Origin of the sequence: Lactobacillus sp. W8174 (assembly GCF_016100975.1) — a bacterium.
In the GTDB taxonomy this organism is placed as follows: domain Bacteria; phylum Bacillota; class Bacilli; order Lactobacillales; family Lactobacillaceae; genus Lactobacillus; species Lactobacillus juensis.
In genome coordinates this window covers 173,014-284,839 of record NZ_JACFRN010000003.1, presented here as the reverse complement: position 1 = coordinate 284,839, position 111,826 = coordinate 173,014, and the positions used below count along the sequence as shown (strand labels likewise).

110 protein-coding genes, 1 CRISPR repeat array and 1 riboswitch (1 of these 112 cut by a window edge) are annotated in these 111,826 nt (G+C 36.2%); of the genes, 20 read left to right on the top strand and 90 right to left on the bottom strand.

Features of this window, described 5'->3' with window-relative positions:
• Positions 1 to 570: 570 nt before the first annotated feature.
• The 3 genes from serS to H3U49_RS06065 form a co-directional block, all read right to left on the bottom strand.
• Complete coding sequence (gene serS, locus H3U49_RS06075; protein WP_198180492.1) at positions 571 to 1,878, bottom strand: serine--tRNA ligase; 1,308 nt, start codon at positions 1,876 to 1,878, stop codon at positions 571 to 573.
• Between the two features lie 331 nt (positions 1,879 to 2,209).
• Positions 2,210 to 2,740, bottom strand: coding sequence for a GNAT family N-acetyltransferase (locus tag H3U49_RS06070; protein WP_198180490.1), 531 nt, complete (start codon positions 2,738 to 2,740; stop codon positions 2,210 to 2,212).
• Positions 2,740 to 3,345 carry a TVP38/TMEM64 family protein gene (locus H3U49_RS06065; protein ID WP_046331627.1) on the bottom strand — a complete coding sequence of 202 codons (606 nt, stop codon included), beginning with the start codon at positions 3,343 to 3,345 and terminating at the stop codon, positions 2,740 to 2,742. The genes H3U49_RS06070 and H3U49_RS06065 overlap by 1 nt, the downstream gene beginning before the upstream one ends.
• A gap of 193 nt (positions 3,346 to 3,538) precedes the next feature.
• Between H3U49_RS06065 and H3U49_RS06060 the strand changes: the two genes are divergently transcribed.
• Both H3U49_RS06060 and H3U49_RS06055 read left to right on the top strand, forming a co-directional pair.
• Positions 3,539 to 4,321, top strand: coding sequence for an alpha/beta hydrolase (locus H3U49_RS06060; protein WP_198180488.1), 783 nt, complete (start codon positions 3,539 to 3,541; stop codon positions 4,319 to 4,321).
• Between the two features lie 123 nt (positions 4,322 to 4,444).
• On the top strand, positions 4,445 to 5,821 hold the full coding sequence (locus H3U49_RS06055) for an NAD-dependent succinate-semialdehyde dehydrogenase (RefSeq protein ID WP_198180486.1): 1,377 nt from the start codon (positions 4,445 to 4,447) through the stop codon (positions 5,819 to 5,821).
• Positions 5,822 to 5,902: 81 nt separating this feature from the next.
• Here H3U49_RS06055 and H3U49_RS06050 read toward each other — a convergent pair whose 3' ends face one another.
• From H3U49_RS06050 to H3U49_RS06015, 8 genes are all read right to left on the bottom strand, one after another.
• Positions 5,903 to 6,919 carry a zinc ribbon domain-containing protein gene (locus H3U49_RS06050; protein WP_198180484.1) on the bottom strand — a complete coding sequence of 339 codons (1,017 nt, stop codon included), beginning with the start codon at positions 6,917 to 6,919 and terminating at the stop codon, positions 5,903 to 5,905.
• Between the two features lie 95 nt (positions 6,920 to 7,014).
• Positions 7,015 to 8,565, bottom strand: a complete 1,551-nt coding sequence (locus H3U49_RS06045) for an ATP-binding cassette domain-containing protein (protein ID WP_198180482.1) — start codon at positions 8,563 to 8,565, stop codon at positions 7,015 to 7,017.
• A 322-nt stretch (positions 8,566 to 8,887) separates the two neighbouring features.
• A complete protein-coding gene (locus H3U49_RS06040; RefSeq protein ID WP_198180480.1) occupies positions 8,888 to 11,920 on the bottom strand; it encodes an MMPL family transporter in 3,033 nt (1,010 codons plus the stop codon).
• Entirely contained in the window at positions 11,913 to 12,500 is a 588-nt protein-coding gene (locus H3U49_RS06035; protein ID WP_198180478.1) for a TetR/AcrR family transcriptional regulator, read from the bottom strand. The genes H3U49_RS06040 and H3U49_RS06035 overlap by 8 nt, the downstream gene beginning before the upstream one ends.
• Before the next feature lie 161 nt (positions 12,501 to 12,661).
• Complete coding sequence (locus H3U49_RS06030; protein WP_198180477.1) at positions 12,662 to 13,585, bottom strand: serine hydrolase; 924 nt, start codon at positions 13,583 to 13,585, stop codon at positions 12,662 to 12,664.
• A 14-nt stretch (positions 13,586 to 13,599) separates the two neighbouring features.
• Entirely contained in the window at positions 13,600 to 14,517 is a 918-nt protein-coding gene (locus H3U49_RS06025) for a magnesium transporter CorA family protein (protein ID WP_046331619.1), read from the bottom strand.
• Between the two features lie 136 nt (positions 14,518 to 14,653).
• Positions 14,654 to 15,955 carry an extracellular solute-binding protein gene (locus H3U49_RS06020; RefSeq protein ID WP_198180473.1) on the bottom strand — a complete coding sequence of 434 codons (1,302 nt, stop codon included), beginning with the start codon at positions 15,953 to 15,955 and terminating at the stop codon, positions 14,654 to 14,656.
• A 255-nt stretch (positions 15,956 to 16,210) separates the two neighbouring features.
• Positions 16,211 to 17,713: an FAD-binding protein gene (locus tag H3U49_RS06015; protein ID WP_198180471.1), complete on the bottom strand. Its 1,503-nt coding sequence runs from the start codon at positions 17,711 to 17,713 to the stop codon at positions 16,211 to 16,213.
• Between the two features lie 168 nt (positions 17,714 to 17,881).
• Here H3U49_RS06015 and H3U49_RS06010 point away from each other — a divergent pair, with 168 nt between their 5' ends.
• A complete protein-coding gene (locus H3U49_RS06010; protein WP_198180469.1) occupies positions 17,882 to 18,793 on the top strand; it encodes a LysR family transcriptional regulator in 912 nt (303 codons plus the stop codon).
• Between the two features lie 58 nt (positions 18,794 to 18,851).
• On the opposite strand, the gene H3U49_RS06005 is transcribed toward H3U49_RS06010, so the two are convergent.
• The 11 genes from H3U49_RS06005 to H3U49_RS05955 form a co-directional block, all read right to left on the bottom strand.
• On the bottom strand, positions 18,852 to 20,162 hold the full coding sequence (locus tag H3U49_RS06005) for an extracellular solute-binding protein (RefSeq protein WP_198180467.1): 1,311 nt from the start codon (positions 20,160 to 20,162) through the stop codon (positions 18,852 to 18,854).
• 49 nt (positions 20,163 to 20,211) lie between these two features.
• Positions 20,212 to 21,507, bottom strand: a complete 1,296-nt coding sequence (locus H3U49_RS06000; protein ID WP_198180459.1) for an MBL fold metallo-hydrolase — start codon at positions 21,505 to 21,507, stop codon at positions 20,212 to 20,214.
• Complete coding sequence (locus H3U49_RS05995; RefSeq protein WP_198180458.1) at positions 21,491 to 22,315, bottom strand: carbohydrate ABC transporter permease; 825 nt, start codon at positions 22,313 to 22,315, stop codon at positions 21,491 to 21,493. The genes H3U49_RS06000 and H3U49_RS05995 overlap by 17 nt, the downstream gene beginning before the upstream one ends.
• Complete coding sequence (locus H3U49_RS05990) at positions 22,316 to 23,182, bottom strand: carbohydrate ABC transporter permease (protein WP_198180457.1); 867 nt, start codon at positions 23,180 to 23,182, stop codon at positions 22,316 to 22,318.
• A complete protein-coding gene (locus H3U49_RS05985; RefSeq protein WP_198180456.1) occupies positions 23,182 to 24,267 on the bottom strand; it encodes an ABC transporter ATP-binding protein in 1,086 nt (361 codons plus the stop codon). The genes H3U49_RS05990 and H3U49_RS05985 overlap by 1 nt, the downstream gene beginning before the upstream one ends.
• 328 nt (positions 24,268 to 24,595) lie before the next feature.
• A complete protein-coding gene (locus tag H3U49_RS05980; RefSeq protein WP_198180455.1) occupies positions 24,596 to 25,468 on the bottom strand; it encodes a DNA/RNA non-specific endonuclease in 873 nt (290 codons plus the stop codon).
• A gap of 103 nt (positions 25,469 to 25,571) precedes the next feature.
• Entirely contained in the window at positions 25,572 to 26,525 is a 954-nt protein-coding gene (locus H3U49_RS05975) for an exonuclease domain-containing protein (protein WP_198180454.1), read from the bottom strand.
• A gap of 10 nt (positions 26,526 to 26,535) precedes the next feature.
• A complete protein-coding gene (locus H3U49_RS05970; protein ID WP_198180453.1) occupies positions 26,536 to 27,357 on the bottom strand; it encodes a Sir2 family NAD-dependent protein deacetylase in 822 nt (273 codons plus the stop codon).
• Positions 27,358 to 27,370: 13 nt separating this feature from the next.
• Positions 27,371 to 28,006, bottom strand: coding sequence for a DUF421 domain-containing protein (locus tag H3U49_RS05965; RefSeq protein ID WP_198180452.1), 636 nt, complete (start codon positions 28,004 to 28,006; stop codon positions 27,371 to 27,373).
• A gap of 13 nt (positions 28,007 to 28,019) precedes the next feature.
• Complete coding sequence (locus tag H3U49_RS05960; protein WP_198180451.1) at positions 28,020 to 28,469, bottom strand: DUF3290 domain-containing protein; 450 nt, start codon at positions 28,467 to 28,469, stop codon at positions 28,020 to 28,022.
• A gap of 225 nt (positions 28,470 to 28,694) precedes the next feature.
• On the bottom strand, positions 28,695 to 29,441 hold the full coding sequence (locus H3U49_RS05955) for a PAS domain-containing protein (protein WP_198180449.1): 747 nt from the start codon (positions 29,439 to 29,441) through the stop codon (positions 28,695 to 28,697).
• 164 nt (positions 29,442 to 29,605) lie between these two features.
• Here H3U49_RS05955 and H3U49_RS05950 point away from each other — a divergent pair, with 164 nt between their 5' ends.
• Positions 29,606 to 30,520, top strand: a complete 915-nt coding sequence (locus H3U49_RS05950) for a proline-specific peptidase family protein (protein ID WP_198180447.1) — start codon at positions 29,606 to 29,608, stop codon at positions 30,518 to 30,520.
• 428 nt (positions 30,521 to 30,948) lie between these two features.
• Complete coding sequence (locus H3U49_RS05945; RefSeq protein ID WP_198180446.1) at positions 30,949 to 32,196, top strand: glycosyltransferase family 2 protein; 1,248 nt, start codon at positions 30,949 to 30,951, stop codon at positions 32,194 to 32,196.
• Between the two features lie 137 nt (positions 32,197 to 32,333).
• Here H3U49_RS05945 and H3U49_RS05940 read toward each other — a convergent pair whose 3' ends face one another.
• From H3U49_RS05940 to H3U49_RS05910, 7 genes are all read right to left on the bottom strand, one after another.
• Entirely contained in the window at positions 32,334 to 33,419 is a 1,086-nt protein-coding gene (locus H3U49_RS05940; protein WP_198180445.1) for an FAD-dependent thymidylate synthase, read from the bottom strand.
• A gap of 237 nt (positions 33,420 to 33,656) precedes the next feature.
• Entirely contained in the window at positions 33,657 to 34,898 is a 1,242-nt protein-coding gene (locus tag H3U49_RS05935; protein WP_198215927.1) for an MFS transporter, read from the bottom strand.
• 399 nt (positions 34,899 to 35,297) lie between these two features.
• Positions 35,298 to 38,172: direct repeats of the CRISPR family, unit length 36 nt; unit sequence GTTCTAATCATCATTGATCTAACAATCATCTAAAAC.
• A 32-nt stretch (positions 38,173 to 38,204) separates the two neighbouring features.
• Positions 38,205 to 38,873 (bottom strand): type II-A CRISPR-associated protein Csn2, encoded by a 669-nt coding sequence (csn2, locus tag H3U49_RS05930; RefSeq protein WP_198180439.1) that lies wholly within the window; start codon positions 38,871 to 38,873, stop codon positions 38,205 to 38,207.
• On the bottom strand, positions 38,870 to 39,175 hold the full coding sequence (cas2, locus tag H3U49_RS05925; protein WP_198180437.1) for a CRISPR-associated endonuclease Cas2: 306 nt from the start codon (positions 39,173 to 39,175) through the stop codon (positions 38,870 to 38,872). Before cas2 ends, csn2 begins: the two co-directional genes overlap by 4 nt.
• Positions 39,153 to 40,064: a type II CRISPR-associated endonuclease Cas1 gene (gene cas1, locus H3U49_RS05920; protein ID WP_198180428.1), complete on the bottom strand. Its 912-nt coding sequence runs from the start codon at positions 40,062 to 40,064 to the stop codon at positions 39,153 to 39,155. The genes cas2 and cas1 overlap by 23 nt, the downstream gene beginning before the upstream one ends.
• A gap of 223 nt (positions 40,065 to 40,287) precedes the next feature.
• Positions 40,288 to 44,475, bottom strand: a complete 4,188-nt coding sequence (gene cas9 / locus H3U49_RS05915; RefSeq protein WP_198180426.1) for a type II CRISPR RNA-guided endonuclease Cas9 — start codon at positions 44,473 to 44,475, stop codon at positions 40,288 to 40,290.
• 127 nt (positions 44,476 to 44,602) lie between these two features.
• A complete protein-coding gene (locus H3U49_RS05910; protein WP_198180424.1) occupies positions 44,603 to 45,511 on the bottom strand; it encodes an L-lactate dehydrogenase in 909 nt (302 codons plus the stop codon).
• Between the two features lie 186 nt (positions 45,512 to 45,697).
• Between H3U49_RS05910 and H3U49_RS05905 the strand changes: the two genes are divergently transcribed.
• On the top strand, positions 45,698 to 46,639 hold the full coding sequence (locus H3U49_RS05905) for an aldo/keto reductase family oxidoreductase (RefSeq protein ID WP_198180422.1): 942 nt from the start codon (positions 45,698 to 45,700) through the stop codon (positions 46,637 to 46,639).
• 61 nt (positions 46,640 to 46,700) lie between these two features.
• Here the strand turns inward: H3U49_RS05905 and rpoN are convergent, their stop codons facing one another.
• The 5 genes from rpoN to H3U49_RS05880 form a co-directional block, all read right to left on the bottom strand.
• Entirely contained in the window at positions 46,701 to 47,972 is a 1,272-nt protein-coding gene (gene rpoN, locus H3U49_RS05900; RefSeq protein WP_198180420.1) for an RNA polymerase factor sigma-54, read from the bottom strand.
• A 278-nt stretch (positions 47,973 to 48,250) separates the two neighbouring features.
• Positions 48,251 to 49,021, bottom strand: a complete 771-nt coding sequence (locus H3U49_RS05895) for a class II aldolase/adducin family protein (protein ID WP_174794905.1) — start codon at positions 49,019 to 49,021, stop codon at positions 48,251 to 48,253.
• Between the two features lie 218 nt (positions 49,022 to 49,239).
• Positions 49,240 to 50,592, bottom strand: coding sequence for a PTS galactitol transporter subunit IIC (locus tag H3U49_RS05890; protein ID WP_198180418.1), 1,353 nt, complete (start codon positions 50,590 to 50,592; stop codon positions 49,240 to 49,242).
• A 22-nt stretch (positions 50,593 to 50,614) separates the two neighbouring features.
• Positions 50,615 to 50,935: a PTS galactitol transporter subunit IIB gene (locus tag H3U49_RS05885; protein ID WP_198180416.1), complete on the bottom strand. Its 321-nt coding sequence runs from the start codon at positions 50,933 to 50,935 to the stop codon at positions 50,615 to 50,617.
• Positions 50,932 to 51,390, bottom strand: coding sequence for a PTS sugar transporter subunit IIA (locus H3U49_RS05880; protein WP_198180414.1), 459 nt, complete (start codon positions 51,388 to 51,390; stop codon positions 50,932 to 50,934). Before H3U49_RS05880 ends, H3U49_RS05885 begins: the two co-directional genes overlap by 4 nt.
• A gap of 162 nt (positions 51,391 to 51,552) precedes the next feature.
• Between H3U49_RS05880 and H3U49_RS05875 the strand changes: the two genes are divergently transcribed.
• From H3U49_RS05875 to H3U49_RS05850, 6 genes are all read left to right on the top strand, one after another.
• A complete protein-coding gene (locus H3U49_RS05875) occupies positions 51,553 to 52,296 on the top strand; it encodes a DeoR/GlpR family DNA-binding transcription regulator (protein WP_232347636.1) in 744 nt (247 codons plus the stop codon).
• 20 nt (positions 52,297 to 52,316) lie between these two features.
• Positions 52,317 to 53,270 (top strand): 1-phosphofructokinase family hexose kinase, encoded by a 954-nt coding sequence (locus H3U49_RS05870; RefSeq protein WP_198180410.1) that lies wholly within the window; start codon positions 52,317 to 52,319, stop codon positions 53,268 to 53,270.
• Between the two features lie 412 nt (positions 53,271 to 53,682).
• The gene (locus H3U49_RS05865; protein WP_370466837.1) at positions 53,683 to 54,606 is read left to right on the top strand and encodes an ABC transporter substrate binding protein; all 924 of its coding nucleotides are present in this window, start codon (positions 53,683 to 53,685) and stop codon (positions 54,604 to 54,606) included.
• Positions 54,607 to 55,080: 474 nt separating this feature from the next.
• Positions 55,081 to 56,049 (top strand): ABC transporter substrate-binding protein, encoded by a 969-nt coding sequence (locus H3U49_RS05860; protein WP_198180407.1) that lies wholly within the window; start codon positions 55,081 to 55,083, stop codon positions 56,047 to 56,049.
• Positions 56,050 to 56,082: 33 nt separating this feature from the next.
• Entirely contained in the window at positions 56,083 to 56,997 is a 915-nt protein-coding gene (locus H3U49_RS05855) for an ABC transporter permease (RefSeq protein ID WP_370567315.1), read from the top strand.
• The gene (locus H3U49_RS05850; protein ID WP_198180403.1) at positions 56,975 to 57,778 is read left to right on the top strand and encodes an ABC transporter ATP-binding protein; all 804 of its coding nucleotides are present in this window, start codon (positions 56,975 to 56,977) and stop codon (positions 57,776 to 57,778) included. The genes H3U49_RS05855 and H3U49_RS05850 overlap by 23 nt, the downstream gene beginning before the upstream one ends.
• A gap of 92 nt (positions 57,779 to 57,870) precedes the next feature.
• On the opposite strand, the gene H3U49_RS09945 is transcribed toward H3U49_RS05850, so the two are convergent.
• Genes H3U49_RS09945 through H3U49_RS05840 form a run of 3 tightly spaced genes read right to left on the bottom strand, consistent with a single transcriptional unit; the run spans position 57,871 to position 59,196 of the window.
• Positions 57,871 to 57,999 (bottom strand): hypothetical protein, encoded by a 129-nt coding sequence (locus tag H3U49_RS09945; protein ID WP_255528833.1) that lies wholly within the window; start codon positions 57,997 to 57,999, stop codon positions 57,871 to 57,873.
• Between the two features lie 7 nt (positions 58,000 to 58,006).
• Complete coding sequence (gene rpiB, locus H3U49_RS05845) at positions 58,007 to 58,522, bottom strand: ribose 5-phosphate isomerase B (protein WP_370567314.1); 516 nt, start codon at positions 58,520 to 58,522, stop codon at positions 58,007 to 58,009.
• 17 nt (positions 58,523 to 58,539) lie between these two features.
• Positions 58,540 to 59,196, bottom strand: a complete 657-nt coding sequence (locus H3U49_RS05840; RefSeq protein ID WP_198180399.1) for a ribulose-phosphate 3-epimerase — start codon at positions 59,194 to 59,196, stop codon at positions 58,540 to 58,542.
• A gap of 181 nt (positions 59,197 to 59,377) precedes the next feature.
• Here H3U49_RS05840 and H3U49_RS05835 point away from each other — a divergent pair, with 181 nt between their 5' ends.
• Positions 59,378 to 60,364: a LacI family DNA-binding transcriptional regulator gene (locus tag H3U49_RS05835; protein ID WP_198180397.1), complete on the top strand. Its 987-nt coding sequence runs from the start codon at positions 59,378 to 59,380 to the stop codon at positions 60,362 to 60,364.
• Between the two features lie 90 nt (positions 60,365 to 60,454).
• On the opposite strand, the gene H3U49_RS05830 is transcribed toward H3U49_RS05835, so the two are convergent.
• The 9 genes from H3U49_RS05830 to H3U49_RS05790 all read right to left on the bottom strand — a co-directional run bounded on the left by H3U49_RS05830 (position 60,455) and on the right by H3U49_RS05790 (position 67,468).
• Positions 60,455 to 61,444, bottom strand: a complete 990-nt coding sequence (locus H3U49_RS05830) for a D-2-hydroxyacid dehydrogenase (protein ID WP_338207173.1) — start codon at positions 61,442 to 61,444, stop codon at positions 60,455 to 60,457.
• A 73-nt stretch (positions 61,445 to 61,517) separates the two neighbouring features.
• Positions 61,518 to 61,694, bottom strand: a complete 177-nt coding sequence (locus tag H3U49_RS05825) for a hypothetical protein (protein WP_198180395.1) — start codon at positions 61,692 to 61,694, stop codon at positions 61,518 to 61,520.
• 150 nt (positions 61,695 to 61,844) lie between these two features.
• Entirely contained in the window at positions 61,845 to 63,692 is a 1,848-nt protein-coding gene (locus H3U49_RS05820; protein WP_232347635.1) for a transcription antiterminator, read from the bottom strand.
• A gap of 12 nt (positions 63,693 to 63,704) precedes the next feature.
• Positions 63,705 to 64,247: a 6-phospho-3-hexuloisomerase gene (gene hxlB, locus H3U49_RS05815; RefSeq protein ID WP_198180393.1), complete on the bottom strand. Its 543-nt coding sequence runs from the start codon at positions 64,245 to 64,247 to the stop codon at positions 63,705 to 63,707.
• Positions 64,240 to 64,836 (bottom strand): SIS domain-containing protein, encoded by a 597-nt coding sequence (locus tag H3U49_RS05810; RefSeq protein WP_198180391.1) that lies wholly within the window; start codon positions 64,834 to 64,836, stop codon positions 64,240 to 64,242. The genes hxlB and H3U49_RS05810 overlap by 8 nt, the downstream gene beginning before the upstream one ends.
• The gene (locus H3U49_RS05805; protein WP_198180389.1) at positions 64,829 to 65,353 is read right to left on the bottom strand and encodes a YjbQ family protein; all 525 of its coding nucleotides are present in this window, start codon (positions 65,351 to 65,353) and stop codon (positions 64,829 to 64,831) included. The genes H3U49_RS05810 and H3U49_RS05805 overlap by 8 nt, the downstream gene beginning before the upstream one ends.
• Entirely contained in the window at positions 65,350 to 65,640 is a 291-nt protein-coding gene (locus H3U49_RS05800) for a PTS sugar transporter subunit IIB (RefSeq protein WP_034978874.1), read from the bottom strand. The genes H3U49_RS05805 and H3U49_RS05800 overlap by 4 nt, the downstream gene beginning before the upstream one ends.
• A 2-nt stretch (positions 65,641 to 65,642) precedes the next feature.
• Positions 65,643 to 66,995, bottom strand: coding sequence for a PTS galactitol transporter subunit IIC (locus H3U49_RS05795; RefSeq protein ID WP_198180387.1), 1,353 nt, complete (start codon positions 66,993 to 66,995; stop codon positions 65,643 to 65,645).
• A gap of 14 nt (positions 66,996 to 67,009) precedes the next feature.
• A complete protein-coding gene (locus tag H3U49_RS05790; RefSeq protein WP_198180385.1) occupies positions 67,010 to 67,468 on the bottom strand; it encodes a PTS sugar transporter subunit IIA in 459 nt (152 codons plus the stop codon).
• A gap of 176 nt (positions 67,469 to 67,644) precedes the next feature.
• Here H3U49_RS05790 and rpe point away from each other — a divergent pair, with 176 nt between their 5' ends.
• The gene (gene rpe / locus H3U49_RS05785) at positions 67,645 to 68,289 is read left to right on the top strand and encodes a ribulose-phosphate 3-epimerase (protein ID WP_198180384.1); all 645 of its coding nucleotides are present in this window, start codon (positions 67,645 to 67,647) and stop codon (positions 68,287 to 68,289) included.
• A gap of 88 nt (positions 68,290 to 68,377) precedes the next feature.
• Here the strand turns inward: rpe and H3U49_RS05780 are convergent, their stop codons facing one another.
• The 5 genes from H3U49_RS05780 to H3U49_RS05760 are packed head-to-tail and all read right to left on the bottom strand — an operon-like array spanning position 68,378 to position 71,662.
• Positions 68,378 to 68,974: an SIS domain-containing protein gene (locus H3U49_RS05780; RefSeq protein ID WP_338207172.1), complete on the bottom strand. Its 597-nt coding sequence runs from the start codon at positions 68,972 to 68,974 to the stop codon at positions 68,378 to 68,380.
• 21 nt (positions 68,975 to 68,995) lie between these two features.
• Positions 68,996 to 69,454, bottom strand: coding sequence for a PTS sugar transporter subunit IIA (locus tag H3U49_RS05775; protein WP_198180382.1), 459 nt, complete (start codon positions 69,452 to 69,454; stop codon positions 68,996 to 68,998).
• Positions 69,455 to 69,467: 13 nt separating this feature from the next.
• Positions 69,468 to 69,752: a PTS sugar transporter subunit IIB gene (locus H3U49_RS05770; protein ID WP_045927493.1), complete on the bottom strand. Its 285-nt coding sequence runs from the start codon at positions 69,750 to 69,752 to the stop codon at positions 69,468 to 69,470.
• Between the two features lie 27 nt (positions 69,753 to 69,779).
• The gene (locus H3U49_RS05765; protein ID WP_198180380.1) at positions 69,780 to 71,129 is read right to left on the bottom strand and encodes a PTS galactitol transporter subunit IIC; all 1,350 of its coding nucleotides are present in this window, start codon (positions 71,127 to 71,129) and stop codon (positions 69,780 to 69,782) included.
• An 11-nt stretch (positions 71,130 to 71,140) separates the two neighbouring features.
• Positions 71,141 to 71,662, bottom strand: a complete 522-nt coding sequence (locus H3U49_RS05760; protein ID WP_198180378.1) for an RpiB/LacA/LacB family sugar-phosphate isomerase — start codon at positions 71,660 to 71,662, stop codon at positions 71,141 to 71,143.
• Between the two features lie 189 nt (positions 71,663 to 71,851).
• Between H3U49_RS05760 and H3U49_RS05755 the strand changes: the two genes are divergently transcribed.
• Entirely contained in the window at positions 71,852 to 72,622 is a 771-nt protein-coding gene (locus H3U49_RS05755) for a DeoR/GlpR family DNA-binding transcription regulator (RefSeq protein WP_198180376.1), read from the top strand.
• Between the two features lie 151 nt (positions 72,623 to 72,773).
• Positions 72,774 to 73,967 (top strand): hypothetical protein, encoded by a 1,194-nt coding sequence (locus H3U49_RS05750; RefSeq protein WP_198180374.1) that lies wholly within the window; start codon positions 72,774 to 72,776, stop codon positions 73,965 to 73,967.
• Between the two features lie 97 nt (positions 73,968 to 74,064).
• On the opposite strand, the gene ribH is transcribed toward H3U49_RS05750, so the two are convergent.
• The 20 genes from ribH to rsmG form a co-directional block, all read right to left on the bottom strand.
• On the bottom strand, positions 74,065 to 74,538 hold the full coding sequence (gene ribH, locus H3U49_RS05745; protein ID WP_034978883.1) for a 6,7-dimethyl-8-ribityllumazine synthase: 474 nt from the start codon (positions 74,536 to 74,538) through the stop codon (positions 74,065 to 74,067).
• Positions 74,539 to 74,540: 2 nt separating this feature from the next.
• Positions 74,541 to 75,767 carry a GTP cyclohydrolase II gene (gene ribA, locus H3U49_RS05740; RefSeq protein ID WP_305067090.1) on the bottom strand — a complete coding sequence of 409 codons (1,227 nt, stop codon included), beginning with the start codon at positions 75,765 to 75,767 and terminating at the stop codon, positions 74,541 to 74,543.
• 11 nt (positions 75,768 to 75,778) lie between these two features.
• Complete coding sequence (gene ribE / locus H3U49_RS05735; RefSeq protein WP_198180372.1) at positions 75,779 to 76,384, bottom strand: riboflavin synthase; 606 nt, start codon at positions 76,382 to 76,384, stop codon at positions 75,779 to 75,781.
• Positions 76,369 to 77,430: a bifunctional diaminohydroxyphosphoribosylaminopyrimidine deaminase/5-amino-6-(5-phosphoribosylamino)uracil reductase RibD gene (gene ribD, locus H3U49_RS05730; RefSeq protein WP_338207171.1), complete on the bottom strand. Its 1,062-nt coding sequence runs from the start codon at positions 77,428 to 77,430 to the stop codon at positions 76,369 to 76,371. The genes ribE and ribD overlap by 16 nt, the downstream gene beginning before the upstream one ends.
• 120 nt (positions 77,431 to 77,550) lie before the next feature.
• A riboswitch (FMN riboswitch) is annotated at positions 77,551 to 77,684 on the bottom strand.
• A 107-nt stretch (positions 77,685 to 77,791) separates the two neighbouring features.
• Complete coding sequence (locus H3U49_RS05725) at positions 77,792 to 77,986, bottom strand: hypothetical protein (RefSeq protein WP_198180370.1); 195 nt, start codon at positions 77,984 to 77,986, stop codon at positions 77,792 to 77,794.
• A 152-nt stretch (positions 77,987 to 78,138) separates the two neighbouring features.
• On the bottom strand, positions 78,139 to 78,885 hold the full coding sequence (locus tag H3U49_RS05720) for an aspartate/glutamate racemase family protein (protein WP_198180368.1): 747 nt from the start codon (positions 78,883 to 78,885) through the stop codon (positions 78,139 to 78,141).
• Between the two features lie 14 nt (positions 78,886 to 78,899).
• Positions 78,900 to 80,471: a UDP-N-acetylmuramoyl-L-alanyl-D-glutamate--2,6-diaminopimelate ligase gene (locus tag H3U49_RS05715; protein WP_198180366.1), complete on the bottom strand. Its 1,572-nt coding sequence runs from the start codon at positions 80,469 to 80,471 to the stop codon at positions 78,900 to 78,902.
• 44 nt (positions 80,472 to 80,515) lie between these two features.
• Positions 80,516 to 81,670: a cell wall metabolism sensor histidine kinase WalK gene (locus H3U49_RS05710; RefSeq protein WP_198180364.1), complete on the bottom strand. Its 1,155-nt coding sequence runs from the start codon at positions 81,668 to 81,670 to the stop codon at positions 80,516 to 80,518.
• Between the two features lie 4 nt (positions 81,671 to 81,674).
• Positions 81,675 to 82,361: a response regulator transcription factor gene (locus tag H3U49_RS05705; RefSeq protein WP_034978891.1), complete on the bottom strand. Its 687-nt coding sequence runs from the start codon at positions 82,359 to 82,361 to the stop codon at positions 81,675 to 81,677.
• Between the two features lie 176 nt (positions 82,362 to 82,537).
• Positions 82,538 to 83,506 carry an ABC transporter ATP-binding protein gene (locus H3U49_RS05700; RefSeq protein ID WP_198180362.1) on the bottom strand — a complete coding sequence of 323 codons (969 nt, stop codon included), beginning with the start codon at positions 83,504 to 83,506 and terminating at the stop codon, positions 82,538 to 82,540.
• Position 83,507: 1 nt separating this feature from the next.
• Positions 83,508 to 85,034 (bottom strand): ABC transporter permease/substrate-binding protein, encoded by a 1,527-nt coding sequence (locus H3U49_RS05695; RefSeq protein ID WP_198180360.1) that lies wholly within the window; start codon positions 85,032 to 85,034, stop codon positions 83,508 to 83,510.
• 198 nt (positions 85,035 to 85,232) lie between these two features.
• Positions 85,233 to 87,104, bottom strand: coding sequence for an ABC transporter ATP-binding protein (locus tag H3U49_RS05690; RefSeq protein ID WP_370466830.1), 1,872 nt, complete (start codon positions 87,102 to 87,104; stop codon positions 85,233 to 85,235).
• Complete coding sequence (locus H3U49_RS05685) at positions 87,105 to 88,829, bottom strand: ABC transporter ATP-binding protein (RefSeq protein WP_198180358.1); 1,725 nt, start codon at positions 88,827 to 88,829, stop codon at positions 87,105 to 87,107. It lies immediately after the preceding gene.
• Between the two features lie 144 nt (positions 88,830 to 88,973).
• Positions 88,974 to 89,756, bottom strand: coding sequence for a DUF1129 family protein (locus tag H3U49_RS05680; protein WP_198180356.1), 783 nt, complete (start codon positions 89,754 to 89,756; stop codon positions 88,974 to 88,976).
• Between the two features lie 9 nt (positions 89,757 to 89,765).
• Positions 89,766 to 90,866 carry a redox-regulated ATPase YchF gene (gene ychF, locus H3U49_RS05675; protein WP_198180354.1) on the bottom strand — a complete coding sequence of 367 codons (1,101 nt, stop codon included), beginning with the start codon at positions 90,864 to 90,866 and terminating at the stop codon, positions 89,766 to 89,768.
• 25 nt (positions 90,867 to 90,891) lie between these two features.
• Positions 90,892 to 91,167, bottom strand: coding sequence for a DUF951 domain-containing protein (locus tag H3U49_RS05670; protein WP_198180352.1), 276 nt, complete (start codon positions 91,165 to 91,167; stop codon positions 90,892 to 90,894).
• Entirely contained in the window at positions 91,160 to 92,050 is an 891-nt protein-coding gene (locus H3U49_RS05665) for a ParB/RepB/Spo0J family partition protein (protein ID WP_198180350.1), read from the bottom strand. The genes H3U49_RS05670 and H3U49_RS05665 overlap by 8 nt, the downstream gene beginning before the upstream one ends.
• Entirely contained in the window at positions 92,028 to 92,807 is a 780-nt protein-coding gene (locus tag H3U49_RS05660) for a ParA family protein (protein WP_198180500.1), read from the bottom strand. The genes H3U49_RS05665 and H3U49_RS05660 overlap by 23 nt, the downstream gene beginning before the upstream one ends.
• A gap of 15 nt (positions 92,808 to 92,822) precedes the next feature.
• Positions 92,823 to 93,671 (bottom strand): nucleoid occlusion protein, encoded by an 849-nt coding sequence (gene noc / locus H3U49_RS05655; RefSeq protein ID WP_198180348.1) that lies wholly within the window; start codon positions 93,669 to 93,671, stop codon positions 92,823 to 92,825.
• Positions 93,672 to 93,686: 15 nt separating this feature from the next.
• Entirely contained in the window at positions 93,687 to 94,409 is a 723-nt protein-coding gene (rsmG, locus tag H3U49_RS05650; protein WP_198180346.1) for a 16S rRNA (guanine(527)-N(7))-methyltransferase RsmG, read from the bottom strand.
• 157 nt (positions 94,410 to 94,566) lie between these two features.
• On the opposite strand from rsmG, the gene H3U49_RS05645 reads away from it, so the two are divergent.
• On the top strand, positions 94,567 to 95,103 hold the full coding sequence (locus tag H3U49_RS05645; RefSeq protein ID WP_198180344.1) for a CvpA family protein: 537 nt from the start codon (positions 94,567 to 94,569) through the stop codon (positions 95,101 to 95,103).
• A 116-nt stretch (positions 95,104 to 95,219) separates the two neighbouring features.
• On the opposite strand, the gene H3U49_RS05640 is transcribed toward H3U49_RS05645, so the two are convergent.
• The 11 genes from H3U49_RS05640 to yaaA all read right to left on the bottom strand — a co-directional run bounded on the left by H3U49_RS05640 (position 95,220) and on the right by yaaA (position 103,518).
• On the bottom strand, positions 95,220 to 96,149 hold the full coding sequence (locus tag H3U49_RS05640; protein WP_198180342.1) for an FAD:protein FMN transferase: 930 nt from the start codon (positions 96,147 to 96,149) through the stop codon (positions 95,220 to 95,222).
• A gap of 11 nt (positions 96,150 to 96,160) precedes the next feature.
• Positions 96,161 to 96,952, bottom strand: a complete 792-nt coding sequence (locus H3U49_RS05635; protein WP_198180341.1) for a tyrosine-protein phosphatase — start codon at positions 96,950 to 96,952, stop codon at positions 96,161 to 96,163.
• 85 nt (positions 96,953 to 97,037) lie between these two features.
• The gene (locus tag H3U49_RS05630) at positions 97,038 to 97,586 is read right to left on the bottom strand and encodes an NADPH-dependent FMN reductase (RefSeq protein WP_198180340.1); all 549 of its coding nucleotides are present in this window, start codon (positions 97,584 to 97,586) and stop codon (positions 97,038 to 97,040) included.
• Positions 97,587 to 97,597: 11 nt separating this feature from the next.
• Positions 97,598 to 98,137, bottom strand: a complete 540-nt coding sequence (locus H3U49_RS05625; protein ID WP_198180339.1) for an NADPH-dependent FMN reductase — start codon at positions 98,135 to 98,137, stop codon at positions 97,598 to 97,600.
• A gap of 143 nt (positions 98,138 to 98,280) precedes the next feature.
• Positions 98,281 to 98,892 (bottom strand): TetR/AcrR family transcriptional regulator, encoded by a 612-nt coding sequence (locus H3U49_RS05620; RefSeq protein WP_198180338.1) that lies wholly within the window; start codon positions 98,890 to 98,892, stop codon positions 98,281 to 98,283.
• A 110-nt stretch (positions 98,893 to 99,002) separates the two neighbouring features.
• On the bottom strand, positions 99,003 to 99,224 hold the full coding sequence (locus H3U49_RS05615; protein WP_198180337.1) for a hypothetical protein: 222 nt from the start codon (positions 99,222 to 99,224) through the stop codon (positions 99,003 to 99,005).
• Between the two features lie 494 nt (positions 99,225 to 99,718).
• Positions 99,719 to 100,393, bottom strand: coding sequence for an ABC transporter ATP-binding protein (locus H3U49_RS05610; protein WP_198180336.1), 675 nt, complete (start codon positions 100,391 to 100,393; stop codon positions 99,719 to 99,721).
• Between the two features lies 1 nt (position 100,394).
• Positions 100,395 to 101,456 (bottom strand): ABC transporter permease, encoded by a 1,062-nt coding sequence (locus H3U49_RS05605; protein ID WP_198180334.1) that lies wholly within the window; start codon positions 101,454 to 101,456, stop codon positions 100,395 to 100,397.
• Positions 101,456 to 101,977 (bottom strand): TetR/AcrR family transcriptional regulator, encoded by a 522-nt coding sequence (locus tag H3U49_RS05600; protein ID WP_198180332.1) that lies wholly within the window; start codon positions 101,975 to 101,977, stop codon positions 101,456 to 101,458. The genes H3U49_RS05605 and H3U49_RS05600 overlap by 1 nt, the downstream gene beginning before the upstream one ends.
• Before the next feature lie 138 nt (positions 101,978 to 102,115).
• A complete protein-coding gene (locus H3U49_RS05595; protein WP_198180330.1) occupies positions 102,116 to 102,721 on the bottom strand; it encodes a histidine phosphatase family protein in 606 nt (201 codons plus the stop codon).
• A 29-nt stretch (positions 102,722 to 102,750) separates the two neighbouring features.
• Positions 102,751 to 103,518, bottom strand: coding sequence for a peroxide stress protein YaaA (yaaA, locus tag H3U49_RS05590; RefSeq protein ID WP_198180328.1), 768 nt, complete (start codon positions 103,516 to 103,518; stop codon positions 102,751 to 102,753).
• A 56-nt stretch (positions 103,519 to 103,574) separates the two neighbouring features.
• Between yaaA and H3U49_RS05585 the strand changes: the two genes are divergently transcribed.
• A complete protein-coding gene (locus tag H3U49_RS05585; RefSeq protein ID WP_198180326.1) occupies positions 103,575 to 104,255 on the top strand; it encodes a hypothetical protein in 681 nt (226 codons plus the stop codon).
• A gap of 124 nt (positions 104,256 to 104,379) precedes the next feature.
• On the opposite strand, the gene H3U49_RS05580 is transcribed toward H3U49_RS05585, so the two are convergent.
• From H3U49_RS05580 to ulaG, 7 genes are all read right to left on the bottom strand, one after another.
• Positions 104,380 to 105,075 carry an L-ribulose-5-phosphate 4-epimerase gene (locus H3U49_RS05580; protein ID WP_198180324.1) on the bottom strand — a complete coding sequence of 232 codons (696 nt, stop codon included), beginning with the start codon at positions 105,073 to 105,075 and terminating at the stop codon, positions 104,380 to 104,382.
• An 11-nt stretch (positions 105,076 to 105,086) separates the two neighbouring features.
• The gene (locus H3U49_RS05575; protein WP_198180322.1) at positions 105,087 to 105,968 is read right to left on the bottom strand and encodes an L-ribulose-5-phosphate 3-epimerase; all 882 of its coding nucleotides are present in this window, start codon (positions 105,966 to 105,968) and stop codon (positions 105,087 to 105,089) included.
• Between the two features lie 72 nt (positions 105,969 to 106,040).
• Positions 106,041 to 106,679: a 3-dehydro-L-gulonate-6-phosphate decarboxylase gene (locus H3U49_RS05570; RefSeq protein WP_198180320.1), complete on the bottom strand. Its 639-nt coding sequence runs from the start codon at positions 106,677 to 106,679 to the stop codon at positions 106,041 to 106,043.
• 12 nt (positions 106,680 to 106,691) lie between these two features.
• A complete protein-coding gene (locus tag H3U49_RS05565) occupies positions 106,692 to 106,994 on the bottom strand; it encodes a PTS sugar transporter subunit IIB (RefSeq protein WP_198180318.1) in 303 nt (100 codons plus the stop codon).
• Positions 106,995 to 107,015: 21 nt separating this feature from the next.
• On the bottom strand, positions 107,016 to 108,509 hold the full coding sequence (locus tag H3U49_RS05560) for a PTS ascorbate transporter subunit IIC (RefSeq protein ID WP_198180316.1): 1,494 nt from the start codon (positions 108,507 to 108,509) through the stop codon (positions 107,016 to 107,018).
• Positions 108,510 to 108,514: 5 nt separating this feature from the next.
• A complete protein-coding gene (locus tag H3U49_RS05555; protein WP_198180314.1) occupies positions 108,515 to 108,991 on the bottom strand; it encodes a PTS sugar transporter subunit IIA in 477 nt (158 codons plus the stop codon).
• A 36-nt stretch (positions 108,992 to 109,027) separates the two neighbouring features.
• Positions 109,028 to 110,101 carry an L-ascorbate 6-phosphate lactonase gene (gene ulaG, locus H3U49_RS05550; protein WP_198180312.1) on the bottom strand — a complete coding sequence of 358 codons (1,074 nt, stop codon included), beginning with the start codon at positions 110,099 to 110,101 and terminating at the stop codon, positions 109,028 to 109,030.
• Between the two features lie 202 nt (positions 110,102 to 110,303).
• Between ulaG and H3U49_RS05545 the strand changes: the two genes are divergently transcribed.
• Entirely contained in the window at positions 110,304 to 111,065 is a 762-nt protein-coding gene (locus tag H3U49_RS05545; protein WP_198180310.1) for a DeoR/GlpR family DNA-binding transcription regulator, read from the top strand.
• A 69-nt stretch (positions 111,066 to 111,134) separates the two neighbouring features.
• Here the strand turns inward: H3U49_RS05545 and H3U49_RS05540 are convergent, their stop codons facing one another.
• Positions 111,135 to 111,476 carry a hypothetical protein gene (locus H3U49_RS05540; protein ID WP_198180309.1) on the bottom strand — a complete coding sequence of 114 codons (342 nt, stop codon included), beginning with the start codon at positions 111,474 to 111,476 and terminating at the stop codon, positions 111,135 to 111,137.
• Positions 111,477 to 111,662: 186 nt separating this feature from the next.
• On the opposite strand from H3U49_RS05540, the gene H3U49_RS05535 reads away from it, so the two are divergent.
• A protein-coding gene (locus tag H3U49_RS05535; protein WP_198180307.1) for a hypothetical protein crosses the window boundary here: on the top strand, positions 111,663 to 111,826 show its start. It continues 238 nt past the right edge of the window; the window shows 164 of its 402 coding nt (coding positions 1-164); its start codon is at positions 111,663 to 111,665; its stop codon lies beyond the right edge, outside the window.

The window sequence follows — 111,826 nt, the reverse complement described above, 5'->3', positions numbered from 1 at the left end:
TGAATGTTTGCTCATTCGTTCCAAGATTCGCATCTCGGATTTATTTGCTTGCGAAATTGACTTCGCTCTTTTGTTTTGGGTTCTTGATAAACCCGCACATTTTTGCGAAAACATTGTTCAGTTTTCAAGGTACTACCTGCTGCTTCTTTAAAACAGCTTTTTTATTTTCCCAGATTCACGCGCTTTTGTCAAGCACTTTTTTCTGGGGACCTGTTTGCCGTCTTGCCCGACAGCGTTTATTATCTTACTAAAGCAGCGCGATTTTGTCAACTGCTTTTGCTCGATTTATGTTGAGCTTGTTATTTGTCGTAACTCGCTCAGACACAAGTAATACATTACTCTTTTTGTATTCATTCGTCAAATTAATCCATTTGTTCGTTATTTAAGTAAAATAGCTTTCAAATTAGTTTTGACTAATACTTGTTAGACCCACTTCTTTATTTTTTAGACTAGACCAATTAACCAATTATTCGTAATTCGGTCAAATTTACTACTTACACTGCCCAAAATTTTTACAAAAAAATTTCGCAAGTTTATTCAACCTGCGAAATCATAACGAATTACTACTTATTAAATCAGAGTTTCTTCCTTAGTAATCTTTGTCATTCCATTCATATAAGGAACCAAAACTTCTGGTACGGTAACAGTGCCATCTTCATTTTGATAGTTTTCTAAAATTGCAGCCACAGTTCTGCCTACTGCCAAACCTGAGCCGTTAAGAGTATGTGCCAAGTGCAGTTTGCCATCTTCATCACGGTAACGAATTTGAGCGCGACGAGCTTGAAAGTCAGTACAGTTAGAGCAACTAGAAATTTCACGGTATTTGTCTTGGGCCGGCATCCAAACTTCCAAATCATAAGTTTTAGCACTGGTAAAACTAGCATCCCCAGTAGACAAAGCTACAACGTGGTATGGCAAATCTAGTTTTTGCAACAAGTGCTCAGCATTATGAGTCAATTTATCTAATTCATCCCAAGAATCTTCCTGTTTGCAAATTTTAACCATTTCAACTTTTCTAAATTCATGCATTCTAATCAGACCGCGAGTATCACGACCAGCTGAACCAGCTTCACTTCTAAATGCTGGAGACAATGCAGTTACATTGATTGGCAGCTTATCACCGTGAATAATTTCATCACGGAAATAGTTAACAAGAGGCACTTCAGCAGTAGGAATCAAAGTTAAGTCCCGTGGCTTGTCAGGATTGTCGTTATCAACAATGGTATAAACATCTTCACGGAATTTAGGAAATTGACCCGTACCCTGCATTGATTCATCGTTAACTAAATATGGCGGAATTATTTCAGTGTAGCCTTCTTTAGTATTTTCATCTAAGAAGAAGTTAAAAACAGCTCGCTCAAGTAAAGCACCAGCACCTTTATAATAGACAAAACGGGCGCCAGAAACTTTAGCTCCTCTGTCCCAATCCAAAATATCGAGATCAGTACCAATATCCCAGTGAGCCTTAGGCTTAAATGCTAATTTTGTTGGTTCATGCCACTTACGAACTTCTTCATTATAACTTTCATCAGGTCCAATTGGATCAGAATCGTCTGGGAAATTAGGCAGTCTTAGCAAAATATATTCTTGCTTTTCAGTCAACTCAGCAACCTTATCATCAAGTTCCTTAATTTCCTGTCCAACTGCACGCATTTTTTGCACAGCAGCAGAAGCGTCTTCCTTATTTCTCTTAATTTCCGCAATTTTCTTTGAAACTGTATTGCGTTCAGCTTTCAGCTGCTCACTGCGGTTCAATTCTTCACGCCGATCGGTATCAATTTTAACCAATTCATCAAGCTCTTCCGGCTTAATGCCACGTCTGCCAAGCTTATCCTTGGCCCAATCAAGATTCTCGCGAATCACCTTTATATCCAGCATATTTTTACCTCCACAAAAAAAGCCAACTCATCCCACAAGATTGGGACGAATTGGCTCATACATGGCTTCGCGGTACCACCCAGTTTCAGCTAATATTTAGCTGCACTTCATTAAGTCGGCGATAACGATGCCGCGTGCCGTGTAATTATTAATTACCCACATTAATGGAATCTGGAAACGACGTCTATTCGCTTGCACCAAAATGCGAACTCTCTGAATCAGTCTGAGGATTCCGTGTTTGGATATTATTTTAAGCTATTATCCTTTTTTTAGCAAACAATATTTAATGTTTTTATAATTATTTTTGTAAAAAGATTTTGCCTACTTTAAATCACTTTTCTTTATTGAGCCAGTCTGCCTTTTTTAACAAAAAATAATCTTCCCGATAGTGAAATAACTTACTTAGCTGGCTCATATCGACCGAATAAATATATTTAAAGCCTAAACGAGTGAGTAAATTCTGTGAACGAAAATTATTTTTAAAAGTGCCAGCCCAAATTTCAGATTGATTGAGCTTTTTAAACGCATAATCTAAAAGTATATTTAACGCTTCAGTCATATAACCTTGACCCGAAAAATCTTTATCAAGCAAAAAGCCAATTTCTTTGGTATGCAGTAATTCTTCTTCGTTAGTACCTCTATTATATAGTTCAACTAAGCCAATTAATTGCTGAGAATTTCTAAGACAAATGCCATAACTATACTTTCTAGCAGCATACTTTCCGGCGGCAACTTCAGCTTCCGCCAGATTTTGATAATGCCCAAAGCCTGCTAAGTTCTGATAATATTGATCTTGCCCCCATTTAAGCAGAGTTGGTGCATCAGCTAATTTGAAGGGCCGAAAATAAATCCGCCTACCCATTAATGACCTGTCAGCTTGAGCAGCCAATCCATGCCCAAGCCCAGTGCCAGACTGTATGCCGCAATGGTCCAAGGCTTGCCTAGGATAATAATCCAAAAATAAGTCCAGAATTTCATATCAGTCAAACCGGCTAAAAGACACAAAACATCATCTGGCGCCATCGGGGCAACAATACAGATTGCAAAAAACCAGTTGAATTTACGCTGGTTTTTAGTCCATTTCATATATTTATCAAGAGTTTTTTCAGAAACAATATGAAGAATAAAAGGTCTGCCGTAAAAACGCGCTAAAAAGAAGTTAATAATTGAACCAATACAGATTCCTACATAGTTATAAATAAAGCCGGCTATTGGCCCAAAGAAAATAACTCCTCCTAAAAGTGAAACACCACCAGGAATAATAGGAATAACAACCTGAATTATCTGGATTAAAACAAAAATAATCGGCCCAATTATTCTCTTGTTAGCCAAATATGCTTTCATTTTAGCCTGACTGGTAAATATTCCTAATTTGTACCAGTATATACATAAAATAATAATGATAATCCCGCTGACAACGGTCAAGATATTAATCAGTCTTCGACTAGCTTTAGCAGACAGATGCATAGCTTACCTCCAATGTTAAGCCTAATTTTACCAAAAAATAAGCATAGTGATTACTTTTTAAGTCATTAAATAATAATAATTAAAATATTTTAATTATTTTCCTGAAGTGAAAGCAATTTAGGTTTAAAACAAAAACTGACTGTTAATTACAGTATAATAGGTTTAAAAATATAATTTTGGGGAGGAAAATCGGATGACCACAATTATCAATGATGTCACTTATGATGAACAAAGAAAACTTAAGGTAGATATTTATAAGCCAGACAACGTTAGTTTTAGTGACAAAATACTGCTGTTTTGGCATGGTGGCGGCTGGTTTCGGGGAGATAAAAACAGTTTTAAAGACTTATGTCAAAAAATTTCTGACCACGGTTTCACTGTTTTTGCCCCTAATTACTCTCTTGCGCCACAATACCTTTTTCCAGCAGCACACCAAGATAGCATTAACTTCGTCAAATGGCTGATGCAAAGCGATTTTGTAATTAATAAAAAAGTTAATATTACTCAAATCGGTGCCAGTAGTGGTGGCACCATGGCGCTAAATATTGCGGGTAAATATGGCTTTCCTACTGTAACTTGGTCTGCTCCCGTCAGTTATTCTGCTTGGATGAAAGATCACCAAAACGTCACGCCAGCAGTTGATGGCCATAAAGAACTAGGTTTGAGCAACCAACGTGATATTAACAACGCTTTTTATAAATATTTTACCTTAGCATATGCCGGTTCTGAAGATGAAAAGATATTAAAAGAGATTGATGCTGATTCATATGATTACAGCAACTTACAGCAATTATTAATGATCAATTCTGCAGATGAATTGTCTCCTATTAAATATTTACTTAATTTTATTAACTTTTTGGCACAAAATAACCATGCTGTTGATCTTAAATTAATAGCAGGTAAGCGCCACGCAATGACTTATGTTAATCAATATTTAGAGGAATCATTAGCATACCTTTTAAATGCAGTAAAATAAATCTTAACTTTTACTTACTAATTATTAGTAAAATATTCTATATGTGCTATAATGATTTATGAAAACGGTTTATATTGATTTTGAGAAAAATCTATCCTGATTAAAATTTAAGGAGATAATATTATGGCTAAATATCAATCTATTAATCCATATACTAATGAAACTTTTGCCAGCTATGATAATCCTACAGCTGAACAAATTGAGGATGCTCTAAACTTGACCGATGCACTTTACCACAAGTGGCGCCATGAAGGCCCCGAGACCCGAACAGCAACATTACACAAAGTAGCAGACGGTTTGCGCGAGCATAAAAAAGAAATGGCAGAGATCATGACCCGTGAAATGGGTAAAATGATTGGTGAATCTGAAGGTGAAGTTGATCTTTGTGTATCTATTTGTGATTACTTTGCCGAAAAAGGTCCCGAGTTGTTGAAACCTGAGCCAATTGATACTAAATTGGGTGATGCATATTACCTTAAACAAGCAACTGGCGTAATAATGGCGTGTGAGCCGTGGAATTTCCCTCTTTATCAAGTAATCAGGGTATTTGCGCCAAACTTTATTGTCGGTAATCCTATTATCTTGAAGCATGCTCACAATGTTCCTGGTTCTGCAGCTTTAATTGCCAAAATTATTAAGCAGGCAGGAGCCCCTGAAGGCAGCCTAATTAATATGTATCCAAGTTACGACCAACTTGATCAAATGATTGCTGACCCAAGAATTCAGGGTGTAGCGTTGACTGGCTCAGAACGTGGTGGCTCTTCAGTTGCTGAAAATGCTGGTAAAAACTTGAAGAAGTCGACCATGGAGCTTGGCGGCAATGATGCCTTCATCATCCTTGACGACGCTGATCCTGAAGTTTTGAAACAAGCGCTTTGTTCAGCTAGAACTTATAATGACGGCCAGGTATGTACTTCTTCCAAACGCATTATTGTCGTTAAGTCCCGTTATGAAGAAACATTGCAGGAATTAAAGAAGGTCTTTTCTAGTTTGAAACCTGGAGATCCGCTTGACCCAAGTACTACCTTGCCGCCAATGAACTCACAGGGCGCTAAGGATAAACTGACTAAACAATTAGATGGCGCTCTTGCAGGAGGAGCAAAAGTTTTCTACCAATATCCTGAAATTGATTCAGACGGTGCATTCTTCCGTCCAACTATTCTAACCAATGTTGATCGTGACAACCCGGCCTTTGACCAAGAGTTCTTTGGTCCAGTTGCTACTGTTTACGAAGTCGAAGATGAAGATGCCGCTATTGCTTTAGCAAACGATTCTAGTTATGGTTTGGGTTCTTCTGTTATCAGTTCAAACATTAAGCGTGCTCAAAATGTAGCCGCACAAATTGAAACTGGTATGTCTGTCATCAATGGCACTTGGATTAGTTCCGGTGAATTACCATTTGGTGGTGTTAAGAAGTCTGGCTATGGCCGTGAACTTAGTGACTTAGGTTTGATGGCTTTCGTTAACCAACACTTAGTAATTTCAATGCCAACAAAATAATTCCTATAAGAAGATAAATTAAAAAAGCTGATAAATTGCGCTGCCCAATAAGGACGCCGATTGATCAGCTTTTTTTAATTATTACTTTTGACGGTGACGAAATAAATTATAGCCTGTAAGTCCTGTCGTCATCACATTGGCTAGAATTAAGAAATAAGTTGAAGCGCCTACTGATACGGCATACAAAAGCAGTTGGCTGGTAATGCTGTGTAAAATGCCCCGATTAGACAGTGAAGTATTGGACATCCTATAAATAACGTAAATTAGAAAAATAGTTTCAATTAAAGAAAGTAAAAACGCAATGATCCTGCTCTTTTTAGTATCTCTCATAGTATGATAAATAATAAATAACGGAATTAAAACAATTATGAGCCAAATTATACAAAGCAAAACGCCTGAAAGCAATGTCGCATTTGAAGAAAAAAGTCTGCCGGCAAGCCTGAAAATGACACCGGTAATCGACATTTTTTGGCCATAAGTCACGTCTAACACAGATGCACCAGAACCAGTAAATAGAACTATTAGATTTATTACTGCCATCAGTACTACTAAAAGTTGCACGTAGGAAAAATGTTTTTTCTTATTGACAGTTGTTTTTGCATCAGAATTTTTCTGAGTCAATCTGCTTTTTGCTTTTACCTTTTCTTTTGATTCAGCCACATCATTAAACATGTTGGACCCAATCTGATTTATTTTTTGTGTTAAACGTTCATCCACAGTATAGCGGTCAATTTTTTCCTCACGACTACAAACAAAGTATAGCCAGACCAGCAGTGCAAAGAAACAAATCCAACCAAAGCTGCGGGAAAAACTCATAAGAATCAGTAAAACTATTCCTAACAGAAAAGCAATCATGCTATTAACATGAATCCATTGCAGCATTCGTTCAATAACCGAATTTTGTTTTTCCGGATAAAATTCTTGCCGATATACTTTACGACTGGCAATTTTTTGACCAGTTTTTTCATCTTCAAAATTAGCCTTTTGGTGTCGGTCCGTGAAAAAAGTCTCACGATATTTTTGTAAATCAAAATGGCAATTTGGACAGGTAACATCCTCATCAGTGATGGGACGACCACAGTTTGGACAAGTAGTCATAAGAAACTTCCTTTAAGCAATAATTATTAATAGCTTAATCATAAAACAAAAATAGCGATAAAGAAAATTCTTTATCACTATTTTAATACAGTCTTTTACTGTAATTCTTGAATTCGTGCCTTAACTTGCTTTATTTCAGAAATTGAAGCATTCGAATCAAGCATTAATTGATCGAGCTTAAACTTGAGTAGTTCTAATTCATTATTGTTGCCTTTTTTGGACTGCTTCTTTTGGGCCGTTGATGTGATTAACCGACTATTCTTAATGTGCCATTTTGTAATTTTAAGCTGCTTGATAAATGCCTGATCGTGTGACACGAGAATCATGGCAAAGGGATAAGCGGTGACAAATTCGGCCAGTGCATTAACCGATGCAATATCTAAAAAGTTAGTCGGTTCATCCAGTAGCAATAAATTATATTGACCAGTTAGTATCTTAGCTAAATTGAAACACACGAGCTGACCACCACTAAGATCACTTATTTTGTGCTCACCGTATTGGCGCAAATGCAAATCGCCTAAGACCTGCATAGTCGAACTATCATCAAATATACTAGTAGCAAAAAGAGAGTCTAACAAGGTTTTATCTGTTTGGCTCGCAACTATGTTTTGGTTAAAATAACCTATTTTCAATTTAGGATTATAAAAGCCGGTTAATTGTTTATTCTTGATTTTTTTCAGAAAAACAGTCTTACCAATCCCGTTTTGCCCAGTTAAAACTACTTTTGAGCGATAAGCAAGATTTACTTCCTGCGTAATGTTAAATAGCTTTTGACCATATGCATTAATTGGCTGTTGTTCTATCCGTAATGCCTTGCTTTTAGGAGAAATCGACAAATCAGTTATCGCATTTTTCAAGGTAATCGCATGATGAACTGGTGGCCTTTTTAGCTCTCCTTTTTCCTTATTGATGCGGTTAGCAAGACTTTTACTGGCTCTGATAACATTATTTGCTGTTTTTTGTTTTCCCATGGACTTTGACCGCCAGTCAGATGAAGAAAGTCCCTTTTTATTACGAGAAAAAGTTCTGGCCTTATTAAAATGCTGATTATAACTTCTCTTTAACTGCTCAAGGTGCTTTTCCTTTTGCTCATAAATCGTTTCTGCTCGTTTTTGTTCATCTTGTCTAAAGCTGCGAAATTCTTCATAAGTCCCAGAGAAATTGTGCACTTCTTGATTTTGAACATACCAAACTGAATCACAAACGCTATTTAAAAAGTCCTGGTCATGACTGATAATTAAACAGGCAGTTTTGCTTTTATTTATTAACTTTATTAACCATTGTTGCTGCGTAATATCCAAATTAGATGTGGGTTCGTCTAAAAGCAACAAGCCGTTAGGCATATTTTTTAATTTGGCAATGGCCCTACTGAGAGCTAATTTCTCTCTTTGCCCGCCGCTCTTATCCCCAGCATCAAGCAGTTGCGGCACATAGGCAAAATTACAATTGTTAATAACTGCACCTTTAATAGTAAATAAATCCGGCAATTTTTCTTGAGCCAGAATCTTCATTAAAGTGGTTTTACCAGCACCATTGTTACCAATTAAACCAATTTTTTGTCTAGAATTGATACTCAAATTTGAGACAGTCAGCAGTTTAGAAGCTGCCACGCCAATTTGTAAATAATCTATTTTAATTAATTCCACTATCAAACCTCAACGTGTACACATAATACACTAAATAAGCTGCAATTCATTGAATTGCAAAAATTACTCTATCTGTTAAAGTGAATCGCTCTACGTTGAGTTAAAAATTAAAAAGTGGTGATTGATTTAAAACTACAACTAGAGCTTATTGATTATTTACTTGTCTTAACATGCCAGTATTCCTTACCTTCCACTTAAAATTTAATTAAAAATAGTATACTATAATGAACAAACTTTTGTAAACCCGTCAAGAAGTGCGTTAAACCAAAAAAGGCTGAAATCCTCTACTAAATGAGAATTTCAACCTTTTAATTAATTTCGCTTAATTTTTAGCACGTTTATTCTTGCGCCAATGAACACCTTCATAAGTCAACTTGACTGCAGCTGACAATGTAATCGGCATAATAAATACTAAAATTATCAAACCAATAATCACTGCCAAAGCAACTTCAATCAAAGTTGGAATTCCTGATGGAATTAATGCGGCAAATGTACCAGCTAAGATAATGGCTGCTGAAACTACCACAGTTCCAATAATGCCACATGCTTTAAGCATTCTTTGACTTGGGCTACCGTTTTCAAGTTCACGATAGCGTGTCATTAAGAAAATACTGTAATCAACACCTAAAGCAATTAGCATGATAAAGCCAAAGAACGGCGTGTTCCAAGTTAGCATGCTTTTACCTAAAGTAGCCTTAACTACCCACTCTGTAATTGATAATGAGCAGAAGTAAGCAATCAGTAGTGTACCTAAAATGTAGACAGGCTGTAAAAGTGAACGAGTAACAAAAATCAGGGCAATGCCAATTCCAATTAACATGATGGCAGCAGTTCTAATAAAGTCCCTGTTGGCAATGTCCTTAATGTCAGCGATGTTAGAACTTTCGCCACCCATTGCTACTGTAGCCTTTTTAAGCCTAGTTCCTGCTAATGACTTCTTAGCCATCAAACTCAGATCCTGCGCCTTCTTGGTTGCTTTAAGACTACTTGGATTTGACTTAAAGACAATCATGAACATTGCTGACTTCTTGTCAGGACTCAAATAATTCTTAATCGAAGTTTGGAAAGTATCGTTTTTAATAAATTCTTGTGGGATATAGAAAGTATCTGCGGCTGAAGAACTTGCTAAACCATTAAGGTAAGCAGCACCTTGTCCTAAGCCACTATTTACTTCATCTACACCATTAGTAATCTTTGGCGTGCTCGAAGCTAACTTGCCGGCACCTGAATTAAGTTGACCAACACTGGAATTTAATTGGCCAATACCTGAACTTAATTGACCAGTACTGGAATTAACTTGACCAATACCAGAGCTTAATTGACCTGCACTGGAATTGAGTTGGCCAATGCCGCCATTTAAGGTAGCAGCACCACTACTCAATTGACCTGAAGCAGTAGTTAATCTGCCGACACCAGATTGCAGCTGACCCATTTGTCCAGATACATCTGGCATTGAAGCAGAAGCTTCAGCCCAAGATTTTTCTAAAGCAGCACCAGCAGCTTGCATGGCAGCCATCTTCTGCTGCTGAGTTAAGCCGGGTATACTATTAATGCTCTTTGATAAGTTAGCTTTATAGCTCTTTTCTAAAACAGCTTTGGTATTTTTCTGTGCATTCGCAATACTAGCACTGCCACTTGCAAGTTGGGAATTTAATTGGTTAAGGCCACTGCTCATTTGCTCAGTTCCACTTTGCAGACGACTGGCACCGCCTTGCAGTTGACCTGTCCCATTTTGCAAACGGCTGGCACCATTTTGCAGTTTACCAGTACCAGCCTGTAATTTGCTGGCGCCATCTTGGAGTTGACTAGTACCATTTTGCAATTGGCTGGTTCCGTCAGCCAACTTGCTTGCGCCAGCAGTAACTTTCTTGCTTGCCTTGCTCAATTTGCCCAAACCGGCGCGTGCCTGGTCAACACCTTGGTTAACAGTGTTAAGCTGATTCTTAACGTAGAGCTGATCAATGCTTTCACCATATGGCTGAGTTACAGAAGTGACAAAAGCCACATCTTCAGATGCCTGGAGTTGTCTGGTTAATTGATCAATTAACCGCAAATCTGCTTCATTATCAAGTTTATGGTTACTCTTAATATAAAGAGTCGATGGCTCGGCCATCCCCTTTGAAAAGTGATCTTCGACAACGAGCATCCCTGCTTTAGCTGGGGTACTATTATCAATCTCATCAGTGTCATCATAATTCAAGTGACCAGTATACATAAGACCAAAAGGAAGCACAACCACAGCCAATACAATTAAGTAAATAATTGGGTGAGCAAGTGTCGCTTTGGAAATACCATGCCATAATTTATCTTCATGCTCACCGGTAAACTTCTTCACCGGCCAGAACATTTTTTCTCCCAAAACAGCCATGAAGAAAGGATTGAGTGTCAGCAGCACTATTAATAAAACAGCTACGCCGACCGCAACACCAACTGCTGAGCGATAAATTGAAAAGTTAGCTAAACTCAGTGCCGAAAATCCAATTAAGATGGAAGAACCGGAATAAAGGATGGTTTTACCAGCAACTTTTAAGGCACTATTCATCGCCTCATAGCGATCCATCCCTTTACCGAGGTCTTCTTTGAATTTGTCATACAAAAGGATGTTATAGTCCGTACCAATTCCGAACAGCACAATAATCATAAAGACTTGTGTAAAGTTAGAAAACGGAAAGTTCTGGTATTTAACCAGATTAGTCACAATCGCAAATGATGTGATAAAGGAAACTCCAACCGTTAGTAATGAAATTAGGGGCACTATTGGCGACCTGAAGACAATCACTAACACAATAAATATGAAGATAACGGTAATTACTTCCGTTTTCTTAATTCCCTCTTGAATAGCATTCGAGAAGGCATTTTGTAAAACATCAGCACCAGTAACGTAAGTTCTGATGCCGGCAGTTTTGACTGCTTTATTCAACTCAGCCTCAACATCATTAACCGGTCCGTGCTTTTTAGCCACATTCAACTGCATTATCCAAGTTGTATTATCCTTTGACTGCAGCTTTTTCTTAGTAGCAATATTATCATCTGGACCCAAGACCATCTTGATCCCATACTGATCTTGCTTGTCTTTAAGTCTGTCAATGGTTTCATTAATGGCATTTTTATCATCAGATGTCAATTTGCCCTTTTGCTTGTTAAAGACCACTGCAATCTGATAGGTATCCTTTTGCTTAGGACCCCAATCATTTTGAATTGACTTTGCGACTTCACTTTGAACATCCGACGGTAAGGAAATATTTGAGTGCTCACGGGTTAACCCTGTAACGTCCGGCAAAGCCACAACTGAAATGATTAATATTAAAATCCATGCAATTAACGAGAAAATATGATTTTTTACTAGTTTATGCACTCTTATTTTCCTTTCTCTTTTTTGGCAATAATTTCTTAGGCTGAACCAATTGAATAATTAATTCATGATAGCCTTGGTCAGCCTCTTCACTAGTTTCTTCTGTAAAAGAATCAGACACATCTAAAAAAACGTATCCTAGTACTGCCCCAATTAAGGAATGGAGCGAAACCGTGCTGTCACTTCTCAAATTTAGTTTGTCAGCCAAAGCTATTATCTTTAAAATTTCTTGAGTAATAGCATCGTCTTTTTGGTATTCATTCAAGTGATAGAGAATACTAATTAATGCAGGATCGTCCAAAATAAAATTACGGACGATATCAGCAAACTTAAGTAAAGCCTCTTCACCTGAAATTCCGATCAAATTATCAACTAATTTTTTACCTAAAATTTTAATTCTGCTTGCACCGACAAGCGACAGCAGTTGCTTTCGACCTGAAACATAATGGTAAAGTGACTGTGAACGAACGCCTAACTCTTTGGCTAGGTTCGGCAGAGTGGTCGCGGAAAGTCCCTTTCGTCCAATCAGCTCCGTCGCCTTCGCAATCACCTTATCTAAATCAAGGCTTCTTCTTTTAACCAATTTCACCCCTCCTTTTGACAGCATACTGAATAATATAGCACTACAATATGAAGAATACAATCTACATGCTGTAAATTATTTTAAATTAATAAAAAAGCCCTCAAAGTGACTTTTTATTAGGGCTTAAAATTTAAGATTTGTTAAAGCATACGTCAAAAATGTTATTTAAAAAAGCTGTTGACTGCCTTACCTAGTTTAACAAAATCATGGTCATTATTACTCCAGACGCTGACGCAATAGGCATTACCATTAGACTGGATAAGTGCAACATTGGCTTTAGCATCACCAATGCCATATATCAGGCCTTTAGTATTACGAACAATTTTGGGTTTGGTCTTGACAGAACTTAGTGCTCCTAAAACTTGATTAGAATATTGTCTGCTTAAAATTTGATCATGGTAGAGACTCACCATAATTTTGTTCAAATCGTTTGCTGTGGTTAAAGCTGCTGGTTTGGCTGAAAACTTACCTTTAATTGTAGTATCATGGACCCCAGTTTTCTTAATAATAGAGTTAACGGTAGTGGGCTTAACTGTGCGCAGCAGAGCATTGGCCGCAGTCTTGTCACCTTGCATCATCAGCTGTTTCAAATAAGCTGCATTATACGCAATTCCTTTTTGAAGCACCTTTTCACCTTTAACGTGATCTGCTTTTTTGATCTTGATTGCTTTTCTGGAAACAGACTTCCCATGTTGTTCTTGGTAAGTTAAAGCAATAAGTAGAAATAAACGACTACTAGTATTTACTCCGTGTCGTTGACTGGTATTAGAAACACGCGCATATTTATTGTTATTCAGGTCTTGAACACAAACTTGATAGCTCTGATCCTTCCCCATCACCTGTACAATTTTTTCCGCCCATTTTTGCTCACTGCCAGAAGCAATTTTAATGTGATTGGGATATTCCACGGTCGCAACTTTTGGTTCACGGGCAGAGTTTTTTCCTTTTTTATTTTTGACAACTTGTTCCTGTCCTTGACCCACAATTTTCAGGCTGCTGTTCTCTACTTTTTTAAGATTGACAGAATATAGCATAAAAGCAATAAGTGCTGTGATTAATGAGCCTATCAAAACTTTATTTTTCATTTATTTGCCTCAGTTTAAAAGAAATGATGTCGTTTCATTAAAACAATCAACCAAACCATTAAAAAGACTGTCACCACTATGATAGCAATCCAGTCAGACGAGCTGTGGCCAACCGGAAGGCTGACGTTCATACCATAAAAGCCGGTTAAAATTGTGGGAATGGTTAAAACCAAAGACCAGACTGTAAGGAACTTCATCGTATCATTCAGGTTATTGTTCATCATGTTATTAGAGGTTGCAGATAAAGTTTGAGTTACCTGTTGCGAAATTTTCACCATTTCTGCAGATTGATTTGACTCAATTAAAACATCATCCAGTCGTTCACGTCCAGGCTTTGTGAAGTTCAACTGAGACATTTTTAAACTGTGCAGCATCATTAGGTTAGTTTGTATTGAGCTAGACAAATACACCAGACTTTTTTCAATATTTGACAGTTCAACTAAGTCCTTGTTATTAATGTCACCGGAAAGCTTTTGGTCTAAACTATTGCGTTCTGCATCAAGCTGAGTAACAGCTCGTTGAAAATACTGTGAAGAATACAGTAAAAACTTCATTAATAATTCAGTAACATCTTGCGCCAGGGATAGTTCTCGTCTTGTAGCCGTGTCATTAAACTCATCAAATACATAACTGGTCGATTGAGTATGAAAAGTAAAAATGTTTTCCCCCGATATTAAAAAAGTTACTGGGTGAGCCGTAAAATGTTTGATAGTTTTAGTAGGCCAAATAGGCACATCATAAACTAGCAAGTTGATATGTGTATGCGTATCATAATCATAGTGGGGTCGTTCATGTCGGTCTGAAATATAAGTAATCATGTCAGGAGTAAAATGAAAGTCTATTTGCAGTTTATTACTATCTTCTTCACTCAAATTGCTGATATCATACCATTTATAATTAGTTTCCACCGGAAACTTTTGTTCTTTGATCACGTTTTCACCCCTGGCCACTATATTTAGCTAGTGCTGCCACCAGCTTTGTTATGCCATTATTATCTTAACATTGAAGAGAAAAACGACAAATAAAAAAACAGGCCCAAGCCTGTTTTTTAAATTTTTTATCACTTTTCTATTGTTTCCAAGCTGCATCAAATTTATTTTTACCTGTTGTAATGGCTTTTTCAACATTACGGTTCTTTTGTGCGGCAGATAATATTGACTGCATAATTGGGGTTAATTGACTAAATGTAGCACTAGAGTCCTTAATTACAGGAACACTGTAAAGTGAGTTGGCATTAAGAATGTCTTCCAATTTGGCAGGCAGTTTAAAGTCTTTATTCGACTTATATTCATCAGACTTTGTGGCACTGTCACTAACCGGAATATAGCCGGTTTCTTTAGCCCACTTAATTTGACTATCTTTAGAAGAAAGATATTTCATAAATTTGAAAGCAGCAGCTTTCTGCATCGCACTTGCATGGCTGAACATATAAATGTCGGTTCCCTGTGACATTGTATATTTGCTTGGCCGAGCTGCCACTTCATAATTGAAGCCTTTCTTAGCTGCCTGTTTGATCCATGTTTCAGTTGATGAAGATGTAACAAACATTGCCAATTTTTTGTTAGTAAACGGAATGTACAAGTATTTATCAGAACCTGGCATTCTAAAGTAACCCGCTTTTTCCCCGTCGATAAAGTAATTGAGCAACTTTCTGGATTTAGCACCAGTAAAGTCAATTTTACTGGAGAAATTTTCACCCTGGTTCTTCATACCCAAAACGTAGTAGTTATCAAGATCATCAAAACCGGCACCAACTACTTGATGATTGCTCTTTTGATAAATAGTCTGTGCAGCCTTCTTAACCTCGGCCATTGTTGCAGGAACTTTGGTAATGCCATATTCCTTAAACATCTTTGGGTTATAAATTAAAACTTCAATTGACTTGTTAAAAGGAATACCGTATTGGGTGCCCTTAATTTGCGCACCATTTAGCATGTCTTCCTTAATACCAGATGCTGAGGCACTGCCCCAACCTACATTTTTATCATTAATGTATGGTTTAAGGTCAACCAACATCTTATTTTTAGCAGCACTTTCAAGCCAACCCGGGTAAGCCTGAGTGATTGTTGGTAAATTTTTAGGTGATTGCAGAGTCGAAGTTATTTTTGATTGCAAGTTATCATAATCACCTTGTTGTTCAAGCTTGATTTTTATTTTAGGGTTTTTATTTTCAAAATCCTGAGCTAAACTTTTCAGTGTTTTTTCCTGAGAGCCCTGCATCCCATGCCAAAAAACAACTGTAGTTTTTTGAGTTACTTTTGGTATTTTAGAACTTGAGGATGATGAACTGCCACTTTTTGAACAAGCTGCAGTTCCAATTAATGCCAAGCCGGCTGCCGCAACAGCTGCCAGCTTTTTACCGAAATTCATGATATCTTTTTTCCTCCAAAATTTTTTAAGTGCTCAATAGTGATAGTTTGAGCATTAATACTCATTTATTGTATAGCAAATAATGTAAGATTACAACAAATTTAGATACAAAAATTCGGCTTTATTTGTATATTTTACTTTATTTGATTTTATAGTTCGCTTTATTCCGAACATTTTTCATAAAGTCTTTATTTTGTTCCATTTTAAATATAAAAACAGTCTGCCTTAAAAAGGCAGACTTAGTAGTAAAATTTGTTATTTAGAAATATACTTTCCAGCTAAACGACCAAATGTCAATGCATGACTAGCCGTCAATCCTGGTACATGATCGGGATATATTCCCCAGAAAAATCCGCCAGAGCAATTTCCGGCAGCATACAATCCCGGTATAACGTCACCTTGCTTATTAATAACCTGCATCTTACTATTAATCTTCAATCCGTCCAGCGTAGCAAGTAAACGACCACCTATAATAGCACCATAATAAGGTGCATGATCAACAGAAATAAGACGATCTTTTTCTTTACCAAAGTCAGTATCCTTACCTTTAGCTACTAGATCATTGTATCTTGCAACTGTTTTTTCCAAATTCGCTTTCGGCAGACTCAGTTTTTCAGCCAATTCAGCAACAGAGTCCGCTTTCTGAACTAATCCTTCTTTTAAGCGATCCTGAACTTCTTCACGAGCTTCTGCCCCATTGTAAATACCAGGAAAACCCAAGCGAGAGCAACCTAAAGTATGGTACTTTTTCAAGTTGCTATCGGTCATTGATTCTTCTGTCCAAATCATCGCACTCAGATAACCCGGTTGTTTAGAAGAAGCAGTCATTTGAAATTGGTAAGGAGCACTTTCATTGAAAAACCGTTCGCCATTGAGATTAACTTTAAGCATTGGGTATGATCCAAGCCATAAGTATCCTGGATCATCTGGAGGAGTTAAATCAACTTCGTAAAAGTCTTCAGCGTTAGTCCCTACTGGAACCACTCCCCTATTGAAAACAATTGAAGCAGGTTCTTCATCTTTGGCTGCGCCAATTTCCAAAGCAGCTACTAAGCCAGAACCATCATCCCTTTGACTGTCAGTATAAACATTAGTTTTCAAACCTACCGGATTCCATTTTTGCATTAAGGCTTTATTGGAGCCATAACCACCTGTACATAAAATTACACCTTTAGTTGCTTTTACAAGGGTCGTTTTACTTGTAGCCATATCTTTAACAATAACACCGGTTACTCGTCCGGATTTTTCAACAAGTTTTTCTAATTTTGTTTTCCATGAAAATTCGGCACCATATTCTTCAGCCTTTTTTATGACCCATTTGCCATAGCCCATTTGCCAATATTTGCCATCTGGAGCTGTTACTTCATTCCCAGTTGGAAATGCTCGATTACGCTCCGTTTCATAATGAGCATCAGGAGTTGCTTTAATATATGCTCCGTTAGGGCGCAATATTTCATCATCTAACCAATCAACCATCTCTGAACTGTTGTCAGCCCATGTATTCAATAAATTTTGATCCACATTCCCCTGATTAAAAGTAGAAATAAAATTAACTAGTTCATTGCGATCAACTTCTACGCCTGACTTTTTTTGTGCCTTACTATGGATAGCAGCAATTGTTTCTCTATAGAGATATCCTGCACTTCCCATTTTGTCAATTACTAAAACATCAGCACCATTTTCAGCAGCAGCTGCCGCCGCCATTCCACCTGCATTACTTGCTCCAACTACAATAACCTCATATTCTAGTTTTTTCATTCAAAATCTTCCTCTCTAATTTATTTCTAAAAAGCCGCATAACACTTATTGCAACAGTCATTAATCACCTCAATTTTTCCTTTCCAACTTTATTTGATATTACAGTATTGATAGAAGTATGATTAACTAAAAGCCGAATACCACTATGACAAATAGGAATTGTATATTATGAATTCTACGCAAATAAAATGTTTTTTATCTTTAGCAAAGACGCTTAATTTTACTAAGACTGCTAATAATATGTATTTATCTCAATCAACTGTTTCTAAGAATATCAATAATTTAGAAAAAGAAATACAAATTAAATTATTCGAAAGAAACTATCATAAAATATCATTAACAGGAAAAGGAAAAATTTTTTACAACCAAATGACTTTATCTGTTAATGAAATTACTGATACTATTCAAAATTTACGGAAAAACAAAAACATTCCCAGAATAAAAATAAAAATGGGATATACAGATTTGCCTTTTGAAAGAAAGTGGCTCCCCTTAGCTCTTAGACTAACTAATACCATGACCAAAATAGAATTAGTACCTGTTTTCATAGATCCTGGACAAGAACAAAACTTTAATAAACTAATTAGTGATGGGACAATTGACCTTATGATTATGCAGAAAGACATAATCAAAGAAAAAAGGGATACACGTTATTTAGAAATATTGAAAAAAGGTTTTTCCGTTGTCATACCTCAAGATGATAATTTATTTACCAAAAATAACATTGATTTTTCTGATTTAATTGGTAGAAATATTTATTTATGGAATGGAAATGACAATTTCCCTGGAATTGAAAGCCTCAAATTTACTATAGAAAGCAAAAATTTTGATATTGATTATAAAGAAGAAATCGACTCATCGGTAATAATTGCTTATGTGCGAGCAAAAATGGGGCTAGGAATTGTACCCAGCATTTTATACGACAAGAATGATGTTGACTTGCGTTACGTGCCATTAAAATCTAAGCAAAAATTATCATATGGCATCCTTTATCCCGCAAATTCTGATAAAAAAAGAGAAATTCAATTAGTAAACAAATATATTGTGCAAGCCATTAATTTCTCAAAAACGCAATGGTAAAACCAAAAAGAGCTTGCCTACTAAGACAAGCTCTATGATAAAAATTGCTATTTAGTTTTTATTGTTTCCACGCAGCATCAAATTTTGTTTTACCTGATTTAATTGCATCATTAACATTTTGCTTCTTTTGTGCGGCGGCTAAAATGTTTTGCATAATTGGATTTAAACTGCCATAGGCAGCACCGGCATCCTTGATAATTGGCACACTGTAAAGGTTTGCCATTGCATCTTCAAGTTTAGCTGGCAATTTAAGCTTCTTGGTATCCTTGTACTCAGCTGAATCAGCAGCCGCTTGATTAACTGGAACATAACCAGTGGCATTAGCCCACTCAAGTTGACTAGCTTTTGAAGTTAAGAACTTGATATAGGTAAATGCTGCAGATTTTTGGTCAGCTGAAGCATGCTTGAACATGTAAATGTCAGTACCTTGTGACATGGTGTATTTACCTGGACGAGGTGCAACATCATAAGTGAACTTGTTGCCCACACCTTGTTTAACAAAGCCTTCACCAGCAGAAGTACCGATGTACATTGCTACCTTTTGGTTAGCAAATGGACCAGACAGATAATGTTCTGAACCAGCTACTCTGAAGTAACCATCTTTGATTCCATCTGCATAAAAATTAATAACTTTCTTTGAAGTGTCGTCGGCAAAGTCAATTTTACTTGAGAAGTCAACGCCTTCGTTCTTCATGCCTAATGTGTAGTAGTTTGATAATGAGTCAAAACCGGCACCTACAACTTTATGATTGCTCTTATTGTAGATGATTTGTGAATCTTTCTTCAGCTCATCCATTGTTGCAGGAGCTTTTTTAATACCATATTTCTTTAACAAGTCTGCGTTATAAGTCAAAACTTCGATTGATTTGTTAAAAGGAATACCGTATTGCTTACCATTAATCTTAGCACCATCAAGAAGGGCAGACTTAATATTAGAAGCTTCACTGCTGCCCCAACCAACATCTTTACTATTTATGTATGGCTTTAAATCCACCAGCATGTTTTTATTGGCAGCATTAAAAAGCCAGTCAGGATATGCCTGAGTAATGGTTGGCAGGTTGTTAGGCGATTGCAAAGTAGAATTGATTTTTGCTTGTAAGTCATTATAAGCACCTTGGTTCTCCAACTTAACCTTGATCTTAGGATTCTTACTTTCAAATTCTTGTGTCAACTTCTTTAAAGTAGATTGTTGCACACCCGTCATACCATGCCAAAAGACAATATTGGTTGTCTTTTTGACTTTAGCAATTTTTTCTGAACTTGAAGATGAGGAAGAATTAGAATTACTTCCGCCATTTGAACAAGCTGCAGTACCAACAAGAGTTAAGCCAACAGCAAAAGCAGCGGCTAACTTTTTACTAAACTTCATTTGGTTAAACCTCCCAAATATAAAAACTAAACAACATTTTTATGATTAATCAAAACGCAATAGTTTGGTTACGTTTTGGTAAAATCCTGTTACCATATGGGTTTTCCACCAGCTCCGGATGCAATGTGTGCACGGGAATCAGTGTTGGTGGTTGAACCCAAGCAATAATTTGTTTTAGTTCTTGCTCGTCAGCGTGACCAGAACAACGCAACGCCTGAACTGCAATATTTTGCTCAGCTAGCTTTTGCATAAAAGGCTGGTATGCTGGGTCAAAATCTCCTAATGGCTCTGCATTAGAGTGAATATACAAACCACCTTTTTGCAAGTGGTCGAAATCAGCAACTGCTTGCCAGAGGAATTCGTGATCATCATTTAGCAGGTCATCGTAATGAACAGCTAGTTCCGGCTTTAGATCAGCGAATTTTTGGTCCCCTGGCAAGTAATAATAAGGAAAGTCCTTATCTAAACTTTCCTTGAGCAGATGAGCTCTTGCGGCATGCAAAACAACTTTACGCGGTGAATCAGAAATAATGCGCAGTAACCGTTCTACATTGGTCGGATAAGTATTGAAAGTAATTTGCCGTTTGGGATTGTCATTTTGCAACTGTACAAATTTGGCAGTTAATTCAGCCTCATTTTTAGGACCAGTAAATTCTTCGCTATTTTCCTCATGCTTTTCTTCTGGCCAAGAAAATCCGGTTGCTTCAGTAATTAAAACATCACAGTCTTTGGCTGCTGCTAAAAATTTTTTAACCCAGTCAGGATGATAACCATGCAGACGAATATCACCAGTATAGGCAATTGCCAAATCAGGTGTTTTAACTATCAGACCAGTAGCACCATAAGCATCGTGGTCACTTGGCCACACCGTCATCGTTATATCGCCCACTTTTATTGGCTTTTGATACTCAGCTACAATAATTGGGCGTGTATAGTTCGCTTCATGACCTGCAGCCGGCAGCAGGAAGTCTCCTTTTTCATTTAAAGCAGGCAGCATCTTAGCTGTTATTGGCCCTGCATACAAAGGTATTTCTGGGGCCAAGAAATTCATGGCTTTGCTGTGATCAAGGTGAAGATGAGACATGTAAGCTGCCGCACATTCCCAACGTTCATGATCAATTGCTTGACCAGTTAGCTCAGGATCATAAAAGTTCGGTACATTACCAATCAGCTCATTTTGCACTAAAGTCTGATATTTTTCGTCAGGTAGATTAAGCTCAGGTCGGTAGACTTCACCCAAATCAAACAAAATGTGCGATTTGTGGTATGCCACCTCAATCATTGGTCCACCAATAGTATTTAAACCATTGTAAAACGTAATGGTGGTTCTATCCTTTAAGGTCATTACGAACCACCCCCTTGATAATCTGTTTTCTAAAGATTAAGTACAAGATTAAAATTGGTAAGACAGTCAGGGTAGCAGCAGCCAGTTGCAATTGCGTTTCGCTACCAGCATCAGATGCAAAGGCCGACAAGCCGTTATTAAGCAGCCTCATAGTGTCTTCATTTGTAACCAGCAATGGCCAGAGAAATGAATTCCAGCCAGAGATGAAACTTAAAAGACCAACTGTAAACAAGCCGCCTTTTGACATCGGTACTAAAATTTTCCAAATATAGTCCCAATCGCTGGCACCATCAATCATAGCCGCTTTATAAATCGTATCTGAGATTGAACCAAAATAACTTTGTAAATAATACATATAGAAAATTGAAGTCAAGAATGGCAAAACCAATCCTACATAAGTGTTAAGTAAACCCATATGAGCAATTGTGTTGTAGTTAGTAAAAATAATTGCTTCACCAGGTACCATTAATAATGACAAAAGCACCATTTGAATTAAGCCCTTGCCCTTAAAGCGCAAGTTAACCATGGCAAAAGCGCCGAGTAATGAGTTAAACAGACTGACAATCGTGGTGACGCTAGCTGTTAAAACCGTGTTGAAGAAGTAGCGCCCAAAAGGCGCACGAGCGAATACTTTGGCATAGTTAGACCACTCAAAATGGTGGGGAATTAGTGTCGGCGGAATCGAAGTGGTTTCCTGGAAACTCATTAAGCCGCCTAAAATCATATAAATGAATGGAAAAACAGTGATAACGGCAAAGATAAATAAGATAATGTAACTGAATAAGACTCCTAAACGAATTCGTTTCATTTAATTTTCTCCTATCTTCTTCATCATTTTCCGTTGCAAGAACGTCGCAAATAAAATAATCAGGAACAAAATTACGGTTGCCGCCATGGCAACACCGGGAGTACCGACAATTTGGAACTTATTGTAAATGTAGAACACCGCAGTTGTTCCTGAATTGCCTACTCCGGCTTGCCCGTTGAAAAGTGCATAAACCGAGGTATAAATTTTAAAAGCCCCGATCACATTCATTGTTAGTAAAAAGGCAATAGTTGGTACCAATTGCGGAATCGTAATTCGCCAAAATTTATCGCGACCACTTGCTCCAAACATGTCAGCAATGGTATAAAAATTAGGATCAATATTACGCAGCGCGCCCATTAATATGACAATATTAAATGCTAAAGATGACCATATTCCGAAGATAATAATCGTAGTTAATGACATTGCCGGATCGTCAATCCAGTCAGGAGCCGGTAAATGCAGACACCTGAGCACGAAGTTTAACATGCCGTAATCACCGTTAAAGATATAACGAAAGACAATCCCGATGGCAATTGTCGAGGTAACATAAGGCATAAAAAAGGTGGTTTCAAAGAAGGACTTATGCTTAATCTTGTCAAAAATAATCCATGCCAGCATGATTGAAATTGCTAGACCCACAGGTACTGAAATAACAGCATATAGCACTGTATTTTTAATGGCCAGCCAAAATTCTGGGTCGTTAAAAATATACTGATAATTGCTAAAGCCATTCCAGTGCAAGTCAATTAAGGAACCACCCTGAAAACTCATGCTAAATGCACGCAAAATAGGGTAAATACTAAACAAGGTGACAAAGATGATAGTTGGCGCTAAAAAAAGCCAAGCCTTTTTTTGATTTGTCTTCATCAGTAAACACGCTCTCCTTCAGGGGTAAATAGAAATACCCGATTAAATCGCATTTTAAGTTTAACTTGATCGCCCCTTCTAATTGGAGTTTCGAGATTAATTAGGGAACGCACTTGCTCATTATCAAATGTAAATTTTAAAATACGTTCACGTCCAATTAGTTCAATATCGTCTACCGTAGTCTCAAACAGGCCATCAGGATCAGGAACAATATTTTCGGGTCGAACAGACAAGATATACTCACCGTCTGGTATTTCCCGTTTAAAACGTGACTGCTCCAGATCGGCGAGATCTATCGTAAATTGGCTTGACTTTAATTCATTTGCAGTTTTTGTTACTTTAAAATTATCAATTACCGGATTACCAACGAAGTTGGCCACAAAATAATTATTTGGTTCCAAGTAAAAGTTTTGCCCTAAATCATCTTGTTGGATAACACCATCATTAAAGAGGATGATTTTATCACCAATAGACAAGGCTTCTTCTTGATCATGAGTAACAAATAAAGTAGTTATGCCAACAGACTTAACCAATGAACGAATTTCTTCACGAATCTTCAGACGCAGTCTGGCATCCAAATTACTCAAAGGTTCATCCATCAGTAAAATTTGCGGTTCTTGCACCAAAGCACGGGCAATTGCTACCCGCTGTTGCTGACCACCAGACAAATTACCCGGCTTTTGATCAGCCAGTTCTGTAATCTGGGTCAACTCCATGTATTTAGTGGCAATTTTTTGGGCTTCTGCTTTAGGCTTTTTGTTAGCACCTACAATCAGAGGAAACATGACGTTTTGCAAAACTGTCATATGAGGATACAATGCATAATTTTGAAAAACGTAGCCGATATGTCGATCCTTAGGTGCAACTTTTACTACCGACTTACCGTTAAAGATAATATCGCCCTCCGTTGGATTAAGTAAGCCGGCCAATATATTTAAAATTGTTGTCTTGCCGCAACCAGAAGGCCCCAGCAAGCAAACTAAATCTCCTTTTTTAACCGAAAAACTAACGTTTTTAATTGCTTCATGACCATTGTCATAAACTTTCCGCAGGTTTTTCACTTCAACAAATTTATTGTTATCCATTAACTCGCACCACTATAATCTCTATTTCTTTTTTTACTCTCTTAATTTTATGCTAAAAAGTTTAAGAACACAACCTAATTTGCTTCATTAAAATTCGTAATTATCTTATCATAAGCAAGCTTTTTTACTAATTATTCGTATTTATTAAGCAAATCACTAATTATGAACTTAAAAATAGTTTTATTGTTCTTGTTTTATAATTTTGCTTTAGAGAAAAAAACGATATTAAATCTTACTATCGCTTATTTTAATCTCTGTATATATTAATTAATTTTTTATCCGAACATTTGACTATTTTTTTAATATTATTTTTGCCATTAGTCAAAAACTAGTAATTATCTTTCACAAAAATCTCATGATCAACTTTGGCCCGGCCATTATTATAGTTAAAGGAATAACCAGGTTGAACGTTAAACAAATAGACATTAAAATCAAGCTCACCATCAGTCGACACCGCTTGTAAATTAATTCCCCGGGCCATTAATTCTGTACCCCGAAAAATAGGCGTAGCTTGATAAATCACTTTTTTATTCTGTCTTAGTGCCACACGAACGCGACTCTCAAACATTGTTTGAATTCTTTGATTGGAAAAAGCGGACTGTGTGAACAGATTTTTGGGGTTATTTTGGTCGCCCGACAAATTGCGCGGATTAAAATCACCTGCAAGATCAATGCCTGCAGAAACTGAATAAGCTATCAGATGTCCTCGATTATAAATTTGCGTACCATTGCGGCGGTTATAATGCCAACCAGTCGGCTCAACGAATTGACGGACCCTTAGACTGTCATTAGCAACATTACGTTTTTGCAAAAAGGCCGTATTAGAATGAGATGTCCGATTTAAGCTATCTAAGTCGGAATAAATAACTCTGTTAACGCGCCAGGCATTTTTGATTAAAGTTGAATGGTCATTATTGACTGTTATGTAAGACGAACCACCACTTTTAAAGTTTAAATTAGCCAGTTTTTGGTAATCTTCATGTGACAGACCACCATAAACCTTGTTGGCGGGTTTAGCCTTACTAATTTTATTACTTTTCTGCCGGTCGCTGCGGGTGATCCTGTTCATTGTTTGGTGCCCGCTTGGGTCTGAGCCACCTTTGGTAGAAACAAACCACAACAAGAACAGGATAATAATAACTATTGCCCAGAAATCTCCGTTAGTTGTTTTAGTTTTTCGTCTGCTCCTCCTGCGTGCCATTCACATTGCTCCTTGTTTAATAATAATTAAGTATAGCTAATCGAACTGTTGTTTGCAACAGGAACAATAAAAAAGCAAGGTTGATAATGCCCTGCCTCTAATTTTAACTTCTGGCCCACTCATCCAGCATATTCAAAAAGTAGCTTTCGGACAAGCGCTTAATCTTGCTACCAGCATGATTATATTCCTTTGCTTTCAATGTTTCCGGATTATTTTTACTAAAAAAGCCATCATCACTCATGATTAAATAGTCTGTATCAGCTTTGACACCAGTTTGGGCTACCCCATTCATATTATTAACCATTTGAGCAGCTTCAGCGCTATTCATTTCGATCTCAGGAGCAAAAGCAATCTTTTTATTATTAACCGGATTACGAAATCCTAATTTCCAGACTTCCAGTTCTTCCTCCAGCAAATCAATGTTTTTCAGTTTGCCTTGCGCTTCTTGCAATAGTTCAGGCGTAAAATGCTGGCGAAAGTCATCATAAACTTTTTTAGTATCAAGTGAGTCTGCCAAGCCATGGTGCTGTTCTACTTGTGCAATCCCGGCACGCTGAATACAGTCCAGTAAACGATTATGCTGCTGCGGATAATAAACGCGTGCTAAGCGCAATACATCGACATAATCGTTACTTAACTTAGGTAAATGAAATTTTTGGGTCAAATCATACAAAAAATTCAGATCGAAATTGACGTTATAGCCAATGATAATATCGCTACCAATAAATGTGCGAAAAGCCGTCATTGCTTCTTTTATCGGCTTGCCTTCATTAAGAAGCATCTCTTCGGTAATACCATTTAACTTAGTGATAAAATGCGGTACATGATTTGAGCGCGGATAAACAACCAGTTGACTAAACTCATCTACTACCTGGTTGGCTCGGACTTTAACTGCACCTAGTTCGGTCACATGATCGCGATAAGGATTTAAGCCGGTGGTCTCAATATCAAGCATTGTATAGTCGGAAATAAAATCAGGCCATTCTTGACCCTTGCCCCGGATCTTATCTTGGACGCCAGAAACATGTAGTACGCCGTTTTTTACATAAATACTCATAAAAAATTAGTTACTCCGTCACTAAATAATTAATTAAACTTGCTGCATCCGCATTTGTACCGGCGCTGCGTTCCTGAATTTCCGGTAATAAATTTTCCTGCTTAAAGTCAGCCGCCACATAGGACCACTGCGGAAATTCTGCCACTAAATGTTCAATTGGCTCCCGCAGCTGCGGACTCGTTTCATCAACTCCCAGTTCCAAAAAGACAGTCTTTTTATCTTCATTACCGGTTAAAAACCAGCGAAAACGAGTGTTGGCTTCGGTTTCCGGATAAAAATGATCATTAAGAGGCATGTGTATTTCCAATGGTTGACCACATACTTCGCATTTTGGCACCAATTTTTCTATGTCTTCATCCGGCTTTTTCCCAGCAATTTTTTGGATGACACTCTGGCAATTTCGCAGTCCGTGATTAATTCCACTCGAACATTGCGCTTTAGTCCAATCGCCAAAAGCATTAAAAATGCGGTTAGTGTTAAAGCCCGCATTTTCAAAAAAGTGACCAAAAGTTGAGGTAGCAACGAAATATGGTCTATGTCCAATTAACTGCAGAAGTTGTTTTAAAGTCTGACTAGGATGATAATCAACGGAATATTTTTGAATAAGGTTTGACCATAACTGCCACTTTTCTGACCAAGAGGAAATGTGCTGATCAAGCGCAAAGCCGACTGAGTGAACACCATACTTTTGAACAAGTCCGGGAAAACTCTGCTCAAAATCTTGCTGACCCAGCAGATCAAGTCCTTCAATTTTAGCTAGGCCGTTGCCAGCAACAACAACTACAACTGCCGCATTTTGCACTAATTCTCGTGCCTTATTCAAATTTTCCATCTAATTCTCTTCTCTATTTTTGATTGTAACCTGTAAATGAAAGCTTACCATCTTCAATTTCACCTAAGAAAATGTCACTGGCATCATTATAACCAGCTTGCTTCACTTGCTCTTCTAACCACTTATCGTCCTTATTAATAGATTCAAGCACATCTTCATTGATTTGACCATCATTAATTAAAGGAAAACGGACATTTTTTTCATCCTTTTTAATAACCGTCAGCTGACCATTCTTTTCAAAGATGCAATTCTTCACTTTATCAACTGAATAAATGCCTTGACTGCGCAGTTTAAACATTAATTCATTGGCTGAAAGCCCAGCAGACAAGCAATTGCGGGATAAAACCTGACCATCTTTAATTATCTGAATTGGTTTGCCATCAATTAAGCTGCGGATAAAGTTGCTGTGTTCTCTGGCAAATTTTAGGATGAAGACCACTAAAGTCCAAACAATCAGAACCAACAGAAACTGCAAAACGGAAATATTAGCGTTGTAAATAACCCCACCAATGATGCCACCAAGAACATAATTTTGGAGTTGGTCTAAAGCAGTGGTCGGAGCAATGTTGCTCTTGCCAAAAACATTTATTTGAAAAATTAAAGTTAACACACCTAAGGCAAATTTAATAAAAAGCTGCGTATAATTCATTATTGCTTTCCTCCTAATTCTTCACATTGACTTCGTGATTAATTACATGAGCCTGCTTTAAAGAATATGAATTATTATCATCATTTAATTCTAGTTGATAGTCAATGTCCTTAGAGTCAACCCTGACAATTAAACCGTTTTGCAAAGTGGTAGAGCTGACCATCACATCTGAAACAGGTACTTTGTGATCTTTAGCGACTGATTTAATAAATGGCGCAATCTGCTCAGACTGTGATTTCACCACATTGGTTTGCACGTATTTTTCATATTGCGTTCCCATAAATAAAAGTAAAAACAAGAGCGCAATGATGCCCAAATCGCGGTAGCGGGTGTCAAATCTGTGGCGCAGGTAAAGAACAGTGAAAGCGATCATGGTCAATGCTGCAGCAGCAATCAACACATAGAGAATGGTTCTGCTAGTGTTTTGATTTTGCTGGATATATTTAAGTGTGTAAAAAGTCATAACATAATTACCTCTATCAAAATACTTTATTCTAATTTTTGTATAACTAACTTAGCGTAAAATTGCCAGTTAATTATTTTCTTATTTTTACCAAATAAACCTTAAAAATACCTAATTCCTCCTTTTAAGCTTATTCAACTATGTTTATAAGCCTACATATTATTAGTATAACAAAAAAGTAGTTAGAACCTGTCTAACTACTGCTTATTAATATTCAATTTATTTCTAGTTTTGAGAAGCACCCGTTGCTGCATCAGACTCAGTTTCTGCTTCAGCCTCTTCTTTTGCTGCTTCAGCTTTAGTTGACGCACCTGTTGCTGCATCAGGATCTGAATTGCGTCTATATGTCGCACCGGTTGTCGCATCCGGGTCAACGACCAATTTTTGTCCTGTAGTTTCACAGAAATATTTTACTAATGGATAAAGATCTTGTACCCATTCATAAATACCGGCATAATTGCCCTCATCATCTTCAACGCGTTTATAATAATGCAAAACCAGTTCCTTAAGATTTCCAGTAGGTACTGGCATATATACAGTATCATGCCCACTCTCTTTAGTGCGCAGTGCATGAACAACTTTTTTAGCTTCCGGAATTACATCACGCACATCCGGATGAACTTCGCCCATTGTGTTCCCTACTTGCGCAGGAACTCTTTTGGCCTTCATCTTCACATTAGGATCAACCGGACGATTGTACCATAAGAACTGGTTATTATCATCCACAAAAGTTAGTTCTCCAATCGTGTTGCGTAGCATCCAGTTTATTTGGTTAACTGTTAACAGCCCACTATCAAGCTTAACATAATCATCTCCTGTTGCAGCGTGAGTTTTTTCTGCTGCTTTGTCAAGCCAATCTGGGTCTTTCTTATCAAGCCCTTCTACTGTATAGCGACTTTTGCCTTTTGCATCAAAATCTTCTTTTAAATACTCGCTAGCATCCATATCTTTTAACCATTTGGGTTCAGCCATTTTATTCTCCTTAATCTTTATTTTAAATACTAAACTAATTGTAACATGTAATCGCTTAATTTTAGGCATTACTTTAAATTACTTTTCATTTTTGGGATTGGTTTTTCTTTCAATTATAATGAGCTAAAATAGAGACTAGTTGATAACGATTAAAGGAGAAAAATATGAAAACAGGTACCAAAATTATTACGCTGGATAATGGCTATCATTTATGGACAAACACTCAGGGTCAAGGCAAAATTCATTTACTGGCTCTACATGGAGGCCCCGGAGGAAACCATGAATATTGGGAAGATACTGCCGATCAATTAAAAAAGCAGGGCTTGGATGTACAAGTAACGATGTATGATCAGCTTGGTTCCCTTTATTCTGATCAACCCGATTATTCTGATCCGGAAATTGCTAAAAAGTATCTAACATATGAATACTTCCTGGATGAAGTTGACGAGGTACGTGAAAAACTGGGTTTAGACAATTTTTATTTGATTGGTCAAAGCTGGGGCGGTCTTTTAGTACAAGAATATGCCGTTAAATATGGTCAGCACCTAAAGGGCGCGATTATTTCCTCAATGGTCGATGATATTGATGATTACGTTAAAGCCGTGAATCGTCGCCGTCAAGAAGTTTTGCCGCAAACTGAAATTGACTTCATGCATGAATGCGAAAACAATAACGATTATGGCAATGACCGCTATCAAGAAGATGTTAACATTCTCAACATTAACTTTGTTGACCGCAAACAGCCGTCTAAGTTATATCACCTAAAGGATATTGGCGGGTCTGCTGTATATGAAGCTTTTCAAGGTGACAATGAGTTTGTAATCACTGGCAAACTAAAAGACTGGCACTTTAGAGATCAGCTCAAAAATATTAAAGTATCAACTTTGTTAACCTTTGGCGAAAATGAAACGATGCCAATCGCTACCGCCAAAATTATGCAAAAAGAGATTCCGAATTCCCGCTTAGTTACAACTCCTGATGGTGGTCATCATCATATGGTTGATAACCCGGCTGTTTATTACAAGCATTTAGCAGACTTTATCAGTCAAGTTGAAGCAGGGACTTTTAAAGGAGAATAACAAGTCCGAATATTTTTATGTAAGTAAAAGTACCCGAAAAACAAGCAGGCAACTGCTTGTTTTTTTGTTCACTTAAAAAAAGCTTACGTACTAATTATTTTTTGTAAGCATAGTGACTTTTTCACTATATTTTAATCCTATATAAAATAACAGTTAACAAGAATAAACCTTTTTTAAAAAATAACAATAAAATATTTTGCTTCACTTATGAATTGACAACAATAAAAAACTATATGAAAAACGAAATAATATACTTTTTACATATTTAATTTTTAAGTTTTCCGTGATTAAAGCAATGCCTATAAAGGTATATATTCTTTTTAAATTTACAAATTTAAAAAGAATATATTTTTCGTCTAGACCAATTCATGTTATTATAAACTTGATGTATATTTAGAATATGGAATAAATAACTTGGAGAAAATAAAATGAACTTATTAATAGTCATCATTTTAATTTTGGGTGGCTGTTCGTACCTTTTTGATTTAATTTGGACTCTTTATCTGACATTTAGCAATAATGTTAAGCAAGATCATTATGGTGACCGTTGTCGAGATTTCGATACTATGTTCTTGTTAATCCCAGCAATGAATGAATTTCAATCCTTACGAAAAAACATCCCTTATCTAATGGAGCTACAAAAACAATGTGAGAGTTTTATCAAACTCAAGCTGGTCTTTATCGATGATGATTCTAGTGATGGTACCACCACTTTATTACAAAAATATGCTTATCATCCTAATGTCATGATTGTACATCGCGTAAAACCTAATGCTCAACAAGGTAAGGGGCCAGCATTACAGGATACAGCCAAACGCATTGCTAAAATGAATTTTCCTGAAGAAAAAACCATAATTGGCGTCATAGATGCTGATAGCCACTTGGATGCAAATTACTTACAGCAGGTGGTATATGCCTTTAACCATTCTAATTGTGACTTGCTTCAAACAAGAGTGAATATCTATAATCTGGAACATAATATCGCAGCAATGCAAAATTTTGAATTTACTATTTATAATTCTCTTCTGCAAATGGCAAGAACTTTCTGGGGTTCATCTTTAGCTTCAGGCAATGGTCAATTCATGACCTTAAAAATGACCAATAACGTCGGTTGGTCATCATCATTATTGGAAGATTGTGAGTTTTCATTAAAAGGCTTATTGAAGGATTACCGTGGTACTTTCTTAAATACCGTTAGCATTGGACAAGAGGGCGTTACAAAATATAAGAAGCTGATCAAGCAACGTACTCGCTGGTGCCAAGGCGGTTTTCAATGTTTAGGCAAATATAGCAAAAAGATTATTGAATCTAAATCTATTCCTTCAATGGTTAAAACTTTTGTATTACTCTTCCTGCTTATTCCAGTATTTTCAATGATCACAACACCAGCTTCCGCAATTTCACTCATAGTTTTACTGCTGTATGTCAAAACGAATGCCTTAATTAGTTTTTCAATTATTGCAAGTTTGCTAATAATAGAATATTTGACAAATACATTGTTAATACTAAAGCAATGGCGCGAAGCTAAGCTTGATGAGCCTTTGAAAATTTCTTATTTGCTAAAAATATTGTTTTTGATTGATTTTTACAGATGGTCGTTAGCCATAGTTCCATATAAAGCTTTGGGACGAATTTTAGTTGGCAATCAGTCTTGGTCAAAAACTTCTCATGATTAACATGGCAAAAAAACGGAATTAGTTTATATTTTTAAATTCTTACATTCAAAAAGACTAATAAATTTGAGTTTTGACAACCCAATCTATTAGTCTTTTGCTTTCTGCAAATTTTATGTAATTAGCCTCAGTTAATTGTCTTACTGTTCTCTATTTTCAATGACTCTTCTAAATTGCAGCCAGCTCTCACTAAGATTGGAAGTCAGTGAGCCAGCTGCCTTATCTGGAGGGCAATCAGCATGCTTTTCAAGTAAATCGGTCACCTTTTCTTTTAATGCAGGAAATTTTTCCCAGTCACTGCTTTTAGCTGACCATGCTATATGTTCAAACGGACTCATATGCTTTTCAGCAAGCAATCTTTTACCCAGATTTGAGCCATTTCTGTTTTTCATTTTAGAGCGGTCATGATAAGAAATCCTGGCACATTCTGAAGCCGATTGCAGAAGCACTGGCTCAAGCCTTTCCCATGATAACAGATCATTTTCTTCAACCTCGATAAAGGGAACATGCAATACTCTATTTTTCAGCGTTCCATACTTGGGACTTGCTTCAAGAACCGCTTTTATCAAAATTGCTGTAGCTTCCATTTCCGGCTGGACGCCAGCAGCGATTCGCAAATCCAGAAAATTTTGCCAGTAAGTTGACGTTACCAGAGTTTCATGCCACATCCATGGTTCAATCAATCTGTTGCAGTCTTGTTTATGAGCATCATTCCATGAAGCTGGAACTGCATCATTTTTATATGCTTCATCATACTTGTCAGCAAATTTTTCCCAGTCACTAGCTTCTGCATCGTAAGGGACTTCTTCTTCATTCATTAGCTGTCTAAACATACCCAGAACGGCTTCATCTCGGCAGTGCAGCCAATTTGCAGTAGATCTTTTTGCCCTTTTCGAATCAGCAAATGGACCTGTCATACCCTTGTGATTAATAGTCCAGAGTGGAATCACTGGTTGCTTCATTACTGGCTTGACGGTAGTCTTTATGCTTCTGGCTCTGGAAGAGGCACTGTTTCTGCTGAAAACCCTGTGAGTATTCCATTCGGGAAGAATAAATCTGGGAAACCTGACAATCATAGTTGTGACTCTGTCTGGTGTAATTAAGTTTTCATTCTCAGAAAACTCTCTGTTGATTGAATCTTTTACAATTACAGCAGAATAGCCTCTAAGAACTGGATCCTTATACCTTGCGCAGATGGTCTTGGCACCATTTTGGGACCAAGGCATTTTGCTCTTCTTCCACAATCACTGAAGACCAATCTGGTTTAACTTCACGACTATTATCATGCACTGTAGTCATTTATATATCTCCTCATTAATTTATTAAGTCACAGACTATAATCATTATTAATCTATCTACGACTTTAAACAAATGACCTGCATATATAACCAAAAAAGAATTTTTAGTTTCCCAACCTGCCTATAAATTCTTACTTTTTACTATTTTTTCCCAAATTTTTGATGCTAAGGCTTGCCATCATGCTTGATTTCAGGTGCCAGTAAAAAAATGCTAATTACTGTAACTAACAAAAGTTCAATGGCTGAAACTCCAATGCCTGATCTTGAACCTATTTTTTTAGCAACTAGGCCGCCTAAAAGATAGCCTAAAGAGTTTACTCCAATCAGCACTGTTTTATAGATACTCGTTACTCGTCCAAGGTATTTTTGTTCAACTTGCTGTTGCCTATTCGTGATGATACTAATATTAATAATTGATTCAATTATAGAAACAAATGCAATGGCCAGAACCATTGTTGGTACATTTTGATCCAGCGCAAAAAGGGCACGAAAAAGAGCACCTGCAAAAATTAGCAATACAAACAATAGATTAAACTTAATGTGCCTATTCAACCAATTGACCACCAAAGTACCAATTAAGGCACTGACAGCTGCAATCGCTGAAATTATTCCAATATTTTGAGAGGAAAGTTTTAATTGCGTACGTAATATTATGAGGCTGTCATTATCAAAATTAGCTGACACAATATTAACTAGTGCAGCTAATATTAACGGATACAAAACAGAACTAAGATTAAGGGTATATTGCAGACCTTCCTTTATATCTGTCTTTACCGTTTTAAGTGCAGATTTAAGAGCTGTAAAGCCGGTAAAAGCAGTAGATTTAGTTTTCAGGCTGATCCTTTTTTCCAGTAAAAGGCTAATAAGGTAGAAAACTGCACAAATAACAATTAAAAGACTATGCGAAATATATTGATATAATATTCCGCCTACAATAGGCAATGCAAAATTAGCTGCATATTGTATGCCATAAATCAGACTGTTTAATTCTGAAAAATCCTTCTTTTCTACTAAAAAAGAAACAAAAGTAATTTCTGACACCGTATTAATTGTGTTTGTCACGCTGACGACAAGTGATACCGCATAAATAATTAAAATCATGCAATTCACTGTTAACTGGAATGCAAATGATGCAGAAAGAACCAAGTAGCTGATTAATCTAATCAAATCACTAAAAATGAGAATCTTTTTAACATCCAATTTATCCGTTAAAGCACCTGCCGGAAGACCTAAAACCAAAATTGGCAATGTTTCAATAATAGAAATTATTGATAAGTGAATACCATTTTTAGTAATATCAAGAACCATCAACGGCAATGCAAATGACATTAAAGAGCTGCCCAAGTTATCGGTGATCACTGACAAAAGGTATAGTTTGTTGTTGTTACTTTTTAGTATGTTTTGCATTTGAACAAATAGTAACCCTTCTTTATTAGTGTCAATTTCTTAAAGTATTAAAAGTAGTATGTACTGAGTAACCAAAAGTCAATGTCATTTCTTTAAGGCATGAGCTAGATATTCTCTCGGACTCAGTCATTCAGTTTTTCCTTAATTCTTTCTTTGTTATAGTAACGTAATATATTGCGCAATTACTTTATTAAAGAAATTATATTTGGCTTTCAATTTTTTAGCGTAATAGACTGCTTATCTTTATCGAAGTCTATTGCAAACTCTGTAAATAGCTCATCTGGGTTTATTTCTTTCAGCACTTTTCTAGGAATAATAGCCGCCCTAGAATTGCCTTATTTCTTTAATTTGACTGACTTTTTCATTTTAAATTGCTCTTTCCTTAACCCAATTAATTATGCTCTAATCACTATTAATCTAACAATCATCTAAAACAAGGTAAACCAATTTTTCAAAGTCATGTTTGTTCTAATCATCATTGATCTAACAATCATCTAAAACTGATGATGAGTTTGAAAACAATAAGTAAGTGTTCTAATCATCATTGATCTAACAATCATCTAAAACGTGATGTTGTCTGGGTCGATTGGATTATATGTTCTAATCATCATTGATCTAACAATCATCTAAAACAGTTGTCATAGATATGATAGCCGCGCTCGCGTTCTAATCATCATTGATCTAACAATCATCTAAAACTGTGAGCTAATGTTTCCGATAAATCATTCAGTTCTAATCATCATTGATCTAACAATCATCTAAAACTACAAAAACTAAATTATTCACTAAGTTCAAGTTCTAATCATCATTGATCTAACAATCATCTAAAACGTGGAAAATGTTAACACAGGTTTCAGGTTTGTTCTAATCATCATTGATCTAACAATCATCTAAAACTAAAATGGTTTCTAAATTGTTCATTTTTGAGTTCTAATCATCATTGATCTAACAATCATCTAAAACAGGGCAGAAGTTTATTCCTAACCGGGAATTGTTCTAATCATCATTGATCTAACAATCATCTAAAACTTCATAATCTTTATTATATACAGTTACTGAGTTCTAATCATCATTGATCTAACAATCATCTAAAACTTTGAAAAGGTGAGTTTTGATTAGCCTGCAGTTCTAATCATCATTGATCTAACAATCATCTAAAACTAGTAGCTAACGCACTTTGTGCAAAGTATTGTTCTAATCATCATTGATCTAACAATCATCTAAAACACCATGTCCGTCTGTGCAATGTTTTTCTTAAGTTCTAATCATCATTGATCTAACAATCATCTAAAACTCGTAAATTACTCGAGCTCTTAATGTTTCAGTTCTAATCATCATTGATCTAACAATCATCTAAAACAGGATATCGCAGCATTTCCTAATACTTCCAGTTCTAATCATCATTGATCTAACAATCATCTAAAACCAGTCATTTTACCCATAATAGCACCTGCGCGTTCTAATCATCATTGATCTAACAATCATCTAAAACAAAAAATTAGTTGCGGTAATGGTTGTAGCTGTTCTAATCATCATTGATCTAACAATCATCTAAAACTTAGGTCATAATTTTCTTCTTCATTATAGTGTTCTAATCATCATTGATCTAACAATCATCTAAAACAATGTCACTAAAACATTCAATATTATTATTGTTCTAATCATCATTGATCTAACAATCATCTAAAACTATATGTTTAGACCTAGCTTTACGTTTGGCGTTCTAATCATCATTGATCTAACAATCATCTAAAACTTATTGATCATTACGAGCATGATATTATAGGTTCTAATCATCATTGATCTAACAATCATCTAAAACCTGCGTCTTGTTGCAATCTCACACGATTATGTTCTAATCATCATTGATCTAACAATCATCTAAAACTGAAGAAGAAGAATATCAATTAAAACAAGTGTTCTAATCATCATTGATCTAACAATCATCTAAAACTCATTGTACATACTCCAAACTTAATTGATCGTTCTAATCATCATTGATCTAACAATCATCTAAAACTGCCAGATAAGTTATACCTAAATATGTTAAGTTCTAATCATCATTGATCTAACAATCATCTAAAACGCAAGAAAGGTACGGTAGGGCGCTATTATAGTTCTAATCATCATTGATCTAACAATCATCTAAAACTTTGCTTTGCCTCTATTTATTAGCGTAAAGGTTCTAATCATCATTGATCTAACAATCATCTAAAACAGGTACACAAAGAAAACTTCTGGCCAGTTAGTTCTAATCATCATTGATCTAACAATCATCTAAAACTATTTAAGAAACTGACAACGGCTCCGAAAAGTTCTAATCATCATTGATCTAACAATCATCTAAAACAACTCTGATATTTTTTCATTATTAACACAAGTTCTAATCATCATTGATCTAACAATCATCTAAAACCATCAAATCGATCAATAGCTCTAATTTTGGGTTCTAATCATCATTGATCTAACAATCATCTAAAACGGTAAGCTTTCTCAATCATTCCTTCAGCTGGTTCTAATCATCATTGATCTAACAATCATCTAAAACCTAACCGATCAACATAATATCTAATTATCGGTTCTAATCATCATTGATCTAACAATCATCTAAAACTGACGGTGTGCTAATGCTAAACCATGCTTCGTTCTAATCATCATTGATCTAACAATCATCTAAAACATGACCAGAACTTTTTAGGCGGCTTTTTAGGTTCTAATCATCATTGATCTAACAATCATCTAAAACTTGATGGTGATAATCCGCAAACCCAGATGTGTTCTAATCATCATTGATCTAACAATCATCTAAAACCTAAACAAAGAAGAGGTAGCTTAAGTGCTGGTTCTAATCATCATTGATCTAACAATCATCTAAAACTAAACATTGTGCCTGTTTGTGGGTTTTTGAGTTCTAATCATCATTGATCTAACAATCATCTAAAACATAAAGAAACATTTAGAAAAGAAATGGAAAGTTCTAATCATCATTGATCTAACAATCATCTAAAACGAGTATGTGTGTTGTGGGAGCAATACTATTGTTCTAATCATCATTGATCTAACAATCATCTAAAACCAATATTGCGCATAACTCCCATGTAAACTTGTTCTAATCATCATTGATCTAACAATCATCTAAAACTATTATTTTCCCAGCGAGACAACCTACCTTGTTCTAATCATCATTGATCTAACAATCATCTAAAACTCACTAAAGAACAATTTAAGTATCTGCTAAGTTCTAATCATCATTGATCTAACAATCATCTAAAACCGATGTTTTATAATCTGATTTTAATATTGTTGCTAGTACCAATCGATTAGATCTTTATCAATATAATAAAAAGGTATGTCTTTAGATATTGCCAAATTTTCTTTCGTCGTGAATTCAATTACAATCAAAATTAAATTCATTTCCGTAACAAGACTAGCTAACTCTTGCCACTCCTGTTCTTCCAAGTAATGAGCTACATTACAGATAACAGGAACAGATTTTAAATTACACATCTGGTGAATTTTTAAAACTGTTTCTATTGTACCATATATACTAAACAACATTGATTTATCAAAATGAATTTCCGTGAACTTAAGTAGTTTTTTTAAGTCTTCATCAAAATTAATTGCTAAGGGTAAATCTTCAAGTAAAAGTGAGTCCTGCAAGGTTGACTCTAGATTATAAAAAGACTTCATCACCTTATTACGATTCTCTTCATCTAAATTTTTTAGGTAACTACTTACAATATGAGGCATATACTTTTTGGTAATATCACCACTAAGTAGTGGATCGCCAATAAAATCAAAAGTTTTACTTACATCAAGGGGACTATAATCATCCTCCGAACAAATTAACATCTTGTTTCTTCCTTGAAAGCCTTGAATTATATCACGGTATGCAATTGGGCTTTGCAATCCAATAACTTTTATTCCCGGATTTTTAAATACCCATTTTTTATGGGTCGCATAGGTTAAAATCATAAAATTACCGTCCTGTCTGAAGTATTACGCACATCATCAATTGGCTTACCAACTAAAAAGTGCATGTCATTATACTGCTTTTCCGTAACCATTAAGGATTGTACTAATCCCCCGTGAGGTAAAAACTTCCTAATACGATTTTCCAAAAACTTAGCGGTTTGTCTAGTAACACAGACTCGAACATATACTGAAAATTGCACCATTAAAAAACCTTCATTAATCAACTTTTTATGAAATTGGCGATATTCTTTTCGTTCTTCTGCCGTTTCTGTTGGTAAATCAAACATTATCATTAAGCGCATTATTCGGTACCTCATTGGTCAAACTCATCTCCATTTCTGGCAATTCCTTACTATCCCCACTTAGAAATTTTAGACATTCTCGCACATAAACTGTAATAGCATTTGTCAAAAGCGTTTTTTTACCATTAAACTTTATTTCTAAACTTAAAAGTTCAACTAAACCATACTTAATATCTGGAGTTAGTTCCTTAATTTTTTCGTGGGCTTTAACCCAATAATCAACAAATGGTCGAAAGGGTTCCATTAAATCCGAGGCTAAATTAAATTGGTTTTCCTGTGAACAGTGGTGAATGCCAAAATATGTCAGATAGCCATTCATTACAATTTCACGGTTAAAACTAGAAAGCAAAATGGCATAGCCGTAATCTAATGCTGCATTGACTGCACTGGTATCACGCCTAACAAAATTTTTATCAAATAAAAGCATAAAGTATTTACGCGCTGCAATTGCCTCCCGATTACTTTCATCATTAATTTCCAGCTGATCTAGTTCAATTTGAACATCATCTTTATCCAAATGATAATTCTCTAAAACTGCAATCTGATTTTTGATCTTTTGACTAACAATCTTTGTCCATAGTAATTCTTTTAAATGATCATCCCAATTAAATTGTTGCGTTAATTTAGCCATATTCCTTGTTCCCGGATAATAAACAGCAGTTTCGACTACTGGATTTCCTTTTTCATCAACAAATATAACTTTGGTTTGGTTCTGAGCCAACTTACTAATGAGGGCACTTGTAATCACTGCCTGTGTGGTTGAAACGAGCAATAAATTAACATCTTCAATTGGTATTTGGTTTATGCCATCACGAGTTTGTACAATCATCATTTGCATCGAATATGTCAATTTGGCGTGCTGTGTGATGATTACTGATCTCCATCCCATATTTCCTCCTTGTATTTTTAAAAATAAATGTTATACTATAGTTGTTGGTTAGCTACCAACGATCTAATCATTATTGATCTAACAACCAGATTTAAAATCAAACAATGTATCTTTGATACTAAGTTTCAACGCGGTATTATTACCGTCCTGCCTCAGCTCTATAGCGGAGGTTTTTTTATGCACAAAAATAGGGAATCGGATTATTACGTTTCCCTATTTTAGCTTACAAATCGGCTATCTTAACTCGTTTTTCAAAAAGTCCTGTTGGTGACTGGAAAATTAATACTGCATTAGATGACAAAGTTATACCAGATGATGACTGCATTTTGCCAAATGGGGTTTTAATTCCCAAGTTCTTCAAATCTGGATTAACCATATTATCATGTAACCCGTCTAATACTTTACTTAAAACAATTTTTTTATCCTTAACAGTCAAATCAATAAATTTAGCTTTACCATTATGAAGGCCTGCTCTAAACTTATTGGCATCAAACAAGGGCAAATATTGATCGACTTTTTGTAATATTTCATCATAAGCATTTATAAGAAGTTGATTTTCATCTTTATAATCCTCTTTTTCTAGATTATCTGTCACTACTTTCATAGTTTCATGAGAAAGTGTTAATTGCTTAGCATTGGCAAAATAACGCGCAGAATATAACATAAATTTTTTGTCACCGTCTAAAACTAGTTGCTTAAAGTGAACATGGTCTTTTACTACTCTAAAACTTTTAACGCCTCGCTTAGGTTTACCATTTTTATCAAACATGATCTGAGGCTCAAGCACTTTGCGTAGTTCTTCCCTATAATTCCCTTGTTTTTTAGCCTGATTTAAGCTTGCAAGAGCGCGCATCGGAACGCCAATAACTTTATAAGTGGATTCTTTTGCTTTCTCAATCTTGACAATTACCATATATGCATCAGTGTTGCTGCTGTACCCACCATAAATTTTCGGATCAAGTCCGTTACCTTTCGGAATTAGCTTTCTAGTTTTCTTACGATCACGCTCTCCGCGAGGATAAACAGTCATGTTAAACATACTACTATTTTCAGTCGTAGTTTCTCTTGAGACTAGCATGTATTTATAATTATATGCTTTACGTAATTTGTCAAAAATGTCTGGGTGCTTGTAAAAGACTATCCGATGGCTAACATTTTCCCTAATTTCTTCTAGGGCTTTACCCTCAGAATTATCTTTTTGCAGTAAAGGCCACAAGAAATTTTGTAACTTTAGATTTTTAAGAATATCTTTTTCCAAATTTTTGTCTTGACTAAATTTTTTAAACTGCCCATATACAAAATATGGCCGAAGGTTAGGATACACTTGATATAGAAAATTCCCACAAACTATAGTTAAATAGGCATCAATTGCATGATGATAATCATTAACTTCACGACTCTTGTATAAATCTAAACGCTGACGCAGAGCGGAGTTGTCACCAGCTTTAACTGTAATGATTTCTGCATTTGGATATTTATTTTGTAAAATAACTGATACTAACTTAATAATTTGACTAGTTTCTACCAGCTGTCTGTTAATAAAATGTTTTTTCTGCTTATCAATATCTTTCCCAGGATTAAATAGCAAATTATTTAATTTTTGTTCATTAATTAGTCTATCTGCATACCACATTTTCCACATTTCTGGAATAAGCATTTTTGAACCAGCTGCAACATCAGTCCCAAACACTTTAAGAGCATACCGATTACCCTTTTTTTGATTTAATTGAGTTCTAGTTAGTACACGATTATTAAATGAATCATCTTTAATCATTGTCTTTGGCAATATATGATCTATTTGATAATTTTTAGGAATATCATCTATATCTATTTTTTCGCCTGAATATGCATCTCTACCTGCCTGCATGAAATATAGGAAATATTCATCTTTAAGTAACTTACGGTTAACTGTATATTCTTCTAATTTGTCAGTTAGATTCTGGTCTACCAATTCGCTAGCAGTTTCTTCATAAGTTTTAAGCAGCTTAGTACCTCGTATATGTGATAGCTGTAAATTCCTTTGTGGTTCTCGTGTAAATTCAATCGCAAATTGTGCAGGTTTCTTGCCACCTGCTGCTTTTACAACATCAGCTACTACTTTGACGACCTGCCTTATAGCTTTTTTGTTAGCTGGAGAAGTATAGGCGTCAGCCAAAATCTCTTCAATACCATTTTCCTGAGTAACATCCTGGTTTTCTTTAGCAATTGCATCTTTAAAATCTGGTTCTGTCACAATTTGCATAAAATTCTTTTGACTAGTCCATAGTTTATCCATAATGTTATGGCCTTTTGTGTCATGCAATTCTATTAGCAATTTGCGCGATAATCTGCCCCAGCCTTGCAAGCGCCAAGTTGAAATAGCTTTAAACTGTTCAGGTGTTAACCATTTAAATTCAGCATGCAACTTATCTTGAAAGATCTTTTTATCTTCAAAAATAGATGAATACTCAATTATTTTTTCAAAGTCTTTTTGATATTGTGGATCTGCTAATTCCTTATCAAACACATGTAAGCTTTTGAGGTGATAATAACTCGCAAGACTTGAATTAAATTTAGTTGGATCCGCCAGCCCCTTAATTTCTACAGTTGGCAAATGCCAATTATTTTTTAAATAATTGATTAATTGATCACTTTTAACGTTTTTATTCTCTTTGAAAAGATCGTTAAAAATTCGTTGCTTGAGGCCTATACTGATTTTCCTATCATTAACCTTAATATTATTAAGCTCATTTAAAACTTCAAATCTTTGATAAAGCAAACTATTAGCAGGCAAAACATCTTCACCTAAAAGATAAGTATCTTTAATAGTCATGCGCTTAATAAACTTGTTGGCAGATTCTTGCCGGTCTACTTTTTGTTCAAAATTCCAGGGTGTGATCTGGCCATCTTCTTTTCTGACCATCCAGGCAAAGCTCTTACCGGAAGTTTTTTCCTGTTCATCAGCTGTAATCATCGGACCTACATAATAAGGTACTCTGAATCTAACCAGTTCATCTAACTTGTAAGGTGCTTGTTTACGGTGATCTTCTACTGGGTTTTCTGTAGCTAAGAATGGATAATATTTGCTTTGATTAGCAATAATCTTATCCAGTTCGATTTGATGCAGCTGAAACGGAATTACACCATTACTGTTTGTTCGCTGCTTAGGCATGAAGTTATCCGTTGCTATTTCTTGCGCAATTTTGCGAGCCAGCTCAGAATCATTCAGATTATTTTTAATAGTTTTATAAAAATCTTCTTTAGTTAAAGTTCCATCCTGCTTAAATTCTGTTTTAGCTTCCAGCAAATGGCCATGTCTGTTATTAACGTATAAATCATAGGCTAAAAGCAATTTTTTAGCTATACTGCGATCCTGCAAAGTGTCGACATAAGCTTTTAACAACCTATAATCTTGATGATGTTTGTCATACTTGGCCACCATTGACTGTGATAAACTCTTGTTTTCATCTACTATTGTGCTCAATGTAATTGCACTAAACAGCTTTTTAATTTCGGCAATAATAGTCTGATCAGTTTCATCAAGATCTGGCAGCAACGCATCAAGCTTATCATCTGCATCTCCATCAGTCAGCTTGAATTCCCATTGCGCCTTGTCACTTTTATCGATTTCTTTGCCTAAGATAGATTCAAATTGAGTTTTGTAGCCCATGATGGCGTTAGCAATCTGCTTGGCTACATTTTTTTCTTCCTTAGCAGTTGAATCAGTTAATAACTTGGCAATTTTTTTGACCTTGTCCATCTTATAAACGGTCTTTTCTGCATCTTTACCACGTATAACAGCCTCAATCTCGGCAGCGTTTGCGACATTTAATTCAATGGGATCTTGATCTTCAACTATCTTTTCCGCAAAAGCATTGTTAATATTTGTTAAAATGGGTGCTACTTCAATTTTGGAAGCTTCAAAATCTTTAACAGAAGTATCTTGTAAAAAATTACCACGATACTTAACAATGTGGTGTATTGCCAAAAATATTTCACGTAAATCAAACTGACGGTCTTGCGTCATCAGTGCGTCACGCAAATGATAGATCGTAGGATATTTTTGATAAAATGCCTGATCTTCCTTAGCTGTTGGAAACACAATTGCATGATACTTTTTGCGATCTTTATCCAGCGGTGAAACCCATGATTGATGCAGGCGCACAAAAAATCCCGGATCTACCTTAGCCATCGGTTCCGCAAATATTTCTTCCAGCAATCTTAAGCGCCACTTTCTGCGCTTGAGCCGTCTTCTAGTAGTTCTAAATCCCCGTCGGTCAGCAGCAGTATGTCCTTCTTCAAATAAATGTGAGCCAATTGCTGTTTTTCCTCTGAGCTTTAATAAATTATTTTTCTTATCAGTCACGGCCCAGCCGCAAGAGTTGGTCCCGATATCGAGACCTAAAATATAATCTTCATTAATCTTGCTCATGATTTTTCCCCTTCTAAGTATTCATTACTATAAGAATACCCCATATAACAGTAGAATTCACTATCTTTTTCATATAATAAAAAAATGATGATCTTTGTGACCATCATTTTTACTAAATAAACTAGAACTATTTATTTGCTTTTTCTTTAATTGTTTCTGCAGATGCTTGTAATTTCTTTTCTTCTTCATCTGTTAGTGTCAATTCAACGGTTTGGACAATACCATCACGACCAACAATAGCTGGGTAAGATAAGTAAGTACCATATTTTTCCTGGTAATTTGAAACTGGCATTTCAGTATGAGCATCGCTTTCAATAGTTTCTACCAAACGAGTCACAGCAGCTGAAATACCATAGTTAGTATATTGCTTACCCTTATATACTGTTTGACCACCAAATTTAATTTCATCGTTTAAGTCTTCTAGCTTAAGGTGTTTTGCTTCAGCTACTTCAGTAATTGGTTTTTCCAAAACTTTAACAGTTGACCAAGCAGTAAATTGTGAATTACCGTGTTCACCCAAGTTAAAACCTTCAACTGAACGAGGATCTACATTCATCCGTTCACCAACAGCACGCTTCATACGGGCTGTGTCTAATAGAGTACCGGTACCAATGACGTGCTTGCGCGGTAAACCTGTTAGCTCTTGATACATATTAGTAATTGCATCAACTGGATTGGTAATGGCAACCAAAATACCATTGAAACCGCTCTTCTTGATTGAATCCGCAATGTCTCCAATTCGCTCACGGTTATAATTCAATTCTGCAAAACGCTCGCCGCCTGCTTCCAACTCAATATTTCCAAAAGCACTAATGACAATGTCTGCATCCTTGAGGGCGGAATAATCATTGATCGTAATAGTAGTGTGATGCTTCAAATTTGCCATCGCGTCTTGAAAATCAAGCTGATCTGCTCTAACCTTTGCTTCATTAACATCAATCATAACGAGGTCATCTACTAAACCTGTTAATATTAACTGCTGCGCTACCGTACTGCCAACGTGACCGTCACCGATAACTCCTATTTTATTACTCATAATTTTCCCTCCTACTTGTTTTTCAAAATTATGTAATATCTATTATATACAAAATAACGATAAAAATAAAATTATTTTTAAAAAAATATTAGGTTTTTTACTGGTATTGCTAAATATAAATTAAAACTCACCTATTTTTAAATTTTTGCCTCTAAGAGAGCGTATACTAAAGAGAGGAGGTACATTATGAGACAAATTAAAATTGGCAACACTAACTTTACCGGGTCAGCTATTGCACTCGGGATTATGCGTATGAATAAACTGACGGTTGATGAAGCTGTTAAAGCATTGGAAACTGCACACGAAGCAGGAATTAATTATATTGATTCAGCTGATATTTACGGTCACGGCAAATCTGAGGAAATTTTCGGAGCTGCTTTTCAAAAGTCATCATTAACTCGCGACGATTTTTACATTCAATCAAAGACTGGAATTTATGAAAATCCTAAGTTAGATTACAAGACTACTAGGTATGATTTTTCTAAGAAATATCTGATTAATGCCGTAGATGGCATTCTTTCTCGCATGAGAATTGATTACTTAGACAGTTTGCTCCTGCACAGACCGGACGCTCTGATGGATCCTGCAGAAATTGCTGCTGCCTTTGATGAATTACAAAGAGACGGTAAAGTGCGTCACTTTGGAGTTTCCAACTTTAACCCGATGCAAGTTGATTTACTGCAGAGTGGCGTTAGTCAAAGACTGTTGATTAATCAACTGCAATTAAGCGTCATGCACACTGGTCCAATTGATTTCAATATTCACACTAATATGACGGATGAGCGCAGTATTGATCATGACCGTGGCGTTTTAGATTACTCACGCTTGCACAACATGACCGTTCAGGCATGGTCGCCTTTCCAATACGGTCAAATTGAAGGCAATTTCATTGGTAATCCAAAGTTTCCAGAGGTTAATGATGCCTTGCAAAAAGTAGCTGATCAAAAAGGTGTTTCTAAAAATGCTGTTGCTGCTGCCTGGATTTTAAGGCATCCGGCAAATACACAAGTTATTATCGGTACAATGACACCAGCTCATATCATCGACAGTGCCAAGGGAGCAGATATTTCACTTACTGCTCAGGAATGGTATGATATTTATCTTGCTGCAGGTAATGATTTGCCTTAAAAATTAGCTGATAACACCAAAATCCTAGCGCAATTTTGCGTTAGGATTTTTTTGGTTAAATTTAATCTGTTACTTTGGCTTTTCTGCTATAACTATTAGGTATATTGAGCTTTTTACGATATTTAGCAATCACTCGCCGACTTAAAGTTACATCATGCGCCGCAAAAATTTCTACTAATTGCTGATCACTTAAGGGAGCACGGACATCTTCTTTTTTTATGATCTGTTGCAAGTCGTATTCTATACGCGCTTGAGATAAATCCGTTGTTACTTTACGTGGGAAAAGCATCTTCAAACTGAAAACCTTATTTTGGCACTGAACGTATTTATCTTTAATCGCCCTGCTAATTGTACTTGGTGCCAGACCCAAAGCCTGAGCGGTTTCTTTTAAACCAAGTGGCTTTAATTTCTGCTTTTGCATTGTAGTTAAAAAACCATGTTGAAACTGGCCCACATATTCACCCAATCTCATGATAGTTTTCTGACGCTCCACTATCGCATTTTTCATTTCAAGAAAACGCTGCTTTTGCTCCGAAAAATACTTACTTTCATTAGACTGATCTTTTAATTCACGATATGATTTTTCATCAAAAACCATTTCTGGTATTTGCGCTTGAAAGTTTTCTACCGTTATACGTCCATCTGTTACCTTGTAAATCAAATCGGGTAACAAATATTGAACATTACTGTCGACTACGTAATCGCTGGCTGGAGTCGGGTTCAGTGTTTGGATGCTGGCCAATGCATCATTTAATTCGGATATTGAAAACCTAGAGTTAGACCATTTTTTAGGATCGGCCAGCATTTCCAACTGATTATTAAGTAAAATTTCAAGGGCTACAGGATTAAAGTTGTCTTTTTGTTTTGCCTGAAGCGCCAGACATTCGGCCAGATTCGCAGCCCCGATCCCACACGGATCAAGACTTTGAAGCAGACTTTTTGCCCTTAATAATTTTGCAAGCGTAAACTCAGTTTGTTCCGCAATTTTAGCCAAATCAATTCTTAAGTAGCCATCTTCATCAAGATGGTAAATCAAAGCTTTGACCGCACTTTTTTCCCAACTGTGCCAGTCGCTTAAATCCACTTGCATCAATAAATGATCTATTAAATTCTCTGTTTCAGGCGAACGCAGCCATTCTAAATTCTGCATCTCGCCTTTAGGTTCTTTCAAAGTCACAAAGGGATTACTAGCACTCATTTCCTTCATGGCATTTATTAAGTCATGAGTACTGTAGGAAAGAACGGTTAAATTCTGCTTTAATTTTGGTGACAAAAAAAGCCGTGTCACTAACTGCTCTTTTGGCTTTAATACCATTTTTTGCAATCGTGTCATCGGCTTTTCCTCCTCTTACTTAAGAATGACTGTCTATTTAATTATACTACACCTATCAGTCCTAAAAAGATTGATAATACAAATATGCCTAGCATTACCCAATTAATGTTTACCCTTTTGGTGTTTCTATTTATGACCTTCTTCTAGAATGTTACATTAACCAAAAAACCTGATCAAAATGATCAGGCTTACACAAAAATCTTGAATAATAGTTGCATTCAACGCAAAAGTATTATATTGTCAAAGTGGTCAAACTTTGTAAGAAGGGTACTATTTATTTAGTCACCCTTTTTATTTTGCGCTGTTTTTTTATTATAGAGGGCTTTACCAGCTTTAACATCTTCCCAAGTCCCAATTTTGGTTCCTTCTGAGTAATAACCGTCTAGCACACCTATTTGTTGGAAAACAGTCTGCTTATAAGCAACTTTAGCATTATATTCGGTAATATCAACATCTGCTAAAGATTTATGCAGAGCAGTCAATGGATCCATGTCCTTACCACCGGAGGTAAATAAAGTACCGTGAGAATTTAAAATGAATCCATTTCTTAAAGCTTTAGCACCTAATTTCTTTATTTCAGCGGAAACATATTCTGCCAGTTCTTCAGTACACATTGGATGCCAATTTAAAGTGCGAATTTCTTTTAACTTCTGAGTTGCTTCGGTTACATTTGGCATATTTAAGCCACTAGTACCCCAGAACATACATTGATCGGCATGTGAGTGAAAAACACACTTAATTTCAGGATTGGCATCATATATTGCTTCATGCATATTAATTTCTCTGGTAACTTTACCAGTGCCAGAAATCACTTTGCGTGTATGAGGCTCAATGACAAGGATCTGATCTGCATTCAAGTAACCCATATAAGCTTCTGACATCATCGTTGGTGTCATCACATAAAAGAATTTTCCAGTTTCGTCTTGAACCTTAATGCTGATATTGCCACCAACAATGTTAGTGTCTCTGCGTTCCATTACTTCACGGACAACTTTTGCTAAATCATTCCGTTCATATTCAAATGGAATTCTTCCTGCAGGATATTTCATAAATTATTTTTCCTCCTCATTTTATTTTTAGTGGACATACTTTTTTTGGTAAAAAGGGTATCACTTCCCTTCTTATTAATTAGTAATCCTAAAATAATAACGAAGACATTTATCCAATAAGTTTTAGAAATAATTGCATAACTGAATAAACCAAATGTCAAAAAACTTAAACAAGTCCAAAAGACTTTTTTGTTCATTAATTTATCCATTATTCAGTCCTACTTTAATTTGCTGTATTTCAAGGCTGGAATTGGATCTTTCTTAAATGAACGATACAATAACCAGAAAAGAGCAAGAAGTGCAACTAAGCCGATAATTGCCCAAATATTACCTTTTCCTGCCCATGCCATGACAAATCTTAATTCTGGAGCTTCAATTGAACTCCATGATACTTGTGATCCTGCAGGTACTTTAATAGAAGTGCTGGATTTGGCTAATTTTGTAAAGATATTAGCAAAGTATGAAGCACCGTAGAGAAAAACAGGTTCATAGATTACACCTAAAACAAGCATTCTCAAAAGATTGCCACCAGTGAGAAGCAATCCACCTACACCTATACAGTAATTGATGACACCTGCAATTGGGAGAATAGTATTACCAGGTAAAATGGCTGCATAAACAATTGATACTGGGATCATCAAAACCATAGTTACCCACAATTCAGTACTCTGTCCTAAAATAGGCCAATCTAGTCCGATTGAGAATGTTCTACCTTTAACGTGCTTTTTCATAAAGTCACTCATAGTAGAACCAAATGGAGTTAAGGCATCCATGAAAAATTTTGCCATAACTGGGAAAATAGCCATAACAGCACCTACAGTTACGGAAAGATTGAGTGCGTCACCTATGCTGTAACGACCAGCTAATGCGAGAACTAATCCAATAATTGCTCCCATTGTCACCGGTTCACTAAATACACCAATTTTACGTTTTAATGAAGAAGCATCCCACTCACGATTAAAAATCGGGATATAATCCATTAATTTATTAATAGGAGACATAATAATTGCCGTAAACGCTTCAATGTGGGTTACAGTAACACCCTCATAGCCAAGCATATTGGCAATTTCTTTACTCCACATATCACCTAATTTCAAACAAATTACAACTTGGATAGCACCACAGATGAAACCCCAGATTAAACTGCCAGAAATTTGATAAACCATATAGCCAGTTAGGGCGATACCCCATACATTCCACATATCTGCATTCATTGTATCTGTCATTTTAGCCAATAGCATGACCAGATTAACTACAATTTCTACTGCAAAAAACAGAAAAGCTAATGTCCAACTCCAGGTAATAGCTGCAGCGCCAGTCCAGCCAAAGTCAACTGCTGGCAGATTAATACCAGTATATTTAGCCAATGCTTTAGCCGCTGGACTAACAGTTTCAGTCAACTGATTTATGGCCATTGACATTCCAATAAATCCGGTACCTAAATAAAGACCTGAAAGTATTGCTTTAGATGGCTTCATCCCAAAGATTAATCCCAAAATTATAATTAAAATTGGAATCAAAACCTGAGCACCAACTCCCAAAATTCCTTGAACTATACCGTTCCAATCCATTTAACTCACCTCTATTTATGGATTATTCTGCCTGTTTGACAATATCCGCCACTTTTTGATTGGCTTCTTCCTGCCCCATTCCAGTTAACCAGGGCAAGCCCACCATTCCTACAACATTATTAGCATCAAGCACTTCCTGCAGTTCAGCATCAGCTTGTGCTATACCAACATAAACAATGACACTACTGTCATTTTCAATTGTTGTTTTGGCCTCACCAATCGGCTCAGGTGTTGCCTTTGCCAATTGATCTAAACCATTTTCTGCTAAATAATCATTAATTTTATTCGCTACTTGGGGACTGGTGGCAACACCCGTTCCACAACAAACCAAAATTGTTTTCATTTTATTACCTCTTTAAACTTATTTTTGACAATTTGAAGCATATCTATAGTGTTTTCTGTTTCCATGTAATGTTTAACAAAATCCTTATCTTGGAATGCAGATATTATTTGAGCTAACAGTTCAGGTTGTTTTGACCCGTTTTTAAGGCCTAAGAATAAGAAATCTTTAGCTTCCATGTCTGCATCATCTCCCATTTGTTTAAGTTTTAATGGTTTAATGGTACGACCAATATAAATAAATGGGTTTTCAACATATTGGGGATCAACATGTGGTAAGGCTAATGAAATCTGTGGAAATTTAAGTCCAGTTGGATATGAAAGCTCCCTCTTTTCCAAATTTGATATATATCCAATTCTGGCGAAATCAAGTTTAATTGCACGAGAACCAACTAAATCAAAAAGTTGTTCTTCTGTTTCAACTGAAATATTTAAATCAATTAATTTTTGATAAAACACTACAAGACCTCCTTTCACTTTGAATACGTTTTCAATATAATACTAAGTTTGAACAATGTCAACCTTAATTTAACAAAGATTAACAAACTTGAACTTTATATGTTATAAAATGTTTGATATACTACTAAAGTCATGATAAAATCGGTAAAAAGAAGTGATTATTTGAGTTTACAAGAAAAAAGGTTAACAGAGATAAACATTCTGTTACGTAAAACTGGTTTTATGACGACAGTAGACATTGCTAAAAATTTAAATGTTTCTTCTATGACTGTAAGACGTGACCTAAAGCGTCTAGAAGAGCAAGGAAAAATTACGAGAATTTATGGCGGCGCTCAGAGTAACTATCAAACCGAGTCAACAACAAATGAAAAATTACAAAAAAATATTTCCGAAAAAAAAGAGATTGCCAAATTATTAGCAAAGCAAATAACTAATAATTCAACAATTTTTTTAGGGGCTGGTACAACTTTATTGATGTCTGTTCCTTTATTACTTTCGAAAAATCTTACTTTTGTAACCAATAGTTTACCTGCATTTAACGAAATTAATAAAAGTAAATGTCGCTTATTTTTGACAGGTGGAGAACTGCATAGGAACACTGAAGAATTTTTAGGTGAAAAAGCTGAAAATATCTTTGAGGGCCTGAATTTTGACTATGCATTGTGTTCAACTAACGGAATCAGTGAGAATAGTGTAACTACTAGTACAATACCTGAAGGAAATATTCAAAACATAGCAATTGCTCATGCAAAAAAGTCTTTCATAGTGGCGGATCATACCAAACTGAATCATTCTGATATCATCACGTTTCGTGATCTCGATAAATTTGATCTTCTGGTGACGGATCCAAGAGTTTCTCCTGATGATGTTAAAAAATACTCAAAATATATCAAAATCATTCATTAACTTATAGATTAGGAATAAAAATGGAAATTACAGTTACAGTCAATCCTTCAGTAGATCGTTTATACGAGTTAAAGAAACTCAAAGTAGGACAGTTAAATAGAGTTCAGTTGATCAAAAAAATGGTTGGCGGCAAAGGCATAAATGCTGCCAGAGTCTCTGCCAACCTTGGAGCCAAAACAGTAGCTACAGGATTTTTGGCTGGTTCAAATGGCAAATATATTTTAGAACAAGCTAAAAATGACCAGTATAAATGTAACTTTATTGAAACTAACGGTAATACAAGAAATTGTTACACTATAATTCAAAATAACGGGGAAAAAACAGAAATAAATGAATATGGAGACCATATTCCACTACAATATTTCAACCAGTTGCTAGAAACTATAGAACAATTAATTACTAAAAATAAAGTTGCGGCAATTTCTCTAAATGGTAGTCTCCCTCCTAGTGAGATTCATAATTTTTATCCCCAAATAATCGCCAAAATTCGTGATCTTAACCCAGACGTTAAAATTGTGCTGGATACTTCTGGCAATTCTCTAGCTGAAGTTTTAAACAGCGACAACTTACCAGATTTCATAAAGCCCAACGAAACTGAAGTTGCAGAATTATTAGCTTTTCCTGTTACTAAAGACTACAGCATACTTAAAAAAGAGATATTAACAAGCAAACTGATAAAAATCCCAAATATAATTGTTTCTTTAGGAGAAAAGGGAGCACTTTTTAAGCATGAACACGATTTTTATAGTATTAAATTAAAACCAGTAAAAGTAGTTAACACAGAAGGGTCAGGAGATTCACTTGTTGGTGGCCTTTTATATGCCTTAGGCAAAAACTATGATTTTGAAGAAGCCATTAAGTGGGCAATTGCATCTGGAACTGCTAACGCAATGGAAACCAAAACTGGTTTTGTTCAGCTCAGCAAAGTTCTCGAAGTTATCAAGACTATTAAAATTGAACGAATTACTGATTAACACACTTTTTACCTACTTTACCGAATTATCACTAACAATAAAATTAAATTAAGCCTTGACTTTAATTTCTTATTTTTTTATAATTCGATTATCGAAGTTGGAGGTAAGGATAATGATTGAGTTTAGTCAAAAAGAAAATCAACTGAATAATCGTTATTATCTTAGCTACTATAGATAAGAGTTTGGGTTCATCTAGGTGAATTCAAACTAAACACAAGTTTGAATTTATCTATGATGGCTAAGGCTCTTTTAGTTTGGTTAGCCACATAGCTTTCTAAGTGGCTGACCACATTCAATCGTTTTTGGCAATGAAAATTTTTGTGTACCCGCTTAGAAGTAAGTGGGTATTTTTTATGGAGGCAGAAAAATGCATTTTAAGAAATTGATCACAGGAATTAGTATTGTCGGATTAATGGCATTGGGAGGCTGCAGCAGCAAAAAAGCTGGCAAGGCGCCTGAGGTTAAACATGTTGGTGTCTTACAAGTAGTGCAGCACCCTTCTTTAGATAAGGCGTACAAAGGCTTTAAAAAGGGACTAAAAGAAAGTGGTTTTGTTGAGGGTAAAAATCTTAAAATTGACTACCAGAATGCGCAAAACAATCAAGACAATCTGAAAAGTATGAGTGAAAAACTGGTTAATGAAAAATCAGATTTGATTTTGGGCATTGCCACTCCGGCTGCACAGAGCGTTGCTAATGCGACCCAAAAAATACCAACTGTTGTTACTGCTGTAACTGACTTGAAAGCGGCTAAGTTAGTTGATTCAGATGCTAAACCTGGCAGAAACATTACGGGAACAACAGATATGGTTTCAATTAAACGCCAGATCAAACTGCTCCTGTCAATTGTTCCGAAAGCTAAAACTATCGGTATCATGTACAACGCTGGTGAATCGAACTCTAAAATACAGGCCGATTTAGCTACAGCTGCACTGAAAAAAGCAGGAGTGAAAGTTTTAATTAAAACGGCAAATACGACTAACGATGTCCAGCAAGTAACTGAAACGCTTGCGTCTAAAGTTGACGGTATTTTCGTTCCTACCGATAATACTTTCGATTCAGCTGCTTCTGTAGTTGGAAAAGTAGTCAAAGAAAAGAAAGTTCCCCTGGTAGCAAGTTCCGTTGATCAAGTTAGAACAGGTGGTTTGGCCTCAATCGGAATTGATTACGAACTATTAGGAGAACAAACTGGCAAAATGGCTGCAAAAATCTTATCTGGAAAAGCTAAGCCAGCTAACATGCCGGTTGAAAGAGCACATGATATGAAATTAGTTGTTAATAAGAGCATGGCAAAAGCACTGGGAATTGATCCTAAATCAATCAAAGCACCTAAATAATTTTAAGTTGGTATAAAAAGGCCACTGAACAGTGAAATAAATAGCAAAAGCGAAAAGCTTTTCTGCTTATTTCAAACAGGTGACCTTTTTATTTAGCTTTTGCTTTAAGTGGTCATAAATATTATTATTTTTACAAGCTAAATTTATTATTTCTTGACTTTTTCTTCTTTGTTTTTTATAATCTTCTCATTAAGGTTGGAGGTAAAGTTTTATGAAATGTAATCTAATACGAGTCTCACAACTGAATAACCGTTATTACTTTAGCTATTTTAGATAAGGTTTGGGTTCATCTAGATGAATTCAAACCAGACTCAAGTTTTGAATTTATCTATGATGGCTAAAGTCCTTTAATTGCGGTTAGCCACATGGCTTCTAAGTGGCTAATCACAAATGATTATTACTAATAATTCTTGTATATCCACTTAGAAATAAGTGGATATTTTTTACGGTCAGCAGGATTACGGAGGAACGAAAATGCGAATCAAGAAAATTATTATGGGAATGGCTTTAACTAGTCTGTTGCTGCTTAGTGGCTGCAACAACAAGAAATCTGGAAGTACAGCAACTGTCAAACATGTGGGTATATTGCAAGTGGTGCAGCATCCCTCATTAGATGAGGCTAACAAAGGTTTCAAAGAAGGCTTAAAAGAAAATGGCTACGTTGAAGGCAAGAATCTAAAAATTGATTATCAAAATGCCCAAAATAGCCAAGACAATCTGAAAAGTATGAGTGAAAAACTAGTTAATGAAAAATCAGATTTAATTTTAGGAATTGCTACACCGGCAGCGCAAAGCGTAGCTAATGCAACCCAAGATATTCCTATTGTAGTAACTGCAGTGACTGATCTAAAAGCTGCTAAATTAGTAAATTCAGATGCAAAACCTGGCAGAAATGTCACCGGAACTACTGACATGGTTTCAATTGATAAACAAATAAAATTGTTATTATCAATAGTGCCTAAAGCTAAAACAATTGGCATCATGTACAATGCCGGTGAGGCCAATTCTAAAATTCAAGCGGATCTAGCTGTCAAAGCACTTAAAAAAGCCGGCGTTAAAGTTTTAATTAAGACAGCCAACACTACTAATGATGTCCAGCAAGTCACTGAAACTTTAGCTGGAAAAGTACAAGGAATTTACGTACCAACAGACAACACATTTGCTTCTGCTTCCTCAATTATTGGTAAAGTTGTTAAGGAAAAGAAAATCCCACTGGTAGCCGGTTCAACTGACCAGGTTAAAACTGGAGGCTTGGCTTCTATTGGAATAGATTATGAGGCGCTTGGTAAACAAACCGGTAAAATGGCTGCTAAGATTTTAGACGGTAAAGCTAAACCTAAAGATATGCCTGTTGAAAGGGCAACTGATTTGAAATTGGTGGTTAACAAGAAAATGGCAAAGGCACTTGGAATTGATCCTGCTTCAATTAAAGCACCTAAGTAAATTAAAGAAAGGCAGCGTGAATCAATAGTTATGTTGAATACATTTTGGGAGTTATTACTTTCATCTACTTCTCAAGGATTACTTTGGTCATTAATGGCAATCGGTGTTTACTTAACTTTTCGGATATTAGATCTAGCCGACATGACAGCTGAAGGCAGCTTTCCATTAGGGGGAGCCGTTGCAACGATGTGCATTATTAAGGGAATTAATCCTATTTTAGCAACTATTGCCGCATTTGTTGGTGGTTTGATTGCTGGCTTAGTTACTGGTATTTTGAACACCAAATTGCGTATTCCTTCCTTACTAGCAGGAATTATTACAATGACTGGCTTGTACTCCATTACTTCCAGAGTAATGCAAAACGCTGCTAATGTTTCATTACTGGGCAAAGATACAGTTTTTACAATTGCGCAAAATTGGGGATTAAGTCGGAACAATGCAGTAATTGCGATGGGATTGATAATTGCACTTTTGGTTATACTATTATTAGTCGTATTTTTCAAAACTGAAATTGGCCTAGCTATGAGAGCTACAGGCGACAATCCGCAAATGAGTGCCGCAAATGGTATCAAAACTCAAGGAATGAAAATTTTAGGCTATATGATTTCTAACGGCTGCATTGCCCTGTCAGGTGGACTTTTAGCACAAAATAACGGCTTTGCCGATCTTAACTCTGGTGTTGGTACTCTGGTTATTGGATTAGCTTCAATTATTATTGCAGAAGTACTTATCAGGAATCTGCCAATTGGCGGTCGTTTACTTACTTTAGTTGTAGGTGCCATCATTTATAGGCTGATTTTAGCCCTAGTGTTCCAGATGAATGTAGAACCATCTGATGCAAAATTAGCTTCAGCTTTAGTTTTAGTTGTGTGCTTAACTTTGCCGAATTTCCACTTACCACGCAATCTTAAAGGAGGAAAGCAAAATGCCAGAAGTACTAAAAATTAAAAATTTGCATCAAACTTTTGAACAAGGAACTGTCAATGAAAACCGTGTTTTACGTGGTATTGACCTTAATTTAGAAGCCGGGGATTTTGTGACTATCATTGGTAGTAATGGTGCCGGTAAGTCTACCCTGCTCAATAGTATTGCTGGTACACTGCCTATTCAAGAGGGTCAGATTATTTTAAAAGGCACCGATATTACAAAAATGCCTGTTACTAAAAGAGCAAAAAATATTAGTCGTGTATTTCAAGATCCTAAAATGGGAACAGCGGTCAGATTAACAGTTGAAGAAAATTTGGCTTTAGCCATGAAACGAGGCCAACGACGCGGTTTTCGTCCTGGCGTTAAAAAACAAGATAGAAAATTTTTCAAAAAGCAGTTAGCACAACTTAATTTAAATTTGGAAAATCGTCTGGAAACTGAAATTGGACTTCTTTCCGGTGGTCAAAGACAAGCCATTACTCTTTTAATGGCGACTTTGCAGAGACCAGACTTGATTTTACTGGATGAACATACTGCGGCTCTTGATCCGCAAACCTCGATAACAGTCATGCAATTAACTGAAAAGTTAATATCTGAACAGCATTTAACAGCTTTTATGGTTACCCATAACATGGAAGATGCAATTCGTTACGGTAATCGTTTAATCATGTTGCACCAAGGTCGCGTGGCAATTGACTTAGCCGGTGAAGATAAACAAAACTTGACGGTGCCTAAACTGATGGAATTATTCCAAAAGCATGTTGGTTCGGGGCTTGAAGATGACGCTATCTTGCTGGCATAAGAGTAAAATATTACTTTAAAAAACATTAAATGAGTCCCGAAAGTGATCTAACCTTTCGAGACTCATTTCTTATATTATTTTGAATTTTTTATTTACACTTGTACCTTCAAAGTGGCACTGCCATGAACATTTTTCCCTGCATTTAGTAGTTCAACACTTTGATAATCTTTAGTATTCATAACAATGACGACAGTAGAGCAATCATAACCTGCTTTTCTCACCTACCCCTTACAGTGATTGATCTTCAAATTTTTCTTTGCCATCAAATTCTTTGGAATTCTCCAATTCTACAAACTTTTGTTCATCATCACTTTCAATTGCTGCTAATTCTTCTACCCTTCTTTCATGACGACCGCCAATATATTTGGCTTCTAACCAATTTTTAACGATCATCTTGGCTAACTCTGGTCCAACTACGCGAGAGCCGAAAGCTAATACATTTGTATTGTTATGCATTCGCGAGAGCTTAGCTGAATAGCAGTCACTGCATACGCAGGCACGAATACCTTTTACTTTGTTGGCTGCTAAGGAAATGCCTACACCAGTGCCACAAATTACGATTCCCAGATCATAATCCCCATTAGCGACGGCTTTACCAACCTTTTGACCATAAATAGGGTAATCAGTTCGCTCATTACTCTTAGTCCCAAAATCATAAATTTCATAGCCCAAGCTTTTAACATATTCCATAATTGTAGGCTTCAGTTCTAAGCCGACATGATCTGATCCAAAAGCTATTTTTATTTTCTTTGCAACCATTTTTACTGATTTTCCTTTCTAATTTGAGCAATTGTTTCCTGATAAGAAACTGGCTTGTTAAATAGTGCCGAAGTTCCGAGAATAAAATTATCAACACCTTTTTGATACAGCCCCTTAATCTTTTCTCTCGAAACGGCTCCATCAATTCCTAAAACAAATTTATACTTTTCTTTAGCTGCAATAAACTGGTCCAGCTTTGGCATTACAAAATCTTGAAATGGCTGTCCTGCAAATCCCGGATGAACAGTCATTACTAAAACATAATCCACATTAGGTAAAAGCTCCTGAACTGTCATAAAAGATGTACCAGTATTTACTGCAATTCCAGCTTTTTTACCCAAAGCGTGAATATCATCAATTGTCCTCGCAGGTTGTTTTTCAGCATCTGGACAAAAATAAATAATGTCTGCTCCCAAATCACTAAAGAATTTAATGTAAGAACGAGGATTTTCAATCATCAAATGAGCATCCATAGGCTTTTTCGTCAAGGAACGGATTGTTTGATAATCTTCTGGTCCTAATGCAAAATTCGGAACATATCTACCATCCATTACATCCATGTGATACATATCGACTCCAGCGTTATTCAGCTTTTCAACTTCTTGTTTTAAATTACTAAAATCTGCGCACATCATTGACGGGCTTAGTATTAAAGACATTTTCTCCTCCTTCTTGAGTAATCGTTTACTCATACAACATACTGATATTATTGCACTTAAATTTTATTTTGTAAACGTTTTTCTAAATAATACACTATAAATAGAGCAATCGTTTAACTATAAAAAGAACTTAATTTTTTCTTTTAATGATATAATTAGGCAATAAATGAAGGAGTAAGTAATGAAGCAATATTCAATTAAAGACATTGCAAAATTATGTAATGTTTCAACTGCAACAGTTTCACGGGTAATTAATAATAATGGCAGGTTTTCTGAAAAAACCAGGCAAAAGGTTTTAGATGCTATTAAGCAAACCGGCTATAAAATCGATAACAATGCCCGTAGTTTGCGTACGAATATTACATTCACTATCGGAATCCTGGTTCCAGACATTAAAAATCCATTCTTTGCCGACTTGGTTCAAAAAATTGAAGAATTACTTTTTTTCGAAAACTATTCCACTATTATTTGTAATACTGATAAAAATGAAAAAAAAGAAAAAGCATACTTACGTATGCTTGAAAACAAAAAGGTTGATGGCATTATTGTAATATCTGGATCTTATCAACATGGCTTTAAATTTCAAAGTTCTCTAAAAGAAATTCCCTACATTTGTATTGATCGTGAACCAGAAAATTTTCATAATACAGTTTTTATTTCCTCTAATCACTATCAAGGCGCCCTGGATGCAACTAATTATTTGTTTCAAAAAGGAGCAGAATCTCCTGTGGTCGTAGTCAAAAAGGTTAGTAGCTCAGTTAAATCTAGAATTGACGGTTTTAAAGAAAGTTTGAAAAATCATTCTCTTAAATTCGTCAAGTCGCGCCATGAGCTTAAGTTGCAAAGTCAATCTTCATTCGCCAAATTTTTGCAAAAAAACCACAAAACTGACAGTTTATTTGCGGTCGATGACGGGATTGCAATAGAATTACTTAAATATCTTAAAAATCTTGGTTACCAAGTTCCACAACAAATTCAAGTTGTAGGTTTCGACGATGTGCCTGCTGCCAATCTGGTTACACCAAAATTAACGACTATCCAGCAAAATACCAGAAAAATTGCACAAACAGCTGTTACCAGCATGATGCATGCCATCAATAAACAAAATGAAAAAGGAAGTCAATTTCTAATTCCAACTAAATTAATAATTAGAGAAACCACAAAATAGCTAAGTAAAAACTTAGCTATTTTTGTTTAAAAGTGTTGTGCTATTTTATTGTTATAACGACATTTACGCCAAAATATTTTCACTATCTATTTACAAGTTAACTACGCTAGTCACTTCTCCTCCGGAAATAATTGTTTTAGCATCGTTCAAAGCAATTTCAATACTGTTTTTAACAGCTAATTTTGTGAAGAAAGCAATATGCGGAGTAATTAATACCTGTGGCATTGCTTTTAGTTCTTTATAATCTTCCGGCAGTGAATTCAGCATATTCTTTTTATCATAAAAATCTGTTTCATTGGCTAGAGTATCTAAAGCTGCAGCAGAAACTTGTCCATTTTTAAGAGCCGCAATTAAAGCTTGTGTGTCAACCAAGCCCCCACGAGCTACGTTAATCAAAATAGGCTTTTTCTTCATTTTATCAAAAGCAGTTTTGTCAATCATGTTTTCAGTACTTGCTAATAATGGCGTATGCAAAGAAATAATATCGGATTCAGCAAGAATCGTATCAAAGTCGGTATAAGTGAGGTAAGGTTCCAGAGATGCGTCATAAACCGGATCACAAGCCAAAACTTTAGCGCCCAATGCGCTGTATAGATGTGCACTGGCTCCACCAATATGACCGGCGCCAATTATACCGACAGTGCAATTAAAAATTTCAGTACTAATTGTACTTTTATCATAAGTAAAATCACCATGGTCCATTCTGTCTTGATAAATCCCAATTTTACGCAGTAAATACATTGCATCAGTTACACCGAGTTCGGCAATGGCCCTTGGTGAATACGCTGCAACATTTGTAATTTTAATACCATTCTTTTTTGCGGCTGCTAAATCTTGGTTATCAACTCCAACCTGCCGCACGGATAATTGCTTAATACCATATTCCTTAAATTTTTCGTAGACACTGGCTCCGACTGGAAGATTTCCTTCAGAACTCACTCCGTCAAAACCTTGTGCTAAATCAGCATTATCTGCAGACAAGTCATCGTGGACGATTTTTATTTCAACTTGATTTTTTTGTGCCCAGTTTTCAATAATGCTTTCTTCCATCTTAATTACACCATAACAAATAATTTTCACTTTTTATCTCTCCTATTCTTGCTTATAAAAAATTGGTAATCTTTGTTTTTAAGTTTGAAAAGTCGGATTAATTCTAATTCACGGTATCGCCAATACCACAAGCCGTAACTTTTTCATATTCAAGCCCATGAATGCAGGCTGGAGGCATATTGACACCACGTTGTCCTATTACTAACCCCGCAGCTGCTGCCAGCAAGTCACAAACTTTAGAAATTACGGGTACGCCACGCAAACCAGTAATTGTAACCATAGGTTCTCCCAACTTAATAAATTGATTAAAAAGCGTAGTATCTTAATTATAAAGGTTTAGTTATACAGTGCGAAAGTAAATTTTTAAAATTGCCAACAAAAAAATGTACTGCTATCCGAAATAACAATACATTTTTATATTACTGATTAATTATTCAACTTTTACAATTTCATTTACAAATTCATCATACGTTTTACTGGCAGTTAACTTAGAAACTTTATTATCATTAATGATAACCTCAGATAGTTCATCAAAAACTTTACGGAATTTCTTCTCATCCTTCTTGCTAGAAGCCAACGTAATAATTAAATAAACTAACTGATTTCCCCATTTTATTCCCTTAGGGTTAATATAAATAAACCACTGACTCTTCTCGGCATCATAATCAATAGGGTGCGGAATTGCAACTGATCCAAAAGCTGTACTAGAAAGCTTTTCTCTTTCTAAAATCTTTTTTTCAAAATCCTGACCAACAATTTTTTCTTTAATAAATTGCGTAGAAATACAGTGAATGATTTCTGAAGCACTCCGACTGCTACTTTCTCTGACAAAATTATTTTTAGATGTAAATTTTGCCAGACCACGTTTTAATTCTTGAGATAAATTTGCATCCTTAATCTGCTTAATTGCTTTTTGAATTTTATTAATGTCATTAGGTAACAGAAAACTAGAGATTTGCACAAAATTATGATTTTTTATAATTTGTTTTGAGTCTGCTACAATTACCAGTTGCGTTTCATCTAAAATATCGGATTCATCGGTAATAGTATTAAGTAAAGCCATATCGTTATTAAATTTTTGATCAATAATGTCTACAGTATCTTTAGCATTACCATGATATTCCGGCATAAACAACTGACCGATAACTTTATTTTCATTCCTGATCTGCTCGGTAACGATATTACCTACATGCAAAGCAATAAAAGCAATTTCTTCTTCACTAACTGAAATACCTAACACATTATTTATTTCATATGCTATTAAAGTAGCACATTCATATATTGTAGGTGAAGAGTTTTTTATATTTTTTGCCAAGGGATTATGAATTGTATCATTATTTTTAAAACGATCTATTAAACGTAATAAATGTGGCAAAAATCTTTTCTTAAATAATTCTTCGTCGAGATCTAAGTCATAGGTTTTTCTCACAAACAACACGATTCTCTTAAATAACTTATTAATTTGTGACTTTTCGGGTACTTCAATCTTATGATTCCCTATTAATAATTCCGACATATTTACCAGTTGCTTAACATCATATGCGGATAAGCAATAGTCAGTTTTATTATTAATCTCTTCTACAAGTCGATGTACTAAAACATTATCAATTTTATTAACATCCGGCTTTTCTATTGTTTCATCAGAACGATCAATCATAATTACCAGGTGTAATAAGAAATTGCTAAAATTAAAAGAATCTAATTTTGTCTTAGTTTCAGTAATACTTTGACTTAAAATTCTGCTGATTAAATGAACTTTAACATCAGGAAAATATTCTTGAATTGCTTTTTCATTTAGCAGCGTCCCGTTCAATTCATGATATATGATTGATGACAATATTTTCCTTTTATTTTCTTCTTTTCCTTCAACATGATAAAAATCACCAGAACGAACTAATTTCAGATCAAAATTGGAAAACTCATTGCTTAAATTTTTTAATTCTTTTCTTAGCTCCACATCATTAATATAAAGTTGACCAGACAAATCATAAATATTGATTGGTTCTTCCGCCATAATCAATTTTCGTATTAGCCACGAGCTTCTTTGATTGACGGTTATAGGTAAGCTGCTATTTTTTACCTGAGTTTCATTGGAACCTTTAAATTTATAGCCTTTTGGTCCACTTTCAATTTCAATATTGTTTTGACGTAGCTGAGCTATTCTATTTTTCACCGTTCTTTCCGAAATTGCCAGTTTCATTGCAAGAGTTTTCGCAGTGATCCAAGATTCATTATTTTGTCGTAAAAAATCTAATAAATCTCTGTTGCCACCCATCATTTATCTCCTCACCTATTCAAGATTAGAGTGTACTGAACGTAATTGACTTGCTGTAACCAAATTAGTATGAAGAGCTCTTAATACCAAGCTGTCAAACAATAGTAAAGAAGATTGTTCATACAAACTTCCCATAGGCTGAATTGAAGAGCCAGCTGTATCCTTGTCTTGGGCCTCAATTAATACAGTCACATCACTTTTTTGATTAAGCGGTGCCTTTTTATTAGCTGTAAAAACTATAATTTTTGCTTTTGCTTTTTTAGCACTTTCTTCTTGCGAAATTAGAGTTGATGATTTACCACTAGCAGAATTAAAAATTAATAAATCATCTTTGCCAATCGCCGGTGCTGTTATCTCAGTGACTAGATGTACTCTAAGGCCAAACTGCGTTAACCGATTTGCAAGAGCATTTATCATTAAGCCACTTCTGCCTTCACCCGAAAGAAAAATACTTTTGGCATTCAAAAACATTCTTAAAATTTGGTCAGCCTTTTTATTTGTGAGATCACAATTTATATTGCTAAGTTCACTAATAATTTGATCAAATTCGTCAATCATTTCTGACATCCTTTGCTAGTCGCTGTCCCACTTTACCAGAAGGATGATTTAATAAAAAGGCTTTTTTGGTAAAATTTTCATCTTTCATTAGTATTGTGGCTATAACATCAAATAGAGAAATTACAGCCAAAGTACTGGTGGTAGCCAGCATATTAAACTCATCGAGTTCTTTTTCAACTTTGACTTTTACAACCAAATCTGCATTTTTTGCCAAAATCGAATCAACATTTTCAGTTACAGTGACAATCTTTGCCTGTTTTTCTTTAACATTTTGGACAAAACTAGTTAATTCTTTAGTAGAACCACCTTTTGATATAAAGATGACAGTATCGCCTTTTTTCACTTGTCCTAAGCCACCATGAACAGCATCTGACGGATTAAGATAAAAAGCTGAGATACCTGCAACATTTAATGTGTGGGTTGCTTTGCGGGCTGCCATTGCTGAAGTACCACAACCAGTGAGAAAAACATTATTAGTATTTTTTTCTATGATTTTTAGTAAATGAGTAAAATCTTCTTCACTAATGCTTTGACCAAGCTTAATAATTTCTTCGCCTTCAGCTTGGAAAAGTGCCGAATAATTATTCATCTGTTTCACCTAGAATTGTGATTTCAATTTTTCTTTTTCTTGCTCTAGTTTGGTCAAAATCTGCAAAAAAGATCTGACCAACTGAACCTAAAAGTAGTTTATGCTGCTTAACTCCCAAGGTAACGCTTGACCCAAGTAAATCTGATCTCAAATGACCATCTGTATTTAACATCGTCCATTTAACTGCCGGATAATTAGGATCAGTCTTTTTCATTCCATAAGCAATATGCTTTGGACCAGGACTAAGATAAGGATAATTCTCTGACTGCTGACGAGGAATTATCTTGTCTAATACATTAGTTAGATCAACTTGCAGGAAATCATCATCATAGTAATTTTTGTCATGCATATACTCGTCAAAGTAGACAGAACATGTTGTATGCGTTGTTTGCACTAAGCAAATGCCATTAGCAATATTACTTTTGCTAACAGCGTCCTTTACTTGCTCCGTAATCATATGATAGGAAGGTCTGCCTTGAACTGTTTCTAGCTCTAATTCATCAAAATAGAAACTCATGATTCAATAGCTGCCTTTACTTTGTCCCATACTTGATCTGTACCAATGCCTGTCAAAAGAGCTACGCCATTAATTACCTTGTCTTTAATTTCATCAGGAACTATCGTAGTTGAAATAACAATATCATAATTACCATTTTGAATGTTCTCAACTTCTTGACTAACAGCAGATTGCTTAATTTCAACGTCATTTTCGAAGCCATTCTCTTTTAGCCAGTCATTAACTTTTGCGTGGACAATGGTTGAAGTAGCATGTCCAGCACCACACATAATTAACATTTTTTTCATGATTATTCACCTTTCTCTGCACTTGGACCAGCATTAAATTTCTTAATTACATTTAAGTAGTATAGAAGGCCAAGTAAAACAACTATCAAAACACCCAAACCAATAACACCGAAGTTTTGCGTCATCCAAACGAAAATTGAATTTGTCCATAATCCAGACAGTTCGAACGAAAACGCACCTTTCGTATTAATACTGTAATTGGCCAACTTGAAACTCTTCATTACTAATGGAGAAAGCCAAGTAGACAAATACAGCATTGGTACCGAATAGATGACTGCTCCTATCAAACTTCTGATAATATTGCCTTTAAAAGCACCAACTAATAGAGTAAATACATAAACATAAAGTGTTAAATCTCCTAGAGGCAAAACTTTATTACCAGGTAAAATTGTGGCTAAGAACAGTGAGATTGGAATCATTAAAACACTAATAGCGATCACAGCTGGATGACCAACAGTTAAAGCAGCATCCATACCAATGTTTACTTTTTTACCGTGTAAATGCTTTTTAGTAAACTCTTGGGTTGCTGAAGAAATTGGGGTTAAACTTTCCATGAACATTGAAATCATTTTTGGCATGATCTTCAAAGTTGCGCCCATTTCAACTCCAAGTTGCAAAATACCTGAAACATCAAAGCCAGCTAGTAGTCCGATACCAACTCCTACAATAAAGCCAATAACTAATGGATCACCTAAAACGCCAAACCGTTTTTGAATTTTTTCTGGACTTGCATCTAATTTGCTAAATCCTGGAATTTTATCAAATAACCAGTTTAACGGTACAGCTAAAATTGTGGCTGAAAGAGCCATTGTATGGGTTACAGCAATACCAGGCAAATTGAAAAACTTTTCCGTAATTGGCTGCATCAAGTCTGCTAAAAACAATTCCAGTAGAAAGCCACCAGCTAAAGCAATTATGCCGTATACATAATTACCTGAAACTGCCCATACCAGCAAACCAATAAATGTTGGTTGCCATAAATTCCAAATATCAACATTTAGTGTTCTCGTTAAACCAATCCACACTAAAACCAGATTTATTAAAATAGTTAGTGGAATTGCCAAAACACCTAAAGAACTTGAAAAGGCAAGTGGACCTCCGACTCCACAACCAACATCCATAATACTTAACGACAAATGATATCTTGCAACCATCAATTTAATTGCAGGTTGCAAGTTAGTAGCCATCATGTTAACTACCATGTTCATTCCAATAAAACCAGCACTTAAGGTCAAGCCAGAAATCAGTGCTTTAGATGGTTTTAAACCGACAATGAGACCCAAAATAATGATAATAATTGGTATACCAACTGTTGAGCCTAAGTTTAAGAACCAATGTATGGCCTGTACAAACATTTTTTACCACTCCTTTAATTCAATCCGTATTTCTTCAATATTTGATCTGCTTGATCAATTTCAGATGCTGACATCAACTCTTTAATAGCCGTTTTATTTTGGCAGAAAGTCATTAAATTGCTTAATAACTGCGCCTGTTCATGCGGCTTGCTCATTGCAATCATAAAAACAATGTTAACTTTGACATTGACAGATTTATTCACCATGCTTTTAAATTGAACGGGTTTTTTTAAAGTTGCTAGAGCTATCTGTGAAGTATTGACATATGCCGAATCCGTGTGAGGGATTGCTACTCCAAATCCCTCTTCAAGTTCTAACCCAGTTGGAAAGTCGGTTTCCCGTTTTAAAACATGTTCCAAATAACTATCTTTAATTACATCCCTTTCTTTCAGTGCTTTAGCCATTTTGGTAATTATTTCTGTGCTATCTCGTGCATCAACATCTAGCTTGATTATTCTTTTATCGAAGAACATTCCTTCATCCGCCTTTCTTTATGTCACAATATTAAGCGCTTTATTTAATAAAGGAAAAAGCAATTTTGCACCTCAAGGTGAAAATAAAAAGAGCATAGCTTTCACTCTTACGGGGCAAAAATTATTTTGCAATAAAAGGGCACACTGGTTATAAGTTATATTAAGGAGGAAATAAAATGGTCAAAGTAGCCGTATCTTTACATAGTGGTCCTAAAATCAATCTAGCAAAAACATTAACTTTATTAGAAAAAGGAGGAGCTGATTATTTTCATATTGATGTAATGGATGGTACTTTTGTTTCTGAAATTGATTTTGGCGAAAATCTGGTTAAGGAAATAAGCGATTACTCTTCAGTCCCACTTGATATTCATATGATGGTAAATAACCCAGAGAAATTAATTAACCACTATTGTTGTAAAACTACGAAAGTAATTGGCATACATGTAGAATCAACACAGCATATTCATCGTGCTCTATCATTAATTAAACATGCAGGCAAAAAAAGCGAAGTTATTATTAATCCTGGTACCCCTGTCAATGCCATAACTCCTGTTCTCGATTTCGTTGATCAAGTTATGGTCATGTCAGTTGATCCTGGAACAAGTGGTGCCAAATTTATCCCTAATACTATTAACAAAGTTAAAGAACTGGATAATCTGAGACAAATTAATCATTATCATTATCGAATTGAAGCCGATGGCAGCATTAGCAACCAAAATATTAATGAACTTAAAAAAGCAGGACTTGATATTGCAGTTTCAGGTTCTTACATTTTTAAAGGCGATTTTAAAAAACAAATTCAAACATTAAAAAATATATAAAAAAGCCATTTCCTTAATGGAAATGGTCTTTTTATCCCTTCGACAAGATATTGAGAAATTAAGCGTTTTTTATTTAAAATCTATTTAGCTATTTCATATTTTCTTCTTTAAGTCTTTCACCAACTGCTCCTGACGGATGGTTACCTAAAAACTCTTTTTTATTGAATTTTTCTTTGTTTATCAAAGCTACAGCAATTCCATCAAATAATGAAATAACTGCTAAAGTACTTGATGTTGCTAACATATTAAATTGATCAGCTTCAGATTCAACTTTCACCTTAACAATTAGATTGGAATTACTTGCTATTACTGATGATTCATTCTCCGTAACTGCGACCATGTAAGCTTGCTTATCTTTAATGTTTTTAATAAACGACGTTAATTCTTTGGTGTTTCCGCCCTTAGAAATAAAAATTACTATGTCGTTAGCACTTACAGCACCTAATTCACCGTGAACAGCATCAGATGGATTAAGATAAAAAGCCTTTTGATTAATCACATTCAAAGTATGAACGGCCTTCTTGGCTGCCATAGCAGAAGTACCACACCCTGTTATAAAAATGTTGCCTTTACATTTAACCAATAGGTCACAAAGTTCGGTAACTTTTTGATAGTCAAGAGTATTACTTATGTGTTCTAATTCTTTACTTTCTTTAATTATTACATCTTTTATCGTATTATTCACTATGTTTTGCACCACTCTTATTTAAAAAACCAGTTTTTGTGTCAGAAACTTCTGAATGGAGTTAAGATCACTTTTGCTAATAAAATCTATAAACTTTTCATCCCTAAAAAGTCCCATCAGCTGTCTTAACATATTTAATTGTTGCTCACCCTCAAACAAGGCTAAGTTAAAAACAAATTTACATGAAACCTGTTTTGTTGCATCCGACATCAACCCAAAATTTACGGGCTGTTTAAGTCGTAAAAAACTAATACCGCTTTCTTTAACAAATTTTTGATTTCCATGTGGAATAGCTATACCCATACCATTTTTTAACTCGAGCCCAGTAGGATATTCTTTCTCTCTATCGATACAAGCATCAACATATTGTGGCAGTATCATTTTTTCGTTAATAAACTGCTGACCAGTAACCTTGATAGCATCTTGATAAGAATTTAATGATTCATTTTTAGCTTCCGAAACTAAAATTCTGTTTTTCATAACTCCTCCAATATTAGCTAAGAATGGCTTCTTTTATTTTCTCTAATACTTCTTCTTCTCCAATTCCTGTCAATAAACCAGAACCTACAATGACCGGAGTTTTAATACCTGGACGATCAAGTTTAGTGGACGAAACAATTAGGTCTTTATCATTGCAGAAATCATCAGAACAAGTCATCAAAGAAGCTTTTTCTAAATCTGCAGAAATATGTTGTTCGTCTAAATAATCTTTTAATCCAGCCAACATAATTGATGAAGAAGCAATACCATTTCCACAAACTACTAAAACTTTTTTCATTTTTATTTCTCCTCTAAATTCAAATTATTAAGCAACCTTAGCTCGTTCTACTTTTTTAAGCCAGTAACCTACAAGTACTACAAGCACTGCTATTAAAATAAAGCCGATTATGCCAATGCGAGAAGCTAAAGCAAATAATCCAGTAAATGGGTTAGCTGATGGATCAATAGATGAGTACATTACGCCACTCTTAGCACCAGCACCAAATTTTTGAAAGACTTGGTTTGTAGCTGGAGTCATCCAAGAGGCGATGTATAATCCTCCACCGAATAAAATAATGGATGAAAGCCATGTGCGGATTATATTACCCTTAAATACAGGAACCATTGCTGCTACATAAAATACTAATGATGATAAGTCTCCCATAGGTAATACTTTATTTCCTGGTAGTAAAACTGCCAAAATAACTAAAGCAGGGATCAGTAACAATGCTGGTGCTATAACTGATGGGTCACCAACTATTAGAGCAGTGTCCATGCCAACTGTAATTTGTCTGTCAGGAAACTTCTTAACCATCTTTTTACGTACAGCATTGGACATTGGTACTAAACCTTCCATCATTATTGAAGTCATTTTCGGCAACAAGAGCATAATAGCAGCTAAATACATGCCTAGTTGAACACTATCAATAATTGCATGATAAGGATCATTCCAATTGTATCCAGCTAATCCCAGAAATAAACCAATTATGAAACCAACCATTGTTGGGTCACCGAAAATTCCGAATTTCTTTTGAATGCTTTTTGCCGTTACATTCCAATTTCTAACACCTGGTATATGATTAAACAACCAGTTAAATGGATATGCAAAGAACAGATAAGTATTTGCAACTGGATGAGATATTGACACACCTTCAGGCAAATCATAAAAGTCGTGATTATTTTTCGCACCCAAGTCTGCTCCAATTAGAGCAATCATATGGAAAATTGCTGCTGTTAATAATCCATCAAAAAAACTGCCAGTAAAAGCATACATAATGGCACCCATAGATGCATTTTGATGCAAATTAAAAACATCAACATTTACACAATCCGTTAGCCTCAGTATCAGCATAATTATATTAACGCCTACACATAGTGGGATTACTACTGCACCAACAGGTGAACCAAATCCCATGACCGCCGTTGCTGCACCACCAACGTCAACTGCTGACAGTGAAGAACCTGTTTTTTGAGAAAGACCGGTAATGGCAGGCTGCATTTTATCAAGCATAAAGGAAACAACCATGCTTAATGCAATGAAACCAATACCCACTTTCATGGCAGCTTGTGTCGCTTCCGACCAGCTTCTACCCAACGCTTTCATCAAAAATAGGAAAATTACGGGAATAAATATAAAATTACCAATATCATTGATAAATTGTGTTATCATCGCCATATTTATTACCTCTAGCTTTCTCTTTCAAAGCCCATGTTCCACGCGACAAAATCCGGCTTTTTAAGAAAGCGATCATCATCTGCCCTAGCTTCAAGTAAATTTACCTTAGAATTTTCGCGTGCCTTATCAAAGTCAAAAGGTTCATCTAACCAAGCATCAAGAACCATCTCCATATAAGGAAGGCCATTAACTCTGACCCCTAAACCAATAATTTGTGCGTTTTGGCTCAGTCTTGCTCTTCTAGCTGAATAAGGATTGGTTACTGCCGTAGCCCGAATTCCCCAGTGCTTATTTGCCTGCATTGTGAAACCGATACCAGTTCCACAAATATAAATACCTAATCTACACTTATCTCTTTGTATAAATTCAGCCATTTCATCAGCTAATTTGGCATAAGTATGAATACCATCTTCTTTCTTTTTCACAGGATCAAAGACAACTTCATAGCCTTTTTGTTCAATCAAGTATTTTTTGATCTCTTCTTTTCTTTCGAATCCAACATTGTCACACGCAATCGCTATCTTTTTGTTCAAAATAATTCCTCCTTTAATATATTTACATTTCCAACTAAAACCAATTATATAATTGGTTTTAGTTGTAGTCAATAGTAATTTTTAACTAAATGCCAATAAAAGCCAATTTGCTGTACAGAATATTCATTTAACTAAGTCTTGGTGTAAAATAAATGGAAACTACATTTTTATTAGGAAATGGTGAATGAAATGGCAATTATGGAAGAAAGACGAAAGAAAATTCTTGAAGAGGTGCTAAAAAATGGAACCGTTACAGTTCATGATTTGTCTCAAAAATTTAACGTGTCATATGAAACTATCAGAAAAGATCTGAATTATTTAGCAGAAAAAGACCAACTTGTAAAAAGTCACGGTGGGGCAATTTCAAATCAGAATTCTATTGAAAATCCTTTTACATTAAAAAGAGAAGAAAACATTGATAGGAAACAAAGTATTGCCAAAAAGGCTTTAAGTTTAATACCAAATGGAGCTAGTATTATTTTAGGTACTGGGAGTACAGTTTATGAGTTAGCAAAATTGCTAGTCTTAAGAAACAATTTAAAAATAATTACTGATTTAATACCTGCAGTCAGTTATTTGCAATCTTCAAATAATGAAATATATTTCTTGGGTGGAAAGCTGCGTCCAAAAAGCTCTTCAGTTTACGGGAGTTGGACAGAAGAAGCGCTTGACCAAATTAATGTTGATATTTCTTTCATCGGTAGTGACGGATTTCATGGCTTTTTTGGGCCAACTACACCTTCATATTCTGATTCTGCAATTGAAAGAAAAATGATTTTGCATAGTGAAAAGAGTTATATTTTAGCAGATTCAACAAAATTCGAAAGAAAAAGTCTTTATGAAATTACTGATTGGAAAAATGTTACAGGAGTGATCACTAATAATGACTTAAAAGAGCGATTTATAAAAAGACTAAGTAAACATACGAAAGTTATTTTAGATAGTTTCAGAGATGAATAAGCATTTTTCGAAGAACAGAATGTAAATTAGATTTTGTATATTAAAAAAGACCGTTTTACGCAAACAAAACGGTCTTTTGTGTTACTTTTGATGTCTGCTAAATTGCTACATGTTACGCTTTTCGTTAAATCAAACGAAAGGCGTGGCAAAATTGAATAATAATAACTTTCTCAGCCGTAATCAAATATTATTACCTTTAATCAATTTTTTGACGAATTTTAGCAGCATCTTGGTTGGAATTGGCGGTTCACTAATTATCCGTGAATATTCAGATAATATCATTATTAACGGCTTAATTTCGAGTATCAGTTCGTTAGCACTTATTGTGAGTGTTTTATTTATCGGTTCCAAGCTCGATAACACTGACAAGAGGCGCATGCTTATCCAGATGTACATTTTACTAAGTTTATTTTTATTACTACCCTTTACTTTCCCGCAAAAATACTTTGTACCTTTATACATTATGGTTGACCTTTGTATAACAATGTTTAGCTTAGTAGAAGGGTTATCTTTCACTGGGAATTTAAAGTCACTTTTGACTGATAATGCACTGGAGCGAACTATTAACCTTAATTCCATTGCCGGACTTATTGGTAATATTGCCAGTGTGGCAGTGATGGCAGTTTTAATTTTTACTACCCGCAACTATTTGTCTTTTCTCTTAGTAGCAAGTGGCGGCTTTTTTATAAATATCTTTCTCTCTGTTGCTTTACACCAAAGGCACTTTACTAAAAGCCAAAATGGTTTTAAAACCTTAACTCATCTCATGACAGTTTGGCACAACATAACTGCTAGCAAAGGCTTACGCGCCTCAATTATTGTCGCCATCTTCACTAGTGCTCTCCAAGCAGTATTTAACGGGTTGCTGATCTATTTCTGGAAAGCGATTGATCCTAATTACAGTCACGTTTACTGGCTACTAATTGCAGTAGTCAGCGGACTTTTCTTAGGTGCTATTCTTATTCGCTTTGATAATACATTTTGGCTACTTAGTACTTTAGTATTTATTACCACCCTGGCTTTAGGAATTTTCTTTTTAAACCAAACAATCGTTACTATGAGCGGTATTACCGTACTAATATATGGCGAAACTTTACCAATCGCTAATTGGTGCAATAAAACCAGAATTAAAAGAACCGGTAAAGAGGTCCAGTCTTCGCAATCAAGTTTTTTGCAGTTGGGGAGTGCTCTCTTGAATATCTTTTTTACTGTCGGAGTATCTGCAATTGCCAATGCTTGCCACCAACCAGCTCTTACTTTACTTGCTGCTGGAATTGCCCTTTTACTTGTTTTTATACTTCTAGGCAATAATGTGCAGCGGTACCGCTTAGAAGAGATTAATTAAAAGCATTGAAGTGAAGGTATAAAAAACCACCTCTATTTCTAGAGATGGCTTTTTTCGTTATTAGTGGCGCCCAATAGCGATGATGCACTTAATTAAATTATAATTGTTTAATTTGTTCTTCTATATTTAAAACCTCTAGTACATCCGTGGCACATTCTGCACCTTTATTGCCCGATTTACCACCGGCACGATCCGTAGCTTGTGCCACCGTATCAGTCATTAACACGCCAAACATCACTGGTACTGTGCCATTTGCTGATGCTGCTGCCAGCTGCGACGTAGTGCCTTCACAAACATAGGTAAAGTGAGCAGTTTCGCCCCGAATTACTGCTCCGAGTGCAATGATGCCATCGACTTTGCCACTCTTTGCCAAGCAGTTGACGGTACGAGCAATTTCGAAGGCTCCAGGTACTCTCACAATCACAATATTTTCATCTTTCACGCCCGATTTTTTTAATTGTGACACTGCTCCAGAAAGCAAACGGTCTGTGACCACACCATTAAACTGAGCAACAACAATCCCAATCTTTTTATCTTGTCCTTGAGCAATGTTTCCGTTAATTTCTTTCATAATTAATCCACCTCATTTAAAATATGATTCATTTCATGTTTTTTAGTTGCCAAATATTTTTTATTTTCTTCAGTCATGCCCACTTCAACTGGAATGCGTTCAGTAACTTTAATGCCATAGTTTTCTAATTGCGCTACTTTATCCGGGTTATTAGTCATTAATTTAACTTCGTTAACGCCCTTTTGTCTTAAAATTTCAGCAGCGACATTGTAGCGACGAGCATCAACCGGCAAGCCTAGATGCTGGTTAGCTTCTACCGTATTCATACCCTCATCTTGCAATTTATAGGCTCGTAACTTGTTTTCCAGACCAATTCCCCGACCTTCTTGACGCAAGTATAAAACCGCTCCTGAACCATTTTCTTCAATTTTAGTTAGTGCTTCTGCAAGTTGAGCGCCACAATCACAACGCTTAGAACCAAACACATCTCCCGTTAAGCATTCACTGTGAAGCCGCAATAAAAGGGGCTCACCTTTTTTAATTTCGCCTTTGCTAATTAACAAAGTAGGTTGCTTTTCGGGATGCTTGGTATCTCTAAACCCTTCAAGCTGGAAATGACCGTACTTGGTAGGAAAATCGACCTTAGTAAAAGATTCAATCCTCAAATCTTTGTTTTCCTGATTTTTACGGTACTCAATTAACTCCTCAATGGTCAAATAAGGAATGCCTAGTCCTTCTGCTAAAGCTTTCAAATCTTTACGTCTGGCCATCGTCCCATCTTTTTTAATACACTCACAGATAAAGCCAACAGGAGCAACGCCAGCTAGTCTTGCCAAATCTAAGGCTGCTTCCGTATGACCAGTCCGCTCCAGCACGCCACCTTCTTTAGCTACTAACGGAAAAACATGTCCAGGATGGTAAAAATCAGCCCATTGGCTATTAGGATCTGCCAATTTTTTAATAGTCTTTGCCCGATCAAAAGCTGAAATTCCTGTTGTGGTCTCAGTGGAATCAACACTAAGAGTAAAAGCTGTGCCAAAAGTATCATTCGAACCAGTTTCAATTGGTTTCAACTGCAAACGATCGGCATAAGCTTTGCTCATCGGCACGCATAATAATCCGCGAGCCTTAGTGATCATCATGTTAACCGCCTGTGGCGTGACTTTTTCTGCTAAACCAATCATATCCCCTTCAGACTCGCGTTGCGGTGAATCAGCGACAATAACTAATCCGCCTTTTAGCATATGCTGCAATACTTTATGCATTTTTTCATTCAATTTTTCTGTCATTTTTTCCTCCATTAAAATTCCTTTTTCCAAGCCTGAATCTGCTTAACTGCATAGCGGCCAATCATATCCACTTCAATATTTGCTTTATCGCCTACTTGATAGTGAGCTAAAGTAGTATTTTGGATGGTATAAGGGATTAAACTTACGCCAAAATGATCATTTGCTGCCATCGTGACGGTTAAACTGATGCCGTCAATAGCAATTGATCCTTTTTCAACAATAAAGGGATCATACTTATGTGGCACTGCGAATTCCAATTCAATAGAATTTTCATTTTCAACTCGTTTTACGAGCTCGGCTGTTGTATCAATGTGTCCTGCAACAATATGGCCATCAAGTTTGCCGTTCAGTGATAGTGAGGGTTCCAAATTAACTAAACTGCCTTTTTGCAAATTGCCTAGATTAGTTCTTTTCATTGTTTCTGGCATTACATCAACTGCAAAGTCATTATCGCTCCAATCGGTAACAGTCAAACAAATACCATTAACAGCGATACTTGCTCCTAATGGCAAATCTTTTTGCATCAATTTTGGCGCACAAATACCTAGTCTTGCATGTTGCTCACTAATTTCCAAACGGGTAATCGTACCTGTTGTTTGAATTATTCCTGTAAACATTCTTTTCTCCTCACGCGAATTCTTACATCTTGGTTTAAACTTTTAACATCCAATAATTGGTAGTGACTTATTTCTGTTAAAGCCTGTCCGAACACGGCTGGAAGGGCAGTGCCACCCAAAACGATAGGTGCAACATATGCCACAATTTCATCTACTAAATCTGCTGCTACAAACTGAGCTTGTATATTGCTGCCGCCCTCAACTAACAGCGATTGAATTTCATGTTCAGCTAGCAGCTGTACTACTTTTGCAGGTGTCCATTTGCTAGCAGTATAGCAACACACATTTTCTCTAACCTTTTGAGTTAAATTTGTTTCACTCAGTAACCAAATTTGACCGCGAGTCTTAAACATTTGACTGGTAAAGTCCAACCGATTGGCATCCTTAGTTAACACAATCCTAATAGGTGGATGTGGTAAGTTTTTTATTCTGACAGTTAACAGCGGATTGTCGATGCGTAATGTGTTTGCACCAATTAAAATGGCTTGATTTTGCAGGCGCAATTTTTGTACATCCACTTGAGCCGCATCCCCAGTCAACAGTGTTCTCCTTTTGCCCGCAGCATTAATTTTGCCATCAATAGACATCGCATATTTAAGTGTCACAAAAGGTCTCTTTTGTTGATAAAAAAAGTTATACGCAACATTTAAATTTTCAGTGCCACCAATGACTTCAGTCTGAACGCCATGACTTTCTAAATATTTAATGCCCTTACCTGCTACAATTTGATGAGGATCAACCTGACCGATAACTACTCTTTTGATTCCAGCTTCGGCTACTTTTTTGCAACAAGGTGGCTGTTTGCCATAATGACTGCAAGGCTCTAAAGTGACATACAAAGTTGCTCCTTGCGCCTCTTTAGGATCGGCTAAGTGCGACAGCGTATTCACTTCCGCATGTTCTCTGCCAAATTGATGGTGGTAGCCAGTTGCTAAAACCTGATCATCTTTAACTAAAACCGCACCAACTAAGGGATTTGTCCAAGTCATCCCTTCTGCTTTCACAGCTTCTTGGGCTGCCATTTGCATATAATCCTTATCCTGCACTAATTTCACTTCCTAAGCATTAAAAAACCTCGTTGATTCCATCAACGAGGCTTATTTTATATTCATCAAATAAGATTTCAGCGAAGTTTAATAACGACGCGAGTTTTCTGTTTAATCTTGTTTGTTCTTCTCCCATCCAGACTTTAACTGTCGGTACTAGACTTGCACTAGTTCCACCGCAAAACGCGGGTCACGGACTTCAATTATCAATTGTCACCGTCGGTAAGGAATTACACCCTGCCCCGAAGAAACCGTATTCAACTATTTTTAGTATAATATAGTTATGCCCTATCGGCAATAGCAATTTATTGTTTTATATAATTATATACATGATAAGCTTAAACTTAATCAAAATTATTCCTTAAAACTTCCAATCAGACAAATGGAGAGGGATATTATTGTTTTTACCAAAATATTTTCTAAAAGCAGTGCCAAATGACAAATGATCTTTAAGATGATTGCGATAAGCGTCTCTAATACTAAAAATTACTGTCACTGCTAAATTAGTAGTCACAATTATCAGTATGCCAATAAATATATATAAAAGGTATAGCATTTTGGGTCTCCCTGTTTTTAACTGTATTACTTTTCTAATACACTACTACCTGATGGCAACATTGTCAATACCCTTTTTAAGAAAAATAAATAGACTAACAATCAAATTGATTACTAGTCTATTTTAATTTAATATGTAAAACTTACATTTTATTAATACATATATTTCTCTATGGCTGTTTTCGGATCCATTCCTGCACGAATTTTTAGTTCTAATTCAATTGCCACATCAGCCATGATCACCTGGGGATCAATGACATTATAGGGATGATCTGGCGCTTTTTCCTGAGCTAGCGACAATTCTGTGCAGCCTAGTAGAATTACATTACAACCATATTGCTCATGCATTGTGCGTAATATGCGGTGGTAAAGTTCACCATTCACCACGCCTTTTTCCTTAATGTTGGAATAAATCAGCTCAGTAACCATTGGTTGAATCTCAGGACCACCCAGCTCTACTTCACGACCTACCTGCTTAATTTCGTCTTCGTACAGATGGTCATAAATTGACCCTTCGGTAGCAATTAGACCTATCTTTTTCTCTTCTGGATAATCAGTTATAAATTTATGCACGGCAATGCGCATCATATGCAAAAAAGGAATGTCTGTTAGCTTTACCAGATCATCATAACAATAGTGAGCTGTATTACACGGCATTACAAAAAAATCCGGTTTTAGCTGGGCTTGTTGGAGCACATCCTCACGCAAAGCAGTGAAAAAATTAGGTTTGCTATGATCTTTGATATAAGCCGTGCGATCAGGAACTTGGGCATCATTAACCAAAATATAATTTAAATAGTCCTGATCTTTAGTAATTTTGATGCGGTGATTAATCATGCGAACAAAGCTCTCTGTTGCAATAGTACCCATACCGCCAATAATACTAAAAAAATGTTTCATTAATACCTGCGTTTCTAACTTCTAAAGTGTTCTTTTTGTCCTTCAAGTTCATCAATTGCTTGTTGTGCAACTGTAATATCAGAGGGATAAGGTGTATCTACGCCGCGCACTTTTTGAAAACCGTCCTCACCTTTACCACAGATTAGAACAATATCTCCTTTATTTGACATATTAATAGCATCATATATGGCCTTTTTACGATCCAGTTCTATTGTCACATCAACTTTAGAATGATCAATGCCGGCATCAATCTCCTGGGCAATTTCTTTTGGATCTTCAAATCCCGGATCATCAGTAGTCAAATAGGCTTTATCAGCATAGGCATTTAAACTGTGGCTAAAACCAGGACGGCGAGAAATTCCTTTATCGCCAGGAGCTCCTACAACCACAATAATTTTGGGATTATTAAATTCGCGCTGCATAAAGCCCATAAGTGCCATCATGGAAGCTTCGTTATGTGCATAATCTACAACCACTACACCATGGTCTTTGGTCACTTCTGTCTGCATCCGTCCCGGAACAGTTACTTGACCAATTCCTTTAGCAGCATCGTCATGATCCATTCCGGCCAGTCCGGCTCCAATTACTGCAGCCGTACCGTTTGATTCGTTAAAATCACCCAGCATTTTTAACTGGTAATCACCGGCTATTTTAAGTTGCTTAGCTTTATCACTAACACATAATACCTGGAATTTAGTCTGAGCCATATCAAGTTCCTCGGTTGCAAAACGAAAATCAATGGTCTGTTTTAAGTTAGGATTAGTAAATTTTTCAGCAGCAAATAAGTAGATACTGTCTGGATCAGTAGTAGTCGTAGCAGCAGCATAAACTTCGTCAAAGTGGTCAGTCTGAGCGTTAATAATACACTTGCGCGCATTAACTAATAATTGCAGTTTGCAATGCAAATAATCAGCAAAGTTAGGATGCTCATTAGGGCCAATATGGTCAGGCGTAATGTTTAAGAAAAAGCCTAAGTCATAAGTTAGTCCAAACACCCTGTTTTTCTTATATGCCTGGCTGGAAACTTCCATCACCATGTGCGTCATGCCGTTATCCACAGCTGTTCGCATGTCACGGAACAAGTCAAGGGATTCTGGTGTGGTTAAGCTGGATTTAAAAGTATCATCTTTTTTCTGGCCTACAACTGTGTTGACAGAAGAAATCAGTGCAGTTTTACCACCATTGACTTGATCCAGCATTCCTTTTAGAAAATAAGCAGTAGTGGTTTTACCTTTAGTACCAGTAATAGCAATTAAATATAAATCATCTTGAGGAAAGCGGAAAAAGGCTGCAGATAATAGAGCCATTGCCTTAGAAACATTGCGCACAATCAGTGCATGCATTCCCTTGCCTTCTGGATATGGTTGCTCTGCTACATAACAGTTGGCACCATTTGCTTTGGCCATTGACAAAAATGTAGGACGAAACCCAGCACCTTTACAAAAGAACAGTGTATTGGTTTGAACATCCCGTGAATCATATGACACATATTCCATTTTTGACGGGACGGTGTCCTGAACAGCACTCGATTTAAGCAGATGGTGCTCTTTTAAAATTAAAATACAGGTATTTAAAGAAATACTCATGCTATACTCCTCTATTTATTATCTCAGTCAAAATTATACCACAGCTATGCTGGAGTTTTTTCACTCTTTAGGTTCAAAGGCAGACAAATAATGAAACGGGTCCAATCTTTATCAGATTCACAACGAATCTTGCCGTGATGAAGATCAACAATGCTTTTGGTAATTGACAGACCTAATCCAGTACCACCTGTTTTAGTATTGCGAGAACCTTCAACTCTGTAAAACCGTTCAAATATTTTCTTTAGCGACTCTTCAGGAATTTGGGCACCATTATTTTCTACCCGCAGTTCTACTTCATTGTTGTTAACCAAATTGGCAATTAAATTAATTTGCGTTGCCCCTGTACCATATTTAAGTGCGTTAGTGATGAGATTATTGTATACACGTACCAGCTTTTCTGCATCAGCTTGAATTGTTAAATCTTTGGGTCTTGCTTCTATGTTAAATACTATCCCTTTTTCCTGACCCTCAAATTCAAAACCTGCTGCCACCTGCTCTAACATAGAAAAAATATGTAAAGAGGACAAGTTTAGTTTGGTACTAGTTGATTTTAACGTTGTATACTCAAGCAGATCATGAGCTAATGACTTCATTTGTTCTGCTTTCATATATGCGATATTAAGATATTTTTGTTGATCTGCTGGATCCGACACCCCCGATTTAAGCAAACCTAAATAACCGATAACAGAGGTTAAAGGCGTTCTGATATCATGAGAAACATTACTAATTAGTTCATCTTTAGACTTTTCAATCGCCTTTTCTTCATTAATTGCGGTGACCGTACTATCCACTAATGAGTTAATCGAATCAATTACTTTCTGCAGGTCTGTTTTAACCTTAAAAGAAATTGTATGATCAAAATGTCCTTTGGCAATATAATGCAATTCAGAAATAACGTGTCTTAACTGCATTTGATGATAACGCCGAATTAAGCGCCAATAAAGCACGATCAAATCACCAATACCCATAAAAACGATAAAGGTATTTTGCCAAGACCACAAGTGACGTCCACCAGCAAAAGTAATGGTTCTTTTTAAAAAATAAATACCGTTAACCAGGTTTTTATTTTGTAAAATTGTCAAGTTGATTAAAATAATCACCGATAGGTTTAACAATAACAGCAAGATCACCGTTATAACGCCTTCAGCAAACAACTCGCTTTTTTCAGCAGCTGTCAGCTTGACTCTTTCTTTTTTCATCTAGCTAAGCCTCAACTTTATAGCCTACACCCCAAACTGTTTGAATAACATCTTCGCCGCCTGTAGCCGTTTGAATCTTGTCACGCAAGTGGGAAACATGCACCATAACGGTTTTGGCAGAAACTATCGATTCCTGTTGCCAAACTCGTTCAAAAATTTCATCTGCAGAAAACACGCGATTAGGGTGACTGGCGAGAAGATACAGAATACCGAATTCCAAAGCAGTTAACTGAATATCTTTGCCATCAATCGTTTTTACTTCATGTGAATCACGGTTAATAATAAGCGGCCCAACCTCAAGAATGTCAGGTTCATCATCTTTGACCTGCTTTTGACTGCGACGTAACAGTGAACGAACCCGTGCCATTACCTCTAATGGATTAAACGGCTTTGACACATAGTCATCAGCCCCCGTAATCAAACCCTGGATTTTGTCCATGTCACCAGTTTTGGCAGACACAATAATAATAGGAATGTCTGAATCCTTACGAACTTCCTTAATAACATCAATTCCACTCATATTAGGCATCATGACATCTAAAATCATTAATGCAATATCAGGAGTGGTAGTTAATTTTGTAATTGCTTCTTTGCCGCTGTAGGCAACGACTGGGGTATACCCTTCATTTTTAAGATAAATACTTAACAGTTCGACGATTTCTTTATCGTCGTCAACAACTAAAATTTTCATAGGGCTAATTTCCCTTCTTTTTACTTATTGATTATATTCGTTTTATTTTTATATTCTACTAAATATAGTGTAGCAGAATCTATGTCTAATATTTTAGACAATTTTGTAACAAACTACTAATATTCAAGCATAACTTTATTGTTTTATTAAAAAAGCCGGATTTTCCAGCTTAGTTTCTACTTTAAACTATTAATATTATTCAGATATGTAACCAGCCATTGCCGATCAACAAGGCCTAAAAAGTCCCCACTGGCATTTTGTACCAGCACTTCATTTTGCTCACTTAAAAGAGTTAACAATTTAGCAATTGTGTCCTCGACATTAATTAACGGCATTGCCGCCCGTGAGCCAGATTCAGCCCGTTTAAATTTAGTCAATAAAGCTGCTTGCTTCAAAGTTGTTTCATATAGGTTGCTGCCTATGCTGCCTCTGAAAAAGTCTCGGACAAAGTTATTAGCCGGATGCCGTAAAATTTCTTCTGGCTGATCAACCTGCAGCAATTGGCCATCCTTCATAATACCAATTCTATCAGCTAAATGGAGTGCCTCGTTCATATCATGCGTCACAAACAAAATAGTATTATGCAGTTGCTTATGCAAGTCAACAACTAGTTCTTGTAAATTTGCTCGAGAAAGTGGATCAAGTGCACTAAAAGGTTCATCCATCAACACGATAGGAGGCTTTGATGCAATAGCCCTTAAAATGCCAATTCTTTGTTGTTCACCACCAGACAGTTCCTGGGGATAACGTTGAGCGTATTCTTGCGGATTGAGACCCACTTTTTGCAGCAGTTGGGCTGCCAATTTTTCCAGATTATCGTTTACCCCTTGAATTTCTGGAATGAGAGTAATATTTTGGGCAACGGTCATATTCGGAAAAAGAGCGATTTGTTGCAACACATAACCAATTTGCCAGCGCAATTTTTGCACATCGTATTCTGTAGTAGGCCGTTCATTAATTAAAACCTGGCCAGAATTTGGGTCTTCCAAACGGTTAATCATTTTAACAGATGTTGTTTTCCCACTACCGGAGTTGCCAACTAGGACAAAAAGTTCACCTTGTTGAATATCAAGATTAAGATCGTTTACTACTATTTTACCGGCAAAAGTTTTTTGTACATGTTCAAATTTAATTGCTGAAGCCATCTTATTTCTCCTTAAGTAAATGCTGTTTTACTAAATAATGATGCGCCACTTGGCCTGGATCCATATTTTTGATATTGACCTCATAATTCATTTCCTGCATTTGCTTTTCAGTGATCTTGCCGGCTAATTTATTTAAACTGTGTACCACTTGGGGATGCCGACGTGCAAAGTCGTTACTCATTAAAGGAGCACCCTGATAAATAGGGAAGTTATGTTTGTCATCTTTTAAAATACTTAAGTGATACTGCCGCAATTCACTGTCAGTTGAATAGGCATCAACGATGTTAACCTTATTTTGGTCTATTGCTTGATAGCGCAGAGCCGGCTCCATTGATTTAACTGGGAAATCAATTTTGTATAGTTTCTTAATTCCTTTAAAACCATCTCCACGGTCAATAAATTCTAAAGTCATACCACCCTTTAACTGATTAGTAATATTAGCCAAATCACTGATTTTCTTTAAATGATTTTTGTTTTTAAAAGAGGTTTTGACAGCCAAAGCATAAGTGTTATCGTAGGCCATTGGTCTAAGTAAAGTAAGTTTATCCTGCTTATTCACTAATTCTTTAGCTTTAGCATAAGTTTCTTTTTCAGATAAACCCGTCGTTTTTACCGGAGTTTTAGCAAAAGTCTCTAAAATAGTACCCGTAAATTCCGGATAAATATCGATCTTACCGTTTTTTAATGCACTAAAGAGAAAAGTAGTCTTACCAAAATTAGGTTTCAACGTCACTTGAACGTGCGCATCACCCTGTTCAATTAATTCTTTGTACATATTAATCAAAATTTCGGGTTCAGAGCCTAGCTTACCAGCAACAGTTATCGTCTCTTTTTGATTAGCAACAGTTTCATAAACACCACTGCCTGCCAAAAATAAAACACTGACAGCTAAAACTCCTAAAGCAGTTTTAACTGAAGCATGTTCTAACCACTTGATCAAGGCACTTAAAATAATAGCCAAGGCACCTGAACAAACTGCGCCGATAATTATTAAAGCAGTATTATTACGGTCAATTCCCAGTAGTATAAAACTACCAAGTCCGCCTGCGCCAATTAATGCTGCCATGGTAGCTGTCCCGATAATTAAAACTAAAGCTGTCCTAATACCAGAAATAATTGTGGGCATAGCTAAAGGTAATTCAACTTTGAGCAGCTTTTGCATGCGCGACATGCCGAACGCATCTGCAGCTTCTTCCAGAGCTGGATCAATTTCTGTTAATCCCAAATAGGTATTCTGAAAGATAGGTAATAAAGCATACACTATCAAGGCAATTACCGCAGGAACTGTTCCTATGCCGACAAGGGGTATTAGCAAACCCAGAAGTGCCAAAGAAGGAATAGTTTGTAATATACTGGCAATTTGCAATAAAAATTCTGCTACTTTGGCATGTTTTACAGTCCAAAAAGCTAGTGGCATTGCAATTACCATAGCAATCAGCAGTGAAATTAATGATATCTGTATATGCTGCAGCAATGCAATCCCTAAATCGCCTCGGCGTTCACTTAAAATTTGGATGATTTGATTCATTTGCGTAATTCCTTTTGTCTATGACAATTTTTTAATTATCCTAAATTACATAAAGATTTTTGTTAATAGCTTTAGACCCAGCTAATTTCTTAAACCTTACCATAACACAAACTTGCGTTCTGTAAGTATTTATTGCTTGCAGGTCTTTTTAAGCAAAAAAATTCCCAGCACCATAATGCTGAGAAAATTTTATCAAAATTACTGTATTTCTTTTTTGCCAGTATATAACTCGTAGTAGTAACCCTTTTGCTTTAGAAGCTGCTCATGGTTACCGGCTTCAATAATATGACCATGATCAAGTACTAAAATCAAGTCCGAGTTAACAATTGTGGAAAGACGGTGGGCAATAACAAAACTTGTACGTCCTGCAAGCAGATTATCCATACCAGCCTGCACTAACTTTTCAGTTTGCGTATCAATGCTGGAAGTTGCCTCATCTAAAATCATGACTGGTTCATCAGCGATCATCGCCCGCGCAATACTGAGAAGCTGCATTTGACCCTGAGACAGGTCTCCGCCATTACCATCGATAATGGTTTTGTAGCCTTCGTCCAAGTGATGAATGAATTCATCAGCATGCGACAAATGCGCTGCTTGATACACATCATCATCACTTGCTTCGGTATTACCAAAGCGGATATTATCCATAACTGTACCAGTAAACATGTGTGTGTCCTGCAATACTATTGATAATGACCGCCTTAAATCATCTTTTTTAATTCTATTAATCGGAATACCGTCATAGGTTATAGTACCAGAATTAATTTCGTAGAAGCGATTAATCATATTGGAAATAGTGGTTTTACCCGCTCCGGTTTCACCAACCAGTGCCACTTTCATACCCGGTTTGGCATCAATCGAAATATCATACAAAATTTGTTTATTAGGCGAATAGCCAAAGTTGACATGATCAAAAACAATATGACCATTGACAGTAACTTTCTTCACTGACCCATCTTTTTGCGGTACATTCCAGTGCCAAGCACCCTTTACATCTTCGTCTTTGGTGATAGTTACATCACCATCATCAACTTCAACTGTCTGATCCTCTAAATCGAAAATTCTTTCCGCACCGGCTAAAGCCATTACGATAGAATTTAACTGTTGTGAAATCTGAGCTATCGGCATTGCAAACTGTTTTGATAATTGCAGAAAGGCACCAATAACCCCTAATGAAAGAGGTGCAATATGGTTGATGGCTACCGCACCACCTAAAACTGCAATTAAAACATAAAGCAAGTTGCCCAAGTTACCCATAATTGGAAATAAAATCGTGGCGTAAGTATGAGCCTTGCCAGATGCTACCTGCAAAGAATCGTTATAAGCATTAAAATCTTGCTCAACTTCAGGCTCATGGCTAAAGACTTTAATTACCTTAAGACCATTAAGCATTTCTTCATTATATCCGTTAACTTGTCCTAATTCTTTTTGCTGCAGCTTAAAGTAATGAGCTGAACGTATCGTTAAAAAGCGGACAACGATAATAGAAAGGGCAAAGACTACTAAAGTAAAAATAGTTAGCTGCCAGCTTAAAATCACCATCGCACCCAAAACAAAAATAAGGTTTAAAGCTGAGTTCATAAACTGTGGAATCGATTGAGAAATCATTTGTTGCAACGTATCAATGTCGTTAGTATAACAGCTCATGATGTCGCCATAATCATTTTCATCGAAATAAGAAATTGGCAATTTTTCCATGTGCTCAAACATTTCCATCCGCACTCTGAATTGGACTTTTTGTGCTAAAACTGCCATTAACATTGCAAAAAGATAATTAGAAATGAATCCAATAGCATAACAGCCAAACATTACCGCAATTGCGTGCAAAAGTGGACCAAAATCTGGTCTGGCCTCTTTGGTTAGCGGAATAATGTAAGTATTTATCAAGCGTTCAATAAACAAGGAACCTAAAACATTCGCAGCAGCCGTGAGAATTATGGCAACTGTAGAACTGATAAGCATCCAAGGACTGGTGCTGGCAACTAATTTAAGCAGACGCCACAGTATTGTAGAACGTTTACCAGAGATTTGGTTATTTTGCTTTTCCACTGCTTTATTCAAATTAATCACCTACTTCTTCTGTTCTTCTTGAAACTTGGCAATCGAGCTGTACAAGTCATTGCGCTGCATCAGTTCTTCATGCGTACCAATATCCTGAATTTTACCATCATCCATGACAATTATTCTGTCTGCATCCTTAATGGATACGATCCTCTGCGAAATAATTATTTTAGTGGTATCCGGCATATTTTCTACCAGTGCTTCGCGGATTTGACGCTCAGTTTGTGTATCAACCGCTGAAGTAGAATCATCCAAAATTAAAATCTTAGGCCTCTTTAGCAATGCCCTTGCAATTGTAATTCTTTGCTTTTGGCCACCGGAAACATTAGCCCCGCCTTGTTCAACCATAGTTTCATACTGGTCAGGCATTTCACGAATAAAATCATCTGCATGAGCAATTTTGGCAGCAGCAATAATTTCTTCATCAGTGGCATTTTCGTCACCCCATTTAAGGTTCTCCTTAATGGTTCCTGAAAACAGAACATTATTTTGCAAAACCATCGCCACGTTGTCACGCAGTGTTTTTAAATCATATGATTTTACATTGTGTCCTGATACCCGAACGGCTCCTGAATCCGTATCATAAAGCCGTGGAATCATTGATACTAAGGTTGATTTTGATGACCCGGTTTTCCCAATAATACCAATTGTCTCACCCGGTTTAATGGTTAAATTGATATTGTTTAAAGCCAGGTTCTTATCATCTGGATCATATTTAAAATTAACGTGATCAAAAATTACTTCACCATTGTTTACATGCTTTAAAGGTTTGCGTGGATTTTCAATTGATGGTTTTTCATTGATAACGTCAGCAATTCTGTGACCACTAGCAGCAGAGACAACCAGTTGAGTAAAGATCATTGCCAACATATTCAAACTGCCTAAGACAGAGTTTGAATATGAAAACATTGAAATAAGCTGACCAGTTTGTAAACTGCCACCAACAATTTCTTTGGCCCCAAACCAGCAAATAGCCAGGTTAGAAATATTTAACACTGCCATAACCACAAGTGAGTTCAATGACATGATTTTTTGTGCAGTTGCAAATAGTCTGTAGATAAAGCCGGCAGATTTTTTAAATTTAACTGTTTGTGCTTCTTCTTGCACATAGGTTTTAACTTCACGAATGCCACGAATGTTTTCCCGCACTACTTGGTTCATGCGGTCATAGCCCCTAAAAATCTTAGGAAAATACTTGCTGGCACTTTTAATAATGATACCGAGCAGAATGACAAAAACTGGGGCAATCACTACAAATACCAGTGATAATTGGGGACTGACAATAACAGACATGATTATTGAAACCAATAACATCATTGGCGCTCTGACTGCAATTCTAATTAATATTTGATAAGACATCTGAACGTTATTAACGTCAGTCGTCATTCTCGTAACCAAACTGGCACTAGAAAAATTATCAATATTTTCAAAAGAATAATCTTGCACGTGATAAAACATGTCTTTACGCAAATTAGCTGCAAACCCCGCTGCAGCATGAGCAGAGGCATAGCTGGCACCAGAACCCAAAACAAGTGAAAGAACCGTAAACACCAATAAAACAATACCGCTTTTAGTAATGTAGGGCATGTTCCCTTTCATAATGCCATTATCAATTAAAATACCAACCAAATATGGTATTAACATTTCAATGATAACTTCACCAGTGACAAAGAGTGGCGACAGCAAAGACAGTTTTTTATACTGCCTGATTGACTTACGCAACGTGTTAATCATTAAATACCTCTTTCTAATTTGTTAAAACGTTATTTAATTCTTATATGTATCAGTTTAAAAAGGATAAATAGATTCATAGTAAATCTATTTATCCTTTAAAATATATAGTTATCTAAGTATAGCTCTTTTCTTGACAAAAAGCACCTATTTACTCCTATCAGCTGGTGAAAATGCAGAGCCAATGATCTGATAATGACGGCGGAAAAGCCAGCGAATACCGTATGCCACCGCAGCAATTATCAAATTATATATTCCTGGTAAAACTGGATTAATAATTTGTAATGCCCGCAAAGACAGTACGCCAAAACAGATAAAGAGCAATGCCATCATTAAAATGAAGCCCCAAATTAATTTTGACCAGGGAATTTTACGATTTTTACCACCATTAGGTAAAACCCACTCATTATACTTGGTCATAAAAACACCTAATGCAGCACCAACAATCAGTAAGGTTAATGCACCCATCTCTGAATTATATTTGTTGTTCTTTTGGAATAAACCAATTAAGCCAAAAAGACCAAAGAAAAGGGCAACATAAAATAAAGCATTATCTGTGGCATATTGCCAAAACGGAATATCAGAAGCTTTCCGCTTTTTCGGCTTTAACATATCAGCAGCTTTTAATTTAGGTGATAGGCCGTAATATGTACTGGCCGGTTGACCATGACGCTGTGCGATTATTAAATCATTCAAAAGCTCATCTACTTTCTTTTGAGCATCTTCATGACTCATCTTGCCTTGTGTTTCAAGTTCTTTTTGCAAGCGAAAAACATAGTCAGAATTTTTATTACTGAGTTGTTTACGCAATTCAGCAGGCTGCATTTGTTTGACTTCATCATCTATATTTTGATTGATTACTTTTTCTTTTAGTTTTTCCTGCTTGCTAGTATCTATTTTAGCTTGTGCTTCAGTTTTCTTTTCTGCCATTATTATTTCCTAAACGTTAAATCTAAATTCAATAATGTCGCCATCTTGAACTTCATAATCTTTCCCTTCAAGACGCAACCTACCAGCTTCTTTAACTTTCTGCATGGTTTCATATTTGTCTAAATCCGTGTATGAAACTACTTCCGCGCGAATAAATCCGCGTTCAAAATCAGAGTGAATAACACCGGCAACTTGTGGTGCTTTCATGCCCTTATGGAAAGTCCAGGCACGAGTCTCAGGACCACCAGCTGTAAAGAAAGTTCTTAGTCCCAAAATATGGTAGGCTGCCCGGATTAAACGGTCAAGACCCGACTCAGTTACCCCTTCAGCTTCTAAAAACTCGGCTTTTTCATCGTCATCTAAGCCAGCAATCTCTTCTTCAGTAGCTGCGGATATACCTAAGCATTCAGCATTTTCACTTTCAGCGTGCTTTTTAACAATTTGATAATATTGATCTTTTTCGGGATCGGCCATTGAATTTTCAGCAATATTAGCAACATAAATAACCGGCTTGTCAGTTAACAAAAATAGGCCCTTAACAATTTTTTGGTCATCTTCATTAAACTTGATTGAGCGCACGGGTTTACCCTCTTCTAGAACTGGCTTAATTTTTTGCAAAACGTTAAATTCAGCTTTAGCTTCCTTGTCATTTTGCTGGGCAATCTTTTTAACCTTATTAATGCGGCGGTTAACAGCATCTAAATCGGCAATTGCCAGTTCTAAATTAATAGTATTGATATCTTCTTCTGGATCCACTTTACCGGTAACGGAAGTAATATTGTCATCTTCAAAAGCACGGACAACATGGATAATCGCATCAGTTTGGCGAATATTTTCCAAGAATTTATTACCCAGACCTTCTCCTTTGGAAGCCCCTTTAACTAAACCGGCAATATCAGTAAATTCAAAAGTAGTATGAACTATTTTTTTAGCGGGAATTAGTTCCTGAATTCTAGCAAGTCTCTTGTCTGGAACTTCCACCATACCAACATTCGGTTCAATCGTAGCAAACGGATAGTTGGCCATTTCCGCTCCCGCTTTAGTAATTGCGTTAAACAAAGTCGACTTACCAACATTAGGCAACCCAACAATCCCAGCAGTTAGTGACATTTTTTATCCTCTTTCTAAAACAAAATCAGTTATTATCTTGATTAAAGTGCGGTTGTGCTATTTCATTTTTAGGCACATAAAGCTCATTTTTAGTGTTGACCGGATCATTCGCCTTAGTTAAAACTTTTTTAAAGTTATGCGTAAACTTTGAACGCGGCATCATTACGATGTGGCCGCAGCCCATACATTTTAACCTGATATCTGCTCCTATGCGCAAGACTTCCCAGTCATTAGTTTTACAGGCATGAGGCTTTTTCATCAGTACCGTGTCCGCTAAACTATAGGAAATTTCTTTATTCATCAAGATCGACTCCCAGTACATCAAGTATTCTGTTTAATTCGGCAGTTGAAGAAAAGCCGATAGATAAATGACCACTGCCCTTTTTGCTTTCAGAAATATTGACAGTTGAACCCAATTTATTAGCCAGCTGATGTTCAGTAGCGCGGATAAAGGGTGACTTCTGCACTGTCTTTTTGCGGGGCTTTTTAGCATTAAGATTGGCGACCAGTGCCTCAACTTTGCGCACCGGCATCCCTTCTTTAACTACTTGTTTTGCTACTTCATCAATCTTGTCTTTGTTTTTCAAACCTAAAAGTGTTCTGGCCTGACCCATAGAAAGATCACCGTGCTGTAATAAATGTTTGGTCTTATTAGGCAAGGTTAACAGACGCAAGTAATTCGCAATATAAGGACGGGATTTGCCCATTCTTTTTGAAACTTCTTCTTGAGTCAGACCCAAGTTTTTTTGCAACATTTCGTAAGCCTGGGCTTCTTCAAGCGGTGTTAAATCTTCACGCTGCAAGTTTTCCAGAACCGCAACTTCCATCATTTGACTTTCACTAAAGTCACGCACAATTGCCGGTATAGTAGTTTTCTTAGCTAATTTAGAGGCGCGAAAGCGACGCTCACCGGCAATAATTTCATAGCCGTTAATAGACTTACGCACAATTATAGGCTGAAAGACACCATTTTCTTTAATTGAATCAGCTAGTTCTTTAAGCGATTTGTCATCAAAATTTTTCCGAGGCTGATATGGATTAGGCCTGATATCGCCCAAGTTTAAATCTTGAATTTCTTCCTCATTATTGTCTTCAATCTGCGGCTCGTCTTCAAACAGCGCTTCGATCCCGCGACCGAGACCACCATGCTTTTTGGTGTCCTTATTTCTTGAGTTTCTTGCCATGATTCTTCAACACCTCCTTGGCTAAATCATCATAAACTTCGGCACCACGAGAATTTGGCGCATATTCCGTAATTGCTTGACCATAACTTGGTGCTTCAGCCAGTTTGGTAATTCTGGGGATAATAGTTTTATATACTTTATCAGAAAAATAGGAACGTACTTCTTTAACAACTTCAGCACCCAGATTAGTCCGGGCATCTAGCATTGTCAGTAAAACTCCCTCAACTCCAAGGTCTTTGTTAAAGTGCTTTTGCACCAAGCGGATAGTGTTAAGTAACTGACTAAGACCTTCCATAGCATAATACTCACTTTGAACCGGAATCAAAATTGAATCAGATGCTGTAAAGGCATTAATAGACAATTGACCTAAAGAAGGCGGACAATCAATAAAGATAAAGTCGTAATTGCCACTAATTGAGTCTAAAGCTGATTTCAACCGCGTTTCTCGTGCCATCATACTAATCAGTTCTGTTTCCGCACCAGACAAATTAATAGTTGCTGGAACTAAATCCAGGCGATTAGTCGAAGTATGGAAAATCGTATCTTTAAGCGGAACATCATTAATCAAAACGCTATAAATATCTTGATCAATTGCGGACTTTTCAATTCCCAAGCCAGAAGTGGCATTACCCTGCGGATCAATATCCACTATTAAGACTTGATAACCGCGTTCTGCAATCGAAGCCGCCAAATTAATAGTCGTGGTCGTCTTACCAACGCCACCTTTTTGGTTAGCAACCGAAATTACACTCACCATATTTTCCATGCCTTCCTACTTTCTTTTTAATTCAATCGTAATCATATAATCATCAGGATCGTTATTTTCTTTAAACTTAACTTTAATGCCAGACTGCTGTGCAAGTTTTATTGCCTTTTTGATCGTATTAATCTGTACTTTTAAGTCCTTGGGAATGCGATTAGCTGCTCGTCTGGTCTTTTCAGCCTGCTCTTTTTCTTTGTCCTCAATTTTTTTGTCGGCAAAATATTGCTCTACATTTTTAACGATTTTCTCGGTATCACTCACATTAAGGTTGTGAGCCAAAATTTCATCGAGAACGCGGCTCTGGTCTTTTTCACTAAGCCCGACTAAACAACGACCATGACGAGGAGAAATTTCACCACTGGCCAAATAACTCTGCACCTTAGGTGTCAGCTTTAGTAGGCGCAACTTATTCGCTACATAAGATTGCGACTTGCCAATATTTTGGGCCAAAGTTGTTTGAGTTAAATTATTTAACTTCATGAGATTATTATAGGCCTGTGCTTCATCAATCGGATTTAAATCTTCTCTTTGCAGGTTTTCTATTAAAGCTAATGAAGCAGCTTGACTATCATCCATATTGTTAACGATAGCCGGAATTTTTTCCCAAGCAAGATGCTTTGCGGCCCGCAATCTGCGCTCACCAGCAATAATTTCATAATCATCACCCTTTTCACGCACAATAATAGGTTGAAGCAAACCATCTTTATCTAAAGTCGTTGCTAATTCACGAATTGATTCTTCAGAAAACTCATGTCGTGGTTGATATGAATTAGGTTTAATTTTACTTAGTTCAATATCTTGAACTTGTTTATTTTTAGGTATTTCTTCATGATGACGCAAAGAAGAAAATAATGACATTTTGAGTCCCCCTGTTTAATGAATTGGTTTGCGGTGCGGCGTACCCGCCTGCCGCGGATATTTTTTGGGTGTAGGCTGCACTTTTTTTATCAAGATTAGCGTGCGATCTTCACTGCTTTGAGGCAGTTGCAATTCTTTTATGGCAATTGCCTTGCCGCCTAAAGTTTTTAAAGCTTTCTGACTAGATTTTAATTCATCTTCAGCTTTTGGTCCCTTGAGAGCGATAAAATTGCCGTTTTTCTTAACTAGTGGCAAACAATATTCACTCAACACAGCCATGTTGGCAACAGCCCGGGCAGTTACAATATCAAACTGCTCACGATATTGTTTGTTTTGGCCCACGTCTTCAGCGCGACCATGAACTAAAGCAACATTTTTTAAATTTAGCTGGCTGATTAACCCTTGCAAAAAATTCAACCTTTTACCCAGAGAATCGACGATCGTTACCTGCAATTCCGGCAACATAATTTTAAGCGGAATTGATGGAAAACCAGCACCCGCACCAACATCACACAAAGACTGGGACTTTTTAAATATTTCGCCAAACATTAAAAGAGGCGTAATACTATCGAAAAAATGTTTTAGGTAAACATCATCTTTTTCTGTTATGCGAGTAAGATTAACTTTTTTATTAGCTTCAATCAGACTGGTAAAGTATTGGTTAAATTGGTTGATTTGATTTTCATTTAATTTAAAATTACGTTTTGATAATTCTTGGACAAATTGTTCAGGATTCATTTTTCACCCGTGAAACCTTGTTTCACACCCTCTAAATTTAACGCTAAAAATGGCTTATTGTAAAGTCAATGCATCCCTTTAATTATGAAATATTTTTCGACTGTCGTCAAAGTCTAAACGCATAAATTAAGCTATAATATCGTCAAAGGAGATTAATATGATTGTTACTCTAATTGTTCTGGCTTATTTGGCACTAAAAACTTATAAAGGATTTCAAACAGGCTTTACCAGACTAATCATCAATTTGGTATTTTCTGCTATTGTCTTCATTGCCGCAATCCTTTTTCAGAATCCTGTTGGCAATTGGCTTTACAGTCAAATTACGGGACAGAATATTCAAACCACTCTAACTCCTGGAACCAACTTAATGCTTTTCCGTTTTTTAGCATTTTTTGTTATTGTCTTTATCGGCAAGATGGTGGTTAAGATTTTTAAAGGATGGGTGCCAAATAAAAATCCTCATGCAACTAATTTTGGCAATTTACTTGATAGCGTATTAGGTGCTTTTGCATCCTTTTTTGCCAGTTACTTTTTCGTTTATATTATATTGTCAATGCTTAATGCTTTACAAAACCCGTGGTTTATCCAGCAGACCCTTGATTCGTCATTTATCCGTTTCATTATTTACAACACTCCCGGTTTATCCAATGGTTTGTTTAACAGCATTTTTAGCATTAGTCGAACAGCTGCTTAAAATAATTAAATTTAGAACTGTTTTTTAATAAAATTGTAAATAGCGCCCTTATCATTACCTTTTAAGAATAAGAACATACTGTAAATAAAAAGTGCCCTTCACGGCACTTTTATTTACTACTTTTGAAAATTGTCATACTCAACGTGTTCATCATTATATACAAAGACAGCTCCAATGCGATCAGGATCATCATGCCAACCAGCAAGCGGCTTTCCTGCAAAGAACAGTCTCTTGCATTCGATTTCTGCTTCAACTGAATACTTGGTAAAGGTAGTGACTCCAGCTAAATTTGTTTCAACTGGATAACCAGTCCGTGGGTCAATTAAATGATGATATTTATGGCCGTCAACTTCCAGGTAGCGTTCATAAGTGCCACTAGTAACCGCTGAACATTCTGGCACCATTACCGAAGCAATATTATTGCCACGAGGCTCTTTAGGATCTTGCACTCCTACTGACCACTGACCGCTAGTCCTTTTAGGTGAGTCGCCAACAAGTAAAATGTTGCCGCCAAGATTAATAATTCCGGCATGAACACCGTAGGCCAACCAAAAGTCCTTAATGCGATCCGCGATCCAGCCCTTGGCAATACCTCCCAGATCTAATTCCATTCCTGACTTTTTCAAAAAAACGGTTTGGTCAGCGTCATTCAAGTCAACACTAAAAGGATCAATTAGCTTCATCCTTTCTTTAATCTGATCAGCAGTTGGAACATGGGCCCCCTTAAAGCCAATTGCCCATAATTTAACGACTGGACCAATTAAAGCATTGAAGCCAAAATTTTCCCGGCTTTTTTCTACCGCCAATTTGATCAAATCATAGGTACCACTGGAAACTTGCACTGGCTGTTTACCAGCCGCATGATTTACATCCATAACTTCAGATTCATCACGATTAACTGTTAATAAATCTTCATAATGGTCAATCAAATTAAAAGAGTCGTTAATGACATTTTTATCGCGCGCTCCAAAGATTTGTAAGGTTATTGATGTGCCTAAAGCATGATGCTGTCCCACTTGTTGTTCTAAAGTTAAATTTTTAATCATTGATTTTATCCCTACTTTTCCAAATAGTTTTCTCTTATTTTTTCTTTCATCTGCTCATCGATTCTTAATTGGTTGTCAATATAAGAATCCATGCCGCCATAGTTTTCATTGATTGTAATCAAGCTCGTATCAATATACGCATTGGCTACCGAACCCAAAATACGCATGTTGGCACGGAACTTATCATTTTCTCCAGCTCTTTTAAGGCGCTCATCACGCACCTTGCGGTAATCGTTGAGCATTAAGTTGGAATAAAGATAATCCTGCCGAATCGTCTCTAGATCTACTCCTAAAATGTGAAGCAATATTACAGTTACCAATCCCGTCCTGTCTTTACCTTCCGAGCAATGGTATAAAACTGAGCCATGAGTCGTTTCAGCAATTAAACTGACAATTTGGTGAATGCTATTCTGTGCAAATTTATTGCTGACATGATCATGATATCTTTGGCACATTGTATAAAAACCCGCATATTGATCATGGCGATATTGCTCAAATTCTATACTCCTATCAAGGCCATTGCCACCAGTATTGTCATCAGCTGACAATGGGAATTCATAATGAGCAACCCCTGGTATATTTCGGTCAGGGTTAGCCTTGCACTCAGCTGGTGAACGTAAGTCAATAATTTTAGTCAAACCATTAGCAAGCAAAAATTTTTCATCTTTTAATGATATTTCACTTATGTTGCCAGTGCGCAATAATCGCCAACTTTTGATTTTATGGCCGCCCAGGCCAATATAGCCGCCCAAGTCGCGGGGATTACGAACAGATTTTACAGGTAAAACGACAGGTTTTGTCATGCCAACTTCCTTTCAAATCAAAAATAACCGGATAGGATGCTCCTATCCGGTTATTTTACTCTCTACCAGTTAAACTGGCAAAAGTTTATTTATGTGCTTGCTCAACAAACTTGAAGAAGTTATCCATCATGCCATCTAACTGCTTGATAGTAGCTTCATCAGTCAATTCTCCAGTTTCTTTGTTAAACTTATCTGGAGCCTGACCAATTAAAACTTCGTTGCCTGGCAATACATTTGCACTCATATCAGGTGAAAGCAAAATTTCACGCATATCTTCTTGAGCGCGACCAGTACCTTGTGCACCGTATGATGCACCAGCAACAGCAACTGGCTTCATCTTCATAACATTAGGACCTGCATGTGAACCAAGCCATTCAAGACTGCTCTTTAAAGCAGCAGGAATAGTATGATCATATTCAGGGGTAGTGATTATGATACCATCAGCACTCTTAACGTCTTCAATCCAAGCCTTAATAGTGTCATCAGCCATTTCTGTTCTGCAGAAAGGTGTCAATTTATCGACTTCTTTTACTTCAATATCTGCTTTGTCACTATAATGCTTGGCAATAAATTGTGCCAAAAAGCGATTATAGGAAAAGGGTGCATTTGTACCAACAATTGCTAATATTTTCATTCTCGACCCTCCTACTTAGTTACTTGTGCGTACCAACTATCAACTTCATCGAAAAATTGACCTAGGAATTTAACAGTTGACTCATCTTTCAAGTCACCATTATCATCAAATTGAGTTGGTGCAACACCCATCATGAATTCATCACCATTAAAGACCTTAGCGCCAAAGCCTGGTGCAGTCAACAAACTCTTCAAACGACTTTGTGAACGAGAACCACCTTGTGGCATTGGTGAAGTTGACACAATAGCAACTGGCTTGCCCTTAAATGGGTGAGTTACACAAGATAACCACTCAAGTGCGCTACTTAAAGCACTGGTAACAGAGTGTTGTTGCTCAGGAGAACCGATTAAAACCAAATCAGCGTCCTCAATTTCTTTACTCAAGGTTTGGATTGCTTCTGGAGCATCTTCACCCTCTTTAAACATTGGCAACCCTTTAACAGTTGCAAACTTAAAATCATACTTGTCGGCAAAATGCTTAGAAATAAATTTAAGCAATGCCTCATTAAATGAATTATTGGCATTTGAGCCACATAATGCAAGGATTTTCATAAAAACCACCTTTCAGGAAAACTAATTTCAAAACTAATTATAGCATATCCGTATCTTTTTAACATGTTCCTTGTTTCAGATAGTTTTAATAATTTAATAACTGCTCACAAGCAAACATTCCCTTGCTAATAGAGCATTAAAGTCTATTTCTTATCTTTGTCTTCATTAGTATCAAATAAAGAAACTTTACTTGTCTTGCTTAGCCAGTCATTTAAGATTGCATCATTAATCTGTGCTGTTAAAACATTTATAATTTGTGTTTGCGAAAATGTTGCAATTTTATTAACTATTAATGAAGCAATACCACTGGTGGTAATCCAGTTAGCAATGACAACACTTCTAATCCTATCCTCGGAATAATTACTATCTGGATACTGCTCTCTAAATTTTTCAATACCAAAATTAATTAATGTATCGGCGATAATTTTACTACCAAATTTACCGTCAACAAACATTGCTCTAAAAAGATTTTCCTGCTCCTTAGCAAAATCAATATATGATAAATCCATATCTATTAATGGTTTACCAGTATAACTTTTTTGCAAAATATTATTCTTTAAGTTGTCCGCAATTTTACGCAAAACCTCTTTGCGCAAATCTTCCATACTATTAAACTCAAGATATAAAGGCTGAGTGGAAAAATGACCAGCCTTGGCAATATTGCGAGCAGTCAAACTCTCAATGCCGTCTTTAACAACCATTTTGTAGGCAATACTTAAAATCTTATTTCTTCCTATTTCTTTTTTTCTAGCCATTTTGGTTTTCCTTGATTATCTTTAAAACGTACTATTTTATAAACCAGTTTTCTAGAGACAGTATTACTACTATCGAAATTCTATTTAGACAAATATTTGAAATGAGTCAATTAGTCCTCATTATTTAAAAACTCGTCATAATAAGTCGAAACCATGTCGCTTACTTCTTCTTTGCTTAGACCTTGCGCAGCGCAATAGGAAAAGAAAGCAGCAGAAAGAATATACCCTCGTTCAGAATCATCTGTTAGATTGTCTGAAAATGTCATATTAATGCTGTGGTTTTGGTAATCGGTTGACAACTCAATCGACTTATCTTCTGGGATATCATTCATTACTATACCTCTACATAAAAAGCCTTACTCAATAATATATTATACTCGTATCGCTAATAAATAAAATAAAAATTATACCAAATTAAAACATATACTCAAAAATACTTTTTTGTTATTTTAGCAAAGAAATCATTATTTCCTGGTAATTTACTCAAGCAGTTAAAAAACAAATTAATAACTCTGCTTTTAATTACATTAGTTATCTTACTGCAAAAAATAACATTTTCTTTTCACTATTAAGAATAGTAAATTTAAAAGTACTTTGTCAAGGGCAAAGTACTTTTTTCTAACACAAAAGAATTAATGATTTTTCTGCTAAATTTAAACTTTTTGAAAACAATTTTAATTAATAACATTGTTCATGCTAAACTAGAATTATTACAAATAATAAAATTACTATTAATAAAAAAAGATTAGTTGATTTTTCGCTTTTAATTAAAATAATTTTCGTAGTTATTTTTTATATTGTTATTTTTATTTACGAAATTTAATAACTAAATTTCTTGCTTTATATTGCCATCCATCATTTCATAAATATGGTCTGCGTATTGCTTTAGCCTTGGATCATGCGTTACTAATAATACCGCCTTGTTATAGTCTTTTGCTAGTTTTTTAAACAATTGGCCCACCTCTGCCACATTTTCACTGTCAAGTGAAGCAGTAGGTTCATCGGCCAGTAAAATTTGTGGATTAGCGTAAAGAGCACGTGCAATTGCTGCTCGTTGCTGCTGACCACCTGATAATTCACTCGGATATTTATTAAGTAAAGAACTGATACCAAGCTGTTTTAATAATTCCTGCAATTTTTCTTGACTGATATTGCCTTTTTTCTTTACCTTATTAACTAGTTCAAACTGCTCTCTAATTTTTAAAAAAGGAACTAAATTATAAGCCTGCAATACAAAACCCAGCTGCGTTAGTCGTAAATGATCACTTGCTCTCGCGGAAATACGTGCAATATTTTGACCATCAACAAAGACTTCTCCAGTAGTTGGCTTCTGCAAAGATCCGGCTATCGTTAAAAAGGTACTTTTCCCAGCTCCTGAAGGCCCCATGATTAAGACTACTTCACCTAGGTTGGCCTTAAAATTGATATTTTTTAGAGCAACCACTTGTGCAGCTCCAGTGCCATAAACTTTTTGAACATTTTTTAATTCGATAATTGCCATATTATTCACCTATCGCCTTTGCCGGATCGACCTTTAAAATTGATCTGATTGGAATTAAGCTACCGATAATTGCCGTTAACAGCAAGCCTACTGCACCAGTCAGAATAATTTTTGGCGTGAAGCTGACAGGAACCGCGGCCGGTAAAACTTTAACTGTCACAAACATTGCTGCCAAGCCAATGACTAATCCAGCAAGAACTAATATAATTGCCTGGCTAACGGTTGCTTTTATTAAAGTGCTGCTGGGAATCCCCTGTGCACGCATGACCGCATAATTATGCATTTTCTGCATTGTCAAAATGTACAGGAAAACTGCGATTATAATTAATGAAATAATGTATAAAAAGCCGATCATTAGTTCAAAAGTCATATTTTGGGCTATATATCCTGGAAGTTTTTTAATAAATCGGGCAATAGGATATGTCTTGCTATCTTTATAATTATATTTGTATTGCTGATCACGAGAAATTATAGCTGAAGCCTCTAAAGTTGGCATCCCTTGCCGCAACTTTTTCCAAGACTCCAATGTCCCGTAAATAATTGGAGCAATATTAATTTTCGCATTTTTAACAAAACCAACAATTTTGTACTTTCTACTTGAGCCGTTTAGTGCCAGTTTGTCACCTATCTGGTAGCCTTTAGTTTTAAAGGCTTGATCAACAGCCACCTCATAATTCTTTTTCGCTCTTCTACCAGCAATAAGTTCCTGATCATGATAGATAAACTGCTTCTTTTTAACTCCAATAAATTGTGCTGAAATTTGGGGACGTCCGGCTTTCTTAACTACGACTGGAATTTGACCAAGCAATGCTTCATCTTTAGATAGTGTTGCTTTTTTTAAATCAGTTTTGGTTAAAAAAGACTGACTCATACTTACGTTAGCATTTTTATTTAAGACTACTTTTTGAGCATCCCAAGATTCCAATGCCTGCGTATTTTCACTGGCCAAGCCAGTTGCTAGTGCCGATAAGACAAATATGAGATAACTAATCAAAAAAATCATTAAGATTATTAACCCATAACGTAGTTTCTCTCTTTTTATTTCTTTAATTGCTAAAAACATTAGTTCTTTCCTTTGTTTAACAGTTCCAAGCTCGCTTTAAAACGAGTCATAATTGCCTTTTTTTGAACTGGATTTGTTAATACTAAGCGAATGGTGGCATGACTGAGCACCATTGCACTCCAATTCTGCGGATCTAATCCAGCTAGTATTTTTGGTGTAAAAGGATGACCAGGCGAACTTTCATTATACAAGATATGCATTTTTATTAATCCAGCATATGTACTTGCCTGCATTTCTTCAATAAAATGAACAACATTGTCATAATATTGCTGTGCATCAAACTGCGCTTTTATTTTTATGGGCAAATGAATACTTTTTAGAGCTAATTCATACATATAATGGTATGCATCCTCTAAATCAACAAAATATTTGTAAAAAGCTCCGCGTGCGATGCCCGTTTCTTTCACTATTCGCGCTACTTGTGCTTTTGCCAAAGGATAGTTGCTGAATTCTTTTAACAACGCACTTTCAATTTTTTTCTTTTTGCCGGCAGGCAAGTTAATAAAAGTTGACTTAGCCATTTTCCTAATCATCTCCCTTTGTCATAAGTGACATCGTGTCACTTTATAAAAATAATAGTTCATTTATTTTTAGTCGTCAATTATAATGCTCGAATATTTGTTTTCATAAAAAAAGCCTCTTGAATGAGACTTAATACGCTATTCAAAAGTTAAAATGCGGTTATAATAATTTACCCGGGGAATACCATCACGGTAGGAAACTTTGGCTAAAGCGCAATTATCCATGGTTTCAAAATATTTCATATCACCATGCGTAAAGTAGTGGGCAAACATCATTCTGATCAAAGTACCATGACAAAATACGAGCACCTTTTTAGTCAAGTAATTCTTTTTCATATCATCTAAAAAACTGCCGCACCTTCTATCCAGAGCTACAAAAGATTCGCCACTTGGTGCATATTTAATATAGTCAGCTGCAGCCTTGCCCCAAGGATCAATGGCATCAGGATATTTTTGCCCTAGCTCTGAAAGAAAATGACCATCCCATTCGCCAAAATTAATTTCAGTTAACCTCTGATCAATTTTTATTTCTTTTTGTCCTTTAGTAAAAATTTCAGCGGTTGTCAAAGATCTCTTTAAAGGACTTGAAAAAACTACATCAAATCCCGCAGGATCAAAATTCGCAGCAGCTTTTTCAGCACATGCACGACCAGTCTCATCTAAATCATGATCAAAAACCGAACCTTGAATACGACCGGTTTTATTTAAATCTGTCTGACCGTGGCGAACAAAAACAATTTGCATAATAACCTCACATTTCTATATCTTAAATTTTAGCGCCGTTTAAAATCGAACTTTGTCCTGAAAACATAAGTGTTATCAGTACTAACTTTCGGCTCAAACACAAAACCAAAATCATGAAAGTCCTGCAGTTGCTCCGGTTCAGTTAATTGGTTTTCAGCAATATAGCGCACCATTTCTCCGCGAGCCATCTTGGCATGCACCCCAACTGTTTTCCACTGACCGTTTTTCGTTTCTTGAAAATCAACAGTAATCATCTGCCTGCCATTCTTAACGTATGGAGTAACATTGCGCGAATATTCTTTAGAAGCCAAATTAATGAGTATCTGATCTTCATCAAAAAGATTGTCCGCAATTGTCGTGCCCCAAAATCGGTATAAGTTGGGCTGTTTAAACCCCTTTACCTTGTTTTTCATTTCCAATCTGTATGGCCACACGCCATCAAAAGGTCGCAAAACACCGTACAGACCTGATAATATACGGACATTCTCTTGCAAATAAGACAGAGCGGGTTTAGTGAACAGGTCGGGAGCCATATATTGATACTGAATGCCAGAATAAGAAATAATGGCAGGAGTTAAACCATCTTTTTGATTCAAGTTTAGAGTTTGAATTTGCCTTTGCCCTTCTTTAGTTGTACGCTCACTAGATTGCCAAATTTTTTGTAATTCGTTAAAACTGCATTTTTTTAGAAAAACAGCTAATTCTTGAGCTTGAGCTAAAAATTGCGGGTGCGTCCTTGCAGGAAAAGAGTCATTATCAACTGTCATTTTCATTGCCGGTGAAATAATAATTTTCATCTTTACCACCTTTTGGGTTAAACTTATTAATAATATCTACTGAAGGAGAGAAATCAATGAATCCTGATTTTGCCATCGTATTAAATTTTAAACTAAAAAGCGCAAAAGATGTAGACGCTGATTTTTTAGTTAAAACTGCTCGCAATATTGGAGCCCGGGCTGTCAGCGTTGACGCTTATCAAACCGACTTTGAAAAAGCTTGTGCAAAATATACTATTGCTTTAGTCGATGCAGAAACTATCCAAGAAAGTTGTGATTTAGTCCCAGCGGATCCAATTGCAAAGCTTGTAGCCAATCGTAAAGATGGGCAAAATACGATAATTAATATTCCGGTCACAGATAATGGTAAGTTGTCTTCTGCAACTGAAGAAATGCTTAAGCAAGTCAACAACTGGATGCATCTTTTTGGCCATGCTTTTAATGAAAGCGAACCTTGCGCGCTTAAAATAAGTGGGGTTGTTGAAAATAATGCTTTTGTATTACAAAATAGACACGTGCACTACCAAAAGTATCTTTTTATCAAGGCTCCCCTGCCAGAAACTATTAAAGTCCATGGTTTAATAAATAAGCCTAATCGCATCGAAATGATTGAGAACAGGACTGAGCTGGATTTCACTTTTGCTGATGACGAATTGAGCATCACCTTAAAGGATGTGCCTGCAAGTGATTTTACCTGGCAGGTAATTCGGATTCAAGAACACCGACCAGAAGACGATATTAAAGAAACTAAATATTAGCAGCTTAACAATTTTAAATTAAAAACTGATAAACCTTGTTAAAATTATGCGGCTTGAATAAGAATTCAGTCTACATCGTCAAACAAAGATTTATCAGTTTTTTTAATGATTCAATTTTTAATTTTTACCGTTGGCCGTAATAAGCATTCGGACCATGTTTACGGTAATAATGTTTATCTAGCAAATACTGCGGTAATTCGGAATTCTGATGGGTTAATTCTAAAGTGTGAAAATCTTCTTCTGCCACTACTTCCAATACTTTGGCATTATAAACTGCCTTAGCCGCATTTTCACCCCAAGCAAACGGGCCGTGTTGACTGACTAAAGCTGCTGGTGTAGCTTCGTAATCAAGATTACGCTCTTTAAAGGTACGCACAATTGTCTTACCGGTATTGCCTTCATAATCTTCTTCTATTTCTGCCTTAGTCAAGGCATCAGCAGCCGGCACAGCAGTATAAAAGGTATCTGCATGAGTTGTGTTTAGTGCAGGAATATCCATTTTGGCAGCCGCAAATGAAACTGCCCATGGTGAATGGGTGTGCACAATTCCACCAATTTTAGGAAAATGATTATACAAATAAGTATGGGTTGGTGTGTCTGATGACGGATTTTTGTCTCCTTCAACTACGTCTCCTTTTAAATTAATAACCACCAGATCCTCTGGCTTCAGCTCCTCATAAGGGACCCCAGAGGGTTTAATTACAAATAAGCCTTGCTCTCTATCTATTCCTGAAACATTGCCCCAAGTAAAAGTCACCAAATTTAACTTGGGTAGTGACATGTTAGCCTCATAGACTTCTTCTTTCAATTTTTCCAGCATCATATTCTCCTTTAACTTACCTTTTCTTGAGTAATGCCTACCTGTTTAAAAATATCATCAAAAAATTTCTTGGCACTTTTTACCTCATCAAGTGCATTTTCATCACCGTTATCTCCAGACCACATTTCAATAGTAAAACTGCCATTGTAATCTAATCTGACTAAAGTACGGAGTAAACCAGTAAAATCAACGCAACCCTGACCAAAAGGTACATTCTTAAATTGACCCTTAAAAGTTGGAGTAACTTTTTTACTGTCTTTTAAGTGAATTGCACAGATAGTATCAATATATTTTTCAAGTTGCGCTGGCACATCGTTTTCCGGCCAGGCACTCAAATTGCCTAAGTCAGGATATGCCTGCAGCCACGGGCTTTTAGCTAAATCATGATAATGGGCAATCTTAGTCAGGCTGTTAATAAAGGGATCATCCATCGTTTCAATTGACAGCATAATATTTTTCCTAGCTGCCATATGGACGCATTTAATCAGATTTTCAACGTAATATTCTCTGGAAGTCATAGTCTTTTTTTCATAAAAAACATCATAGCCGGCCATTTGAATATTGTGAATTCCCAAATCGACACAAAGATCAATTGCTTTTTGCATCATTAACAAGGATTTCTCGCGAATTGCCGGATCAGCTGAACCTAAGGGAAAGCGTCGGTGACCCGATAGCATGAGGTTATTTATCCTGGTATTTGTCTCCCACATTAGATTACGGATTTCACTTCTCTGGTCTCGTGTCCAATCTAAGCGTGTTAAACGTTCATCGCTTTCGTCAACGGAAAATTCTAAAAAATTAAAGCCCAAGTCATGTGTTAATTCAAAAGTTTCCCGCCACGACAAGTTCTGGGGCAAAGCTTTTTCATAGATTCCTAAAGCATTAACTGTCATTTTTCTCTCCTTATATTTATTAAAAAAGGGAAAATGAACGTTCGCTCACTTATCCCCTTTTTTAGTATTTAATTAACCCCAAATTCTGTTAATTTCGTCTTTAAACTGTTTGGCAACAGCGTGTGGGTCATCTGCTTCTCTGATAGCACGACCAGCGATAAAGGTATAAACTGGAACTCCCTTAAACAGCTTTAAAATTTCAGGATGAACACCACCGGTAACTGAAACCTTAAAACCCATATTGATCAGATTTTTGACATTTTCAACGTCCTGCTGCGACCATTTTTGGCCAGCAAACTTGGCGTCACGACTTTGATGGTAAACTACCTGATGAATGCCGTGATCAAGCCACTCCTGCATTCTTTCTTTATTGTCCCAGCCTTCGTAAAGTTCAACTTGAACTTCAATTTCCTTTTGAGCATTGCTCATAGTAGGAACAGTAGCCGCGTTAATACATGTCATCCAATCAGCACCGGCATCTTTGCATGATTGACCACACTTAGTACCAGCATCAGCACATTTAATATCAGCCAGCAAGATTTTATCTGGTGCCATTGCACGTAGGTTCCTAACAGCACTTAAACCGTCTCTATAAACCAGAATAGTTCCCGCTTCTACAACATCAATTACGTCTTCAACTTTACGCAAAACATCTATTGCCTGCGCTGTATTGTCACTGTCTAAAGCTACTTGTAATTTTGGTAAGTCCATTATTTTCTCCTATTACTTTTTAAACTTTGTGGGAATGTCAGAAGCATTTACTTTATCTTCAACTTCTTTAGCTGAAATAACATTTTTTATGCCAATGACCTCACCGCCACGCTTTTTAACTTCATCAAACATACTGATAAATGGAATTGAGGTAAAAACTACGTCATAGTTACGCGCAATGCCTTTTGCTTCTGAAATAGAAGTATGATCAGCTTGAGTTACTTGGTAGCCCATCTTTTCCAATGTCTTCTTGACGGTCCGTAGCAGCATTAAGCTTGTTCCTGAACCATTAGCACACGCAGTCAAAATCTTCATATAGAATCGTCCTTTCTATAGTTATTCTTCTTTATTATTTAATTTCTTCCATGCTGGGTAATCTTCAGTGATCATGAAGTAACCTTCAGGATCGGCACGGTATTGTAATTGTGGAATAGCTAAAAGCATAATGATGATTACTGCTACACCGATATAGCCGAGATATTTCATGATTACAGTGAAGAATGGCCAAACAGTAGCCCAGTCAAACATGCCGAGGTAGCCACCGTATCTTGCCATCCCTACCCAGGTAGCAATTAAAGCTGAACCTGCAACTTGGATTAAACCGGAAATGAACGGCATAATCATCGCACACTTATAGCCTCCACGGTCATTTGAATACAGGCCGATAGCGGCATTGTCAAAGAACAGTGGAATAAATCCGGCTATAACCAAAGTTGGTGAGTGGAAAACAAGCAATAAGATAATCATGGTAAATTGGCCTAATGCGCCAAACATAAAACCAATAGTTTGTGCATTTTGGGAGCCAAAACCTAAGGTGGCAGCAACGTCAATACCCGGTACAGCTCCTGGCAGCCAGCGATCTGAAATTCCCGTGAAGGATTCAGTTAATTCATTAACGAAAGTTCTAACGCCAAGCTGAAGGATTGCCAGATAAACTGAGAATTGCAGGGCTGTTTGCAAAATGTAAAAGACAAAACTTTGTCCTTTTTGCATAAAGTGAGCCTTGGTTAAATAATCTGGCCCCAAAACTACTAAAATTGCGCCGATGAAAATCAACATTAAGATTGAAGTTGATACCATATTGTCATTAAAGATTGACATAAAACTTGGCAATTTAATGTCTTCAAGTCGTTTGTTTTTACCCTTGCTCTTTTTTACCGAATGCTTTTCAATCATTTCGGAAAGCTTGGCAAAAAAGTAAATACCAAACATCTGCTGGTGAGCAACAGCAAAACCGGCTCCATCAGTTAATTCTTGAGTGATACCAACTGTTAGGTTTGAACCCACAGCCCAGTAGAGTCCTAAAATCAAACTCATGATTGCTAAAATCGAAAAGCGGTTTAATTTAGGAAAACAGAATAATATCAACCAAAAGGCAGTTGCCGCCTGCTGCACCTGTACATTGCCCGTAGTAAACACGGCCCGCAGCTTAGTGTATTTGGAAAATCTGACCAATAAAATATTAATAATATAGGCAAATAACAGTAATAGCATTGTGTCCGCAAATGAACGGCCAAAGCGTTGCATGATGCCGGCGTTAACAGCATTTTGTCCAAAATACGGGTCGATAATCATCGCACTAAGATGAAAACGATCTTTTAGGCCTACAAGAATCGGCCTAAAAGTGTTAACTAAACCTCCAGAACCGGCAGCTAATATAAAGTAGCCAACTGTAGCCTTTAAAAAACCTGACAGAACTTCATACCACTTTTTACGTTCCAAAATATAGCCAATGAGAACGATGAAACCGATCATGAACGCTGGTTGATTTAAAACATTAGTGGCAAAGTAGCTCCAAATAGCTAATAAAGCATTTAAAATATTTTGCATTTTTCTTACCTGCTTTTTTCTTTACTCTTATCATGTTTTTGCATGACTTTTTGATAATCTTGTAAATTCTTCACTTTACGTAGGTCTTCAATCATGTCATCTTCCATCAGCAAGTTGGAAAGGTTAGCAATATTTTTCATATGAGTAGGGTTATCTTTAGCAGCCAGCATAAAGAATAGTTGCGCATCTTTTTCTGGATCATTTGGGTCAAAGGAAACTGCTTCTGGAAATATTGTCAGACCAATACCAGTACCTAAAACCTCCGAACTGTTGGCTTGCGAATGGGGCATTGCCACACCGGGAACAATCACAATATACGGTCCATATTGTTTGACGTCTGCAATTACCTGATCAATATATTTATCCGTGACAAGATTATTTTTCTTCATTATTTCACCGGATATCCTGATGGCTTCCTGCCAATCTTTCGGGTGTTTCTGACTGATATTAATCAAGTGATTTTCTAAAAAATATCTGAGCATGATTTCCTCCTACCAAATTTTTAATGAAAAAAAGAATTATAGTAATTCTGGGAATGGTAAGTCAGGATCATTCTTAAATGCATCATGAAAGCCACGATCGTACATATATTCAAATTTATCTTTATCTTGAGGGAAGTTGAATTCGCCACCGACTTGCCAAATGTAAGGTTTAAATTGATATTGTAAGCGGTTCTTTTTTCTGTTCCACAGAGCCAAAATATCTTTAGGGTCGCTATAGAAGTTCGTCCAAATGTCATAGTGCATTGGGATAATAACTTTTGTTTTTAAAGCTTCTGCCATGCGCAAAACTTGTGAATCATCAAGTTTATCCGTAATTCCGCGTGGATTTTCACCATATGCACAAAGGGCAACGTCAACCTTATTTTCGTTACCATGTTTCACAAAAGTGTTAGAATAGTGTGAATCGCCTGAATGGTATAAGTTTCCACCCGAAGTTTCTACGAGGTAGTTAACTGCTACTTTGGCCATTTCTATTGGCTTAGTACCTGCCAATTTAACGTTCGGATCATCTTCTGTAACAAGTTCAGTCCGGTCGAAAGCTTCCAAAGCCTTGATTGTCACTGAACCAACCTTAACTTCATCTCCAGGTTTAACTACAGTGATTTTTTCTGATGGAACGCCCCATTCTTCCCATTCATCAGCTACGCCTTGAGGACCAATAAATTTTGCATTAGGGCAAAACTTGTTAACACAGGCTGCTGTATAAATATCCAAGTGGTCGTGGTGAGTATGAGTGACACACAGTGCATCTAAATCTTTGATGGCAAATGGGTCAATTACGTACGGTTTATTACGTAAATTAGGTTGTAAAGCCTCTCCACCTGTCATTCTCATCATTTGGTGACCTTGACGCATCTTGCCGTCGCCATGAGTGTGTTTACCAGTACCGTTCCACATATCAATTGCAATATTTGTGCCCTCATGTGTTTTGAGCCAGGTACCCATGCAGCCTAGCCACCAGATTGCAAACGATTTTTCAGGTACCTTTTTTGCAGCGATTTGCTCGTTTAAGAAAGTGCCCCATTCTGGGAAATTATTTTCTGCAAAAACTTGCGGTGTCACTTCATTAATATTAGTTGGTTTCGTCATTTTTTCCTCCTATGTTCTTTTTATCCTTGTTTTCATGTTAAATTATATTGTAGTATGTTATCGCTTTCAACCATATTAAAAGATAATTATTAATTTTTATGATATTTTTACAAAAAATAAGATATTTTATTGATAATTATCATATTTTATGGTAATTTTTGTTACTGAAAATAAATAGTTGTTATTATGGTGAAAATTTAAAATGAAGAACTCGTATCAAGAAATCAAAAATAGACGCCAAAAAATCATTGATTTACTTAACCACCAAAAAGAGATCAGCTTAGATGAATTGAGTCAAAAGCTGAACGTTTCTATCATGACAGTTCGCAGAGACTGCAGCAATCTGGCTAATCAAGGCAAGATATTGCAGGAAAAGGGTATCATCTCGTTAGTAAAGCCAGAAGAAGTTCCTTTTACTGATTCTGTCAGCTACATTAAACAAAGGCTCGGTGAAGAAGCAGCTTCTCACATTGAGAAACATAATTGGGTCTTTATCAATTCAAGTACTACCGCTTTTGAGGCGATTCCGTACTTACTCAAAAAAGACGTTAACATTTTAACCAATAATGGCTATGCGGGTAATTTAGACATGCGAGCCAGTAACAGCCAAATTATCCTAAGTGGTGGTAACGTCTCTCGCAAAATGATTATGAGCGGTGACTTGGCAGTTGAACCGTTTTTAAAAATATTTGCTGACTGGGCAATTATCGGCTGTGCGGGTTTAAGCCTGGAACGGGGCATTTCAACACCTTTTATGGAAGAAGCAAAAGTAAACAAAGCTATTATTAAACAATCTCGTAAATTAATAGTAGTTGCTGATTACAGCAAATTTAACCAATTTTCTAATTTTGTAATCGGTCAGGCCAGTGATATAGACTTATTGATCACTGATTCTTTTACGCCCAGAGATACGGTTGAAGGGTTTATCAAAAATGGTGTGCAGGTTATTCAAATACAATTGTAAGCACAAAGCAGGGGTAAAAAGTTTGTTACTTTTCACCCCTGTTTTAATTCGTTCAGAAATAAAGTTTGCTTATTTAAGATATTCCAGCAGCTGCTTAATGTCCGTTTCTTTTTTATCTTGCGAAATATTTTCATCATTCAAAATTTCAATTGCATGTTGCACTATTGAATAAATCTGCTTGTCGTCATTACTATCAATCACCAAATAACTTATTTTAAAGTAAGATTCTAAATTTGACGTATCTTTTTCGTCTAGTGCTTTTTTAATTAAAAATCTAAAAATTGCCTTCATATTGCGTGTCTTTTTACGTTTTTCCTGTTTTTTATCATAAACAGGTAAAAATAAAGCAACACATACCGCAGCGATTTCTGCAGCTGCAGTAACCCACTCTGACAAAGGTCCTATACTCATAATCTTCTCCCTTAGTTATTATACAAGTCTTGCTAAAATGAAAATTAGGATTTTGTTTCCAAACACTTTTTCACTTTAATATATATGGTTTCTATTATATACATTTATATAAAAACTTGCACTTTTTATTTCTATATGCGATATGATTATATTAAGGAACTAATTATTTTATTTAGGAGGTAAAATATGCAGTATAAAAAGCCTTTTTATAAAAAGATATGGGTTTGTTTTGTAGTAGTTTTTATAACTTTTTTCACTAATTTTGTTTCTGGCAACATAGGTATACAAAATGCACAACAAACAGTTATTGCAAAATCAACAAAAGTAGTAAAAAGTAATGCGAAAAAAGG

What these genes read in the sequence shown, in the direction of transcription:
- serS (WP_198180492.1), bottom strand. Translation starts at nt 1,878, where the DNA reads ATGCTGGATATAAAGGTGATTCGCGAGAATCTTGATTGGGCCAAGGAT.
- H3U49_RS06070 (WP_198180490.1), bottom strand. Translation starts at nt 2,740, where the DNA reads ATGGGTAGGCGGATTTATTTTCGGCCCTTCAAATTAGCTGATGCACCA.
- H3U49_RS06065 (WP_046331627.1), bottom strand. Translation starts at nt 3,345, where the DNA reads ATGCATCTGTCTGCTAAAGCTAGTCGAAGACTGATTAATATCTTGACC.
- H3U49_RS06060 (WP_198180488.1), top strand. Translation starts at nt 3,539, where the DNA reads ATGACCACAATTATCAATGATGTCACTTATGATGAACAAAGAAAACTT.
- H3U49_RS06055 (WP_198180486.1), top strand. Translation starts at nt 4,445, where the DNA reads ATGGCTAAATATCAATCTATTAATCCATATACTAATGAAACTTTTGCC.
- H3U49_RS06050 (WP_198180484.1), bottom strand. Translation starts at nt 6,919, where the DNA reads ATGACTACTTGTCCAAACTGTGGTCGTCCCATCACTGATGAGGATGTT.
- H3U49_RS06030 (WP_198180477.1), bottom strand. Translation starts at nt 13,585, where the DNA reads ATGAAAAATAAAGTTTTGATAGGCTCATTAATCACAGCACTTATTGCT.
- H3U49_RS06020 (WP_198180473.1), bottom strand. Translation starts at nt 15,955, where the DNA reads ATGAATTTCGGTAAAAAGCTGGCAGCTGTTGCGGCAGCCGGCTTGGCA.
- H3U49_RS06015 (WP_198180471.1), bottom strand. Translation starts at nt 17,713, where the DNA reads ATGAAAAAACTAGAATATGAGGTTATTGTAGTTGGAGCAAGTAATGCA.
- H3U49_RS06010 (WP_198180469.1), top strand. Translation starts at nt 17,882, where the DNA reads ATGAATTCTACGCAAATAAAATGTTTTTTATCTTTAGCAAAGACGCTT.
- H3U49_RS06005 (WP_198180467.1), bottom strand. Translation starts at nt 20,162, where the DNA reads ATGAAGTTTAGTAAAAAGTTAGCCGCTGCTTTTGCTGTTGGCTTAACT.
- H3U49_RS06000 (WP_198180459.1), bottom strand. Translation starts at nt 21,507, where the DNA reads ATGACCTTAAAGGATAGAACCACCATTACGTTTTACAATGGTTTAAAT.
- H3U49_RS05995 (WP_198180458.1), bottom strand. Translation starts at nt 22,315, where the DNA reads ATGAAACGAATTCGTTTAGGAGTCTTATTCAGTTACATTATCTTATTT.
- H3U49_RS05990 (WP_198180457.1), bottom strand. Translation starts at nt 23,182, where the DNA reads ATGAAGACAAATCAAAAAAAGGCTTGGCTTTTTTTAGCGCCAACTATC.
- H3U49_RS05985 (WP_198180456.1), bottom strand. Translation starts at nt 24,267, where the DNA reads ATGGATAACAATAAATTTGTTGAAGTGAAAAACCTGCGGAAAGTTTAT.
- H3U49_RS05980 (WP_198180455.1), bottom strand. Translation starts at nt 25,468, where the DNA reads ATGGCACGCAGGAGGAGCAGACGAAAAACTAAAACAACTAACGGAGAT.
- H3U49_RS05975 (WP_198180454.1), bottom strand. Translation starts at nt 26,525, where the DNA reads ATGAGTATTTATGTAAAAAACGGCGTACTACATGTTTCTGGCGTCCAA.
- H3U49_RS05970 (WP_198180453.1), bottom strand. Translation starts at nt 27,357, where the DNA reads ATGGAAAATTTGAATAAGGCACGAGAATTAGTGCAAAATGCGGCAGTT.
- H3U49_RS05965 (WP_198180452.1), bottom strand. Translation starts at nt 28,006, where the DNA reads ATGAATTATACGCAGCTTTTTATTAAATTTGCCTTAGGTGTGTTAACT.
- H3U49_RS05960 (WP_198180451.1), bottom strand. Translation starts at nt 28,469, where the DNA reads ATGACTTTTTACACACTTAAATATATCCAGCAAAATCAAAACACTAGC.
- H3U49_RS05955 (WP_198180449.1), bottom strand. Translation starts at nt 29,441, where the DNA reads ATGGCTGAACCCAAATGGTTAAAAGATATGGATGCTAGCGAGTATTTA.
- H3U49_RS05950 (WP_198180447.1), top strand. Translation starts at nt 29,606, where the DNA reads ATGAAAACAGGTACCAAAATTATTACGCTGGATAATGGCTATCATTTA.
- H3U49_RS05945 (WP_198180446.1), top strand. Translation starts at nt 30,949, where the DNA reads ATGAACTTATTAATAGTCATCATTTTAATTTTGGGTGGCTGTTCGTAC.
- H3U49_RS05940 (WP_198180445.1), bottom strand. Translation starts at nt 33,419, where the DNA reads ATGCCTTGGTCCCAAAATGGTGCCAAGACCATCTGCGCAAGGTATAAG.
- H3U49_RS05935 (WP_198215927.1), bottom strand. Translation starts at nt 34,898, where the DNA reads ATGCAAAACATACTAAAAAGTAACAACAACAAACTATACCTTTTGTCA.
- csn2 (WP_198180439.1), bottom strand. Translation starts at nt 38,873, where the DNA reads ATGATTTTAACCTATGCGACCCATAAAAAATGGGTATTTAAAAATCCG.
- cas2 (WP_198180437.1), bottom strand. Translation starts at nt 39,175, where the DNA reads ATGCGCTTAATGATAATGTTTGATTTACCAACAGAAACGGCAGAAGAA.
- cas1 (WP_198180428.1), bottom strand. Translation starts at nt 40,064, where the DNA reads ATGGGATGGAGATCAGTAATCATCACACAGCACGCCAAATTGACATAT.
- cas9 (WP_198180426.1), bottom strand. Translation starts at nt 44,475, where the DNA reads ATGAGCAAGATTAATGAAGATTATATTTTAGGTCTCGATATCGGGACC.
- H3U49_RS05910 (WP_198180424.1), bottom strand. Translation starts at nt 45,511, where the DNA reads ATGAGTAATAAAATAGGAGTTATCGGTGACGGTCACGTTGGCAGTACG.
- H3U49_RS05905 (WP_198180422.1), top strand. Translation starts at nt 45,698, where the DNA reads ATGAGACAAATTAAAATTGGCAACACTAACTTTACCGGGTCAGCTATT.
- rpoN (WP_198180420.1), bottom strand. Translation starts at nt 47,972, where the DNA reads ATGACACGATTGCAAAAAATGGTATTAAAGCCAAAAGAGCAGTTAGTG.
- H3U49_RS05895 (WP_174794905.1), bottom strand. Translation starts at nt 49,021, where the DNA reads ATGAAATATCCTGCAGGAAGAATTCCATTTGAATATGAACGGAATGAT.
- H3U49_RS05890 (WP_198180418.1), bottom strand. Translation starts at nt 50,592, where the DNA reads ATGGATTGGAACGGTATAGTTCAAGGAATTTTGGGAGTTGGTGCTCAG.
- H3U49_RS05885 (WP_198180416.1), bottom strand. Translation starts at nt 50,935, where the DNA reads ATGAAAACAATTTTGGTTTGTTGTGGAACGGGTGTTGCCACCAGTCCC.
- H3U49_RS05870 (WP_198180410.1), top strand. Translation starts at nt 52,317, where the DNA reads ATGGAAATTACAGTTACAGTCAATCCTTCAGTAGATCGTTTATACGAG.
- H3U49_RS05865 (WP_370466837.1), top strand. Translation starts at nt 53,683, where the DNA reads ATGGCATTGGGAGGCTGCAGCAGCAAAAAAGCTGGCAAGGCGCCTGAG.
- H3U49_RS05860 (WP_198180407.1), top strand. Translation starts at nt 55,081, where the DNA reads ATGCGAATCAAGAAAATTATTATGGGAATGGCTTTAACTAGTCTGTTG.
- H3U49_RS05850 (WP_198180403.1), top strand. Translation starts at nt 56,975, where the DNA reads ATGCCAGAAGTACTAAAAATTAAAAATTTGCATCAAACTTTTGAACAA.
- H3U49_RS05840 (WP_198180399.1), bottom strand. Translation starts at nt 59,196, where the DNA reads ATGTCTTTAATACTAAGCCCGTCAATGATGTGCGCAGATTTTAGTAAT.
- H3U49_RS05835 (WP_198180397.1), top strand. Translation starts at nt 59,378, where the DNA reads ATGAAGCAATATTCAATTAAAGACATTGCAAAATTATGTAATGTTTCA.
- H3U49_RS05825 (WP_198180395.1), bottom strand. Translation starts at nt 61,694, where the DNA reads ATGGTTACAATTACTGGTTTGCGTGGCGTACCCGTAATTTCTAAAGTT.
- H3U49_RS05820 (WP_232347635.1), bottom strand. Translation starts at nt 63,692, where the DNA reads ATGATGGGTGGCAACAGAGATTTATTAGATTTTTTACGACAAAATAAT.
- hxlB (WP_198180393.1), bottom strand. Translation starts at nt 64,247, where the DNA reads ATGATTGACGAATTTGATCAAATTATTAGTGAACTTAGCAATATAAAT.
- H3U49_RS05810 (WP_198180391.1), bottom strand. Translation starts at nt 64,836, where the DNA reads ATGAATAATTATTCGGCACTTTTCCAAGCTGAAGGCGAAGAAATTATT.
- H3U49_RS05805 (WP_198180389.1), bottom strand. Translation starts at nt 65,353, where the DNA reads ATGAGTTTCTATTTTGATGAATTAGAGCTAGAAACAGTTCAAGGCAGA.
- H3U49_RS05800 (WP_034978874.1), bottom strand. Translation starts at nt 65,640, where the DNA reads ATGAAAAAAATGTTAATTATGTGTGGTGCTGGACATGCTACTTCAACC.
- H3U49_RS05795 (WP_198180387.1), bottom strand. Translation starts at nt 66,995, where the DNA reads ATGTTTGTACAGGCCATACATTGGTTCTTAAACTTAGGCTCAACAGTT.
- H3U49_RS05790 (WP_198180385.1), bottom strand. Translation starts at nt 67,468, where the DNA reads ATGTTCTTCGATAAAAGAATAATCAAGCTAGATGTTGATGCACGAGAT.
- rpe (WP_198180384.1), top strand. Translation starts at nt 67,645, where the DNA reads ATGGTCAAAGTAGCCGTATCTTTACATAGTGGTCCTAAAATCAATCTA.
- H3U49_RS05775 (WP_198180382.1), bottom strand. Translation starts at nt 69,454, where the DNA reads ATGAAAAACAGAATTTTAGTTTCGGAAGCTAAAAATGAATCATTAAAT.
- H3U49_RS05770 (WP_045927493.1), bottom strand. Translation starts at nt 69,752, where the DNA reads ATGAAAAAAGTTTTAGTAGTTTGTGGAAATGGTATTGCTTCTTCATCA.
- H3U49_RS05765 (WP_198180380.1), bottom strand. Translation starts at nt 71,129, where the DNA reads ATGGCGATGATAACACAATTTATCAATGATATTGGTAATTTTATATTT.
- H3U49_RS05755 (WP_198180376.1), top strand. Translation starts at nt 71,852, where the DNA reads ATGGCAATTATGGAAGAAAGACGAAAGAAAATTCTTGAAGAGGTGCTA.
- ribH (WP_034978883.1), bottom strand. Translation starts at nt 74,538, where the DNA reads ATGAAAGAAATTAACGGAAACATTGCTCAAGGACAAGATAAAAAGATT.
- ribA (WP_305067090.1), bottom strand. Translation starts at nt 75,767, where the DNA reads ATGACAGAAAAATTGAATGAAAAAATGCATAAAGTATTGCAGCATATG.
- ribE (WP_198180372.1), bottom strand. Translation starts at nt 76,384, where the DNA reads ATGTTTACAGGAATAATTCAAACAACAGGTACGATTACCCGTTTGGAA.
- H3U49_RS05725 (WP_198180370.1), bottom strand. Translation starts at nt 77,986, where the DNA reads ATGCTATACCTTTTATATATATTTATTGGCATACTGATAATTGTGACT.
- H3U49_RS05720 (WP_198180368.1), bottom strand. Translation starts at nt 78,885, where the DNA reads ATGAAACATTTTTTTAGTATTATTGGCGGTATGGGTACTATTGCAACA.
- H3U49_RS05715 (WP_198180366.1), bottom strand. Translation starts at nt 80,471, where the DNA reads ATGAGTATTTCTTTAAATACCTGTATTTTAATTTTAAAAGAGCACCAT.
- H3U49_RS05710 (WP_198180364.1), bottom strand. Translation starts at nt 81,670, where the DNA reads ATGAAAAAAGAAAGAGTCAAGCTGACAGCTGCTGAAAAAAGCGAGTTG.
- H3U49_RS05705 (WP_034978891.1), bottom strand. Translation starts at nt 82,361, where the DNA reads ATGAAAATTTTAGTTGTTGACGACGATAAAGAAATCGTCGAACTGTTA.
- H3U49_RS05700 (WP_198180362.1), bottom strand. Translation starts at nt 83,506, where the DNA reads ATGGCTTCAGCAATTAAATTTGAACATGTACAAAAAACTTTTGCCGGT.
- H3U49_RS05695 (WP_198180360.1), bottom strand. Translation starts at nt 85,034, where the DNA reads ATGAATCAAATCATCCAAATTTTAAGTGAACGCCGAGGCGATTTAGGG.
- H3U49_RS05685 (WP_198180358.1), bottom strand. Translation starts at nt 88,829, where the DNA reads ATGATTAACACGTTGCGTAAGTCAATCAGGCAGTATAAAAAACTGTCT.
- H3U49_RS05680 (WP_198180356.1), bottom strand. Translation starts at nt 89,756, where the DNA reads ATGGCAGAAAAGAAAACTGAAGCACAAGCTAAAATAGATACTAGCAAG.
- ychF (WP_198180354.1), bottom strand. Translation starts at nt 90,866, where the DNA reads ATGTCACTAACTGCTGGGATTGTTGGGTTGCCTAATGTTGGTAAGTCG.
- H3U49_RS05670 (WP_198180352.1), bottom strand. Translation starts at nt 91,167, where the DNA reads ATGAATAAAGAAATTTCCTATAGTTTAGCGGACACGGTACTGATGAAA.
- H3U49_RS05665 (WP_198180350.1), bottom strand. Translation starts at nt 92,050, where the DNA reads ATGGCAAGAAACTCAAGAAATAAGGACACCAAAAAGCATGGTGGTCTC.
- H3U49_RS05660 (WP_198180500.1), bottom strand. Translation starts at nt 92,807, where the DNA reads ATGGTGAGTGTAATTTCGGTTGCTAACCAAAAAGGTGGCGTTGGTAAG.
- noc (WP_198180348.1), bottom strand. Translation starts at nt 93,671, where the DNA reads ATGTCATTATTTTCTTCTTTGCGTCATCATGAAGAAATACCTAAAAAT.
- rsmG (WP_198180346.1), bottom strand. Translation starts at nt 94,409, where the DNA reads ATGAATCCTGAACAATTTGTCCAAGAATTATCAAAACGTAATTTTAAA.
- H3U49_RS05645 (WP_198180344.1), top strand. Translation starts at nt 94,567, where the DNA reads ATGATTGTTACTCTAATTGTTCTGGCTTATTTGGCACTAAAAACTTAT.
- H3U49_RS05640 (WP_198180342.1), bottom strand. Translation starts at nt 96,149, where the DNA reads ATGATTAAAAATTTAACTTTAGAACAACAAGTGGGACAGCATCATGCT.
- H3U49_RS05635 (WP_198180341.1), bottom strand. Translation starts at nt 96,952, where the DNA reads ATGACAAAACCTGTCGTTTTACCTGTAAAATCTGTTCGTAATCCCCGC.
- H3U49_RS05630 (WP_198180340.1), bottom strand. Translation starts at nt 97,586, where the DNA reads ATGAAAATATTAGCAATTGTTGGTACAAATGCACCCTTTTCCTATAAT.
- H3U49_RS05625 (WP_198180339.1), bottom strand. Translation starts at nt 98,137, where the DNA reads ATGAAAATCCTTGCATTATGTGGCTCAAATGCCAATAATTCATTTAAT.
- H3U49_RS05620 (WP_198180338.1), bottom strand. Translation starts at nt 98,892, where the DNA reads ATGGCTAGAAAAAAAGAAATAGGAAGAAATAAGATTTTAAGTATTGCC.
- H3U49_RS05615 (WP_198180337.1), bottom strand. Translation starts at nt 99,224, where the DNA reads ATGAATGATATCCCAGAAGATAAGTCGATTGAGTTGTCAACCGATTAC.
- H3U49_RS05610 (WP_198180336.1), bottom strand. Translation starts at nt 100,393, where the DNA reads ATGGCAATTATCGAATTAAAAAATGTTCAAAAAGTTTATGGCACTGGA.
- H3U49_RS05605 (WP_198180334.1), bottom strand. Translation starts at nt 101,456, where the DNA reads ATGTTTTTAGCAATTAAAGAAATAAAAAGAGAGAAACTACGTTATGGG.
- H3U49_RS05600 (WP_198180332.1), bottom strand. Translation starts at nt 101,977, where the DNA reads ATGGCTAAGTCAACTTTTATTAACTTGCCTGCCGGCAAAAAGAAAAAA.
- H3U49_RS05595 (WP_198180330.1), bottom strand. Translation starts at nt 102,721, where the DNA reads ATGCAAATTGTTTTTGTTCGCCACGGTCAGACAGATTTAAATAAAACC.
- yaaA (WP_198180328.1), bottom strand. Translation starts at nt 103,518, where the DNA reads ATGAAAATTATTATTTCACCGGCAATGAAAATGACAGTTGATAATGAC.
- H3U49_RS05585 (WP_198180326.1), top strand. Translation starts at nt 103,575, where the DNA reads ATGAATCCTGATTTTGCCATCGTATTAAATTTTAAACTAAAAAGCGCA.
- H3U49_RS05580 (WP_198180324.1), bottom strand. Translation starts at nt 105,075, where the DNA reads ATGCTGGAAAAATTGAAAGAAGAAGTCTATGAGGCTAACATGTCACTA.
- H3U49_RS05575 (WP_198180322.1), bottom strand. Translation starts at nt 105,968, where the DNA reads ATGACAGTTAATGCTTTAGGAATCTATGAAAAAGCTTTGCCCCAGAAC.
- H3U49_RS05570 (WP_198180320.1), bottom strand. Translation starts at nt 106,679, where the DNA reads ATGGACTTACCAAAATTACAAGTAGCTTTAGACAGTGACAATACAGCG.
- H3U49_RS05565 (WP_198180318.1), bottom strand. Translation starts at nt 106,994, where the DNA reads ATGAAGATTTTGACTGCGTGTGCTAATGGTTCAGGAACAAGCTTAATG.
- H3U49_RS05560 (WP_198180316.1), bottom strand. Translation starts at nt 108,509, where the DNA reads ATGCAAAATATTTTAAATGCTTTATTAGCTATTTGGAGCTACTTTGCC.
- H3U49_RS05555 (WP_198180314.1), bottom strand. Translation starts at nt 108,991, where the DNA reads ATGCTCAGATATTTTTTAGAAAATCACTTGATTAATATCAGTCAGAAA.
- ulaG (WP_198180312.1), bottom strand. Translation starts at nt 110,101, where the DNA reads ATGACGAAACCAACTAATATTAATGAAGTGACACCGCAAGTTTTTGCA.
- H3U49_RS05545 (WP_198180310.1), top strand. Translation starts at nt 110,304, where the DNA reads ATGAAGAACTCGTATCAAGAAATCAAAAATAGACGCCAAAAAATCATT.
- H3U49_RS05540 (WP_198180309.1), bottom strand. Translation starts at nt 111,476, where the DNA reads ATGAGTATAGGACCTTTGTCAGAGTGGGTTACTGCAGCTGCAGAAATC.